A 115343-nucleotide genomic window follows, 5' to 3' on the forward strand; every position below is an offset into this window, starting at 1 on the left:
TGGGGGACCGGTTAGCCATGGATGTCATGCATGAGACCGGGGAGCTGCTGGGGTTCGGGCTGGCGAATGTGATTAATCTGCTGAACCCGGAGCTAATTATTATCGGAGGCGGGATGTCGGCAGCGGGAGACCGGCTGCTCCAACGGGTACGTGAAACAGTAGATGCCCATGCCCTGAAGCTCTCCGGCAGCCACTGCCGGATTGTCCAGGCCGGGCTGGGCAGCCGTGCGGGTACTCTGGGAGCGGCTGTATATGCGAATCAGCGGAGACTGACGCAGACGAAGGGATAGGATGAGAGACCTGCGACCTTAGGGTAATGCAAAACTTTGGATTTTCAATAATTCACCATTTTTCCATATAAAAACTCAAATCCGACATCAATCGTCAAATAAACCCAATGAAGACAGGATATAGAAGGAGGTATACTTAGGACAGTTTGAAATAGAAAGAGGAGAAGGAAAGTGAAAACCATCATTCTTAAGCCAGAAGCAGTTCCTGCAAGTTATCCAATACCGGGTGAGAGACCAGGCAATGCCAGGAGCCTTGTCATCGGAGGCAATGGAGGACTCGGCTATTCAATTACACAGGAGCTGCTCTCCCGGGGAAAGCTGGTCACTTCGACCTACCATCGGTCCAGTCAAGCGCTTGATGCATTAAGAGGACCGCTGCTGACAATATCTTCACTGGATGTACAGAATGAGGAGAGACTGGCGGCTGTGCTGGATGGAGCAGCGACAGTCTATTTCTGTCTTAATGTGCCTTACTCGGAATGGCATTCGGTTATGTTCCAGGCGCTGGAACGGGTGACGGGCCGGCTTGGGCCCGGCAAGACGCTGGTCTTCCCCGGCAATGTCTACGGATACGGCAAGCTTCAATATCTCCCGGCAGATGAACGTCACCCCAAGGCGGCACAGACCCGCAAGGGCCGGCTGCGCAACCGGATGGAGGAGCACCTGGTGAATCAGGCGGCCAGCCGCGGCTTCCGTTACATTATTCCCAGGTATCCCGACTATTACGGTCCTAATGTGACCAACAGGGTATTTGGAGCGATATTCAAGCGGGCACTCCAGGCGCGGACCGTGATGTGGCCGGTGAAGCTGGATGTGCCCCATGACCTGGTCTATGTCGGTGATGCAGCCAAGGCAGCCGTACTGCTGGCAGAGAGCAGAGAGAACGGGGAATGGCATGTATCCGGCTCAGGCACGATTGAAGGCCGCCAGTTTATCCACAGCATCCAGGATGCAGCGGGCACTCCCCGGAAATGCCGGGTGGTGCCGGGCTGGGCGGTCAAGCTGGCCGGGATGTTCGATAAAGAGGCAAGGGAGTTCTACGAGCTGCTCTACGGATACAAGTATCCGCTGCTGTTATGCGACAGCAAATTCATGAGCAGATTCCACGAGTATTCCCCAACTCCATATAAGAAGGCGATCAAAGAGACGCTACACTGGTTCCGGGAACAGGAGGAATAGCGGAAGCTTCAGTATTGGATGCTGCCTGTGGTAGCATGATATGCTATAGACACCATAGACACAGGAGGGTAACGATGACAAGAGACATACAGCATGTGCCATATGGCTATGAAGCGCCTCCGGCCGAACGCAAAGGAACCTTGATTTTCTATGATTCCTTCGAGCATATCTCCGATGAGGAACTGCTGAAGGCTGCCCAGGCAGCGGTGGAACGGAAATTCAGCAAGCTGGTGCTGTACCCGCTGCATGAGGAGACGGTGCGGCGGATGACGAAGGAGCCGGTGAAGCCTTTGTACAAGCGGGAGGAAAGGCTGCACGATTGGAAAAGGGAGCAGGGACAATCCTTCATTACGGTAGAGGGTCTGGAAGGGAAGCGGAAGAAATATACACCGCTTGACTCTGCGCTGCGACATATTGCAGGGGTCTATCAAGCGCCGTATTTTCTCTATCTGACCCCGGATATGGCGAATCTGTTCGCTTCCTTCTCCTCCTTCGAGGAGTGGATCGTCAAGCTGCGTCTGCTGCTGACTGAAGCGCCGGAGCAGGTGCATCCGCGGCTGGAGAAGTTCCGCCACCGGTGGGATGTGGCAGGCGGGGAAGGGGAGCAGCGTACACGTTAGAGTGTAACAAGCTCCCCGGCATTATTACTTGTGAGGCTGTGCTTGCTTGCGTCTGAAGATGTACATTTTCCATTGATAATGGATGAAGCAGCCGATGCAGAACCCGAGAATAGCGACTGTTGCCGCGACTGCAACCATAATCGTGAAAAGATATCCGGCAACCGTCCAGCCGGCCGTAAAGCTGACCAGTCCCGCAGCCAGACAGAAGACGGCAATCTTCTGGTTGAATTGCTGCTGCTCCGGGTCTTCCAGCACATAAGCAGAACGCGGCTTGGTCAGCAGCCGGCTGCTTAGCTTCATTACAGGATTATAGCTGAACAGCAAGCCTGATAATCCGGCAGCAAGCGGAAGCGCAAGAATCCAGCGGATTCCTGTAAATAAGGCAAGTAGTACAGAGATCACAATAAAAGCCTGATTAATCTTCACCAGCGGCCGGGGAATTCCCTGAGCGGAAGGTAATGGATTCACTGAAATCATACCTTTCTTATTGGAATGATGTAATTAAGAAAATTATATCGGTTGATCGGATACCTGGCAATCCTTAAGTTGGATACTTCAAATTTGAATTTATTTTCTGTTGACATGAAGAGATTTTTCGTGGTTATATTATGTAGACCAATTGTTATAATGGCAGATTGTCATGATAAGGAAGTGTCCGGCTTGTCGAACAGACATAATGCACGTGAAGCTATTGTGGATACGGCTTCGAGATTGTTTTTCACACAGGGCTATCATGCTACCGGTCTGAATCAGATCATTAAGGACAGCGAATCGCCTAAGGGATCATTGTATTATTACTTCCCTGACGGCAAAGAGGAGCTGGCGCTGACCTGCATTCACCGGACCAGTGAAGAAGTGGCGGGGTCGCTGAGGTATTATATGGAGAGCGAGGGCTCCGCGGCTCTTGCCGTCCAGAAATTCATACTGTCCATGGCGGAGACTGCGGAGACCTCGTCTTTTGAGGGATTGGTACCGTTCAGCTTCTGGGTGGCGGCCGAGACCTCCTGCGTTAGCGATGAGCTGCGCAGCGCCTGTCAATGTGTGTTCAAGGATTGGCAGAATGTCATCGTTCAGCGTCTCATCGGTGATGGGGTGGAGGAAGAAGCGGCGGAACGCAAGGCGGTTGTGGCCGTCTCCTTGTTCGAAGGAGCGCTGCTGCTCGCATTGACAAGCAAGAGCACGTATCCGCTGGTTGCGGCAGCAGAGAGCGTTCAGGCTATTTTGGAATAGCCACAGTAGCAATACAAGCAAGATTAGCAGTAAGCAGCACCTACAGAGAGAGTATACAGATAATCAGGAGGATACGAGAGTGAATGCAACTATGACTGACAAGGGGCAGACAGCGCCCCGGCAATTCAAGACTTTACCTATTCTGATCTCCCTGCTGATTGCCGGATTCATCGGCATGTTCAGTGAGACCGCGTTAAATGTCGCTTTAAGCGATCTGATGAATGTTCTGCAAATAACACCAACGACTGCGCAGTGGCTGACTACCGCTTATCTGCTTACCCTGGGGATTCTGGTTCCGATCTCCGGGCTGCTGCTGCAATGGTTTACGACCCGCCAGCTATTTATCGCCGCCTTATCCTTCTCGATTGCAGGAACGTTCCTGGCAGCGATGGCTCCGAATTTCGAATTCCTGCTTACAGCCAGAGTAGTTCAGGCCATGGGCACTGCACTTCTTCTGCCGCTGATGTTCAACACGATACTGGTGATTATTCCGCCTGAGCGGAGAGGAGCGGCCATGGGATTGATCGGGCTGGTCATCATGGTAGCGCCGGCGATTGGACCTACCATTGCCGGACTGCTGATTGAGAGTCTGAGCTGGCACTGGATCTTCTGGCTGGCTCTGCCGTTCCTGTTCATTGCACTGGTGAGCGGTATTCTGTTCATGCAGAATGTTACGGAAGTGACGAAGCCGAAGATTGACATTCTGTCCATCCTGTTATCCTCCTTCGGATTCGGCGGCATCGTGTACGGGTTCAGCAGCGCCGGTGAATCGGAGGGCTGGGGAAGCCCGAAGGTGATTGTGGCCATTGCAATTGGTGTCATTGCACTGATCCTGTTCTGCATCCGCCAGCTGACGATGAAGCAGCCGATGATTGATCTGCGCGCCTTCAAGTTCCCGATGTTCGTGGTAGGTCTGCTGATGGTCTTCATCTGTATGATGGTCATTCTCTCCTCCATGCTGATTCTTCCGCTGTATCTGCAGCAGGGGCAAGGATATACTGCCTTCAAAGCAGGACTGTTGCTGCTGCCGGGCGGGATCATCAACGGGCTGATGTCGCCGGTGATGGGACGTCTGTTCGATAAATACGGCCCGAAATGGCTGGTTATCCCCGGCCTGGTGCTGGTCGCCGTCTCCTTGTGGTTCTTCTCGGGCATTACGGCTACTTCTACCGTGGTCTTCGTAATTGTGCTGCATAGTGTGCTGATGATCGGTATCTCCATGATTATGATGCCTGCCCAGACCAACGGGATCAACCAGCTTCCGCTGGAATATTACCCGCATGGTACAGCGATCATGAATACCCTTCAGCAGGTAGCGGGTGCGATTGGTACGGCCCTGGCGGTAAGCATTATGACCTCCGGCTCCAAAAGCTTCTTGCAGAGTGTCAAGAACCCGGCTGATCCGCTGAACATTGGCGCTGCCTTCACGCACGGGGTGCAGAATGCCTTTGTCTTCGGGATGGTTATGGCCATCATCGGTCTGGTCATCGCCTTCTTCATCAAGCGTGTTATTGTTTCGCACAAGACGCAGGCTTCCATGCACTAATTCGTCTGTTTCAAGAACCTCTCCTTTTGGGAATGGGTAACCATTTCTGAGGAGGGGTTCTTTTGTGGTTTACATACTGGACTTTATCTGGGTAATATTGTATATTAAGCATAGATATCCGATGTATAGGGAGGTAAAGACGATGAAGGTCAGCAAGGAGATGCTGAAGGGCAGCACAGGGACTATGATTCTTACGCTGCTGCTGGACAGACCGCTGTATGGTTACGAGCTGATTAAAGAGCTGGAGCAGCGCTCGCAGGGGGTTTTTGCGCTGAAGGAAGGCACGCTCTACCCGATTCTTCATGCGATGGAGAGTGAACACTGGGTGGAAGCCTACTGGACGGTGGTCGACGGTCGCAAGCGCAAGTATTACCGGCTGCTGGAGGAAGGCAGGCATAAGCTGCAGGAGAAGCGTGAGGAGTGGAAGCTGTTCAAAGGGGCAGTGGACTCTGTACTGGGGGAGGGCAGTGCGTAATGGAACCGAATCAGAAGGTATTGAACCGCTATTTGAATAAGGTATGCGCCGAGGTGAGGGCCAAAGGGATGCACGATGAGATCCGGGAGGAGCTTAGCGGACATTTCGCCGACCTGATGACGGAGAGGCAAGAGCAGGGGGCGACCGAGGAAGAGGCACAGCAATATGCCATCGCGCAATTGGGTGATCCGCAGGCCATTGGCCGGGAGCTGCACCAGATACACAAGCCCCGGATTCCTTGGGCGCTGCTGATAGGCGTGATTCTGCTGTCAGCTGTAAGTTTGTTAGGGATGGGGGCTGTGGAAGCGGGAGTTAAGGATTACATTCCTGATGCTCTGATGCTGCGCCAGTTGGTATTTATCGCCCTTGGAGTTGCTGTAATGGCTATCATGTATTTCATCAATTTCAAGCAGTTGCAGCGGGCTTCGGGGTGGATTTATGGCGGAACATTACTAATGCTTGGGGCCAGTCTATGGCTTGGTCCAGATATGATGAATGGCAGCAGGCGTTATGTTGGAGTTCTGGGCTTCCCGTTTGATCTGATTGGATTCAGTCCATATCTCTTTGTCATTGCGCTGGCAGGAATCTGGAAGAAACCAGGTGTGATGCGCACCACCGGCGGGGGGATGAGACAGTGGGCGGATTTAGGTCTGCTGCTGTTGCCTGCGGCCATTTACTGTATCGTTCCGTCTTTTGCCGAGCTGGTTGTATATCTGGCGGTTGCATTACCTTTATATGTATGGATCACCCGGCGCTGGGTTAGAGCTGTTGTAATCGCTGCAGTATTTGCAGGTGTTGGGGCAATCTACGTATGGAATAGAATAGGGACGGGTTATTATAGTTTCATTAACGGTTTGATTTACGACACCTTAACCTCCGCAGGCTGGGGAGGTCAGGGTATTGCTGGGATAGCTGTTGAGAAGCGTTTGCCCTATCCTTATACAGACCTTTTCCCAGTATATTTGATTCAGAGCTTCGGTTGGGCCGGGGGCCTGCTGCTGCTTGTGCTGGTCTGCTGGTTTGCACTCAGAATGATCGCCTATACCCGCTCTGTCAGCGATGCCTATGGGCGGGCGCTGATCTTTGCACTCTCTCTAATGTTAGCGATCCGCTTAATCTACGGTTTGTCTATTCTCACCGGCAGAATGCCGCTGATCTCGATACCGTTCCCGTTCCTGAGCTACGGACAGCATGTGTTCATTGAATTCGCCGCCCTCGGGCTGCTGATGGGGGTCTACCGGCGGAAGGATATGGTCCCTGCGGCACAAGTTCCCGCTTGATGCTGGACGGCTGCCTGGGCAGCACGTATACTGGAGCTGAAACAGAGGAACAGGCAGAGAGGAGGCGCGGAGTTGGACAAGCCGGGAGGTAAAATGAGTAGGCTGGCATTGTTCTTGATTACGCTGCTTGTAGGCGGTGCGGCGCTGCTATCGGGGGCTACCACAAGTGCTGTTGCTGAAGCAGGGACCGCTAAGGCGCAAGGTGCACCGGCTGCCGCAGTGAAGCAGAACAAGCTCCCCGGCGGGTTCGTCTATCTGGATGAGGTGATTCCGTCAGCGCAATATGAGATCCGGTACTTCAGCACGAATAATTTCACAGGAACCCGGGTGGACGGGTATAAGGCGCCGCTGGCTATTTTCTCCAAGACTGCTGCCGACGCGCTGAAGAAGGTCAGTGATGATCTGGAACGCAAAGGCTATATTCTGCGAATCTATGATGCTTACCGCCCGCAAAAGGCAGTAGACCACTTCGTACGCTGGTCTCAGGACGCCAGTGACCTGAAGATGAAGGCACAGTATTATCCGAAGCTGGACAAGCGGAACCTGTTCAAGCTGGGCTTCATCGCTAGGAAATCCGGACATTCACGGGGCAGTACCATCGACCTGACACTGGCCTACAAGGACACAGGGGAGCTGGTGGATATGGGCAGCCCGTATGATTTTTTCGGGGAGATTTCTTATTATAATACAGGGCTCATCACCAGTAGCCAGCATGCGAACCGCAAGCTGCTGAAGGATGCGATGGTGAAGCAGGGCTTCAAGCCGTACACCAAGGAATGGTGGCATTTCACACTGATCAAGGAGCCTTATCCGAAGCAATATTTCAATTTCAATGTGGAGTAAGGCTGTTCGAAAGTAAATGATAACGGTTAATGAATAATGTAGGTTAATCTCTGAGACATGCGTGCATAATATTCTAATACAGGGAAGGTGGGGATCGATTTGTTCAGAAGAATCGCAGCCGTATTCCTAAGTGTAGTGTTATTAGCAGCAGGAGCAGGTGTATTGACCGGCAATCAGGTGAATGCCGCCAGCAGCATGAGAGTGATCGTCAACGGACAGGAATTGCAGCCGGGCGTAGGATCAGCCTACACCAGCGGCTCAAGCGTCATGCTTCCGCTGCTGGATACAGCCGAGGCCTTGAAGTATAGGGTCACTTTTACCGGTGCCACGGGAACCTTCCTGCTGGAACGCTTCCAGGAAAGTGTCCAATTCCGGCTGTCCGGACAGGAGCTGCTGCTTGATGGCAAGGACAAGGTTACGTATACGGACGGCTTTGAGCTGAAGCAAAAACGGGCGTATGCGCCGCTGTCCTTTTTCTCGGCGATAGGACTGGTGACGTCTTATAATGCGGCTACAGGCCAGGTGGAGCTGTACACGCCGGAGGTAACAGCCAGTGCGGTAGCAGGCCTGCTCGCTTCAGGCAACTATCAGGCACTCCGCGACCGTTATTATGCAAAGGAGACTGAAGCGCTGTCTCAGCCCGTTCTCCAGCAGAGCTGGGAGGGCATGAGCGCGCCTGCGGGCAATTTCTTAGGCGTGAAGTCCACAGAGAGTAAGCATCAGGACGGCAATATCACAATTGTCAGTGTGTTAGCCTTCGCCAAGGGCGAGGCTGTGCTGACGCTTACGCTGAATGACTCGGGCAAGCTGACGAATCTGACGCTGGCTCCGGTTCCGGCGAAGGAAGTATCAGCCAGTCCGGTACAAACGCAGGCAGCGCCGTAACGTATTCATTTCATTTTCACATGGAGGATTTCACAGTCTACAGGGCTGCTGGAATCCTTTTTTAATTTGTTGTTGACAGGATGGGCGAAAAGGAGTAATTTAAAACTCTGATTAAACATTGTTTAAATCATTGATTAGGAATCTGAGGCAGAGGAGGGCAGCAAGCTTCATTATGGCTAAATCGGACAGTAAGACGGATGCAACAGATAAAGATACGAAGCAGATTATTCTGGATGCCACTGTGGACTTGATCCGCGAGGAGGGATTTCGCTGCATCACCCTGCGCAGTATCGCTGCCCGGGCAGAGACCAATCTGGCGCTGGTGAATTATTACTACGGCTCCAAGGAGAAGCTGTTTGGGGATGCGGTGAAGCAGCTTATGTCGACTTTTGACGATGCCTTCAAGGTCCTGGAGGATACCTCTTTGCCGCCAAAAGAGCGCTTGAAGCTGTTCTTCACGCGGTACATTGTTAATCTCAGCCGCTATCCCGGTATGGCCCGGCAGATGCTTGACCAACGGCCTCATATCATGGGCTCGCTCGATGAATATGCGAAATATTCCAAGCTGATGCGGATTGAACGGATTCTGGATGCGCTCGGGGAGATTACCGGAGAACAGGACCGCGATAAGCTCATGATGATGAACATGCAGATCTACGGGGCGATTGTCTTCCCGGTGATTATGGTCAGCAGTCTGCCGAAGGATCAGGAGGATCTCCAGCAAATCTTCAGGCTGTCTCCGCTGGAGGAACAGATTGACGGGTTGTTTGAGCTTTATTTTCACAAATATCATTAATTTCGAACAGAGAGAAGAGTGGACAAGAGGATGTCAAACCCTACTATACAAGCAGACAGCGCCGCAGAGGCGCCGTTCTCGCTCAGAGCAATACTGCCGCCGCTGCTGGCAATTATCGTGGGCATGATTATGGTTATTCTGGACAGCACAGCGGTGAATGTTGCCGTTCCGAACTTGGTACAATATTTCGATACGGACCTCAAGACGGTCCAATGGGCGATTACCGGCTATACGCTGGCGCTCGCGGCTGTCATTCCGCTGGCCGGCTACATGACGGACCGCTTCGGGTCCAAGCAGGTATTCCTGACTACGGTCGCTATGTTCGTGCTCGGCTCTGTGCTGTGTTCGGTGGCCCAGACCTCCGCTCAGCTCGTGCTTTTCCGTGTTATCCAGGGTCTTGGCGGCGGGATGGTCGCCCCTATCGGGATGGCGATGGTCTTCCGGCTGGCTCCGGCTGAACGCAGAGGCTCCATTATGGGGATGCTCGGGATTCCTATGCTGCTGGCTCCGGCGCTGGGACCGATCCTCTCAGGCTGGCTGGTGGAGTATGTGAGCTGGCACTGGATTTTCCTGATTAATCTGCCGATTGGGATTGTCGGTATTATTCTTGGCCTGAAGTATCTGCCGGTTACTGAGAAGAAGGGCAGAGCGCATCTTGATGTCTTCGGTATTATTCTGGCGCCGCTGGCCTTCTCCATGCTGGCCTATGGTGTCAATCAAGGCGGCAGTGAGAGCTGGGGCTCCACTGGAGCCATTGTCGGCTTGGCGGTTGGCGGAGCAGCGCTGGTCGTGTTCGTGATTATCGAGCTGCTGCAGAAGTATCCGCTGTTGGAGCTGCGCGTATTCCGTTCCTCCGACTTCACACGCGGGATCATTATCTCCTGGGTGACCCAGGCGGCACTGTTCGGCTCCATGCTGTTCGTTCCGCTGTATCTTCAGCAGATCCGCGCCTTCACTCCGCTGGAGACCGGGCTGATTCTGCTGCCGCAGGCTTTGGCTTCCGGGGTGGGGATGCCGCTGGGCGGCCGCCTGTTTGACAGAATCGGGGCGCGCCCGCTGGTCTTCATCGGCCTTAGTATTATTTCGACCGCGTTGTTCCTGCTGTCCGGGGTGACGGTAGACACCGGTCTTCCGGTCATTATGGGTTGTCTGGCGATGATGGGCCTGGGCATGGGCCTCTCGATGATGCCGGTCAACACCCATGTGCTGAATTCCGCGCCGCGTGAATGGGTTACCCGGGTGACTCCGCTGACCGCTGCGGCTCAGCAGGTCGTGGTCTCCTTCGCGGTAGCCGGTATGACCGGCTATCTGACCAGCCAGATCACCACCCATACGGTTGAGATGGCTCCCGGCGGCAATCCGCTGGTAGCGGCTGTACAGGGCTTCAATGATGTATTCTTCCTGTCGGCCTGCATCGCTGTGGCCGGGGTGGTTCTCAGTCTGATTCTGCGCCGTCCGAAGACAGCCGGAGCAGCGCCTTCTCCGGAAGAGCAGCAGACCGATGCTGCCATGATGATGGGGCATTAATCGGAGACAATTGTTAAAGGAAGATGCTGTAGACTCACCTTATAGACATACAAAGAGCGTCCCTGGCTGCCTGTTGGCAGGGGGCGTTTTTTGTTGTTCTCATGGATTGATGCGGGGAGGGAGTGTGTTAGAAGAAGGGGGTTGGATGTGAAGGGGATGTAGGCGAAAAACTGAGTACAATTAGGGGATCGATGGTAGGCGGAACGGCTCAAACGTAAAGGGAGAAGAATGAAGTGCACAAGTACACCTGAATTCGCGGGAGGCCCCCACAAGTGGACAAAGGGGGAAGGCAGGCTGCATCCCCCTGCATCCCCCTATATCCCGCTACCGGCTACAGATGCACCCTCCGCTTCTTCAGCATCCTTGCCGGCGGCACAAAATGCAGCTTGCCCAGCAGCTCGGAGGCCACAATGCCCAGCAGCACCAGCGCTGCCCCGGTGTAGCCCTGGAGGGAGAGCTGCTCATGCGCGAACCAGTAGCCGAAGAAGGCGGCGAAGACCGGCTCCAGAGCGAAGATCAGGCCGGTGCGCGTCGGCGAGGTGTACTTCTGGGCCACGGGCTGGAGGATGAAGCCGCAGGCGCTGCAGAAGATGCCGAGGGCCAGAATGGCAATCCAGCCGGGCAGGGTGGACGGCAGCGAAGGCGTCTCGAAGACGGCCGACAGAATCAGGGCATAGCCTCCGGCGAAGCCGAGCTGCAGAATGCCGATATTCAGCGAGTCGCTGGTCTTGACGGCCCGGCCTGTGACCAGGATCTGCACCGCATAGAACACAGCGGACAAGATACAGAGAAGATCGCCGGGGCGGACCTGCAGCGAGCCGTTCAGTGTGAGCAGCCCGATGCCGCAGATGGCGAGTACGGCGCCGAAGATTTGCGGGGGCGCGACTTTTTTGCGGAACACCAGCACCTCCAGCATGGGAACGAACACAACAGTCAGCGCTACCAGGAATCCGGCATTCGAGGTCGTGGTCGTCTTCAGCCCGAAGGTGATGCAGGTGAACACCCCAAGCAGCAGGAAGCCAAGCAACGCTCCATATTTCAAAGCTCTGGCATCGATGCTTCTCAGCCGTCTGCGGAACAGCAGTGCGGCCAGCACGAAGGCCAGCCCGAAGCGCAAGGCAATCAGATTGAATTCTCCCAGGGTTCCCAGACCCATCTTCATGAACAGGTAAGAGGAGCCCCAGAACAGGGTTACAGCCATAAGCAGCAGCTCAGCCTTCAGCGGCTTCATTCCGTCATCATCATCCTTCTATATTCCAAGTGAATATAGTATAATACGCTCGAATACATAAGGTAACTGAATGTTTATCATAAGATACATGAGAGAATCTCATGTATTATCAGAGGGGATACAGCACGATGAGTCTGGTCAAATATGAAGTGTTCCTCCGCGTGGTGGAACTGGGCAGTCTGACCAAAGCGGCCGATGCGCTAGGCTTCACCCAATCCGGTATCAGCCATACGATCAGCAGTCTGGAGCATGAATTCGGCTTCCCGCTGCTTGTGCGCAGCCGTTCGGGTGTGAGGCTGACGGTCAATGGAGAGCAGGTGCTTCAGCCGATCCGCGAGATTCTGAAATGGAATGAGCAGCTCAAGCAGCAGGTTGCGGATATTCACGGCCTGGAGACAGGAACGATCACGATCGGCACCTTCACCAGCGTCTCTGTCCATTGGCTGCCGGATATCATCAAGCAGTTCCGCCGGGAATATCCGTACATTGAATTCAAGCTGATGGAGGGCGGTTATCTGGAGATTGAACAGTGGATTGAGGCAGGAGTGGTCGATTGCGGCTTTCTCTCGCTGCCTACAAGGGAGCAGTTCGAGGTCATTCCGCTGAAGCAGGACCGGATGCTGGCAATCCTTCCGCAGGACCATCCGCTGAGCAAGAATCCCCATATGCCGCTGGCCCAGATTGCCTACGAGGACTTCATTATTCCGAAGCCCGGCTCGGATTATGACGTGCAGCGGGTGCTGGAGAAGGCCGGGATTAAGCCGAACATCAAGTTCACCGCCGGGGATGATTATGCGATCATAGCGATGGTGGAGAAGGGGCTGGGCATCAGCATTCTTCCGGAGCTGGTCACCCGGTTCCAGCATAAGCATGTAGCCATGCTTGAGCTGGAGGAGCGCAGCTTCCGTTCCCTTGGCCTCGCGGTGAACTCGATGAAATATGCTTCGCCGGCAACGCGGCGGTTCCTGCAGCATGTGCAGAGCTGGGCGTCCGGCCAGGTTTAGATTGTTAAAAAAAACGCACAAAAGGCATGTTTTCGAAACTGAAAACATGCCTTTTTGCCAACGTGCATTCGAGCATCATTTGCTTATTTTGCGCCCTTCTTTGTCGAGAAACAACAGCTCGTAGTATTTTTTCGGCCGTCCTTTAGTGTTGTCCCGTTTTTCAAATACCGTTTGTACATAGTTGCTTTCCTCAATTTTGTTAAGGATACGGTTTGCTCCCCGGGTGGTCATAGACAGGCACTCAGCCACATCCTCAGAGGATAATTTATTGGTTCTCATCATTTCCGCATAGGACATGATTCGCTGCAAGTTGATGTTGTTAATTCCAATCTTTTTGGCGAGTGCAAGGATATCCGGGTCCCCCTGCTCAGAGAACTGGATCACGTTCATACTCCGCAGCGGGCCGATCACCTTCTGTTCCTCATTTATGAAAAAGCTGCAGCTTCCCGCATAGGCTTCCGCCTGCCGGTGAGCTTTGGTGGCGTTGACGTTCGCCTGGAAATATTCGTGCCCCGTGCCCCACCCGATCTTCACCTTGCCGCTGATGAAGCCTTCCAGATACTCCAGCAGGGTGCAGTTATGCGCGTTAGCGGTGATCCTCATGAAATGTCCGTAGGTGGTGTATAGCCTGACGTAGCCATCCGAGATTTGGGCCGTGTCTGCGATTTTCACGCTGTGCAGAAACCTGCCGACCAGGGCTTTCAGCTCTTGAAGCTGCTCTGCGGAGGACGGCTGCCCGTTGTGGACCGACAGGCATGCGACAACTGCCCTCTGGTTCTTCAGCTTGAGGATGGTAATCTCGTTGATGATCTCGCTGATGGTCTCTTTGACGTCCTCCAGAGTGGGACGGATTAAGATATATCGGACTCCATGCTTCTGAAGCTCCGGAACAAAGTGGCCGAATGCTGTGATGGACAGATCGATTTTCTTGTTCTCCCACAGCGTGATATGGTTGTCGAGCATGATTTCCGCCTGTTTGAACAGATCTCCGCTGTCAACAGGCTTTCCTTCAGGAGTCAGATATTGCTGGAATTCCCTGAAAGAATCGATAACATAGGCATAGTCCACATAGACCCTCGAGATATCAAGCCCTGGCTTTGTTACCAGCAGCCGGAACAGTTCTCTATACAGAAGATTTTCATTATCCTGCAAAATGTGAATCGGGACCTTCTCATCCAGGCAATCCTTATCTATTGACTCATACAGCATCCTGCCGCTGATCACAAATCCATCCACCGAATCTAAATTCTGCAGATAGAGGTCTGTTGTTTCCCTGAAGCTGCTGATGGTAAGGAAGCGGAACTGGCACAAAGGCCGCATTTCTTCTTCAATGGCGCGGAAATAATCCATATGGGTCTCTGGCGTGATAATACCCAGCTTGATTTTCATAGCATATTCCTTTCAAAGCACAATGCAATCAAAAGAGTTATATCACAATAAATGTGATATTTCAATGATTCCGGCAGTCTGAAAATAATGTTCTTAAAAAGTCTTAAATACTCTTGACAGCAGATGAAATTGAAAGTAGGATAAAACTGTTCCTAAAAAGTCCTAAAATAAAAAGGGGGGAATGTCCGCTCTGTTCTTACGTTCGTACAATTTATGTTGCGGGAGATGTTCATTGTGATTGAAGAAGCTGGAGACTATTTGCGTATGGCTCATCAGCTGCAGGACAAGTTGGTCATGTACAGGCATCATCTTCATGCGATTCCGGAGCTTGATCTAAGTTTGCCAAGGACAACTGCATATGTTAAAGAGGCGCTGGAGTCGATCGGGCTTAAGCCGAATCCCGTAGGGGAATCAGGGCTAACGGTTACCATTGGCGGACAGCATGACGGGAAGGTGGTTCTGATCCGTGCGGATATGGATGCTCTACCCATTTCAGAGGAAACTGAGCTTGCTTATGCGTCGTTGAACGGGAACATGCATGCCTGTGGTCACGATATGCATACCACTATGCTGCTGGGGGCTGCCGAGATCCTGAAGGCTAACGAAGAGCAGCTTCGCGGGACGGTTAAGCTTATGTTTCAGCCGGGTGAAGAGACGCTGCACGGGGCGAAGATGATGCTGGAGAATGGGATTCTCGACAATCCAAAGGTGGATTCAGCCATGATGCTTCACGTATTGACCGGAATGCCGCTTCCTCTTGGACAATTTGTAGTACCTGAGGACGGCGGAGCGATCTCTGCTTCCTCGGATTGGTTCGAAATCATTATCCGCGGGCGGGGCTCCCATGGCGCAATGCCTGAGGCCGCAGTGGACCCCTTAAATGTAGCGGCTCATCTTCATCTGGCACTGCAGGGTATTCTCAGCCGGGAAATCTCTCCGATTGATAATGCAGTCCTTACCATCGGCGTGATGGAAGGCGGAACTACGAACAACGTAATTCCCGATACGGCCAGATTGAAGGGCAGTGTACGTACATTTAATGCCGCTTTGCGGGATAAAGTGGAAGCCCGTATCCGCGCAATTACCGCAGGTATCGGGGAAACTTTTCAGGCAAAAATGGAAGTGATCTATACGAGAGGCTGTCCTGAGGTGAAAACGGATGGCGGACTCAACGAGCAAATGAGAGCTTCGATTGCAAATACCTTTGGCGACGGTTCTTATATCGGTATAACCCAGCTGGTACCCGGAGGCAAATTAATGGGCTCGGAAGACTTCGCCTTTGTATCCCAGGCCGTACCAAGCACCACAGTATTCCTTAACGCCGGCAATATCGAAGAAGGTTACGGTTACCCGGTACACCATCCAAAGACGATGTTCGCGGATGAGGTGCTTCATAGAGGGGCTGCGGCTTATGCAGCTTTTGCCAGAGACTGGCTTGAAAATAACAGTTAAGCTCTAAACCAAACTTAGGAGGAATTACAATGACAGAGAGACGTATGATTGGACCCACCAAATTTGAAGAGTACTCGGAGAAATACAAGGAATTCCTGCTAATGACCCGCCGTGACGGAATCCTTGAAGTGCGTCTTCACACCGACGGAGGATCGTACACGCACAATTGGGAAGCCCATACCGCCTGGTCTCATGCCTGGTCGGATATTGGCCGTGACCCTGAGAACGAAGTTATGATTATTACGGGAACCGGGGATAAATGGCTGATCGGCGATCCTGAGGTCTGGAATACGAAATTCATGGACTGGCCGAAGCAAAAGAAGCTCGAACAGTATCATGAATCGCTGAGACTGCTTGAGAACCTGATCTTCTGCATTGACATTCCAACGATTGGGGCAGTCAACGGGCCGGGAACGCACTGTGAGCTTGCCACGCTCTGTGATATTACCATTTGTACGGAAGACGCGGACTTCTTCGATCCGCATTATCTGGGAGGCACGCCTCCAGGAGATGGAATGCTGCTCACACTGCAGAGCATGATCGGTTTCAAGAAAGCAGCCTACTACGCCTACACCGGCAAGAATATTAATGGCCAGACCGCATTGGACCTGGGTATTGTCAGTGAAGTGCTGCCCCGCGAAAAGCTTCTTCCACGCGCTTGGGAGCTGGCGGAGATGATTATGCAAGCACCGCGTTCAACGAGACATCTGTCTCACTCTATCATCTCCCGTCCATGGAAGCAGGCTCTGGTCGCCGATCAGGGATTCCAGCTTGCCCACCAGATGTACGACATGGCCATTGATGAAGAAGGAGCGCTGGAGCGGCTGAAGAAAATGCAGGGACGCCTGATGGGCCACGATGTTCAATAGAAAGATGACGGGACCTACCCGGCTGGAAGAATATTCGGAGAAGTACAAGGACTTATTCCTCATGACCCGCCGCGGCGGTATACTCGAAGTGCGCATGCACACTGGCGGGGGACCGTTACAATTTGACTGGCCGGTCCAAGCGTCATATGGTCATGTATGGTCAGATATTGGCCGAGATCCTGAGAATGAGGTGATGATCCTTACAGGGACAGGAGAGCTGTGGCAGACCGGCAATCCTGAAGTCTGGACCACCAAATTCCTGGATTGGCCGAATCAACGGAAGCTGGAGATGTACCATGAATCGCTCCGAATGATTGAAAATATGGTTCATTGCCTGGATATCCCCACGATTGGGGCAATCAATGGCACAGGCGCACACTGGCAGCTGGGGACGCTGTGTGATATTACCCTTTGTACAGAAGACACCGCTTTCTTCGATGCCCATTATCTGGGCGGTGTACCGCCTGGAGACGGAATCGTCCTGGCACTTCAAAGGATACTGGGAACCAAGAAAGCGGCATACTATGCATACACGGGGATGAACATTACTGCAGAGGAGGCACTAGACCTCGGTCTGGTCAATGAGGTGCTGCCTCGTGAGCAGCTTCTCCCGCGCGCGTGGGAGCTGGCTGAGAGAATCATGCAGGCGCCCCGCTCGGTGAGACATCTTACGCATTCGATTGTGTCGCACCCGTGGAAACAAGCATTGGCAGAGAATCAGGGACTCCAGCTTACTCACCAATTGGTTGACATGGCGATTGATGAAGAGGGGATTCATGAGCGGCTGATGAAGCTTAAGGAACGTTTTCAGAGGAATGGGCAGTAAGCCTGGTCAAGCCGCAGGAGGAAGATCTTAAGCCAAAGACAACTGAGAAGGGATAAGGGTGCTATGAGATCGTTGACTGAGCTATTTAAGATTGGCAGCGGACCGTCCAGCTCTCATACCATGGGGCCGGAGAAAGCGGCCGGCATCTTCAAGTCGGAAAATGAAGACGCAGACCAGTTCAAGGCACTAATCTATGGTTCCCTTGCCAAAACAGGCAAAGGCCATATGACGGACAAGGCTATTATTCGCGCATGGTCACCCGCTTCAGCGGAGGTTGAGTTTGTTCCGCAGCCGGATTTTGTTCTGTCCCATCCCAATACGATGGACTTGTTCGCTTACAAAGACGGTCAGCAAACCAATTCCATGCGTGTTGTCAGTATCGGCGGCGGGGACATTGTGATTGAGGGGCGGGAGGAGGTGCGGGGACCCGATGTCTACCCGGAGAACAGCTTTGCCGATATTAGCGCCTATTGTAAAGCGAACCATATCCGCCTAAGCGATTACGTCGAGCTGCATGAAGGCGAACAGATCTGGGATTTCCTCCAGGGAATCTGGGAAGCGATGAAGCGGTCGATCGAAGAAGGGCTGTCTGTCACAGGTATTCTGGAGGGCGGCCTGAATGTTGAACGCAAGGCGAAATATCTGTATCAGCAGCGGGATATGGATGAGAGCCCGGAGACGCGGGAGAATCGGATCGTCAGCGCTTACGCTTTTGCCGTCAATGAACAGAATGCGGCCGCCGGTACAGTCGTAACGGCTCCAACCTGCGGGGCCTGCGGTGTTGTGCCCGCCTCGCTCCGTTACATGCAGGAGAAGCTGCAGGTCCCGGACGAACAGATTCTCCGCGCGCTGGCCGTCGGGGGACTCATTGGCAATCTGGTCAAGCATAACGCCTCAATCAGCGGCGCCCAGTGCGGCTGCCAGGCGGAGGTGGGGACGGCTTGCTCGATGGCAGCGGCTGCACTGGCTGAACTGTCCGGGATGGAGATCGACCAGATCGAGTATGCGGCGGAGGTTGCGATGGAGCATCACCTGGGGTTAACCTGTGATCCGATTAACGGACTGGTTCAGATCCCTTGCATTGAGCGGAATGCGGTCGGTGCGATGCGGGCGATCAATGCGCTGAGTCTGGCCAAATTCTTGTCGGGTACCCGTAAAATATCCTTTGATCTGGTTGTACAGACCATGTACGAGACTGGCCTGGACATGAACAGCCGTTACCGCGAAACTTCAGAGGGCGGGCTTGCCAAGTTCTACAACATGGGCAGTTAACTGATAATGATATTGCTATAGACGAGGAACGTCCCTTGCTGCTGGTTGGCAGAAGGGGCGTTCTTTCGTTTTGCGGGAGGATCAGTAGGACGGAGCCGGCTGTAGGAGAAGAAGTGATTTGACGGAGGGCGGCCGGGATGAGAAAATGTATGCGTGTACATGCAGCAGTGAATTAAGTAGAGGAGGCTACGAATGAAACAGCTACGCATTGGAATGATAGGTTATAAATTCATGGGCAAGGCCCACAGCAACGCTTACCGCAGTCTGCCGATGTTCTTCCCGAAGGCCGTTAAGCCGCACATGTCGGTGATCTGCGGACGCAATGAGGAAGCGGTTACAGAGGCGGCCGATCAGCTCGGCTGGTCGGAGAGTGTGACTGACTGGAAGGAGCTGATTGCCCGCGATGATATTGATCTGGTCGATATTAATGCGCCAAGCGATGCCCACAAAGAGATTGCCCTGGCGGCAGCCGCCGCAGGCAAGCATATCTTCTGCGAGAAGCCGCTGGCGCTGAATCTGGAGGATTCCCGCGAGATGCTGAAGGCTGCCGAAGCAGCGGGCATTGCCCATATGGTGGGCTTCAACTACCGTTTCTCCCCGGCGGTCCGGCTGGCGAAGCGTCTGATCGAGAGCGGACGTCTGGGCACAATCTATCATTTCCGCGCCTGGTTCCTTCAGGACTGGATTCTGGACCCGGAATTCCCGCTAGTCTGGCGGCTGCAGAAGGAGATTGCAGGCTCCGGTTCACATGGTGACCTGGGCGCGCATCTGATTGACCTGGCCCACTTCCTCGTAGGGGATGTGGAGGAGGTCATCGGGATGAGCGAGACGTTCGTCAAGGAGCGCCCGCTGGCTACGGAGATGACCGGGCTTAGCGCCAAGGCGGGCAAGGATGCTCCGCGCGGTCCGGTCACCGTGGACGATGCCACGCTGTTCCTGGCCCGCTTCGCGAATGGTGCGCTGGGCAGCTTCGAGGCGACCCGCTTCGCAGCCGGACACCGTTCGACGAATTCCTTCGAGATCAACGGCAGCCTGGGCAGCGTGAAGTTCGACTTTGAGCGGATGAACGAGCTGGAGGTCTACCTGACCTCTGACGCCGAGGACGTACAGGGCTTCCGCCGCGTGCTGGCGACCGATCCGTCGCATGACTATGCGGAGGCCTGGTGGCCGCCGGGCCACACCATCGGGTTCGAGCATACGTTCATCCATGAGATGCTGGAGCTGTCGAATGCTATTGAGGAAGGACGCCAGCCGGAGCCGAATTTCCGCGACGGCGTGAAGTGCCAGGCGGTGCTGGAAGCGGTGGACCGTTCCATCGAGCAGCGGCGCTGGGTGCCGATAGCTGAGATGTAAATAGAGAAACACCGCCGGCTGCGGAGTGGCCGGCGGTGTTTTTTTAGCTGGATAGAGGGTGCAAAGGCGGCGGAGCCAAATGTAATCGAAAAACCGAACACATTCGGCGTTACGTGGGTGCGTGTGCCAAATGTAATCGAAAAACCGAATACATTTGCAGCGGTGGAAGACCCGTAGACCGGTTGGCCGCAGCACAATGCCTAATCAGGTTACCCCTGCTTCCGGTCCTGCGACGGAGTAATGCCCTTGTACTGCTTGTAGAGCTTGGTGAAGTAATTGGGATTGTCGCAGCCGACCCGGCCTGAAATCTCGGTAATGCTGAGGTCGGTCTCCAGCAGCAGCCGCTGCGCTTCGTCCATCCTGGAGAAATTCACGTAATCGATGAAGGTGCGGCCTGTGAGCTTCTTGAAGGTTTTGCAGAAATGAAAAGGATTGAGATTAACGAACCGGGCTGCCTGCTCAATCGACAGCTTTTGGTCCGTATGGGTCTCCAGATACTCCAGCAGCGGCTTGAAGCGTTCGCGGTGGATGCCGCCACGCTCTCCCTGCTCGCGTTCATTCCTCTGCCGGGCCGGGAAGGCGCGGGACAGCAGGGTGAAGAACAGATGCAGCTGATTCTTCACGACAAGCTGGAAAGCAGGCTCCTTGCCCTCCACCTCGCGGATAATCCGGTCCAGCAAAGGATAATACATAGCGCATTCGGGATTCTGCGATGCCGGCATGACCGGAAACTGGTTCTGGTTGTTAAGATAAGGAGCCACAAATTGCTCATGCTGCGAATCCTGGTTCCGGTCCTTAAACAAGGAGGCATGGAACACAATGGAGACATAGGACAGGTCTCCGCTGCACAGGCTATAGCCGACATGAAGCCCGCCGGATGGCACGATGATGACATCTCCGGGACCGGCTTCATAGGGCTTGCTGTCTACATGAAAGACGGCCTGCCCTTCACGCATCACTATAATCTCGAAATGCTCATGCCAGTGCAGGAATAGAATATTCTCCTCTGGCTTCACATCACGGAGGGTATTGAAGAATAGACGAAACGGGTAGGTCTTCTCCTCCAGGCGGGGGTATTCCTTAAGTTCCTTCGGATAGGTCATGACGGCTTCAACTCCCACAAGATTCAGCTAGATTAGCACAAGATAAGAAGAGATTTTACGTGAAATGACAGATATACTTGGGTTGTTGAACTAACTATAAACCAATATTGGAGTGGTATACAAGATGCAAGACACCATGAGAATCGGAACACTGGTTGGCGGCGGGGATGCCGTAAGAGTTATTCCGCAGATTGTAGGGCACGGGTTCGAATCGTTCAGCCTGACCTTCTGGCAGACTACCGGCACTACAGATCTTGCAGAGACAGCAGCCCGGGTGCGTGAATTGGCCCAGGAGCATGATTTCATCATCTCCTCAATCGGGATCTTCGGGAATCCGCTGACCGGTACAGGCGACAATGCTGATACGGTGGCAAGCTGGGAGCGGCTGATCGATCATGCACATCTGTTCGGAACGGATCTGGTCTCCGGCTTCACCGGACGTCTCACCGGATTATCTATAGATGAGTCTCTGCCAAAGTTCGCCGAGGTGTTCGGGGAGCTGTCCAGACGGGCGGCAGACCGCGGAGTGAAGATTGCTTTTGAGAATTGCTCGATGGACGGCAACTGGCGGACAGGCGACTGGAATATTGCGCATAACCCTTCGGCCTGGGAGAAGATGTTCAATGCCGTGCCTGCGGATAATCTCGGCCTGGAGTGGGAGCCATGCCACCAGATGGTACAGCTCATTGATCCGATTCCGCAGCTGCGCAAATGGACGGATAAGATCTTCCATGTCCACGGCAAGGACGCGACCATCGCCTGGGACATCGTGAAGGAATACGGAATCCACGGGCCTAAGCCATATGTGTGGCACCGCACACCGGGCTTCGGGGATACGAACTGGACTGATGTAATTTCGATTCTCCGCCAAGCCGGGTACAAGGGCACGATTGACATTGAAGGCTGGCATGATCCCGTTTACCGTGACGAGCTGGAGATGATGGGGCAGGTCCACGCACTGAATTATCTCAAAACCTGCCGGGGCGGCAGCTTCGTCCCGAATCCGGTCTGACTTGGGGCGGGGGGTAAGCTATGACTGCTGATTATCGTGTTGTTGTTGCGGGCTGCGGGGCGATGGCGAATGAATGGATAAGCTATGCGCTGAACCATGCCGGTATTGAGATAGTTGCGCTTGTAGATATCCGGCGGGAATCCGCAGTGGCGATGGCTGCAAAGCACGGGCTAACCTGTCCGGTGTACACAGAGGTATCCCAGGCAATTGCCGATACGGGGGCGAGTGTGGTGTTCGATGTAACCGTTCCCGCAAGCCATTACAGCGTAGCCCGCACGGCGCTTGAAGCCGGGTGTCATGTCTTTGCCGAGAAGCCGCTGGCGGAGACTATGGCAGAGTGCAACGAGATTGTGGAACTGGCCAGGCGTACAGGGTTGAGCCATGCGGTGATGCAGAACCGCCGGTATGATCCGCGTATCCGCTCGCTGCGCCAGCTTATTGAGTCAGGCACAATCGGTCGGATAGGTTATGTGGGCGCCAGCTTTTTCCTTGCACCGCATTTCGGCGGCTTCCGGGATCAGATGGACAGCCCGCTGCTGCTGGATATGGCGATTCACACCTTCGATCAGGCCCGGTTCATCAGCGGTGCTGATCCTGTAAGCGTATATTGCCAGGAGTTCAATCCGCCCGGCTCGTGGTATCAGGGGAATGCGGCGGCGGTCTGTATTTTTGAGATGTCGGACGGATCGGTGTTCTGTTATCAGGGCTCCTGGTGTGCCGAAGGTGCACCTACCTCATGGGAAGCCTCCTGGCGGGTTCAGGGAGAGCGGGGGGCAGCCATCTGGGATGGCCGGGAGATGCCGTATGCCGAGGTGCTGCCCGCCGATCTGCCTACGGGGCAATTCCTCCATGACTACGTGCGGGTGGAGGGACCGGAGGTGCAGATGGAGAAGACCTTCCATCAGGGCTGCCTCGACGAGATGTTCCGTTCGCTGGCTGAGGGACGGCCCGCCGAGACGGATGGCCGCGATAACCGTTACAGTATGGCGATGGTGCTCGGCGCACTGGAGAGCGCACGGACCGGCCGCAAGCTGAGTATTGCGGAGTTTATGCAGAACGCTACATTAGTGTAAGAGGGGAGGAGGCAGCCGGGAGGCTGCTTTTTTCTCGAAATATAAGAATTTATGTTGCACACGATAACTTATCATTATATTTCTCGCTGAAACGATACCGTCCTTAAACAGAACGGCAAAGCCGTTTCCGCTTGTAGAGGTGGAAATTATGATTTTCTTCTGTTTTTAGAGGAATCCTGCAAAAAATGCAACATTACTGCCTAATAGAATTGGTTTATGCTGAAATCCTGCACGAAATGCAACAAATCCAACGATAACTTACTCTCATCACCGAAAATCCTGCAAATCATGCAACATTGTACCGCAGCCAGTAACCCTTAGAGAGAAATCTTGCAAAATGTGCAAGAATCTTCACCCGCTAGGGTAATTTTGTTCCGGATGTAGAAGCTGCTGGGACCTTGGATAGTTACATGAGTCCATAAGTGTCTGACATCAGTACATTCCAAATTTATGCAATCAAGATTAGACTGTGAACCAGATCATGCATTTAATATAAGGAGTGGTCTGGATGGAAGAAGCGATTAGAGTCGTGATTGGCAGCGGTGGAAGTACACATAACCAGGGGTGGCTGCATACGGAGGAGTCGGAGCTTAATCTGCTGCGGGAAGAACAGTGGTTTGCCCGATTCAAGAAAGGCTCCATCAGAGCGATCCTGGCTGAGCATGTCTGGGAGCATCTGACGTATGAGGAGGGGATACAGGCGGCAAGAATTTGCTATTCTTATCTGGCACCTGGCGGGTATATCCGCTGTGCTGTGCCGGACGGGTATTTTCCGGATGAAGCTTATCAGAAGATTGTACAGGTCGGGGGGCCGGGCCCCCTGGATCATCCGGCGGCGTCCCACCGTATCGTACATAATTACAATACCCTGAGAGGCGTGTTCACGGCTGGCGGTTTTGAGGTCAAACTGCTGGAATACTGTGATGAGACCGGAAGGTTTCACTTCAACTTTTGGGATGAGAAGGAGGGCTTTATTTATCGTTCTAAGCGCTTCGATCACCGTAATGCAGCAGGAAGGCTGGGTTTTGTCTCGCTGATTGTGGATGCCGTCAAAAAAAGCTGATCCCCGCAGCATACGCTGCATTGAGATCAGCCTTCAATCCACGCCCGCCGTTCCGGCCTAGAAGCCGCGGTATTGCGGTTCTTCCTTTTCCAGCTGAGTTACGCGGCCTTCCACCTGCTGAACGATCTGCTGGGTCTGCTCGGCGGCATTGGTGAACAGGGTCTTGGCCTCTTCATTCTGCGTTTCCATGGCGAATTGCTCCAGGCTGGCCTGGGCGCTTTTGAGCGAAGCCACGCAGGTCTTCACTTGTGATGCAACAGTCATCGTGTCTGTCCTCCCTTCTTTGGACGTTGAAATCATAGAGGATAGTGTCCTCCATTCATAACTTTCATATGCTGGGAATTATATGCATCCGGAAACTTGGTTAACCTCCCCGGCGCTGACAAATACTGATGATGAATAATAAAGCTGGGGGGATAAGAATGCCAGAATCATTAGAGGTGATCCTGCGGACTTTGTTTGCGGTGGTCGTCTTGTTTTTTCTCACTAAAGTTCTGGGAAAGCGGCAGGTGTCGCAGCTGTCGTTCTTTGAGTACATTACAGGAATTACGATAGGCAGCCTGGCGGCGTATATCTCGCTGGATACGGACAAAACCTGGCATCTCGGCCTAATCGCGCTGGTCGTATGGGTCGGCTGCTCCCTGCTGATTGAGTTCCTGCAGATCAAGAGCAAGAAGGCCCGGGATTTCATTGACTTCAAATCGACCGTACTGATTCAGGACGGCAAGATTCTGGAGGATAATATGAAAAAAGAGCGCCTGAGCACGGACGAGCTGCTGGAGGAGCTGCGCAAGAAGGATGTCTTCAAACTGGCCGATGTTGAATTCGCTATAATGGAGTCGGACGGGGCGATTAACGTACTCCAGAAGAAGGAGAATCTGCCCCTGACCGCCAAGGATCTTGGGGTTAAGGTAGCTCCGGAGAAAGAGACGCTTGCTGTCATCATGGACGGTGAGATTATGGACGAATCGCTGGACAGCATGAATCTCTCCAGAGCATGGCTTCAAGGTGAGCTTGAAAAAATGAATCTGACCGTAAAGGATGTATTCCTCGGCCAGGTGGATTCGTATGGTGAGCTGACCGTGGATCTGTATGCGGATAATGTGAAGGTGCAGCAGCCTCAGGATAAGCCTCAGCTCTATGCGCTGCTGAAGAAATGCGAGGCCGATCTGGAGCTGTTCAGCCTGTCCACGAAGAATAAGGCAGCCAAGCAGATGTACGGCAAATGCTCGGAGCAGATGCAGGAGCTGCTGCAGCAGCTGAAGCCTTTTATCCAGAACTGACGGCTGCCTCAAGCAAAAAGAACCGGGTTTCCCGGTTCTTTTTGCTTGCACTGGAATAAATTCAGTAGGGGCTGGAACACTAAGAAACAACTAGCTCGGAAGGAGGCCGGCAGTATGCCAGAACCAGACATTCTTCAGCTTGTCAGGGAGCAGCTTACCGATTGCAGTGACGCGGTGTATCAATCGATCCGTATATACGGACATCTCTGTATGTTGGTCTATATCCCCTCAATAGTAGATATGCACAATCTTCAGGAATTCATTACAACCCCGTTAAAGTCTGAATCGGACTCCAAACGGGACTGGCCGGATTTCATAGAACGGCTGGAGCTGGGATCTGCATTCGCTGTGCCGTATATGAAGTCTTATCACCCTGAACGTGCAGCAGAACGGATCGTCAGCGGGAACCCGGTGCTGTGTATTGAAGGGCTGCCGTATGTTTATTACTTTGATATCGTTCGTTACCAGAAAAGAGCGGTATCCGAATCACAGAATGAATTAGTAGTCATCGGTCCCCAGGAAGCTTTCATAGAAGACATTCATACGAATCTCTCTTTGCTGCGTCACAAAATTAAACACCCAGGACTTAAAACCAAACACTTCACGGTTGGAAAATATACAAAAACAGATATTTATCTTGTCTATATTGAAGGTCTATGCAAGCCTGAAATTCTGTCTGAACTGGAGGAGAAGCTGAGCCATTTTTCAATTGACGGTATTTTAGGCATCAGCTACCTGGCAGAACATATTCAGCAGAAACATTTTTCTCCTTTTCCTGTTTACCAATATACCGAGCGGCCTGATTCAGTAGCAGCTTCATTGATGGAAGGAAGGGTCAGTATTCTGCAGGACGGTACGCCGTCTGCCTTGCTGGCACCCGTAACATTCTTTGCGTTGCTGCAATCCTCCGAGGATTACTACCAGAGCTTCTATGCCGGCAGCTGGATCAGAATGGTCCGTCTTGCGTTCTCTCTAATATCCATGCTGCTCCCGGCGTTATATGTAGCAATAACCACCTTTCACTCCCAGATCATACCGTCTGATCTATTGATTACGATTGCTTCTGCCCGCGAGAATATTCCCTTCTCCGCACTGACAGAGGCGCTGATTATGGAGCTTACATTCGAAGCCCTGCGCGAAGCAGGAACGCGGATTCCGAAGCCGGTGGGCCAGACTGTCTCTATTATTGGAGGTATTGTCATTGGGCAGGCTGCTGTGCAGGCGGGGATCGTCTCTGCACCAATGGTTATTGTTGTCTCTATAACAGGGATCGCTTCCTATATCATTCCGCATCTTGAACTTGGCTTAGCCTTCAGGCTGCTTCGGTTTCTGCTGCTTGTGTTGGGGGGCACGATGGGATTGCTTGGCGTGTTTTGTGCTGTTTTTGTTATATACGGACATCTGACTAATCTTAAGTCATTCGGTACACCGTTTCTGCAGCCTATAGCACCACTGGTAATGAAGGACTGGAAGGACACCCTCATTCGTGTACCGTCCCAATATATGAAGCAGCGGAGTACCTCTTACACTAACACTGCAAACAAAAGGAGACAGAAGCCATGAAGCTGCTCAAGGCAACTCTTGTGGCAGCACTGCTGCTTAATCTGACCGGCTGCTGGTCCAAGATTGAACTTGACGAGCTCACCTTCATCTACGGTTTGTTCATTGACGTAGGTGAACTGCCCGGAACGGTTGAATTGACGATTAGTTCACCGCTCCCCAACCGTCTGATGTCCGGTAGCCAGGGAGGCAGCGGCGCAGGTGACGGTAAATCTTATTCATCGGTATCGAAGACCTCTGCGACGTTACCCGAAGCCGCCATACTCATTCAGCAAGATCTGTCCCGCAGACTTGAAGTTTCCCATCTTAAAGTTGTAGTGGTAGGGAGGGAGTATGCCAAGCAAGGGATAGGGGACCTGCTGGAGTGGTTAAAGCGTCAGCCGGAAATCCCGCTTGGTACCTTCATTGTAGCGGCTCCGGGCAGAGCGAAAGAGATTCCTAAGCTGTCACCGGTCTTCGAGCAGTTTCCGGACCAGGTTCTGGAGAATATCGTTAAGGAAAATATTATGTACAGTACCACGCTTAGGAATTGTATACTGGCGGAAGCGTCAGGAATGGGTTATGCAATGAATTATTTAACCTTTGGAGAGAAGCAAGAAGACCAGGGCCAAGGTAAGCCGGAGTATTGGGTGGGCTCAGGAGGAGTGATGCTGTTCCAGGATAACCGGATGTCAAGGATTCTGAACGTTAGAGAAGGCCGGGCTCTGGCATGGGCAGCCGGCCGGTTAGCCGGTCATGCTAAATTTCCGGTATATTCAATAACCTGGGAGGATAACGGCCATGGAAAAATGAGTACCGTTTTTCTCAACAACTCAGCGGATACTACCGTTAGAATGACTTCGGACGGTCCAGTCTTTGATATCAAGGTTAAAGGCAGCGCCGGGTTAACCTTCTTGGTGGATAACCGCGGACGGAAGGCGGAGCAGCTCAGCCCTCTGCTGTTGACAAAGCTACAGGAGAAGGTAGTGATGGATATTACTGAAGCGCTCCAGTTGGTCCAGCGTTCTAAAGCAGATGTGCTGCAGCTGGGGATGCTCCTGGAATGGAACTATCCTGCGGAGTGGAAGAAGTTGAAGGACCACTGGCTGGAATATTACAGCAAGGAGGCTCTTATCAAGGTATCAGCCAAGTTTCAGATTGCAGATTTCGGATCAGAGAAGTAAGGGAGGTCAGGATTAAAGATGCGGACCACAGAGTGGCAAATGACTCGTTTCTCGGTAGTATACCTGGGTTCCCAGAGTACAATGTTCCTGATTCCGAGTCTGATCGAGTCTTCCTCTTATCAAGGGTGGATGGCACTGATTTTGGGTGGACTTCTTGCGTTAATTCCGTTGTTTTTTACCATACAGACAGGAAAATTAAAGCCTGGCACGGGCTGGGTTGATTTTGGTGGCGAAATTGTCGGACAATGGCTGCATAAGGCCGTAGTTTTTCTTTTGCTGGGCTGGTGTATCTACTATGTCTCCTATGACATCCAGAATTTTGTACTGTTCTTCGGGGGCAATTATTTACGCGGAACTCCGCCCCTTTTTATTCAGATTGTCATTGGGCTTGTTATCATGTATACGGCTCATCTGGGATTCTCGTCCATCGTGTATATGTCTGACGGAATTGCATTGATCTTCATTTTTTCGACCCTGTTTAGTGTCTATCTGTTTATCCAGAATGCCAATTTCGCCATGCTCCCCGCTTTTATCCACTATTACAATCCGCATAGCCTCTTTAAAGACTCTATTTCTGTATTGTCCTGGCTGGGAGAATGGGTAGTGTTCTTGTTCATTGCTCCGGAGCTTAAGCTCAGCAACAGAATGCTCAAGCGGTTCAGTGTAACTACGGTGATTCTGATTGTGATTATGCTGTTGGGCTGGGCCATGACTATGCTGAATTTCGGCCCGTATCTCGGAAAAGATCTGCAATATCCCTACCTCCAGCTGGTTCAAACTTCCTCAAGCGCCGATCTTATGGGCAATGCAGATCCGCTCCTGATCGGAATATGGTCGTTCTCCATGTTTATTCACAGCGCCTTTCTAATTTATGTGGCCTACAAATGCGCTTTATATCTCTGGAAGCAAAAAGCTGAAGCCTACTATATTCCGGTTATGACGTTCTGCTCCATTATCATTGCATACCTGTACTCTAAAAATGTGGCTAAATATACGCATGACTATTACGCGTTCAGTACACAGATCATTTGGCTGAATATAGAATTTATTCCTATGTATTACTACATTGTAGCTGCCATTCGGATGAAGGCGGGAAGAGGAATGAAATGACTGTCAAATCTCCCAATTCTACAATGAACACGCTTTCTGGTATGATGAAGAGAGTGTACATACCTTTTTCTGGAACAGGATGGTGTTGTTATTCATGAATCTTCAAGAAGCAACTGCTCTAATTGAATCAATCCGTGCGAATCTCGGGAAGGTCATTGTCGGTAAAGAGAATGGTGTAAATCTGCTGCTGACCGCCCTGCTGGCGAATGGTCACGTGCTGCTGGAGGATGTGCCCGGAACCGGCAAAACGCTGCTGGCCAAGACGCTGGCGCGTTCGCTGGACTGCAGCTTCAAGCGCATTCAGTTCACCCCGGACCTGTTGCCCTCCGACTTAAGCGGAATTAACTATTACAATCAGAAGACCGGCGATTTTCAGTTCCGCCCGGGTCCCGTATTCGCGAGCATTCTGCTGGCTGATGAGATTAACCGGGCCACGCCGCGCACCCAGTCGAGTCTGCTCGAATGTATGGAGGAAAGGCAGATTACCATCGACGGTGTCACTCATGAGCTGCAACGGCCGTTCCTGGTCATTGCGACCCAGAATCCGGTGGACAGCCAGGGGACTTTTCCGCTGCCGGAGGCGCAGCTTGACCGGTTCCTGATGCGGATTACCACCGGTTACCCGACCTTCGAGGAAGGCGTTCATATCCTGCAGAGATTCCGGGAAAATAACCCGCTGGAGGATACCGCTGCGGTAGCGACGTCCGCGCAGATTCAGGATATCCAGCGGCTTGCTGCCGGAGTTCAGGTTAACGATGACCTGCTTGCTTATATGATCCGCATCGTTGAAGCTACCCGGACTTCTGCAGCGGTCCGCCTGGGAGCCAGTCCGCGCGCTGCTTTTGCCCTGCTGCGCGCCTCCCAGGGCTACGCTCTGATTCAAGGCAGAAGCTACTGCATTCCGGATGACATTAAGGCCGTGGCTGTGCCTGTGCTGGCACACCGGCTGATTCTGCAGCGCGGACCGGGCGTACGCGAAGGCCAGTCGGCCGAGGTGGTGCTTCAGGCGCTGCGCGTGGTGGAGGTTCCTGCCGAGCCTGCCCTGTCGTCCAGAGGCGGAAGGGTGGAGTGAACCATGTCGCTGCCGTGGTTCATTGCCTGCACTTTTCTTCTGCTGATTCTGGTGTCCGTAATCTATGACCGGAACGCGCTGAAGAAGGTTAGCTATACCCGGTATTTCTCGGCCAAGGCGGTGTATGCCGGGGAACAGGTAGAGATGGTGGAAGAAATTGCGAACAAGAAGCTGCTGCCGCTGCCCTGGCTGCGGCTGGAATCCAGCATTGCCAAGGGGCTTGAATTCGGCGACCAGGACAACCTGGGCATCAGCAGCGGGGAGATCTCGCAGAATCATGTCAGCCTGTTCTTCCTGCGGTCCTTCCGCCATATCCGGCGGCGCCATCAGGTTACCTGCCGTGAGCGGGGCCTGTTCGTGCTGGAGACGGCGACCATGACGACCGGCGATCTGTTCGGGCTAAGCCGCTCGACGAAGACGTATCCGCTGCATCTGGAGCTGCTGGTCTATCCCGGTCTGCTGCGGTTCGAGGACCTTCCCTTGCCGGTCCACAGCTGGCTGGGAGAGCTGCCGGTCAAGCGCTGGATTGTGGAAGACCCGTTCCTGACCGCCGGAACTAGGGAGTACAGCGCCGGTGACTCACTGGCGTCTATTAACTGGAAGGCAACCGCGCGTACAGGAAGTATGCAGGTGCATCAGAGAGATTATACCGCCGACTCCAGGCTGGTGATCTGCCTGAATGTAGAGATCAGCGATGCTATGTGGCGGACCGTGACCGATGTGGAGCGGATCGAGCTGGGTATCCGTTATGCGGCAACGGTGGCCGATTATGCAATCAGCCAGGGGATAGAGACCCGGCTGCTCAGCAACGGCAGACTGGATGGCTTCGGGGCAAGAGATCCTGTCGACACCTGGCCTATTGCCCATACGGAGGAATTCATGGGCGTGCTCGCCCGCTTCAATCTGGACCGCACGGTGCCGATGAGCCGCCTGCTGGAGATGGAAGCTGAGAAGGGAGAAGGCGATACGGATTATCTGATCATCACCTGCCACCGGGGAGCAGAGCTGCAGGCGGCTGTCTCCAGCCTGAGCTTCCTTGGCAACGGTGTGGAATGGCTGGATATCCCGGCTGAGGGAGGTGGCAAGGTATGAAATCCGGCTTCTCTGAGACAATCAGATTAAGCGCTGCACTCTGGCTGTCAGCTCTCATAGACTGCCTGCTCCTGCTGCCGGTCTGGCTGGTGCTTCAGACCTATTTCCAGCCGGACGGAGCCGCGCTGCGCTGGATCGTTCTGCTGCCGGTGCTTGCCGCAGCGGGTGTGCTGCTGCGTGAGAGATGTAACCGCCGGTGGAAGCAGCTGCTGGCCGCGCTAGTGTTGGGCGTTCTGGCTGGAGTGTTAACCGGCGTGCTGACGCTTACAGGTCTTCCGCTGGTGGCCGGAGCCGCGGTCTGCGCTTTCCTGGGCCTGACCACAGCCTCGCGGAAGAATCGGATCTGGTTATATATCAGCGGCATTATCTTATATTGGATTGCTACGATTGCGTTCGCACGTATTCCTGCTCTTCAGGCGGAGGTGCCTGTCCTGACGTGGAGCGGCAGCTTATGCCTGGTGCTGGCCTTGCTGTTCTCCAACAGCAGCCATCTCCGGTACAGCTCGCTTAATGGAGGCGCTGGCCGTCTGCCTCAGGGATTACAGCGGCATAACCGGCTGTTTGTGGCCGGCTTCGTTATTCTGGCGGCGGCACTTGCCGCTGGAGGAGGAAGGGCGCTTGGCCAACTGCTGCTGGGTACAGCCCGCGCCTTCTTCGCCTGGATCAGCCGGTTATCGTCCGGCGCGGAGGAAGCTCCGCCGGAGCAGGCACCGCCGCCCGCAGAGATGCAGGGCTTCCCGATGGAGGAGCCCGCTGAACCGGGGCTGCTGTCGGCCATTCTGAACGCAGGCTTCTACATTCTGGGAGCGGCAGCGCTGCTGGCCGTACTCTTCTTCACACTGCGCTGGCTGTACCGGAATACGGGCGGGCTGCTGCGCAGAGCGGTGGATAAACTTCTCTCCCTGCTGCGCAGAGAGACGCCTGAGGCGGCAGCTTACCAGGATGAGGAGACCAGCCTGTTCAACTGGGAGCAGACCGTCTCTGATCTGCGCCAGTTCTTTCGCTCCAAGCTGATCCCGGCCGGCCGCCGGGACCGCTGGGAGGGGGCTGCGGGAAGCCGCGAGCGTGTCCGCTGGCTCTACCGCCACTGGCTCCAGGCCCGTCATGCGGAAGGGTATGACGTGAAGTCCTTCCTGACGCCGCAGGAGACCGCAGCGGATGTGGCGGCCTGGACGTCAGCGCAGAAGCGCCAGCGTAAGCAGGCCGCTGGTGAGGGGGAGAGCCATGACCGGCTGCTCGCGCTGTACAATAAGGCCCGCTACACGGATGACGACCTGTCTGAGCTTACTCCTGACGAAGCCGCAGCGCTTAAGGAGCGGTTGAAGCTGTAGCTGTAGCTGGATGAGCTGTCTTGTGATAGTGGTGAAACAAACAGCCATTGCTATTAACGATGTAACGGGAAAGGAGCAAGCCCATGGCGCCTTATCTGCGCGGCGAACTTGCCAAAGAGGCTGAGATTAATATCGAGACGCTCAGATTCTATGAGAAAAACGGGCTGCTCCCGCAGCCGGAGCGGTCCGCAGGGGGATACCGGCTATATCCGGAGGAGACGCTGGGCAGGCTCATTTTTATCCGCAATGCCAAAAGCTGCGGGTTTACACTCCGGGAGATCAGGAAGGCACTTGTTAAATCCGCTGACGGCAGCATTGGCCTAACGGACTTCGTGGCCGTTGCTCAGCGCAAGCTGGCTGCTGTCGATCTTGAGATTGCCAGGCTGAACGGCACACGGAGGAAGCTCGAAGCGTTAAGAAGCGGCCTGCTGGAGCAGAACAGACATCCCGGTGTGCAGGATGCGCTGGATATTCTCAATATGAATGGGTAAAATGCAGTCCTCCTGTCCGTGTCCACGGGAAACCCGCTTGACTCTGTATCCTGCTACAGGGTCTATACTGTGGGCATCCCGGGATAACAGGAGGATTGATTATTTATGCTGTATCCAAGTATTACTCCATTAGAACAGCTTCAGATGGTGAAGGATTATTTGCGGCTTAACAATCAGTTTACAGGCAAAACGGTAGAGGAGCTTCGCTCAGCCGCGGCAGAAGCAGCCTCGCAGTTACCTGTGCTGGAAGGGGCCGTGATTGAGGAGATCACGGCAGCCCCGTTCACTGGGGAATGGGTCAGAGCTGAAGGTGTGCGGAATCAGTTGTTTGCCGGGAAGCAAACCGGATCTGAAGCGAAGGTGCAGCTGTATTTCCATGGAGGCGGCTTTATATCGGGCAGCTGCGCTACCTACCGCGATCTGGCTGCCCGCCTCTCCGCAGCCAGCGGAGCTGCCGTACTGACGGTAGGTTACAGGCTTGCCCCAGAGCATCCTTATCCGGCGGCGAACGAAGATTGCCTCACGGCTTACCGCTGGCTGCTGAAGCAGGGCATGCCTGCCGGAAATATAATGCTATGCGGGGACTCCGTGGGGGCCACGCTTGCCCTGATGACGTTACTTACGCTGCGGGATCATGGAGACCCCCTGCCCGCCGGGGCTTGTCTGCTCTCGCCCCATGCGGATCTTGTCCATCTGGACGGGGATTCCTATGACAGCTGCGCGGAGCTGGACCCTACGGGCAGCAGGGAAGTCAATCAGCGGCTGCTTCAGGCTTACATCGGTGATTCCGTCACCAGCGATTATCCGGCGCTGCTGTCACCGCTAAGGATGGATCTTCAGGACTTGCCTCCTATGCTCATACAGGCAGGACAGCATGAGGTGCTGCGGAGCGACGCCGAGCGTCTGGCTGAGCAGGCTATGGCGGCAGGGAACAGTGTGGAGCTGGAGATTTGGGAGAACATGTGGTGTGCTTTTCAACTGCTGGCTGCGATACTGCCGGAAGCGAAGCTTGCCATTGAACATATCGGCAGCTTCATTAAAAAGACCTTGCAGCTGAACGCTCCGCAAGGCCATTTAGATTGTATCTAAGCTAAGTAAGGCACTATAGTGCAGATTCAGAACAGCATCCGCAGCAGCATCAGCGACAGGATGCCGGTCACTACCGTTCCGAGCAGGCTGCGGGTTCTGACGGCTACCCAGAAGGTGGGCAGGGCCGCAATAAGCTCGACATTCGTAGACAGGGCGGCGAATTTGCCGCCTTCTATGAACAGCTCCTGGGCAACCAGGGCGGCCATAACCGCTATCGGCACATAACTGAGCCAGCGCATTCCCCAATCCGGGATGGAGATCCGGCTCAACAGCATCAGCGGCAGCACCCGGGGCAGGAAGGTCACGAGCGCAGCAAGGAAGATAACCAGGAAGATATCAGGTCTTATTTCCATCGTTCGATCACCAGTCCAATCGTTGAAGCTATAATGGCAGCAGCAATAACGCCCATGCTTGGCGACCATAGGATAGAGACTAACACAGCTACCGCCATGGCAATCAATCCGACAGTGATATCAAGCAGGTACTTGCGCCGTCCCATAATCGTCAGGACAAGCAGCCCGATGAACATGGCCGGCAGGGCGAAATCCAGTCCCCACTGCTCGGGGCTTGCAATCCACTGGCCGAAGAAGGCGCCTGCGAGATTGGCCAGGAACCAGTTCAGATATGCGGTAATATTAAGGCCGTGCATCCAACGTTCGCTGATGCTTGCCCTGGAGGCGCTCTTCTGAATCGCTACGCCGAACGTCTCGTCCGTCAGCAGCGAACCGATCAGCAGATTGCGCAGCGGCGTCAGGTGACGGAAATAAGGCGACAAGGCTGCGCTTAACAGCAGATGCCGCAGGTTGACCAGCAGAATGGTGATGACAATGGCGGAGGCGCTGCTCCCCGCAGCGATCATGCCGGCGGCGATGAACTGGGCGGAGCCTGCATACAGAATGATGGAGATCATGGCAATCTCGGCAATGCTGAGCCCGGCGGTCTTCTCGACCACCCCTGCGGCGAAGCCGATGCTCAAATATCCGAGCAGGGTTGGCAGGCAATCCTTGACCCCTTGCAGGAAGGTATCACTGCTCTCCGGCACGGCGGTGGAGTCTAAGCTTTGGCTGCTGCCGGGCAGCGGCGGTTCTGAAATCGATTCTGGCTTCATGGCAAGCAATACTCCTTCTATGAATTCACTATCTTTATCCGCTATTAAATGCAGGCGGTTGCCATTATAGTAACGTAAATCTGGGATTCGGGGAAGGACCAACCAGCCGGAAGAAATATTTGCAGCACAGAATCAACCAATGCTGTGCCTTGAAAGAACATGAAGAGCATTGTTGCACATTTTGCAGGATTTCTCTACAAGGGTTACTGGCTGGGGGAGAATGTTGTATGATTTGCAGGAATTTCGGTGTTGAGAGCAAGATTGCGCTGGAGTTGTTGCATTTTATGCAGGATTTCAGCAGAGACTGCCTCTATTGGAAAGTAATGTTGCATTTTGTGCAAGATTTCCCTGAAAAAATTTGCACAAAGGACCGTTCCCGCAGAGCCACCTATGGGAACGGTCCTTTTCTATAATTTTATTTCAGGACCAGCACGCCGTACCCGTCCATCGTATAGCTTCCCGACAGCGTCTGCCCGCTGATCAGATCCGTCTTGGCTTCCTTCAGCACAATCTCCGCCGGTTCCTCGCTGTAGTTCAGCAGGAAGGCAATGCCGCCTTCGGCATCCCCGTCAGCTGCACGAATCTGAAGCTCTACTCCGGCCGGTAGTTCCGCCCAGCCAGCGGCAGGGGAGGACAGGCCCAGGTGGCCGATCATCTGCTGCACAGCGGCTTCGTTGAATACTGCCCCGTAATACCATACCTCACCAGCGCCGCGGCTGTTACGGGTGACCGCGGGTTTGCCGGCATAGTAATCGGTAGCATAGGTTGCTATGACCTCAACACTGTCGTCCTCCACCTTCAGAATGTCATTGAAGGCATCGGCACCGGTCAGCGCCTCAGGATCATCCGGCCAGCGGATGGAGGTCGGTTTGCGCGTTCCTTTGACCAATGTGAATTCTTCAACCGTTACCCCGCACAGCTCACGCGCTGCCCCGGGAAAAGGCCGCATATAACATTGTCCGGTCGTATCCTTGTAGCCTGTCCGGCAGCCGAAGACCAGCTTCCCGCCCTGCTGCACATATTGATCCAGCAGCGCGGCCGTAGCATCGCTCATGATTGCCGGATGCGGATAAACCAGCACCTCGTAGCGGGCCAGCTCGGCAAGGGTGGTATGGCTGCGCAGATACAGCACATCATTCGGAATATGTCTCCGCTGCAGCGCCTTGAACCATTCCTTGTTGCTCTGCCACATGAAGGGGCCGTGCCACACATCATATTCGCCGTCCCACTCATTGTCATAATCACGCAGAATCGCGATGCTCGCCTGCGTCTTGCTTCCGATGAACGCCGGACCGATCTGTGCCAGCTCCCGGCCAATCTGTTCCGCTTCCTTCACCCGCCGGTTCGGCTGGTTGTGATAGTCATTCAACCCGTGCCAGTAGATCTCATTGCCCATTGTGGCCGTCCGCCAGCGGAAATAGAGCAGCATGTCGGCCCCATGAGCGACCGATTGGTACGTCCAGAGCCGCATCTGACCCGGCTTCGGGGATGGCATATCCAACCGGTTGACCCAGCCGCCCGGACCGGATTGCTGCTCCATCACGCAGAAGTTACTGCTGATCGAACGCACGACCGACAGGGACAGACTCCAGCCCCGGTCAAGCATCGGGTTCACCTCTGACGGATCGGAGCCGATCGTGGAGAATTGCGGGTACGAATCATAACTGAAGAAGTCCAGCAACTCGTCATTCAGTTCATGGCTGTCCAGATGCCCGAACAGACCGTTGGTGGTTACCCATTGGCCGGGGGCCAGCTTCCGCAGAATATCTGCCTGAATCCGGGCGAACTCAATCGTATTCGCGGAAATGAAGCGCTTCTCATCCAGAGCCTGGTGCGGATTGGGCTGGCGGGGCGACGGGGTAGGGCGGGTGAGGCCGACCTGCGACCAGCGGGTATAGGTCTGGTTCCAGAACACGGTGCCCCATGCCTCATTCAGCTTGTCCAGCGTAACGTATCTCTCCTGAAGCCAGGCGCGGAAGGCGGCGTGATCGCTCTCCGAGTAGAATTCATTAATCTCGCAGTTCAGCTCGTTGTCGATCTGCCAGCCGACAACACCGGGGTAGCTGCCGTAATGCTCGGCCAGCTTCGTGACGATTCTGGCACAGAGCTCGCGGTACTTGGGACTGCTGTAATTGTAATGGCGGCGCATTCCGTGGTGCAGCGTCACCCCTTCATACGTAACATTCAAGACCTCCGGGTATTGCTCGGTCAGCCAGGCGGGCGGGGTGGCGGTAGGCGTTCCCAGAATGACCTTCAGCCCGTAGCTGTGGGCCAGGTCAATGGCCCGGTCGAACAGACCGTACTGGAACTGGCCCTCCTCCGGTTCAAAGATAGACCAGGCGAACTCCGCCAGACGCACAACCGTGAAGCCGGTCTCCACCATACGCCGGTAATCGTCAGCCCACATGGATTCGGGCCAGTGCTCAGGATAATAACAGACCCCGAGTTCAAACCGTTCTGCTGCAAAAGGTTTCTTCATTGTAACCTCCAGGTGTAAAAATATGCTTTAATTACTTTGCAAATCTATTGTATTATCAGCAGTGTATCTGCCGATATAATATAATCTTGCTATCATATCACTATATTGCGTGTTGATTGCTTCCTGATACGTCAAACAGAAGAGAGGACTCGTATGAGACAACACTGGGTTTTGCCGCAGCCGGCCTATGCCCATTATGTATGCTACCCGGAGATGCTGGGAAGATACAGCGATTTCCCTGAACATGCGGAGCGCAGAGGCGAAGGGTTCCTGAACAGCTACAATCTGCACATGGTATTTGGCGGAGAAGGCTATGTGTTTCATGAAGGGACGCGGATTGCGATGACTAGAGGCAGCGGGTTTCTTTTTCCGAGAGGGGCTTATCAGCAATACGGCTCTGATCCCGCGCAGCCTTGGGATGTCCGCTGGATGCACTTCGCCACGGGGCTGTCCCTGCCGATGCTGGAGGAAGCAGATCAGTCGCGGGGCTACTTCTTCACCTTCGATCCCGGGAGCGGCTACGAAGAGCGCTTCGAGGAGATGTACCGGCTCAGTGCAGGCTATGAGACGCGGAGCGAACCCCGCCTGTCCGCGCTGCTCTATGAGATTCTGGCCACGCTGATGCAGAACTCCGAGCCACTCCAAGGCTCGGTTCCGCTGGAGATCAGGCATTCCATCCGGCTGACAGCCGACAGGATCTACAGGGAATGTGAACAGGCCTGGACGCTGGAATCCATGGCCCGGCTGGCCGGTTACAGCAGCTACCACTTCCTGCGGCTGTTCCGCAGCATCATGGGAAAGACGCCGAACCGTTACTTAAGCGACTGCCGGATGGCGCGGGCCAAGCTGCTGCTGGCCTCGACCGAGCTGTCTGTTGCACAGATTGCCGCGCAGAGCGGCTTTCAGCAGTCCAGTTATTTCATCAAAGTATTCAGACAGCAGGAGGGAATGCCGCCGAACCAGTACAGACGCTCCTTCCGCTCATAGAATTGAGGGCAAATCGGGGTCAATTTAGGACCTAGTATTAACAAAGTTTGTTACATTTAACGTTGGAATAGTCCCGTCCTTACCTTGTTTAAGGGAAAGAAGGTTACAATTGGAAGAGAAGGGTTACAAAGTGGATACAAATTCCACGCGTCCAGCAACTATACTGTTTCTAGTAAATACATCTGGAGGGAAATTAATGAGAAAGTATAAAGTTACATATGCTGCTCTGCTGGCAGGTACGCTGATCGCCGGCCAACTGGCCGGAAGCATCGCGGCTCCTGCTGCGGACGCAGCGGCGGCCAAGTCCCCGGCGGTATCCGCTCCGGCGGCAGCCTTCAAGTTCAAGCCCGTTCCTCTGGGAGACGGGGTGAGCGCAGTGCTGGAGAATATCAATATCTGGAATCAGAACGGCGGAAGTATTGTGTCGTATACACTGAAATATACCAATTCCGGCAATGCCAGCGCGAGTCTGCTGCGTTATTTCTCCCGTGTCGTTACGCCCGGCGGCTCGGTGCTGCCCGGGAATCCGGTCGGTGCTGATGCGCTGAAGAAGAAGATCGGGGCGAAGGAGAGCCTGAGCGTTACCTATTATGTGAATGCCGGACAAGCAACCTCCCTGCAGGGCATCAAGGTATCCATGCATGTCTGGGATGCCAAGACGAAGGGGTATCTGAAGCAGACGGGCTCTTTTGCCGTGCCGGCGAATTATTCCACATCGGCTGCAGTGGGCACCAGCCTGAATACCCTGATGAACGATATTCCGGTTGCAGCAAGCGCAGAGTCCCTGCAGCTCTATAAGTACAATGGCAAGGTCTACGCCAGAGTCGGCGTCAGCCTGACCAACAAGGGCAATAAAGTGCTGGGAGATCCGGGCTATTCGGCGTACCTGGTATCGGCAAGCGGCACTTCCTTCGAGCTGGCGCTGAGCGGCTCGCAGACCGATTATACGATTCAGCCGCAGGAGAAGCGGAGCATCTACTATCTGACGGAAATCCCGGCCTATCTCAAGACCGACAACATGCGGCTGCAATTCACGAAAAAGGATGAGACGGCAAAGCTGGAGCTGGCGCAGGCCTCATACAAGCTTCCGGCCGCAACGACCCCTAATCTTGTCGTCGGCAACGGTGTAGTCAAGAAAATTACAGTGAACAGCAACACAGTCGAAACGCTGCTCCGCAACGCCAACGTCTATTCGCAGGATGCCGATGCGGTCTGGACCTTCCAGATGCAGCTTAAGAATACCGGCAACAAGGCGGTAACGATGCCAAGCTATGAGCTGGCCGTCAAATCCGTGAACGGCAAGATGTACCCGGTGAACGCTAAGGGCGTTAGCGGCATCACTCTCAAACCGCTGGAGACCAAAATTGTTCCGCTGACCGTCCGCATACCGCTTGAGGTGGAGCAGTCGGGCTTACAGCTGATGATGATTGAGTCGGTCGGCAGTGAGCCCGCCGCGAGTGCACCGGAGTCTGCCGGCACCGGCGGATCTACGGGAAATACAGGGGGAACGGGTGCTGCGGCACCGGCGATATCGACTTCCAAAATGATTTTCCCGGTAGCGTATTTCGTCATCCCTTATGCCCTGCGCACAGAAGTACAGACCGGTCAGGAGTATATGACCACGAATTCTTACGGCTCTTTCTCTTACAGCATTCTATCCCTGCAGCGCTATCCGTGGAGAGATGATGATATCGTTGCGCTGCGGCTGCGAATTACCAACACGCAATCTGTATCCCTTACGCTGCCTGAGCTGAAGGGCTCGATCAAGCTCGATAATGAGAGCCTTCCTGTAACTACAGAGTTGTATATGGACAATAAGGAGAGCTCGGTTCTTGCACCAGGGAAGTCGGCGGAGCTGTATGTACTCGGTAAAATCGCGTATACCTCGGAGTTCCGGGACATGCGGGTGGCTCTGAACGGCACTCAGAATTCAGAAACGGTTCCGTTCCTGGATGTCAGCGTGAATAACTCGGTTAACAGCATTCCGACCATCGAGGCGGGCAAGAGCTATACCATAAGCGGCAAAGGCAAAACAGCAAGTGTCCAGGAGAACCGGACAACGGTGTATCAGGGGGAGAGCCAGAACCTGGTGTACACGGAGCTTCTGCTGAGCAGCGAGGAGAAACGGCAGAGCAAAATGGCCCGTCTGCAGGCGTATTACAAAACGAAGGACGGTCAATATTTTGAAGCCAATGTCAGCCAGTCTGAGAACAGTGCGTCTCCCGGGGCTAAACAGCTCGTGGTTATGTGGGCCAAGCTGCCCAAGGCTACGGACACTGCGGACGTCTCGCTCTACCTGGGTGCCGGTGTCAACGGCGGCAAGCTGACCGACAGCAAGGAGGAAGCAACCGGATTCGTCAATGTGGCAGCTCTTAAGCTGAATCCGCAGGCCAATGCACCGAAGAACACGTTGGAAGCAACGGTCTTATATCCTTATACAATTTCGGTTCTGACCTCTGAAGGCAAGCGGATGAAGAATTCGGACACCTTGGATATTACAATGAACTACAGCCTGCGCAAGGATAACCAATATGATGCAGGCCCCCTTGAGCACAAGCTGATTCTGCAGATTACCGATCCGTTCGGCATTGCTACCGAGAGAGTGCTTACACTGGGCACGGACCTGATCGAAGGGACGAACAACCAGTATTCCTTCACCCTTAGCAGACCGCTGTACAAGACGATGGGCGGAGGGGCTTATAAATTAGCCTTCTACGATGAATTCCAGGGCGAGCGGCTGCTGCTGGGCAGTCAGGCTTATTCAGTTACCAATGTGGTTCCGACCAAGACAGAGGAATAACCTGCATTCGCCAAAAATTCTTTTCTTATAAAAAAGGAGCAGCTTCCATGTTGCGTGTTGAAGATATTACGCATTCGTACAAAAGCGGGAATGAATGGACCGCCGTTCTCCACAAAATCAACTTTACCGTCAAGGCCGGAGAGATGGTTGCTCTGCTGGGGAGCTCGGGCTCCGGCAAGTCTACCCTGCTCAACCTGATGGCGGGATTGATGAAGCCTACGGAAGGACATATCTACATTGCCGACAAGGACATTGTCAAGATGGGCGAGAACAAGCTCGCCGAGTTCCGGCGCAAAAATATCGGGTTTATCTTTCAGGCGTATGAGCTGATTACCAGCCTGACCGTCCGCGAGAACGTGGAGCTTCCGCTGGTCTTCCAGTCGGTCTCTCCACGGGTCCGCAAGGCGAAGGCGCTGGCGCTGCTGGAGCAGGTCGGGATTCCCGACAAGGCCGATCTGTTCCCCTCACAGCTCTCGGGGGGACAGCAGCAGCGGGTCAGTATCGCCCGGTCGCTGATCACAGAACCGTCGGTCATCTTCGCCGATGAACCGACGGGGAATCTGGATTCCAAGACCGAGGAAGAGATCATCAGCATCCTGCTGAATCTGAACAAGACGATGAAGACCACCTTCATTGTGGTCACCCACGAATATAGCGTGGCGGAGCAGATGCAGCGGATCTTCACGCTGAAGGACGGCTTCCTGGTGACTGAACCTCAGGCACCGGCCGGAGCTGTACATAAGGAGCCGGCTGTAGAGATTAACCTGGATAAAGCTCCGGAAGCGGAGACGCAGCCGGAGGCAGAGGCAGATGTAGATGTAGATGCAGAGAAGGATACAGAGCAAGAGACAGAGACAGGAGCTGAGCAGACCGCAGCAGCGGTAGAGCTAGCCGCTGCCGGGACACAGGAGCAGGCTGCTGCTATGGAAGAAGAGCAGCCTGCCGGGGAATCCGGGCAGCAAGCTGCGGCGGAGGCTGAGCCTGAAGAGGGAGGGAAGCCGTGAAGATCAGAGACATTTCACGGATGGCCTGGGATCAGGTCAAAAGACGTAAGGTGGTAACAGGTCTGTGTATGACCGGCATATCCATCGGCTGCGCCGCGATCATTGTGGCCTTGAGTGTAGGCCAGTCTGCCCAGGTCTATGTCACAGAGCAAGTCAATGCCAATTTCAAGATGGATGAGATTATGGTCTCGCCGGGCGGAGGCATTCCGTCGGCCGGCGGGCAGAGCGCAGGCGGCGGATCAGGTGGCGGGGACGAGAACCTCAATCAGGGCATGTTGACCGACCAGAAGCTGGAAATTATTCGCGGACTGAACCATGTGACGGCGGCTTCGCCTTTTCAGGAGGCCGGATATCTTCAGATGGTAACGGTAGACAACAAGATCTCGGATGTGAAGATTGTGGTGACTGATCTCCAGAAGCTGACAGCCTATGACCATAAGTTCAAGCAGGGCGGGGCGAACGACCAGGTAGGAACGATAGTGCTTAATCACGGGGCTACCCTGGGCCTGATTGACCTGGAGACCCGGGAGAAGCTGTTCGAGCAGATGAGCAGCGGGCCGTTTAACCCAGAGCTGTACCAGCAGTATGAGAAGTTGTCCACGGTGCCGTCCGAATTGTACCGTAAGCAGGTCCAGATTCAGGCTCAGGATTACAGCTCTACTTCCCAGACAATCAAGCTTAGCTCTCCGCTTCAAGTGGGCGGCATTCTGGCGCTACCCAAGGGAATGGATGAACTGCGGGCCTCGTATGACAAGATTATGTATATGTCGCCGGAGACCGCCCAGCAGATCTCCAAGGAGCTGACCTTCGATAATTCCACTTCCAGCTCTCTCAGTCTCCCGCCGGAAGGAAGCTACAATTCGGTTACGGTCAAAGTAGACGATGTGGCGAACATCAAGGCGGTGGAGCAGATGATTCAGAAGCTGTCGCTGAACGCTCAAGATAATCTGTACCAGCAGGAGATGCTGAAGGAACAATTCGATATGATCAAAATGGCGGCCCTTGGCATCGGGGTATTCATCCTGATTATCGCTTCAATCTCGATTATTGTCGCGATGACGATGTCTACTCACCAGCGGCGCCGCCAGATCGGGATTATGAAGGTGCTTGGCGCCAATATGGGCCAGATCCGAAATATGTTCATTACCGAAGCGGCGCTGCTGGGGCTGCTGGGCGGCCTGCTCGGAGTGGTGTTCTCCTATCTGATCGTCATGGGACTCAACAAGCTGGTAGGCAGCGCAGGGGACGGGATGAATTTCTTCATTCCTGAGATGAATCTGCCGGTTGGAATGTCCTTTGCGATTATGACCGGCGTGCTGTCCGGGATCTATCCGGCGATCAGCGCCTCCAGAACCGATGCGCTGACTGCCATTAAACGAGACTAACCCTAAGCTAGAAAGGAAGCCGAAATGATGAAGAGGACTCTAAAGAAGAGCCTGAAGTGGATCATAATCTTAGGTATTATCGGAACTGCAGGTTATTTCGGATATACCAAATTCTTCAAGGGCGGAGAGACAGCCGAGCTGCCGCCCGAACCGATGCAGGTGATCAGCTTCCCGGTAACAGAAGAGACGCTAACCAGCTCGGTGCAGGTTAAGGGCAGATCCCAATACCAGCAGGAGACGCTGGTCTACGCGCCGTTCGCTTCCAAGGTGACCGCCTGGAAGGTAGAGAACGGAGCCCAGGTCAAGAAGGGCGATGTGCTGTTCACGCTGGACCAGAGTACGCTGCGCAATGAGATTGAGACCGCAGAGGCGCAGAACCGCAAGACGAAGCTGGAGGCGGAGCTGAACGCTTTTGTCAGCCAGCAGGAGGAGGAGTCATCCACTCCGGTCGGAACAGAAGCCGAACGGCTGAAGGCTCTGGCCGCCCAGGAGTCTGCCCGCTTGAGCGATGAGCTGAACCAGGTGAATGCCGAGATTCAGGCCAAGGAGCTTGCGGAGAAGAAGAAAAAGCTCAGTACAGCCGTGTTCCACGCGCCGGAGACCGGGATCTTCCTCTTCGACAGCAGTACAGAACGGCCGCAGACGGTTACTGACAATCAGTACATCGGCAAGATTGTTGATCTGAATAAGGTGGAGTTCATTGCCCAGGTCGGCGAGCAGGATATCTTCCGCATTAAGAAAGGCATGAAGGTAGCAGTGAAGATGACTGCCATGAAGGATCTGACTCTAAGCGGTGAGGTTAAAGAAGTAGCTAAGTTTGCGACCACGACCACCGGACAGAACACCGCCGGACAGGTTCCGCAGTTCGAGGTAGTGATCTCTCTCCAGCCGGATGAGCGTCTGATCGGCGGCCTCAGCCTCAGCGGAGACATCGAAACCACCCGCAAGGAGAAGGCGATAGTCGTATCCAATATTGCTGTAATCCGCGAGGGGGATAAGGCCTTTGTCATGCTGGATAAAGGGAACGGCCAATATGAGCGGACCGAGATCAAGACCGGTATGGAAACGACAGACAAAACGGAAGTGCTGTCCGGACTGAAGCCGGGAGACACCGTTGTTCTGCAATAGCTTACTGGAATGAAAAAAGAGCCTTACTCCCGGGGAATGCCGGGCGTGAGGCTCTTTTGGCGTTGAATAGCGAGTTATTATCATAATCATCTGAGGCTGCTACTTCTGCATAAACGGCTTGCGCCAAGCTTGGATGTCACTGTTCAGCCCGGTAAGATCCGGCACAGGGACCGCTTCGTCTGACAATTGATATTTGGCCTTCAGCGCCAGAATCCGGTACACGCTCTCATCGATCCTTGATTCAGGGATCGTACCGTTCTTGACGCTCTTCAGTAAGGCCGACCGCACGGCCTGCTCGTTCTTGTATTCATGCGCGACAAGCAGGATGTCGCTTCCGGCCAGCACGGTATCCACGGCTGCAGCCGGGAGACTGTAGTTCTTGACGATCGCGCCCATAGTCAGATCATCCGTGATGACTACGCCGTCGTAGCCCATCTGTCCGCGGAGCTGACGGCCGATGATTACCTTGGACAAGGATGCAGGCCGGTCCGGGTCCAGCTTGGGGAACAGGATGTGGGCGACCATAACCGCATCCGCCTGCTCCTGAATGGCCGCCTCGAACGGCAGCCATTCCAGCTTGGCCAGCTCCGCAGCGGTCTTGTTAATGACCGGAAGCTCCAGATGGGAGTCCACCGAGGTATCGCCGTGCCCCGGATAATGCTTGGCGACCGGAATCACGCCTTCATCCTCCAGCCCCTTCATTTCGGCTATGCCCAGCCGTGACACCAGCTCTGCGCTGTTGCCGAAGGAACGGCTGCCGATCACCGGATTCTTAGGATTGCTGTTGATATCAAGCACGGGGGCGAAATCCATATTGAAGCCGGACGACTTCACCGCCTTGGCAAGCAGCTCGCCCATCGTTCCGGCGGCAGCCGCCTTATCCCCTTGTCCGACAGCAGCGTTAGACGGAAATACGGCATATTCGGCGGGCAGGCGGCTAACTTTGCCGCCTTCCTGGTCGATGCTTATGAACAGCGGTGCGGGATTGCCGCTGTTGCTCTTCTTCAGGTCATTGGTCAGCCGGACCAGCTCCTTAAGGCTGCCGACATTGCTGGAGTAGAGGATAATGCCGCCGACCTTGTCCTCTGCTATCATCTTCTGCGCCTCGGCCCCCGCTGTCTTGCCCTGAATGCCGACCAGCAGCATCTGCCCGATCTTCTCCTCCAGGGTCATTCCGGCCAGTGTGCTGGAGAGCGCTTCATCAGACGGTGAGCTGTCATCCGGGGCAGCAGGCGTCCGGGTTGGAGCCGGTTCAGGCGTAGCCGGAGCGCCTTCCGCAGAAGCAGCAGGTGTGGCTGGAGCTGAGGAAACGGCCTGAGGTGAACTGGTGCCCTGCTGGGCTGAATTATCGTTCCGGGCACAGCCGCTGGCCAGAAGCAGGCCGGAGGCGGCTGCGAACAGGAAGAGGGGCCGAGCGGCGGGAATGAACTTGCCGTGCGGAAATCTGAAGCGTGTCATGGTGCATCATTCTCCTTTTTCGTTTGCTGAGGAGCAGGTAAGGGTGATAGAATAAACAGGAACTTACATAGGACTGCTTGAATGCAAACCCAATTTAATAGGATGAGGTGACCTGTCAATGAAAGATCAATTGATGAACACGCTGAATGAACAGATGAATTTCGAGTTCTACTCCGCGCATGTGTATCTGGCGATGGCTGCGTATTGTTCGGGTGAGAGTCTGGACGGATTCGCCAACTTTTTCCTGGTGCAGGCTGAAGAAGAGCGGTTCCATGCCATGAAAATCTACAAATTCCTGAACGACCGCGACTACCGGGCCACCCTGGCCGCTCTGCCGGAGCCTAACAATGAGTATAGCTCGATGCTGGATGCATTTGAACATGCTTATGCCCACGAGCAGCAGAATACGAAGAAATTCTATCATCTGGCGGATCTCGCCCTGGATGCGCGTGAACATGCGACGATCTATTTCCTGAAGTGGTTCATCGACGAGCAGGTGGAAGAGGAAGCGCTCTTCAGCAACATTATCGCCAAGCTCAAACGGATTGAAACGGACAGCAACGCCTTCTACATGCTCGATGCTGAATTCGCTGCCCGCTCCTTCACACCACCCGCAGAATAACGGATTATTACGACCCGGCGGCATTCTCCTTACTCAGGAGGGTGCCGTTTCTTTGTGCGCTACTCTATTATAAAGGTCAAAGTTGAACGAGGGCAAAGAATGTTAGGTTTCGCAACATCCTTCCGGCAGCCCAACTCTATTTGGCGGGGTTAACTCTTGCGCTGCCCGGCAACACTGTTTCTCTAGACCCACCCGATCATCAGCGTGTAGTATGGAACAATACTAATCTTTGGAGGTCCTTTTTCTTGGAAAATTACAATGACATCAAACAAAGTGAAAAAGGAGCATGGCTAAGCCTGTTAGCCTACATACTATTGTCCGCCGTTAAATTATTCATCGGCTCCGCCTCAGGGTCCCAGGCGCTGCTCGCTGACGGTCTCAATAACAGCACCGACATTATTGCTTCCGTAGCCATTCTCATCGGGCTTAAGATTTCCCGCAGGCCCCCGGACTCGAATCACGGCTATGGTCATTTCAGAGCAGAGACAGTTGCCGCACTAATCGCTTCTTTTATTATGATTGCTGTCGGCTTCCAGGTGCTCTATCAGGGAGTGGATAAATTCATCCAGCCTGCCCTGGAGACGCCTGATCTGGTTGCCGCGTGGACGGCTGCTGCCTGTGCTGTGGTGATGATTGCTGTGTACATGTACAATATCAGACTTGCCCGCAGGCTGAACAGCAATGCGATGCACGCTGTCGCGCAGGACAACCGTTCGGACGCCCTTGTCAGCCTGGGGGCATTCACCGGCATCATCGGCTCCCAGTTCGGTCTGCCCTGGTTGGACCCGCTCACGGCAACGATTGTCGGGCTGATGATCTGCAAGACGGCCTGGGATATTTTCCGCAAGGCTTCGCATGATCTGACCGATGGCTTCGATGCCGGACGGCTGGAGCAGATGAAGCAGACGGTGGCGGAAATCGAAGGCGTCGAGTCGATTAAGGATATGAAAGCCCGCATTCACGGGAACAACGTGCTGGTTGACACCACCGTGCTGGTAGATTCCCGCCTGAATGTCGTGCAGAGCCATGATATTACTGAGGAGATCGAGGATCAGCTGAAGGACCGCCACCAGGTCTCCACTGTGCTGGTTCATATCGAACCCATGTAACCGCAGGCTGCCGGCGTCCGCTTGACTGGCTATGGTGGAATGGGTATATAATAACATTATGTTATTAACAAAAGGAGTGTACCCATGCCTAACCAACCGTTAACTGATGCGAACGGCTTGAACGAGGAGCAATTCCTGAAGAATTATCAGGCAGGCAGCTATGAACGTCCCTCGGTCACGGTCGATATGCTGATCTTCACCGTGATGGAGGAGGAGCAGAATAATTACCGCAAGCTGGCGGAGAAGTCTCTGCAGCTGTTGCTGATTCAGCGCGGGGAGCATCCTTTTCTGGGACAGTGGGCTTTGCCCGGAGGGTTCGTCGGGATTAACGAGAGTGTAGAGGAAGCCGCCCGCAGGGAGCTGTACAGCGAGACGAACATCGATAATATCTATATGGAGCAGTTGTATACCTGGGGCGATGTGAAGCGTGATCCGCGCATGCGGGTCATTAGCTGTTCCTATATGGCGCTGGTGGACCGCAAGTCCCTGAGTGTTCAGGCCGGGGATGATGCCGCCGATGCAGCCTGGTTCGAGGTGTCGTATCATGTGCTGGAGACCCGCCGTGAGGTCGTGGAGCAGGACATCCTTCAGGAGACCCTGGTTGAGATTACCTTGCAGAATGAGCAGAACAAGCTCAGCGGGGTGGTGAAGCTGACGGAGACGATCCAGGGGCATGTCCGCCGGATGGAGCGGGAGATTGTGCGCAGCATGGGGTTTTCTTTTGACCATCTGCTTATGATTCAGTATGCGATTGAGCGCCTGCGCGGCAAAGTGGAATATACAGATATCATCTTCAATCTCATGCCGCCGCTGTTCACCTTGTCCGAGCTGCAGCGCGTGTATGAGATTATTCTCGGCAAGGAGCTGCTCGCCGCCGCCTTCCGCCGCAAGATTGCGGAGCGGGTCATCGAGACCGACCAGAGTACCCGGGATGCCGGACACCGCCCGTCGAAGCTGTACCGGTACAATCCCGAGTGGAATTTATTTTGAGAGTAGCAAGCCCGTCCTGTCCACCGTCCTGTGATGTTGTTAATAGAACTTTCATGTGGAAAAGCGGACAATAAATTATATTTTGAATATGTAATTTATGGAAAAGGACAGGGTGAGCCAATGATCAGCTGGAAAGATTCGTATGATATCGGTGTAGAGAAGATTGACTGCCAGCACAGACAGCTTCTGGTGAAGCTGAATGATTTCTTCGATGCGTGCAGCAACCAGCAGGGCAAAGAGAAGATCGAAGAGACACTGAAGTTCCTCAAGGAGTATACGGTGGAGCATTTCGGCAGTGAAGAGCAGCTGATGAAGGATATCGACTTTCCTGAGCTGACGGAGCATCAGAAGACACACGCTGAATTCGTGCAGACGGTGCTGGATCTGGAGGAGACGATCAAGACCAAGGGCGTATCCGTATTGTCCACGATCAAGCTGAACCGGACGCTGACGGATTGGCTGATCAACCATATTCACAAATGTGACAAGCTCATCGGCGCCTGCATCGCGGCCAAGGGCAACCAGGCGGTATAACTGTATAGCGGAACAAGGAGATGCCGGGAGGCATTTCTTTTTATATATTGGCTGATGTGGAGTTCGGACCTGTAATGGCGGGTTTGAGGGCGCGTGGACGAAATGTAATCGAAAAACCGATCACATTAGGCTAAAGGGGAGGATCATCATGGATTGCCTGGGCTGCAGAATTGCGAACGGGGTGGAGCCCGGCCTGAATATCGTTTATGAGAATAAATACATCACCTGTGTGCTCGATATCGATCCGTTCAATGAAGGGCATACGCTGATTCTGCCGAAAAAGCATTATTGGGATGTCGATGAGATGGATGCGGAAACGGCACACGCTGTTATGGAGGCCTCACAGAAGCTCTCCGCCCTGCTCAAACGCTTGTACCAGCCGGATGGAATCCGAATCATTGCCGATGGCGGTACATTCAACGATCTGACCCACTATCACATGCATGTGCTGCCCCGCTACGAGGGAGACGGGCTATTGTGGGGCGAACCGCTGCACCCGGATGGAGCTGGGGAACGGTTGGAGGAGACCAGGCGGAGAATGGTGGAAGCATTGGAGGTGCTGACCATGAAAGAGCCAATGCTGAAAAAAGCGATGGACACGCTGGAGTTTCTCAGCCAGGATGCGGCCGCGCGAATGGCTTATGATGCCCGAATGAAGGCACTGAGCGATGAGCATTCCCGTATTGAAGGAGCCAAGGCGGAGACAAGTAAAGAAATTGCCATCAGACTTCTGAACAGAGGCATAGACCTGCAAACCATCTCGGAAGCCACCGGGCTGTCCCTTGAAGAAATTAAGGCATTGAGCCAGTAACCGGTAGCAGCGAGTTTGCTTACAATCATTTAATAATTTTACGTTTTCCATTGACGGCAGCCGCAGGGCTGTTTTTCTTTTTGCACAAGCTGGACGCAGCTTTATCACAGGCAGGCAGCGGAATTTATACCTGGTGAATACTTTGTGATATGATTTGAGATAGAACGTATAGAAACTTACTTTAGGGGAGTGGATAGGGTGAAAAACTTACGGATGCTGGCCGGGGCTGCGGTCATGGTGCTGGTGCTGGGACTTGTTAATTTCTATATTGGATGGCATCTGTGGGTTCTGCTCCGGGAATGGAGTCCGGGGATTCATGCAGCTCTGTACTGGACGGTGTTTCTCGTCTTTGCCTTCTCATATATCCTGGGCAGAATTCCGCTGCCGCAGCCGCTGCGGCCGGTGGGCCGGCTGTTCAAGGTAATCGGCTCCTATTATCTGGCCTGTATGGAGTTCGCCGTGATCATGCTGCCGCTGGCCGATCTGCTCTATGGCGTGCTGGTGTTGGCAGGCGCGGATCTCTCTGCTTACGTAACTGAAGCTGGTGCGACGCTGCTTGTATTGCTGGCGCTTTTCCTGATCTGGGGCTCACGCAATGCCTGGAGTACGGTGGTGCGGACGCACCGGCTGCAGGTGGATAAGTCCATCGGAACCAGCGTTCCGCTGACGGTTGCGGTCGCGTCTGACCTGCATCTGGGCAATATTGTCGGCAACCGCCACCTGCGCCGGATGGTAGAGCGGATCAACGCGATGCAGCCGGATATCGTTCTGCTGGCCGGGGATGTGCTGGATGACAGCATTGAGCCTTTTCTCCGCAATCGGATGGAGCAGCAGCTGAAGCAGCTTAAGGCCCGTCATGGGGTGTATGCAGTGCTGGGAAACCATGAGTATTATGGCGGTTCAATCACACAGTATACGGAAGTGATGCAGAGCATCGGCATTAAGGTGCTGCAGGATGAAGTGGTGGAGACTTCCGGAGTGTACGTGGTAGGGCGCAAGGACAAGACAGCGGAGGCGATCGCCGGCGGACGGCTCAGCGTGGAGGCACTTCTCACGGGAGTGGACCGCAGCAAGCCGATTCTGATGATGGACCATCAGCCGACCGGCTTCGGGGCAGCGTCTGAGGCTGGTGTAGATGTGCTGCTGTCAGGGCATACCCACCGCGGACAGATTGCCCCGAATCACTGGATTACGAGACGGCTGTTTGAACTGGATTGGGGTTATCTGCTCAAAAACAAGCTGCATGTCATCGTCTCCTCCGGCTACGGCACCTGGGGTCCGCCGATCCGGCTGGCCAGCCGTTCGGAGCTGATCAAGCTGGAGATTGTGCTGGAGGGCAGCAAGAGCTACGGCGGAGAAAAGTCAACACCTGCGGCTAAGCCTGTATTGATTTAACTATACTCTATCTTCAAGCCCCTGGACTTCCGTGTGAAGCTCAGGGGTTTTTTTGTGCACAGCTGGCAGTCGAATTCACTTATAGGCTTTGACAACTGGTCCCGGATCAGCTAATCTATGTGTAAATATAGTTAAGCTATTAACTAAATGGAGCTGAGTGCAAACAAATGGGTGATTTACAGCAATATGTACTGGAGCTGCCGCTTGCTAATGAGCTGTTCTTCGCTCTGGTGGAAGCGACCGCAGGTGCAGTCGCTGTGTCTGAGCGGTATTGGCAGGCGCAAGGCTTGAATGGTGCACGTATCCGCGTATTGGTGGAGATTGCAAAGCACGGGGGAACGATCCTGCCCTCGCTGCTCGCCAGCAGAATTGGAGTCACCAAAGCGAATATCAGCCTTCTGCTGACTCCGCTGGAGAAGGAAGGCTATATCACGCGGGCGGCTCATGCGGAGGATGGGCGCAAAACCGTCATATCGCTGACCGGAGCAGGACAAGAGCTGCTGTTGGAGCAGCTCCCGGGGAACCGGGAAGCAGTGGCGGCGGTCATGAACCGGCTGGACGAAGCAGAGCAGCGCAAATTGCTGGAGCTGCTGCACAAGCTGGGCCAAGTATGAACATGTAGTGGAGGAGGAGTACTCAATGAAAATATTAATTACCGGAGCCGCCGGGCAGTTGGGCAGCCAGATTATTGAGCAGCTGCGCCACCGTATTCCCGTTGGTCAGATCGTGGCTGGGGTCCGAAGGGTAGAGCTGGCCGGCCCTCTAAAAGAGCAAGGCATAGAGGTTCGTTACATGGACTATGACGATCCTGAATCATTGGAGACGGCTGTTCACGGGATTTCCCGGCTGCTGCTGATTTCCAGCCCGCATCAGGATGACAGCGTGCGCCTGACCCAGCACAAGCAGGTCATTGCAGCGGCGAAGGCTGGCGGAGTGAAGCATCTGCTCTATACGGGGCTTGCCTTCTCCGGGTGGACAGCCGGCAAGGATACGCCGGACAATGTGCACGCCCTAACGGAGCAGGCTATTGTGGCGTCCGGGCTGGAGTATACTTTTTTGCGTAATGGGCTGTATATGGATTTCGTAGTGGTGCTGGGGTTGAAGGAGGCCATGTCCAAGGGTGAGCTGGTTACAGCGCCGGGTGCGTGGGCATTCAACTCGGTAACACGGGCCGACCTGGCGCTTGCGGCAGCGGTTGTGCTTGGCAGTGAAGCTTCCGGCAATCAGGTATATGAGCTGGCCGCACCGCAGACATGGAATTTTGCTGACCTGGCAGCGGTACTGGCAGAGGCCGGTGGAAGAAAGGTGGTACACCGTGAGGATGCTGGCGTGCAGCACTGGATTTATGCTTTTCTGAGCAGATTGGATACGTTCTCCACCTCGCGCGATCTGGAGCAGCTGATGGGCCGGCCTGTAACACCTCTCAAAGAGAGCATTCTTCCATTCCTGGAGTAGCTGCGGTTGTCAGCGGCAGGGTTTGTTGCTAGTATGATGTCATTGATCAGGAAGCCGGAAGGAGAATACATCGCTTGAAAAAAATATTGGTAGCCGACGACGACGTTCATATCCGCACGCTCCTGCGGCATGTGCTGATGAGAGAGGGGTATCTGGTGGCGGAAGCCGGTGACGGCCGGGAAGCGACCGCACTGATGAAGGAGCAGACAGTGGATCTGGCGGTGGTGGATGTGATGATGCCGCATATGGATGGTCTGGAGCTGTGTGCGCATATCCGCGAGACCTATGACATTCCCATCATTCTGCTGACTGCCCGCCAGCAGCTCAGCGACAAGGAGCAGGGCTATCTGCGCGGGACAGATGATTATGTCACCAAGCCGTTTGAGCCGGAGGAGCTGCTGTTCCGCATCAAGGCGTTGTTCCGCCGCTATTCCATTGCCTCCGATGACAGAATCCGTCTAAACTCCATCGTTATAGACCGCAAAAATTACGAGATCAGCGACGGAACAGACGTGCTGCTGCTGCCGGTCAAGGAGTTCGAGCTGCTGGCCCAGCTGGCCCAGTATCCGGGACGTCTGTTCTCGCGCGGGGAGCTGATCGAACTGGTCTGGGGCTCAGATTATGAGGGGGATGAGCGGACGGTGGATGTACATATCAAGCGGTTACGGCAGCGGTTCAGCGGGTATCAGGAGGATTTTGTGATCCGCACCGTGCGGGGGATCGGCTACAAAGTGGATCTGGTGAATGCATGAGATCGCTCTATGTAAGAATGAGTATGGTCTTCTGCTCGGTGATTATCATCAGCAGTGTGCTGGGATTCCTGGCCTCGAATCTCTATTACCAGTCGCAGATCAAGCCGAAGAATGATGCCAAGCTGACCCGGATGGCGGTCGGGCTGCAGCAGTTCATTGAGGATCACCCGGATGCGGTAGAGGAATATCTCCTGAGCACCGCTTCGCTGGGGTATAAGATGTATCTGGTGAATGCGGACGGGGAAGAGCGCTTTTATGGTCTGCCTTTTCGCAAAAATGATCTCCGGAAGGAAGATTTACGCAGCGTATTGGGCGGAGAGATCTACCATGGGGTAGGCAATTTCCCCGGGCAGCTGTTCGTGACGGGCTTCTTCGACAATCAGCTAAGCAACTCCATAGGGGTGCCTGTGCATATCAACGGGGAGACGTATGCCTTGTTCATGCGGCCGGATGCCCAGGTGCAGTTCGGGGAGCTGCGGATCTTTTTTGTCGTGCTGATTGCGGTTATCATCCTGCTGAGCCTCTGGTTCGTGCTGATCAGTGTGCTTCATGTGGTGAAGCCGATCACCCGGTTAACCGAAGCCACGAAGAAAATCTCCATGGGCAGATACGACATCAAGCTCTATACTGCCCGGCGCGACGAGATCGGCCAGCTTGCTTCGCATTTCATGAAGATGAGCCGGGAGCTGGAGCGGACGAACCGGGCCCGGCAGGATTTTGTCGCCAATGTCTCGCATGAGATTGAATCTCCGTTAACCTCCATCCAGGGCTTCGCCCATACGCTGCAGGACAACACTCTGCCTGAGGCCCAGCGGCTGGAGTACCTCCAGATTATCGGGGAAGAGAGCCGGCGGCTGTCTCTGCTCAGCAAGCAGCTCCTTACCTTGTCCTCGCTCGATTATGATGAACATGCCCTGCAGAAGACGGGCTTCAATCTGCGCGCCCAGCTGCGCCAGGTCATTCAGATTATGGAGTGGCATCTGACGGAGAAGGGGCTTGCCGTAAGGCTGCACGCCGGTGAGCTCACGCTTGAGGGAGATCCTAATCTGCTGTATCAGGTGTGGATGAATCTGGTGTCCAATGCCATCAAATACACCCCGGCCGGAGGGACGATCAGCATTAACGCACATCAGGAGGCGGATCAGTGTATTGTTACGGTGACGGATACCGGGGAGGGCATTCCAGCGGACCAGCTGCCGATGATCTTCGACCGGTTCTACAAGGTGGATCAGTCGCGCTCCCGTGAGCGTAACAGCAGCGGACTGGGACTGGCCATCGCCCAGAAGATTATTCAGGCGCATCACGGGACGATTGAGGTGACCAGTGTTCTTGGCGAGGGAACTACGTTTACCGTCTCACTGCCCTGCCACCCTGCCGCTATATAGATTGAGGTAGACATCCGTAAAACTGATGAAAGCTGCGGAGGGGAATTTGGAACTGTCTATTATTCAATCTATATAGTGTAATTCTGAATTCATACTCCGTTCATTTTCGCTCCTTACACTGTGGATATACAGATTAGAAGGAGTGGTAGTATGTTTCTGGCTCTACGGGAGATGAGGCACTCCAAAGCGCGTTACGGCCTCATTATGGTGATTATGCTGCTGGTATCGTTCCTGGTGCTTTTCGTAACCGGCCTGGCGCGAGGGTTATCCTATGCCAATATTTCAGCGCTGCAAAATATGCCTGCCTCCTACTTCGCGGTGCAGAGCGACGCGGATCATACGTTCAGGCGTTCACAGTTAGGCGATACGGAGCTTGCCGCTGCCCGGACAGTAGCCGGGGAGGCCAAGGCCACCCCGCTTGGCGTGCAGACCAGCACGATTACGGCTGCCGGTGCGGATGTGAAGGCGGATGTTACTTTTTTTGCGGTGGATATGAAGGGAATGCTGGCGCCAAAAGTAACGGAGGGTGCAGGGCTGACCAATGAGGCTCAGGGCAGTGCTGTTGCCGATACCAAGCTGAAGCAGTCCGGTGTTACACTGGGCAGCACGATCCGGGATCAGGCCTCCGGCATGAGCTGGACGGTAACCGGGTTCGTGAAGGACAGCTCGTACAGCCATACCCCGGTCGTCTACATTAATTCGAAGGACTGGCAGGCGATGAAGCAGGGAGCGGTTCAGGCTGGCGGCGGCTCAGGCATTGCCCCATATAATGTAATCGCGCTGGATGTAACAGCGGCTCAAGCTGCACAGATTGCAGATCAGCAAAAGTCGGTAGAAGTGATTACACTGAAGCAGGCGATTTCGAGCGTTCCCGGGTATGCCGCCGAGCAGAATTCGCTGCTGATGATGATTGTGTTCCTGTTCGTGATTGCTGCTGTAGTTCTGGCGGTATTCTTCTATGTGATCACGATCCAGAAGACCAGCCAGTTCGGCATCCTGAAGGCGATGGGGACGAAGATGTCATATCTGGCCTGGAGTGTGGTCGGTCAAGTCATGCTTCTGTCCATAACCAGTCTGGTGCTGGGCATGCTGCTGACGCTGGGTATGAATATGGGCCTGCCGGACACGATGCCGTTTGAGCTGGATGGACAGACGATGCTGCTGACAAGCTTGTTATTTATCGGCATGTCGCTGCTGGGCTCGCTGATTTCGGTAGTAAGAGTAGCCAAGGTGGACGCCTTGGAAGCGATAGGGAGGTCTGGAGCATGAGCGCCAAGCTAGTGATGAGACAAGTGACCAAGACCTACGGGGACGGAGACGGGGCGATGACGGTCTTGAATAATCTGAATCTTACCGTGAATGAGGGCGAATTCGTTGCGGTTCTGGGACCCTCAGGCTCCGGCAAAAGCACCTTCCTCTCCACAGCCGGCGCCCTGCTCACCCCTACCAGCGGAGACATTATTCTCGACGGTGAACCGCTCGGGAACAAAGACAAGGGAGAGCTTACAGAGCTTAGGCTGCAACGCATCGGCTTCATGTTCCAGAGCGCGCAGCTGCTGCCTTACCTGAAGGTGGAGGAACAGCTGCTCTACGTAGCGAAGCTGGCAAAGCTGAGTACGAAGGAAGCGAAGGTCCGCGCGGCTGACCTGCTGAAGCGGCTGGGCATCTGGGAGCGCCGCAACCATTACCCGGAGCAGCTGTCGGGCGGCGAGAAGCAGCGGGTGGCTATCGCCCGGGCATGGATGAACAAGCCCGCGATCCTGTTCGCAGATGAGCCGACCGCGAGTCTGGACTACAGCCGCGGCCGGGAAGTGGTGCAGATGATCGCAGACGAGGTGCGCAGCGAAGGCAAGGCCGCCGTGATGGTCACCCATGATGAACGGATGCTGGAGTGGTGCAGCCGGGTGCTGCATCTGGCGGATGGTGTGCTGGTAGAAGCGTAAGGGTGTGGACGGAATCATATGAAAAACCTGAACCTTGTTAACTAAGGTTCAGGTTTTTTGTGTGTATAGCGCAGGCCTACACGCCAGAGTATGCCATAAATCCGCCATCGACGGGGATGGTGACTCCGGTTACGAACCCGGACATGCGCTCATCGGCCAGCCAGAGCAGGGTGCCGAGCAGATCCTCCGGTGTGCCGAAGCGGCGCATCGGGGTCTGGGAGAGGATGCGCCGCGAACGCCCGGTCAGCTCGCCCTCACTGTCCATCAGCAGCTGCTCATTCTGCGCGGTGACGAAGAAGCCGGGAGCAATGGCATTCACGCGGATTCCGGCTTCGGCGAGATGGACGGCAAGCCATTGAGTGAAATTATTGACCCCTGCTTTGGCGGCGCTGTAGGCCGGGACCTTGGTCAATGGTGAAACGGCGCTCATGGAGGAGATGTTAATGACCGAAGCTCCTTGTCGTCCAAGCATCTGTCTGGCGAAGATTTGGGTTGGAATCAAGGTTCCGGTCAGATTCAGGTCGAACACCTTACGGAAGCCGTCCGCCGGCAGGTCGAAGAAGGAGATGATATCGGGATTGTCCAGATCTCCGTCCTCCAGCGTCTCCTTGGTGGTGATCGCCGATGGCTGATTGCCTCCGGCTCCGTTGATGAGCAGGTCGCAGGGTCCCCAGTGCCCCCGGACAGCCTCCGCAGCCTGTTGCACGCTCCCGGCATCCATGACATCGCAAGCCAGGGCCAGCGCCTGGCCGCCGCTGGAGATAATCTGCCCGGCGAGTGCGGTGCCTTTGGCTTCTGTCCGGTTCAGGATGGCGACCTTCGCGCCTTGGCGGGCCAGTTCTAACGCCATGGCGCTGCAGAGCGCCCCGGCTCCTCCGGTAATAACAGCGGTTTTGCCTGCAAGTGCAGGCTGTAAAGCCAACTCTGACATAACGGTCCAACCCCTTCTATGATGTAATGGTCGTTCTCTGCTTGTAATATTGGGGATACTTCTCCATCAGCATCTCCTGGTCGGCGATCGTCAGTGCCATATGCTCCTGCATAATCTGGTCGCCTTGCGCGATATTATGCTGCTCGATGGCTTCATATAAGCAATAATGCTGCTGGTACAGATGCTCCCAGTTATGGTCTGCGGTGAGCTTCAGCATCCGGCTGCGGTTCAGGTGGATCTTGATCTGCTGGATGACTTCCCAGGTGTTTCGTTTGCCGGTCCCCATGAAGATAACATGATGGAACTCTTCATCCAGCATGAACATCTCCTTGTAGTCCTGATCCTCGATGCACAGCTTCTGCTTGTCCAGATTAGCCTTCAGATCGATGAGGCTTCTGGATTGAAAAGCATTGCAGGCCTCCCGGATCACCGCCCGCTCCAGATGCTCGCGCATGAAGCGGGCTTCTTCGACGAGCTCCGAATCAATCAGCGAGACCACGGTTCCGCGCTGGGGGTAGACCGCCAGCAGACCCTCCTGGGCCAGACGGACGAAGCTCTCCCTGACAGGGGTGCGGCTGACATTGAACTTGAGCGAAATTTCCTTCTCCGATATAGCGGTTCCTGGAGGAAGCTCCAGCAGCAGAATCTGATTCTTCAGGGAACGATACACGATGTCCCTTGTGGATACGGCTTGTGTACTGATGGTGTAATCCATCGTGTAACCTCCTGTATAAGTTTGTTGGAAGCACTACCATACTACCATACTTGTATGGTAGTATGGTAGTGCTAACCGGCAGAGCACTCTGCCATCCGTTATGAACAGTATAACGGAACACAAATATGAATGACGAGAGGCTGGAGAACACATTGAGTACCTCATCTTTTATTCATGACGATTGGCTGTTATTGAGTCCAAGTGCGCAGACCCTGTATCATGATTATGCCAGCAAGATGCCGATTTACGATTTTCACAGCCACCTGAATCCCCGGGAGATCAGCAGCAACCGCAGGTTCCGCAATATTGCCGATCTCGCCCTTTCCGGTGACCATTACAAATGGCGGGCCCTCCGCTGGCTCGGCATTGATGAACAGCTCATTACCGGAGATGCCTCTGACAAGGATAAGTTCATGGCCTGGGCCCGCTCGCTGCCCGAGATGGCGGGGAATCCGCTGTACCATTGGACCCATCTGGAGCTGAAGCGCTATTTCGGCATTGACGAGCTGCTCTCCGCAGATACAGCCGAGAGTGTCTGGGAACGTTGCAATGAGCAATTGCAGGGAGATGATCTGACGACCCATGGCATCCTGAAGAAATTCAAGGTGAATGTCGTGTGCACAACAGATGATCCCGTCGATTCGCTGGAGGATCATATCCGGATCAGGGATGACCGTACGCTTGAGACCGTCGTTGCCCCTACCTTCAGACCGGACCGGGCGCTGAATATCCGTGATGCAGGCTTCAACGAATATATAGCTCTGCTTGGTGAAGCCGCCGGGGTGGAGATCAGCAGTTACTCTAAGTTCATCCGGGCGGTGACGGCACGGATCGATTACTTCCATAAGCACGGCTGCCGCCTGTCGGACCAGGCCTTCGGAGAGCTTCCGCATGCCCCTTCGACAGAGCATGAAGCAGCGTACATCTTCGCCCGCGCCATCAAGGGCGAGGAGATCAGCGCCTTGGAGGAGCAGAAATTCCAATGCTTCACCCTGCTTCAATTGGGCCGCTTATATCATGAGCGCGGCTGGAGTATGCAGCTGCACATCGGCGCGCTCCGCAACAATAACTCGCGGATGTTCAGCAGCCTCGGCAGAGATAGCGGCTTCGATTCCATTCTCGACTTCAACATGGCCCGCAGCCTCAACGCGCTTCTGAACGAACTGGATGCCAGCGGACAGCTGCCGAAGACCATTGTCTATACACTGAATCCATCCCAATATGAGATGATCGCCTCGGCCATCGGCAACTTCCAGGGCTCCGGCATTAAAGGCAAGGTGCAGATGGGCTCCGGCTGGTGGTTCCATGACCAGAAGGAAGGGATGCTCCAGCAATTGAAGGCGCTGTCCAGCATCGGCCTAATCAGCCCGTTTGTCGGCATGCTGACCGATTCCAGAAGCTTCCTCTCCTTCACGCGGCATGAATACTTCCGGCGTATTCTTTGCAATCTGTTCGGCACCTGGATCGAAGAAGGCGATCTGCCGCGCGACTACGCCTGGGTAGGCCGGATGGTCGAGAACATCTGTTACAACAATGCCGATGCCTATTTCGGGATTAAATAAGCTTTTCAGCAGGTCTCCGGTTTGGGGGCCTGCTATTTTTTTGTAGATAACGTTACAACTGAGTCGCAGCTAATTTCCCAAGGCACGTGGACCCAATGTATGCGAAAAACCGAATACATTCGGCGCGGGGGAGGCACGTGGACCAAATGTATGCGAAAAAATGAACACATTCGGCGCGGGGGAGGCACATGGACCAAATGTATGCGAAAAACCGAATACATTCGGTGCGGGGGAGGCACATGGGCCAAATGTATGCGAAAAACCGAATACATTCGGCGTGGGGGAGGCACGTGGACCCAATGTATGCCAAAAACCGAATACATTCGTCGCGTGGGAGGCACGTGGACCCAATGTATGCGAAAAACCGAATACATTCGGCGCGGGGAAGGCGCATGGACCCAATGTATGCGAAAAACCGAATACATTCGGCGCGGGGGAGGCACGTGGACCCAATGTATGCGAAAAACCGAATACATTCGGCGCGGGGGAGGCACATGGACTAAATGTATGCGAAAAACCGAATACATTCGGCGCGGGGGAGGCACGTGGACCAAATGGTGTGCGCCGCCCATTCCCTATTTCGTACTGTTCCGGTAAGCAGACGGCGATACGCCGGTGGTCTTCTTGAAGACCTTGGAGAAGTGGGCCAGCTCCATCCCGACCTGCTCGGCGATATCAGAGATGCTGAAATCGGTGTAGGAGAGCTGTCTTTTGGCAAGTTCCATCCGCTTCTGCTGGACGTATTGCATCGGGGGTACGCCGATGAACTTTTTGAAATAGGGTATGAAATAGTTCGGGTGCAGATGGACAAGCTCCGCCAGCTCCTCCACATCCAGCGGATGCATCAGGCGCTGATCGATGTAACCCAGCACGCTCGCCAGCTTGCCCTGGTCGGTCGTATGCGACAGATCGTCCAGGAAGTTACGGTAGCCCCCGGATTCGAGACACAGCGCAAGCAGCGTAAGCAGGGCGGACTGGGTCCGCAGAGTAGCCAGGAAGCCGGTATCCTGGAACAAGTCAATCATCTCGGTGAAAATCGCCCGCACCGCCTGCGGGTCAGGCACATCACAGATATAGAGCTTATTCGCAGAATGAAACAGCGGCCATTCCCCGATCTTTGCATCGAAATGACAGTAGTAGCGTGTATATGGATCATCCCGCGAGGTCTCCGTCGTCTGGGTGGAGCCCGCCGGCATAATCATCAGCTGCCCCGGTCTTGGATAATGGGTTACACCGTTAATAATGACCTTGCCTTCACCGGTATCAATGTAATAGAGCCGGTTGAAGGAGGGTGTCTCGTTCGTCCGGTTCCACCCCGGGTATCTGCTGGTCAGCTGGGCATGGGTCACGGTCACCGTCAGATTATGGAGCAGGCGTCCGGTCAGATTGCCGTTGGCTTTCTTGTTCATGGTTGTCTCCTCTGCTGCGGGAATAATTTGATTATAACGCTTTCATTTATCCAATGCATCTTATTTATATACAAATATACCTTAATTACAGTCATGTTCACCGTCTGCAATTAGGGTTATCCTCATATCATAAACTGTTTTCAGGAAGGGACTGGGCAATGGATAAGGTACGATTCGGAATTATTGGTGTTGGAGGTATGGGGCGGACGCATGCACAGAGTCTGCTGAGTGATATTAAGGGAGCCGAACTGGCGGCGGTATGCGACATCAGCCCCGAACGGCTGGATTGGGCGGAGCAGCATTTGCCGGATCATGTGCAGCGCTTCCTGTCGCCGGAGGAGCTGTTCAAGTCCGGGACTATTGATGCAGTGATGATTGCCACCCCGCATTATGATCACCCGCCGCTGGCAATCGAAGCGCTGGGCTACGGGCTGCATGTACTGATTGAGAAGCCCGCAGGCGTGTATACGAAGGCAGTGCAGGAGATGAATGACGCTGCGGCGAAGTCTGACCGCGTCTTCGGCATTATGTATAATCAGCGGACCAATCCGCTCTATCAGAAGCTGAGAGATTTGATCAAGTCCGGGGAGCTGGGCGAGATCCGGCGCACGAACTGGATTATTACCAATTGGTACCGCTCTCAGAGCTACTATGATTCGGGCGGCTGGCGGGCGACCTGGGGCGGCGAAGGCGGCGGCGTGCTGCTGAATCAGGACCCGCACCAGCTTGATCTGTGGCAGTGGACCACCGGCATGATGCCGAAGCGGGTCCGGGCGTTCTGCCACTTCGGGAAGTACCGCAATATCGAGGTGGAGGATGATGTCACTGCTTACGTGGAATATGAGAACGGCGCAACCGGGCTGTTCATTACCACTACCGGCGAAGCTCCGGGGACTAACCGGTTCGAGATTACCGGAGATAACGGCAAGATTGTGATTGAAGACGGCAAGCTGACCTTCTACCGCCTCCGTACACCGGAGCCGCAGTTCAATGCTGAATACACCGGAGGGTTCGGCACACCGGAATGCTGGAAATGCGAGATACCGGTGGAGGCCGGGAGTGGAGAGCAGCACAAGGGGATTCTGCGCAACTTTACCAACGCCATTCTGCATGGGGAAGCGCTTCTGGCTCCGGGAGAAGAGGGCATTCACGGCCTAACCCTGTCCAATGCCATGTACTTGTCCGCCTGGACCGACAACTGGGTGAACCTGCCGATCGACAGCGAACTGTTCTATGAGAAGCTAATGGAGCAGGTCAAGAATTCTACATTCCGCAAAGCGCCCGTGAGCTCAAAAACCCTGGATGTCACTGGCACGCACTAGCCACTTAATCAAACTATACTCAAGGAGTGGATCATCGAATGGATCGTTCAAATATTGCAGCCCAAATGTATACCTTGCGTGAATTTACCCAGACACCGGAGGGATTAAGAGAGAGTCTCCGGAAAGTCAGCAGCATCGGCTACCAGGCGGTGCAGATCTCGGGAATCGGTAAAATTGATCCTCAGCTGGTCAAGCAATATGCCGATGAGTTCGGCCTGAAGATCTGTGCGACCCATGTTCCCTGGGACCGGCTGGTGAATGATCTGGATGCGCTGGCAGCCGAGCATAAGCTGTGGGACTGTAAATATGTCGGTCTCGGCTCTCTGCCCGGGGAATACCAGACCAGCCAGGAGGGCTACCGCACCTTTACCAAGCTGGCTTCGGGCATTGCCCGGACCCTGAAGGAGCAGCATGGACTGCAATTTGTGTATCATAATCATGATTTTGAATTCGAAGCATTTGACGGTCAAACCGGGATTCAGGTGATGCTGCAGGAGAGTGATCCGGAGGCCTTCGGCTTCGAGCTGGATCTGTACTGGGTGCAGGCCGGCGGCGGCGACCCTGTGGAATGGATTCATAAGGTGGAAGGCCGGATGAAGGCGGTACACTTCAAGGATATGGCGATTCTGAACAAGAAGCCCGTATTCGCTGAGATCGGTGAAGGCAATATGAATTACGGGGCGATTATCGAAGCCTGCCGCAAGACCGGCATTGAGTGGTATATCGTAGAGCAGGATGTGTGCCAGCGTGATCCGTTCGAGAGCCTTGAGATTAGCCTCCGTTATCTGCACAGCAGACTGGAGGCGGAGCAATGAGCCGCAAGGATGGAATGATGTATGCTCCGGTTCACGAAGCGAAGCCGGTAGTGGGACCTGGAGAATTCGTCATCGCTGCTCTGGCACTGGACCATGGGCATATCTACGGGATGTGCAACGGGCTGGTAGAGGCTGGTGCCACGCTGAAGTGGGTGTATGATCCCGATCCCAAGAAGGTGGAGTCGTTCCTGAACACCTATCCGGGGGTCAGAGCGGCCCGCTCAGCCGAAGAGATTCTGGAAGATCCCGAGGTCCGGCTGGTGGCGGCTGCGGCCGTTCCTTCGGAACGGGGACCGCTCGGGCTGCGCGTTATGGCGCATGGGAAGGATTACTTCACAGACAAAACCCCGTTCACCTCGCTGGAGCAGCTGGCGGACGCCCGCCTGCAGGTGCAGCAGACCCGGCAGAAATACATGACCTATTACAGTGAAAGACTGCATGTTGAGAGCGCTATCTATGCCGGCCAATTGGTGCAGCAGGGGGCAATCGGCCGCGTCATTCAGGTGATGGGTCTGGGTCCTCACCGGCTTAATGCGCCAAGCCGGCCGGACTGGTTCTTCCAGCGCGACAAATACGGCGGCATTCTCTGCGACATCGGCAGCCATCAGATCGAGCAGTTCCTCTTCTATGCCGGCTGCCGGGATGCCAAGGTCCTGCACAGCAAGGTGGCTAACTACAATAACCCGGCGTACCCTGAGCTGGAGGATTATGGGGATGCTACGCTGGTTGGCGATAACGGGGCGACCCAGTATTTTCGCGTGGACTGGTTCACTCCTTCCGGCCTTGGAACCTGGGGTGACGGGCGGACCATCATTCTCGGCACCGAAGGCTATATCGAGCTGCGCAAATACAGCGACATCGGCCGTTCCTCCTCATCGGATCATGTCTATTGGGTGAACGGCGAGAGCGAGCACTATGAGCATGTGTCCGGCAAGGTCGGCTTCCCGTTCTTCGGTGAGCTGATCCTCGATTGCCTCCAGCGGACGGAGAAGGCCATGACCCAGGAGCATGCATTTAAGGCGGCGGAGCTGTGCCTGGAGGCGCAACGTCAAGCACTGAATCTGACCCCGGAAACACTTAAATAGCCGGACAGCAGGAAGGTGGATATCATGAACAGCACTGGGGCAGCCATTATCGGCTGCGGAGCGATTGCACCGCTTCATGCCAGAGCGATTGCTTCCATAGAGGGTGCACGGCTGGTTGCCGTAGCGGACATTGATCCCGTTCAGGCCCGGCAGTCTGCACAGGATTACGGGTGTGAGGGATTGACAGATTACAGGCAGCTGCTGGAGCGGAAGGATATTGACATAGTGCATTTATGCACGCCGCACCACTTGCATGCGGAGATGGCAATGGAGCTGCTGAAGGCAGGCAAGCATGTGTTAACCGAGAAGCCGATGGCGCTGGATGTACCTTCCGCGCGGCAGATGCGGGCAGCAGCGGAGCATGCGGCGGGACAGCTTGGAGTTGTTTTTCAGAACCGATATAACGAACCTTCAGTGCGGATGAAGGAAATAATCGAATCCGGGAGCCTGGGCAAGCTGCTCTGCATGAAGGGAGTGGTCACCTGGACCCGCGATGCAGATTACTATACCGGCAGCAGCTGGAGAGGACGCTGGGCGACAGAAGGCGGAGGGGTGCTGATCAATCAGACCATTCACACCCTGGATCTGCTGCAATGGTTCGGCGGCGGGATTGCTTCGGTCAAGGGCAGTGTCACAACCGATGTGCTGGATGAGGTGATTGAGGTGGAGGACACCGCCCATGCGTGCATCAACTTCAGCAGCGGTGCCCGGGGACTGTTCTACGGGACCAATGCGTATCAGACCAATTCGCCTGTCGAGCTGGAGCTGGTGTTCGAGCTGGGCACACTCCAGCAGCGCCGGGAGAGTCTGTATCTGTGGCAGGACGGGCAGGAGACGGTGCTCTGCGGGCCGCAGGGCAGCAGCACAGGCGGCAAAGCCTACTGGGGAACCGGGCATTCGCGGTTGATTCAGGATTTCTATGCGCATATCCGGGACGGACGCAGGTTCTGGATTGACGGTACGGAGGGGATCAAAACTCTGGAGCTGATTGCAGCCATCTACCAGTCCTCGTACAGCCGGAAGCCTGTCCAGCAGGGAAAGGCTCCTATGGCCAGTCACGGGTTCAGCCACTTGCATTGACTTTCCGGACTTTACCCCTTATCTTCAGTATTACATGTGTGATACACGCTCTGCGGAGCGATACAGGGAGAGGGAGTAAGGTTATGGAACAGGCAATGTTTGCCGGAGGCTGCTTCTGGTGCATGGTTACACCATTCGAGGAGCTTCCGGGTATTCACGGAATCGTATCGGGGTATGCCGGAGGAACGGTAGAGAATCCCACTTATGAGCAGGTTAAGACAGGAACCACCGGTCATTATGAAGTGGTTCAGATCACGTATGACCCGGAGCTGTTCCCTTATGAACAGCTGCTTGCGCTATTCTGGCCGCAGATTGATCCGACGGATGACGGCGGGCAGTTCCAGGACCGTGGCACGCAATACCGCACAGCGGTGTTCTATTATACGGAAGAGCAAAGGCTGGCGGCATTGGCCTCCCGCGAGCAGGTGGCGGCAAGCGGCCGGTTCGAGCAGCCGGTGGTGACGGAGATTCTGCCTGCGCCGGTATTCTATCCGGCAGAAGACTATCATCAGGATTACCATAAGAAGAATCCGAAGCACTATAAAGAGGACCGCGAGCAGTCCGGCCGCGATACGTTCATTACACAGTACTGGCACAAGTAGAGCTGTGAAAATCTGTTTGATAAAGCCCGTAGTTACCCTGCATCTGGGAATTGCGGGCTTTTTGCTATTTTTGCAGCACCCCTAGAGAGCAATAATGACCAAAACCAAAAAATGGGAACCTAAAACCGAAAATCTGCGCCTACTAAATCGGTAAACAGGCCTCTATAATCAAATTTGTAAACGGATACAAGCATTGGCAATTCCAGTTCTAAATCCGGTGAATAGAGGAGGGGACAGGGTACCGATATAAGCTGCTTAGCGAAATGCAGAACGATCTATAGCTCCTGCGGTTGAAGGGAAGTTCAGCAAGACCAATATGATTCAGGAGGAATCTTAGAATGTCCAAAAAATGGCTAATGACCATGCTCGCCTTCGTGCTTCTGCTCTCCTGCCTGCCCTTATTCAATTCCAAAGCAGCAGCAGCCGACTATACTCATGGGGTAGACCTGTCGGGCACCTCAGCCACCATCTGGTTCAAATCCTCGGTCAACACCAGTTGGACGGATGTCCATTACAAGGTCAATTCGGGAACCCAGCTTAACTACCGGATGACGTATAACAACAGCAAAGCGCGTTATGAACAGGTGGTTACAGGAATTTCAAGCGGCACAACCCTCTCTTACTCCTTCACCTATAACAACGGTACTCCGGCCTATGACACGGGATGGTTCAACTATACGGCGGGAACTGCCCCTACAACGGCACCGACTACTCCGCCTTCCGGCTCAACAGGCTCCATCTATTCCATCGCGGCCTCTTCGATCCCGACACCGCCTTCCGGCTCCGTCTCCGTTAAGGTCATGAACGGAACGAACGGCGCTTATTCCGACTCTCAGATCTACTGGGGCGTCCTCGGTATTAACCCTGCTAACGGCAAATGGAGTTATCTGGACCTGAATGGCAATCTGATTCCGATCTCGAATGCGCTGAATGACGCCTCCGGCCATTTGACCAAGAGCGGTGTCAATTATGCCAATATCTATCACACCATTAATCAGGCTTCCTGGGTCACGCTGCCCAAAATCACCTCCGGCCGCATGTTCCTCAGTGTAGGCACTCCGCTGTACATCAAGACCTACGATGACGGCTTCGCCGGACCGGATATCGATAATCCGACCGATCCTAACCGCAATCTCTATTTCGACTTCGTTGAATTCACAGTGGATGCTACAGGCTATCATGGCAATACAACGCGTGTAGATGCTTTTGGCTTCCCGATTCAGCATCGGCTGGTCGCCTTGTCCGGCGGATATGACAAGACGGTAGGCGAGCTGGAGTCGGAGACCCGGGCCGGCCTGTTCACCAAATACCAGAATGAAGTGCCGTCCGCCTTCAAATCGCTGGCAACCGATCAGGCGCCATACCGGATTATTGCTCCAGTTCATGGATCATTCAAAGCCGGTGGAGCCAACGCGAATTACTTCGCAGGCTATTCCAGCTACAGCACCCAGGATATTCTGCGCAATGACGGTTCGCTGATCGATGCTGCCACTTCCGCTGCGATCAACCGCCATGTGTACACCTTAAGTAACTGGAACAATGTTGCGGATTACTACAAAGCGGCTCCTGCGAACTTCTACGCGAAATTCTGGCATGACCACAGCATCAGCGGACTGGCTTACGGCTTCCCGTATGATGATGTCAACGGCCAGGCAGCTTATCTGGAAGTCGGTAACCCTAAGGGCCTGATTATCCGCGTGGGCTGGTAAGCACAGAGCCGATAGTTTCCAGAAATGCAGCTTCCTCAATGATCAGCAGATGAGGGATATCGTGCAGAGAGCCGGTTCTGAACATTAGCAGACTACCGGCTCTTGCGCATGATTGAAGCTGTGAATATTGCGTGGGATCATCATCCAGAGAAGGGAAGACGACACTCGCAGCCACCGGTTCATATCCGGCAAAAGCCCACTCATCAATACGCTCCATCTTCGCCGGGTCAAACAGGAAGAAGCGCTCGTTCGTATTTTGCGTGATGGTCAGACCGTTCTGAAGATAGAGCATTCCATATCCCGGATAGTTAGCCTCTTCCTCGTATTCGTCTTCGTACTCTCCGTCATGCGGGCCCTGTTCTTGAAGCAATTCCAAGGCTGGATAAGTGAAGCTGGCGTACACCTGCATATCATTCTCTAAAGTGAATAATTGATTGCCGTCAGGCTGCCACGCCGGTGCAATATAACATCCCTGCGGGAACATCTCCCGGCTACACAGCCCGTCCTGCTGAATGGATAATTCATACACCGATATACCGTCCTGACCAGCCGCGAACTCCAGCGTTACAGCATCCGACCCGGGAATGTCCATCAGCCGCAGAACACTGTCACCGAAGGGATCTTCCAGGTCTAAGGTATGAGCCAACGTCCCGTCTCCGCTATGAAACACCGACATTTGCATCCGATCCCCGTCCAGTTTGGCTACAGACCAGATCAGACTCCCATCACGCGAGAAAAGAACACAGACAAACGCCCCCGGCTTACTCCACAGCAGCTTGCCCGTAAAGTCTCCTGCTCCAAGTGTACCATCCTCCATAATGAACGCTGCCTGCTCCAGTGCGGGATTGAATGAGAGCGTATCCAATTGAACAGATTGACCGTTATAAATCCGCCCCGCTTCTTGAGGCAGCAGGTCCGTATCCAGGCGGTATACTCTGCACTCTTTGTCATATAAAATAACCTGCGGCCCATCGTTGTTCCTTGGGGCGTAGCGGTAGTCACCTACGAGTATTTTGGCGGGATTCAGCAGTATCATCCTATTCCTCCTAGTCCTCGAATTGTTTGGATTATAGCATCTTTAGGAATAGATTGGGAATAAAAAAATTAATTCCGCAGAAGCTGCATCAACCGTTCAAGTGCGATCAGGTTATGCTCCCATTTCAGATATTCCTGTGCCTCAGCACAGGAGAGCCACCGGTAGTCTTCGTGCTCAACGGACAAATCTATACCCACTGGATGTCCGATTTCAGCAGCATAACAATAGTCCTGCATATCCATTAGCACACCATTCTTGGTCTCTCTGTAGGTAAAGGTATAGTTCAGATCTGTTAGAGACTTAATCACGGTAATTCCTGTCTCTTCTGCAATCTCCCGCAGGGCAGCGTCTGTGTGCGCTTCGCCATTCTCCACGCCTCCGCATACCGGCTGCCAATAGCCTCCACGCTGCGGGGTGCGCTTCAGGACCAGAATTTGCAGAGTTGGGTGATTACAGTAGACAAAGCCTTGTACATTTACTCTTGTAGCCATCAGATTCACCTCATTTCAGAATTATTCTACTGAGAAATGTAAAAAGACAAGCCTATGGAAAATAAACAGAAACCAGGGTATGATGGATAGCAATTGCACAGGAAGGGAGAATCCGCGAGAGATGAAGGACGGCTTGCAGCATATTTTGTTTGATCTCGACGGCACATTAACTGACCCTAAGGAAGGCATTACCAAAAGCGTAGAGTATGCGCTTAACCAATTCAGCATTGAGGTGGAGCATCCTGACCTGCTGACACCGTACATAGGCCCGCCGCTATTCGATTCATTCGTAGAGATTCAGGGCTTCACTCCGGAGGCTGCGGCGCAAGCTGTGGAATACTACCGGGAGCGTTACCGGACGCTGGGGATGTTCGAGAACCAGGTCATTCCCGGCATTCCGGCGCTGCTGGAGAGCTTGAGGGACAAGGGATTTACTCTGTACGTGGCGACCTCCAAGCCGATCGTATTTGCCGAGCAGATCCTCCGCCATTATGAGCTGGACGGCTACTTCACCTATGCGGCGGGCAGTAATCTGGACGGCACACGCTCGAAGAAGCGCGAGGTGATTCAGCATGTGCTGGACGAGTGTAATGTACCTGCTGCACAAGCGCTGATGATCGGGGACCGGGAGCATGACATTATCGGGGCAAAAGCCTGCGTCGTAGCCTCCATGGGAGTCCTGTTCGGCTATGGCTCAGAGGAGGAGCTGTCGGCTGCCGGAGCAGACACTATTGCGCATACGGTGGAGGAAGTGGGGGATATCATCGTGCGGTTGCAGCAGAATGAGCTGAACAGGTAAGAGGTTAAGCGGTTACCCTGTAAGCGCCTGTCAATAACTTGCAGTCTAATTTTTTGCTGAGGTATTGACATTTGGCAAAAGGCGCAGGTATTATGTAACCAACATCATACCCAAGGCAATGACCAGAGACATGATATCCCGTGAGGACTGACCAGAGAGAGAAGTGCAAGGTGAGAGCTTCTTACAGAGACCAGCCGGATGTTACCCCTCTATAGCCGTGACACTGAACCCTCCTGCTGTTAGCGAGGCTGTAAATGCCACCGTCCCATCCCCGTTAACGGATGCCATGAGGATTGTACTTGTCACCTGTCCGCCGAACAGCCGGGGTCTTAGTGAAGGTATAGTCGAAGTAGGGTGGAACCACGAGCTAAGACGCACTCGTCCCTTTCCGGGAAGAGATGCGTTTTTTTGCGTCCCTATACACTAACCTATACTGAAGAAATGGAGGCCATAAACATGGAGATTCAAGTGCAGCTGCCGGATGGAGCAATTAGGAGGTATTCGCGTAACACCACGATTGCGCAGGTTGCGGAGTCCATTAGTGTCAGTCTGAAGAAGAAAGCCATAGCCGGCAAAATCGACGGCAGGCTCGTTGATCTCGACTGCCCGGTAGAACGGGACAGCCTCGTTGAAATCATTGTGGAAGACAGCAGTGACGGTCTGATGATTCACCGGCACAGCTCAGCCCATCTGTTGGCCCAGGCGGTCAAACGGATCTACGGGGACCGTAACGTCAAGCTGGGCATCGGACCGGTCATCGAGGACGGATTCTATTACGATATCGATATTGCCCAGCCGCTATCCTCCGAGGACCTTGCTGCCATTGAGCAGGAGATGGAGAAGATCATCAAGGAGAATCTCCCGATTCAGCGCCGGGTGGTCAGCCGTGAGGAAGCGGTGGAGCTATTCGCGCAACTGGAAGAACCGCTTAAGCTGGAGCTGATCCGGGATCTGCCGGAGGCTGAGGTTATCAGCCTGTACGAGCAGGGCGAATTCACTGACCTGTGCCGGGGGCCGCATCTGGCTTCGACTGGACGGATCAAAGCGTTCAAGCTGCTGAGTGTCGCCGGAGCTTACTGGCGCGGCAATTCGGACAATCAGGTGCTTCAGCGCATTTACGGTACTGCATTCCTAAGCAAGGCAGCGCTGGAGGAGCACCTGCTCATGCTGGAGGAAGCGAAGAAGCGGGATCACCGCAAGCTGGGCAAGGAGCTTGGACTGTTCATGTTCTCCGAGGAAGCACCGGGAATGCCGTTCTATCTGCCCAAAGGCATGATGATCCGTACAGCGCTGGAGGACTTCTCCCGCAAGCTGCAGCGTGCCGACGGATACGAGGAGGTCCGCTCCCCGCTGATGATGAACCGGCGGCTGTGGGAGCAATCCGGGCATTGGGATCATTACAAGGACGAGATGTATTTCACTAAGGTGGACGAAACAGATTTTGCGCTCAAGCCAATGAACTGCCCCGGACACATGCTGATTTACAAAAACAGCCTCCGCTCCTACCGGGACCTGCCGATCCGGATTGCCGAATACGGCCAGGTACACCGCCATGAGTTCTCCGGCGCGCTGAACGGGATGATGCGGGTCCGTACCTTCTGCCAGGATGACGCCCACCTGTTCGTGCTGCCGGAGCAGATTGAAGCCGAGATCTCGCGGGTGCTGGAGCTGATTGACCGTTTCTATTCCATCTTCGGCTTCGAATACAAGGTTGAGCTGTCTACTCGCCCGGAGGATTATATGGGTTCCGAAGAGCTGTGGGATCAGGCGGAGCAATCGCTGGAGCGAGTGCTGAAGAACAATGGCATCGAGTTCCGGGTGAATGAGGGAGATGGAGCTTTTTACGGGCCAAAGATTGATTTCCATATCCTCGATGCTCTGAAGCGGAGCTGGCAATGCGGCACGATTCAACTGGATTTCCAGATGCCGGAGAAGTTCGACCTGACTTACATCGGGGAAGATAACAACAAGCACCGTCCGGTCGTGATCCACCGCGCCGTATTCGGCTCGATTGACCGGTTCATGGGTATTCTTACAGAGCACTATAGCGGGGCATTTCCGTTGTGGCTGGCCCCCGTGCAGGTTAAGGTGCTGCCAGTCTCTGCCGTTCATGACGGTTATGCCGAAGAGGTTAGACGCCAGTTGGCGTTAGCCGGACTTCGGGTAGAGGTGGATTCGCGGAATGAGAAGCTGGGCTACAGAATCCGTGAAGCGCAGCTGGAGAAAATCCCTTATATGCTGGTGCTTGGAGATCAGGAGCAGAGTGGCGGGACAGTCTCGGTGAGAAGCCGTGCAGAGGATGCACTGCAATCGCTGAGTGTAGAAGAGCTTGTCCAGCGGATGCAGGAGCAGATCAACGGGTGGAAATAAATCGCTTCATATATAATAGAGAGATATAATAGATAGCAAGTAAGCAGATATACTAGGAGGAACTCAGTTGACAGCAATAGACACAGGACAGCTTGCGGGCAGCGTAATCCGGCTTGAGCCCCTGACGGCGGAGCATAAGCCGGAGCTTACGCAGGTGCTGAATGATCCGCGGATCTGGGAGTATACCTGGAGAAAGATCAGCTCCGAAGAACAGGCCGCACAGCTGGTGGATATGGCCCTGGCGAATCAGGCATCAGGCAAGGATATCCCCTATGTGATGGTAGAGCAGGCCTCCGGCCGAATCATAGGGACTACGCGGATGATGCATCTGGACCGTACGCACCGGGGCGCGGAGATCGGCTGTACCTGGGTTGCGCCGGCATTCTGGAGAACGGCGGTGAATACGGAATCGAAGCTGCTTTTGCTGGAATATGGCTTCGGTGTGCTGAATCTGATCCGGGTGGAATTCTCCATTGTCAGTAACAATCTGCGCTCGCAGCGGGCGATTGAGCGGATTGGCGCAGTCCGGGAAGGGGTGCTCCGCAAGCACCGTGTGACACCTGACGGTACAGTGCTGGACAATGTCGTATACAGTATAACCGATGAGGAGTGGCCTGCGGTGAAGGCCCGGCTGCAATATTTGCTGAATGAGAAATACAAATAGCCGTAGCTGTGAAACATTGGTATAATAGAAAGACATGAGGATAGAAACATAAGTTCCCCTCCTGTGGGAATGTGCTGCCCATACTTCACCCTTCTGGGTGGAGGTGGGTTTCTGTATTGTTTGGGGGGAAATCACGAAGTGATGGCGAGGTTGGCGAGCGGATGAACTGGAATGATTTTGGTGAACGGAATAAGCGGCTGAATCCCTTATGGAGCCTGGGGGCGGGGATGAATCTCGGCGAGCTTCAGCCCTATAAAGAAATGATTGCGCTCAGCGTGCTGCTGCAGGTCTATTATCTGGAGCTGGAATCGAGTGAGCAGAGGTCACGGGAGGATCTGGTTGATCTGGCCTGGAATTCGCTTGAACGCTTCGGCATCGCCGGGCTGGGCAGCCCGGAGTCGGTGGAACGGCTGGTGGACGGGCTGCTGTGGAGCGGCAGCGGCGGGGATTTCGAGGCGAATTATTATGATGATCTTACCCGTGAGATCGGGGTGCAGAAATATAAATATTTTACCGTGGACGAGGATGCCACACGCATCAGCTGGGAGGAGAACGGGACCACGATCTACCGGCTCTCCGAATATGCGATGGAGCTAATCTTCATGAGTCATGAGATCATTGATGAGTTCCAGATCAGCATTAAGCTGCTGGAGATTCAGATGCATATCAAGCACGGACGGGTGACCCGGGCGATGCAGGATGTGAACGAATTGATCTCCCGTGTGCGCAAAATGACCCAGCAGCAGCAGGAATACCGCAACGCGCTGCGCCGTAATCCGAAGCATATCTTCAGTGAATACGGCACGCAGCGGCATGGGCGGCTGGAGGAAATTCACCAGCAGTTCGATGAGGAGCGCAAGCACTTCGATAACATTCACCGTTCACTGGCCCGGCTGGCTAACGATGAGAAGGATGTCATCGACTTCAATGAGCTGCGCCAGCTCTCCGAGCGGGTGGAGCTGTCCCGCAGAGTTCATGATGAACTGGCGGAGGTGGTGCTGAGCATCTTCGAAGCGGAGACGAATCTGCGGCTGAACTTCCCGGAATTGTTCTGGGGGGCGGCAGGCTTTAACTTCCGTACCCATGTCTGGGAGGAGTGGGTGAAGCAGGAAGGGCTGGAGGACGGAGATAGCCTGGAGACTCTGATCAGCGGGCTGTTCTCCCCTGCGCAGGACTTCATCTATCCGCTGGCCTGGGCCTGGGAGGAGCAGGATGTCGGCTTCCTGCCGGAGGATATGCCGGATACGCCGGAGGAACCCGGGGAAGAAGAGGACTACCAGTATGTTCCCAGAGGCATTCCGTGGACCGAGGTATGTGAGCTGTGGCTGCCGGTTATGGCCGGAGTAGCTGCGCAAGGCAGCTTCACCTTCATAGCCGAAGCCTTCACGGAGGAAGAACAGCGGAGGTGGGCCGAGTCGCCTCATGCTGTGGACTTGTGGGTGCAATTCTTCCATACCGTCATTACCGTTCAGGAGCCGGAAGCGGCGGGCCAGGGCGGTACAGATGAATGCCAGAAGCTGCTTCAGCGGTTAATGGCGGACCACCCAGAGCTTGAGGTGCTGCGCGGCCGGCGGCTGCGTACAACGATCCGGCCGGGGCAGCAGGGCCATACACGCTTTCCGGGACTTGAGATCAGCCCTTATACCATTACTATAGAAGAGAAAAGAGAGGAGCCCTGAGATGAGTTATTCGCTAGAGCAAGTGCAGATGGCTTCGCGGCTGTTCTTCGACCTGCTGCGCCGGAAGGTGATTCCGCTGGATGACCCCACTGCTGCTGAATGCCTGCAGGACACGGCGGCTTATGACGCCTTGCAGTATGTAGCCAAAGAAGCGGGCTGCCGGGTGATGAATTCCGGACATCGCCTGCACCTGCTGGTCAGTCCGATCGGCTCCGGGTTCGCCAGCAACTTCACCCAGCTGCGGAATAAATATTCGCGGATTGAACGGAAGACGCATCTGCATATCATTAACGTGATTATCCTGGTATTCCTGGCTGAGATGGATCAGGATGAGCAGCATTTCAAGCCCGGCCAGGACAGTATGTCATACATACAATTATCCGATCAGGTGTCGGCGCTGTTCCAGGCCTGGATCGGGATGGATGATGACGGCAGCTTCAGCAAGCAGTGGCGGCTGGATATCCAGGCCATGCACCGGATCTGGACCAGCCTCTATATGCAGACCCGGAGCCAGGAGGAAGGCGATTCGCTGACCCGGGGTGCCGGTTCACGCATCGGGCTGATCCATGAAGGGATGAAGCTGCTGGAGGAGGAGCATCTGGTGTTCATCTCCGAGAATGAGAAGCGGATTTTCCCCCGGGAAGAGCTGTACGAACGGATGCGTTATCTCTACCATGATGTGGACCGCTACAAAGAGCTGAAGGCGCTGGTCGGGCGCACACTCAGCGGACAGGAGGGGGAAGCCCATGCCGCGCATTGAACGAATCCGCATCGCGGGACTGAAATATGAGAAAATGCTGAAGCGCTACGAGGATATGATTCTTGATCTGTGCAATGAGGAAGGCCCGGCCAATACCTTGATCACCCTGATGAACGGCGGGGGGAAGGGCGTGCTGCTGCAATCTATCTTCCAGCTGCTGATGCCCAGAGCGGCGTGGGGCAAGGATAATGAGAACCAGGTGGAGGCTTTTTTCCATAATCACAAGAAGCAGCTGAAGCCCTACACCTTCCACGTAGCCATAGAATGGCGGCTGGATGATGCGGAGCGGACCGAATATATCACTACCGGAATCGCGATGACGGCCCAGCAATCCGTCGACCAGTTGGAGATTAAGGTGGATTATCTGCTGTATGCGCTGCTGAAATACGGGGAGCATGCTGAGCTTAACCTGGGCACACTGCCGCTGTATGACCAAGGAACGGGCAGCCCGGCCAGCTTCGAGGCGATCCAGCAGTTCGTCCGCGAACGGCGTAGTGACATCAACGTCTACGGCAGCCACAGCTCGGATCTGAAGAAGTATTATGCCTTCCTGGCCGATCATGATATTCATATCGATGAATGGCGCAATATGCGCAGAATCAACGGGGAGGAAGGCGGCATCAAGGGCTATTTTCAGAAAAATGACGCCTTCACCAATCACCATCTGTTCGAGCGGTTAATTATTCCTGAGATCGGCTCCAGCCTGTACGGCACGATGCGTGAGGATGAAGGCTCGCTCCAGCGTATGTTTGTTGATACCGCTACGGTGGCGCAGCGCTTGCCGATGCTGGAGCAGCGGGAGCGCGCGTTCGCTGAATTCACTTCGCTGGCAGCAAAGCTCTATGAGGCGGTGAAGCAGGGAACAGAGGCCGACCGCAGCTTCCGCGAGACGGAGCTGCTCGGGGCGCAGCTGTCGACTGTAATCCATGCCGAGCAGAAGAGCGCGGAGGACAAGCGCCGCAAGACTGCGGATGAGCTGGCCGGATATATTCAGGAGGCGAAGCAGCTCCGGTTCGAGAGTGACAATCTGAACTATCTGCGGCTGAAGGAGGAGCATGACCGCAAGCAGGAAGAGTTCAAGGTGGTCTCAGATAATCAGTCCCGGGCCAAGCAGCGGCTGGACGCATCGAAGGCCAGAGAGATAGAGCTAGAGGTCGCCCATTATCTGGCCAGACGCCGTTTGCAGCTCCGCCAGATCGGGCAATGGCAGAAGGAGATCGAAGCGATCGAAGGGTCGCTCGAAATGAAAGAGCGCCAGGAGGTCATTCAGGGCGCTAAGCAGGAGCTGCGGCAGCAGTGGGAGCAGGTCAGCCGGTTATGGCAGAATCAGCACCGGTACTTCAGCGGGCAGCAGCAGGCCCAGGCTGCAGAGGAGAAGGTGCTGCGCAAGGGCCGTGAGGAATTGCTGGTAGAGCAGGGCAAGCTAGAGGGCAAGCTCCAGGAATACACCGCAGCGATCCGGAAATATACGGAAGAGCTGGGCGCCTTCGCCGCCCGCCACGGCCAGGAGGCGGCTCATTCGCCGGCGGCAGCACTTCAGCGCACGCTGCTGGCAGCCCGCAGCCTTGCGGAGAATATTGCCGCGCTCCAGGCGCAGCGCACATCCGCTCAGGATCAGAAGCAGCTGCTGCATACGGCACACACGCGCGTGACGGAGAAGCTGCTCGGGGCGGAAGCCCAGGCGGAGGAGCTGTCCGCTCGGCTGGAGGCGCAGATGAATAAGGAATCGCAGCTCTGGTCGCAGCTGGTTGTTCTGCTGGAAATGTATGAAGAACATCAGCAGCTCGGGATGGCTGCGCTGCATGAAGCACAGCCGCTGATACAGGAGCGGTTCATCCGCCGGATTGATGAAGCAGAGCAGCAGACGAAGCGGCTGCGGCGGGATTACTATCAGCAGCAGCTGGATGTTGAGCTGCAGCAGGAAGAATACTGGCTGCCCAATCATGACATTATGCTCGTGAAGGATGCCCTCGAAGCGTTGAAGATTAGCTCCATGACGGGTAGCATGTATCTGAACGACCAGTCTTATCTCGTGCGTGAGGAGGAGCTGGAGCGTCATCCGCTGCTTCCCTACGGGCTGATTGTCACCAGACGCGAGGCGGCGAAGCTGCAGCCGGAGCTGCTTCAGGAGCTGCTGCTCAAAGCGCCGGTCCCGATCTTCGTCCGCGAGGAGATGGCCGAAGCCGGAGCGGACAGCTTCCTGCTGCTGGCTCATCAGGGACCGCAGATGGTGCTTCAACCCGACCGCTTCCAGGAATGGAAGCGGGGGATGGCCTCCAGGCTGCGGGAGCAGGAGGAAGAGCTTCAGGCAGAGGAAGCCTATCTGGCTAAGCTAAGATCGGCCCGCCAGGAAGTGGAGCGCCTGCTTCAGGGCGAGCATACCGTCAGTCTGCGGGCCAGACAAAAGACGCTGGAGGCCCTGCTTCAGGAGCTGCGGGGCCAATTGAATGAAATGAATGCGGAACAGGCACGCTATGAGGAGGTTCTGGCTGGAATTTCCAGAGATCTGGCTGCCTGCGAAGCGGATCAGGCGGAGCAGGAGAGCCGGGCGGCGGCGCTGCGGGAGTGGACGGAACGGAGCCGGAAGCAGGAGCAGGATTACCAGGAGAAGCAGCAGGCCGTGGAGCTGAAGACTACACTGGGCAAGGAAATCGAGGCCAAGGACCAGCAGCTTGCCCGGCTGAAGGCAGAGATGGACAGCCTGGCTGTGCAGCGGGAGAAATGGATTGGGGATGCCCGCTATTCCTTGTTCCCGCGGCTGCAGAACTGGTTCCCGGAGATCCGCTTCCCGGATGGAGCAGCGGATACGCCGGATGCGGCACCGGAAGAAGCAGCACCGGATGCGGCGGCACAGGACAAGCTGCTGCAGCTGCTCAGCACCGTTGAGAGTCTACAGCAGTCCCTAAGCCAGAACGAGCTGGAGATTCGCACGCGAACCGCCCAGATCAAGGCGGCGAGAGAACAGCTGGCCGAGCTGGAAACGGCTGTACAGCAGGTCGATGCAGCATGGGCCTCTGCTCCTGAGCCGGAGGATTCACCGGAGACGATCCAGTTGGCCAGAGTCCGGCAGAAGAGCGACACGGGCATGCTGGATGAGGATCTCCAGCAGCTCCGCGATTCCTTCATCCGCTGCCAGACCGAGCTTGAGAACCTGCGCAAGGAGCTTGTCAAAGCGGAGAAGGCAGTCAAGGAGAAGCATGAACGGGCGGTTGAGCTCTGGCATGTGCCGCTGGGACCGAAGGGTGAAGAGATCAGCCTGCGGTCCCGCGAGAACGAGCATCTGCTGAATGCCTGCAAGCAGTCGCTGCATGTGATGGATGGGTGGCTGCAGGTGCTCGGCAATCAGAGCCGGATTATGGATACCCATGTCGAGCGCCGCGTCCAGCTCCGCGAGGTGCCGGAGGAATTGCAGCTCCGTGTAAGGGAGAGCTGCGAGCCGCTGGTTGAGGACTGGCTGCAGCGCAGCAAGGCCGCCCGCAGCCGGCGTGAAGATATCCTGCGCCAGGTGAAGGAGGAGCGGACCGCACTCAGCGGCAGAATCGCCAAGTCCGGCTGGAATGCGGAGCTTGAGACCAAGCTTCTGGAACGCCTGAACAACGTGCATTGGGAGGACTTTACTATCGCACTCCAGGTGCTGGATGCGATGCTTCAGAGCTCCCGCGACCAGATTGAGAGCATCCGCAGCGACAAGGAGGATATGGAGCTGTCCCGCAAGCTCTGGGTGGGCCGGGCAGCGAAGCGGGTGGTGCAGATTGTCGATATTCTCAAACGGATGGAACGCCGGATGATCATTCATAATGAGAATGGGCACGCCTTCCCGCTGGTCCGGCTGAACTATAAGAATATTAATGTGCCAAGAACAACCGAGGATATCGAGCCGCTGGTCAGCGACTATTTCAACCGCTGCATCAGCAGCCTGCTGGAGAAATATCCGAAGATGGAGCAGGTTCCGCCGTCCGCTGTCCGTGAGCTGATCAACGATGGACGTATGGTCTATGCGGCATTGCAAAACCGTTTCCCGGTATTGCAGGTCTATAAGCCGGTGACGGAGAATTACTTCCTGTATGCCGCCCCTGAGGATTATCATTATTCCGACTGGGAGGTTATCAACCGCGGGGCAGTGGATGAGGCGGTGGGCAGCGGCGGACAGCGCCAGTCTGTCCAGCTGCTGGTCGCGATGATGATTATGACCCACAAGCGGGTGAACCGCGAGAACAAAGGCTGGACGGTGTTCCTGTATGACAATCCGTTCGGCGAGATGGTCTCCAATAACGTGCTTGATCCGGTCTTCGAAATCTCGAAGGCGCTGAAGTTCCAGTGGCTGATCGTGACGCCGCCGGAGCTGGTGAAGAATGATGTGAGCGTCCGTTTCGGTGTGTACTGGCAGCTGTATTTTGGCGGGGATAAGGGAGATGCGCTCGGTTCAACCCTGATCAAAGGCGGCCGCAAGCTGGCCCCCGCTACGTTATTCTAGGCAGCAATACCAAATCTAATGACAGGTGGGATTGTGAGAATGATGAATCTGAAGTCAACAACCAAATTAGCAAACGGTGTAGAAATGCCATGGTTTGGCCTGGGCGTATTCAAGGTTCAGGAGGGCCAGGAGGTCATTGATTCGGTGAAGGCAGCGATCAAGGCCGGGTACAGAAGCATTGACACCGCCTCAGTCTACGGCAATGAAGAGGGAGTAGGGCAGGCCATCCGTGAATCCGGGGTCGCGCGTGAAGAGCTGTTCATCACCACCAAGGTGTGGAATAACGAGCAGGGGTATGATTCCACGCTGGCTGCGTTTGATCAGAGCTTAAGCAGGCTGGGACTGGATTATGCTGACCTGTATCTGGTGCACTGGCCGATCCGGGCCAAGTACAAGGATACGTGGCGTGCTCTGGAGAAGCTGTATGCTGACGGCAGAGTGCGGGCGATCGGGGTGTCCAACTTCCAGATTGATCATCTGGAGGATCTGCTGACGGTGGCTAAGGTGAAGCCGATGGTGAACCAGGTGGAGCTGCATCCGCTGCTCAGCCAGCTGGAGCTTCGTGAATACTGCCAGACGCAGGGCATCCAGATTGAAGCCTGGGCGCCGCTGGCCCAGGGCCGTCTGCTGGACAATGAGGTCATCGCCGGTATCGCGGCCCGCCACAACAAGACAGTGGCCCAGACCATCCTGCGCTGGGATATCCAGAACGGCATCGTGACGATTCCGAAGTCGATCAAGGAAGAGCGGATTATCGCCAATGCGGATATTTTTGACTTCGAGCTGTCGGCGGAGGAGATCAGCCAGATCAATGCGCTGAACCGCGATGAGCGGTTTGGGTCCCATCCGGACCGGTTCAATAACGAGTAAGCTCTGGCAACTCTTTTGAATAATTACTAGATTCGGACCATACACATAAGAGAGATGGAACGTATAAGCCATCCTGTGCGTAACCGATATAGTAAGAGAAGAGTTAAGAGAGCCGGAGGGGTATGAATGAATCGTAAAAGAATACAAACTGTGCTGGCCGCCATGCTGCTCGTTCTATTGCTGCCACTACTTCCGGGTAAGGCCGCTGCTGCGGTGCCTGCCCATTCGGAAGCCTTCTATGTGAATGACTTCGCGAATGTCATCGATGCCAAAACAGAGAATTATATGGTCAATTACGGTGTGAAGCTGTATCAGAAGACGGGGGCGCAGGTGGTGCTGGTCACTGTGGACTCTACGAATGGCGTGTCCATGGAGAAGTATGCCACCTCGCTGTTCAATTCCTGGGGAGTCGGCTCGGCGGATAAGAATAACGGAGTCCTGCTGCTGCTCTCCATCAAGGATGATGATTACTGGGCAGTGCAGGGCAAAGGGCTGAAGGAAGAACTGAGCAACAGCGTGATCTCCGGGATTCTCTCGGCTTCGCTGGAGCCTGATTTCGCTGCTAAGAAGTATAGCGCCGGTGCGAACAAAACCTACGGTGCCTTCATCCAGAAGCTCGGCGGCATCTATTCGGAAACGCTGGGCACGAAGAATTACGTCTCCGATAATGCCGGAGTGTTCAAGCAGGTTACCCGGGATTATCTGAACCAGGCAAGCAACCGTTACGCGGCAACCACCGGCAGCGGCATCTATGTGGTGACGGTTAAGAATTCCGGCAAACAGAGCCTGCAGGATTACACCTACACGAAGTTCGCCGGAGTAGCCGCCGGACCCAGGGATGTGATGCTGGTGCTGGATATCGGCGGAGACAATTATCATGTGCTTCAGGGCAAGTCAGTGGACAACGTACTTACCAATGAGCGGATCAGCGAGATTCTGGATGAGGTGCTGGAGCCCAAATTCGCGGCCAAAGATTACGCCGGCGGCGCAACCGGAACGGCGAACGCATTCTACAGCTTCTTTCTGGCCAGAGCGGATGCCTACCAGTCAGCGGCTGGAGGCAGTAAGCCCGCAGCTTCTGCAGCTGCAGCCTCTTCACCTGCCAAGACGACTGCAACCGTGAAGATGGAGCCGGTCTCCAGATCCGCAGGGATGCTGGTCGTGGGGATTTTCCTGGGTGTTATCGTTCTGATCAGCGCCGGCGCAGCTAAACGCAACCGTTATGTAGCCCGTTACGGGATACGGCTGAACCCGCATAGCCCGCGTAATATCCGGCGCTACGGCGTCTGGACAGGCCAGCCGGGATATGGCTACAGGCAGAGAAGGACGTACCGGCGGCCGCATCAGCATAATCATTCGTCTTCGGGCAGCAGTTCATCATCCAGCTTCTGGGGTACCAACTCCGGTGGCGGCGGTTCCTCCAGCGGCGGCGGAGCGGGTCGCTATTCTTCCCGTGACGACGATGACGATGACCGGAATAGCGGCGGAGGCGGATATTCGTCCGGCGGCGGAGCCGGGCGGTATTCATCATCATATGACGATGACGATGATGGCAACTCCGGCGGTGGCGGCAGCGCAAGCAGCGGCGGCGGTGTCGGCAGACACCGGTGATGTAACCCTACAAATAACGGCCAAGTTCTTGAGTGACAACCCGCAGCAGTCTGTTTTTTGCATCTTGCTCAACATAGGCGCAAGCCTGCTTACACTTTGGGCGCAATGATGGATAAACAGTCTTCTGCGGGTTTATTTGAATTGCCGAATAATGAGGCGGCTTTCCAGCAGTGCCCTACATCCTAAGCAATGAAGTAAGATAAGCCGATAGCTAAAGAAAGAAGAATATGAGTGGGAGAGAGAAACTCTTGGACAATCATTCTTTGAAGCAGCAAATGAAATTGAAGAACTTCTTTATATTGGCGGGAGTATTATTAGCGGCTCTATCAGGTTTGCGTATATTGTGGATGGGGTTATTTGGTGATTTACAACATGAGCCTTTAAACAATGGGGAACTCCATTTGCGTGATTGGAATGCGGAGGACGGGAAGATTGTTTTGCTTGACGGAGAATGGGAATTCTATCCTTCCCAATGGCTTCAGGATGGAAAAAAGCAGGGGGTGGATGAGCCAAGCTTGATTCAAGTCCCGGGAGGATGGAATGATGCGATGCATGCGGGGACGTCGACGCCATACGGGTTCGGCTCGTACCGCTTGCGGATCTATGTGAACCCGGAACAGAAACTGAACTATAGCATTCGTCTGCCAAGCATACGCACTGCATCAGAAGTATACATAAACGGCCGGTTAGTGGCTAATTCCGGGAAGGTAGCAGATTCGAAAGAAGGCTCTAATGCCAGGAATCTTCCCTATTATACGTCTTTTACAGCAGATGAAGATGGTGTTATTGACCTCGTGATTCAGGCATCCAATTATGTGGATAGCCGGAGCGGCGGCATTGTCCGTTCCGTTAAGTTCGGGTCAGAAAGAGCCATTGCTCAAGAGATTAAGATTTCGGTCTCAATGCAGGTGCTTACATCGGTTATCTTTCTGATTCACTCTGCTTATGCGTTTATATTATACCTGCTGGGCAGCAAGCAGAAAAAGCTGCTGTATTTCTCTTTGTTGACATTCTTGTTGACTCTGAGCAGCACATTAAGCAGTGATGAGAAGCTTTTCCATCAAATCATTTATATAGGAGAATATTGGGATTTTTGGATATCGAATGCGGCTTATATGATTGGAAGCTATGCCTTGCTGGAATGTACCAATCATCGTGAAATCGCCGTGTGGAACAGGATTTATCCTGTGTTCAGAATCTTGATCCTGGGGACCGCAGGTGCCACGTTATTATTGAGTACGGATCAATTAACCGCAATCTTTCCACTGATCAATCTGCTAGTAGGGATCGCAGTAGTTATTGCCATCATTGCAATCTGCAGAACAGTGGTCAAGGACATGAGAGGGAATTTACTATTATTATTCTCTATTCTGGCATTAATTCATCATGTGATTTGGATGCTTTTCTGGCGGGAGAAAGGGTATAGCATTGTATTTTATCCGTTCGACCTGGTGATTTCAATGGGATGCTTGGCCTCCGTATGGTTCAAAAATTATTTCAATATGTATAAGAACACGAACGAGCTTGCAACAGCCTTGCAAAGAATGAATGATCATAAAGATCAATTCCTGGCGAATACCTCACATGAATTCAGAAATCCGCTTCATAGCATCCTCAACCTGGCGCAATCCATTCAGAGGAGGGAAGGGGCTGTTATGCAGGACAGAAGCATTAAAGAACTTGAAACTATCTATTCAGTAGGACGCCGCTTGAACTTGATTTTAAACGATTTAATGGATGTAATGAGCTTGCGGGAAGGAAATCCCCGTATTCACCTGCAAGTTATACCCATTCAGCCGATCGTCACAGGAGTCATCGATATGCTGCAAGTAAATGCGGAAGCAAAGTCTATAACCATTACCAATCTGATTCCAGAAGACTTCCCGCCTGTTCATGCGGACGAGAACCGGATCATTCAAATCGTCTTCAATTTAATTCATAATGCTGTGAAATATACAAATGAAGGAGTTATTTCAATTTCTGCTTATCAACAGGCAGGCCGGGCATATATCGTTATTGCGGATACTGGAATCGGAATGGATGAATACATGCTTAAACGCGTTTTCCTTCCATATGAGCAAGCCAACACCAAAGAGACTATGATTGAAGGCGGCTTTGGGCTGGGATTGAGCATAAGCAAACAATTGGTTGAGCTTCACGGTGGAACATTAGAGGCAAAATCTGTTCAAGGAGAGGGAACACAATTGATATTCTCCTTAAAACTGGCTGATCCGCAGGCGGAGAGTGCGATAACGAAATCCCGTGAAGTCTTGCCACTAGATGTTGTGAACGCTCAGGAACAACTTCCTGTGGACATGACCCGGATGGTTTCGAACCACCCGGCGCTGTTAATTATTGACGATGATCCCGTGAATCTTCAAGTGCTTGAAGCCATCCTGCCGCCAGACGACTATGCTGTAACAACGACAACGAGTGCCAAACATGCGTTGGCTGTGCTGAATACGCAGGAATGGGATCTGGTCATCTCCGATATTATGATGCCAATGATGTCCGGGTATGAACTGACACGAAGAATTCGTGAGCAGTACACCTTCACAGAGCTTCCAGTGCTGCTGCTTACGGCACGAAGCCAGCCGCAGGATATTCAAAGCGGTTATCAGGCTGGAGCAAATGATTATGTAACGAAGCCGGTGGAGGCAATAGAACTTAAATTGAGAATAAAGGCGCTAATTACAATTAAACAATCAATCCGGGAGCAGCTGCGGTTAGAGGCAGGATGGCTGCAAGCGCAAATTCAGCCTCATTTTTTGTTTAATGCCTTGAATGCTATATCAGCGTTGAGCGATATTAATCTGGATAAGATGCGTGATTTGCTTGATGAGTTCACTAATTATTTGCGTAATAAATTTAAATTTCACAACATGGACAGTCTTGTTCCGGTTGAAGAGGAATTAAGTTTAGTGCGTTCTTATTTGTATATTGAACAGGTCCGGTATGAAGATAGGCTGCAGGTTATTTGGAAAATGGATGATTATGGAAGCCTTAGAGTCCCGTTTCTCTCCATTCAGCCTCTTGTTGAGAATGCCATTAAACATGGAATCATGAAGCGTAAGCGCGGGGGCAGCATTCAGATACGAATCACAGTTATGAAGACGCATGCAGAGATTACTGTTGAGGATGACGGGGATGGAATGAATGAGTTACAGTTGCAACGAATACTGGAGAGAAATCCAGACAGTAGTTCCGGCGTCGGATTAATCAACACGGATCAGCGCCTTAAAAGGCATTTCGGGACGGGCCTTAATATCCTAAGCACGCCGGATGAAGGAACAGCAGTAACATTTCAAGTTCCGCTAAAAAGGGAAGAAGGGAGTAAAAAATTATGAAGCTATCTATCACCGTCCGCCGGATGCGCTCCGAAGACATTGCAAGAATACATGAGGGCCTGGCCCCGCATGATGTCAGCAAACCACTAAGCTATATTGAACAGTGCTGGCGAGAAAATGAGCAAGAAGAACAGCGCCTCACCCTTATCGCTTGGCAGGGAAGTGAGTTTGCCGGCTGGGGACATGTCGTGTATGCGTCCAGCTATCCTTATTTTGCGGAGAAGCGTATTCCCGAGATTCAGAATCTCGATGTGGTTCCCCCTTTGCGCAAATGCGGCATTGGCAGTGTGTTAATGGAGGCGCTTGAGGCTGAAGTATTCGCCAGGTATGATTCGGTCGGCATCGGATTCGGACTATATGACAGCTACGGTACGGCCCAAAGGCTGTACGTCAAACGGGGTTATATCCCGGATGGGCGGGGACTCATGTACGATAACCAGCCCGTGGTTCCCGGAAGCCAGGTGTGGGTGGATGATGAGCTTACTTTATTTTTGGTGAAATCAAGGCAGCGCTAGATGTTATTCTTAATACAGCGGCAGTCAGGGCGTTTGGGTCCGGGCGGCCGCTGTTTTGGTATGGGGTGCCACCGTTACAAGCTTTGCAGGAAATCGTAATATTGGTTGTCAAAGTAAACCACGAACAGATTTTTCACGGGACTGGTTCTGGGGGCTACCACGTAATCGATTAGGGCCGATTTTTCATTGTATTCACTATGTGCCTTTACAGCAGCATCAGCAGAATCGTACACATAAATTACCATGATATTTCCGTTGTTCAGCTCAAGCGTCTTCGGCTCAACCCCGTTGAGGACCAGATTAGATTTTTCGGAGCTTTCTTCGGGCTGTAATTTAAGCTTCTTCAGGGACCGGATCACATCTTCATAAGCGACGATGTTTTTATTCGCGGGCGGTTGATCATTGCTGGAGGCGAAGGAACAACCAGCGATTAGAACGACAATGACTAATGGCAGCAGCCACGCAAAAGCACGTTTCATATATAGATCAGCTCCTTTTCCTAACTTAGTATGTACGGCATCTAACTGTATTTCCTGTTTGTGTCTGTCAACGCATTCTCCCGGATCGTATTCAACTCTTCAGCGCTGAACAATCCGGCCTGGTACAGATTGATGAACTCATCTGACACACTCTGGTCAAAAATAATCATATCATCGCTGTTCAGCGTGACCTTAACGCCATAATCGTAAAGTTTGCGGATCGGATGTGACGAATAACTGGCCACCCGGGAGAGCATCAAATTGCTTGTGGGGCACACGTTCAGTTGGATGCGATGATCCGCCAGCCAGTTCATGATCTCTGGAGAATCCGCGGCTGCAATTCCGTGCTGCACCTGATCTAGCTCCAGTTCCTCTACCGCCTGCTTCACCAGATCGGATGTCCCAAACTCTCCAACATGCGCTTTTAGAATCAGCCCCTTGTCCTTCGCCATGCGGAACACCCGTTTAAACCCGGGAACAGCAAGCTCATCTCCGAAGATGTCGAGGGATTTGAAATAATTATGCTCCAGATATTGTTCCAGCTTCTCACAGGTTGCTTGGATCGGCGTATGGGTGAGGAAGGCAAGCTCCGGGACAAAATGAAGCTCTGGCGCAAACCGCCGGTGGATGCTCTGGATCGTCTGAATCAGTGCTGCTATAGAGCCATCGAACCACTCTTCTTCTCCTATGGTCACACTCATATGCAGTAATTGAACCCCGTCTGTCTTCGCTTGGACAAAAGCTGCCTCAATCCGCTTCTCATAACCGCTCCGCCCGGGCAGTAAAGGCTTGATGTGGCGGGCATTCCACCGGTTCATCTCCCCAAGATCCGTAAAGGTGGGACATTCCGGTATTGCTGTACCGCACCAGGCTGTAATGTAGCGTTTGTTGCCACCCCGGGTGATATGGTTGTGCAGATCGCCTTTGGGCACTTGCCGGACCCCTTCCAGATCGTTCTCTTCCAACGCTGTGATGAACTGCTGTTTCATGCCGTTGTCCTCCTATGGTTTGGGTTTCAAACAACTAACCAAGAGCAATATCATCATACGGTACGTACCTGTCAGGCTGAATTTCTGCATACACTCTCAGATGTGTCACTGTCCAGACTGGGAAAGGTGTTAATTCTGTTTTTGCGAGTGCTTCCATCTCTAAGAGTTCAGTATCCTTCATACCCCATCGGGTCTGGCCTAAGGTCAGGTGAGGGAGGTAGCTATCCAGTTCAAAATAACGGGTGATCAGCTCAGGCGGCGGAGAGACGGCTTTAACCAGACTTCTGTGCAATTCTAATAACTGCTGTGACTGCACACCTAAGCCTATAACAGAATCCCCAAGGAATATCGGTGAAGTCAATGATAACTCAAACTTTGTAAAAGTTGAGCAAGCCTTTTTTACATACTGCATCCAATCTAAATCTGAATACAAACCGCCCTGAGATTTTACAGTAATATGAGGTTCAACAATCTGTGACAGGCAGTTGCTAGGCCAGTGGTTTTGAAACTGGAGGATTTTTGCGGAATATTCAGGTGGCGGCACGATGCCTATAAAATATTGCAATCCTATCACCTTTCTTTTTTATTACGTATATATTGGGATAACTTCACTCTACCACGGTTTACAATTTATGGACACAGAGTTAAACAAACTGAAACTTTTAAACTGGCAGATTCGTCTATTATGGATGTTGTGAGTGACAAGAACTAACTATTATGAGTTTGTTTAGGGAGGATTTCAGAAGTGAGCTCTTTACCACAACGTTCCACTGTCCGCAGGAAGAAGAAGCCGGCGCCGAAGCCGAAGCGTAAGAAAAGAGGGTTCTTCCGCACACTTTTCAGAGTGTTCATGTTCTGCATCATATTGCTGATCGCCGCCGGGGGCTGGCTGTATTTCGCGCCGTCTGCCAAGAATACCCGCTTTCTGATCGCGGATACGCTGATTACGACCCAGCACCGGCACTGGGCCAAATATATCATCGGGGAAGATGAGCTGCAGCACCGGGTCAGTGATTACACGAAACGGTTCGAGGAGATGGGCGACGAGGTAGATACCCATGAGATCGCGCCGGAGCCGGAGACTGTAGTTGAGCAGAAGCCGCTTGTCCAGATTGAAGAGGTTACGGGCAGCGGGTACAGCGGTTATGTAATGATTGTGAATGATCCCAAGAAGGTGCGGCTGGGTGTGCCAAGCAAAATCGGGTCCGGTGAAAAGGTGTCCAGCATGGTCGCGCGGACGGGGGCAATCGCCGGGGTGAACGGCGGCGGCTTCGCCGACCCAAACTGGAAGGGCAATGGCTTCAAGCCGATTGGCGTAGTGATCTCGCAAGGCAAGCTGTTCTATAACGGCTTGGGCGGCAAGAAGTCCACGCAGATTGTCGGCATCGATAAGGAAGGCAAGATGATTGCCGGGAATTACACCCTGGAGCAGCTCAGCAAAATGGGCGTGCAGGAGGCGGTGACTTTTCAGCCGCGGATTATCGTGAACGGCAAGGGCCAGATCAAGAATGCAGCGGAAGGCTGGGGCATTGCGCCAAGAACGGCGATGGGGCAACGCGCAGACGGTGCGCTATTATTCGTTGTAATCGACGGGCGGCAGCCGGGCTACAGCATCGGGGCGAACCTCTATGATGTACAGCAGATTATGCTGAAGCATGGAGCGGTCATCGCAGCCAATCTGGATGGCGGCTCATCGACCGTGCTGGTGAAGGACAACGAGATCGTCAACAAGCCGTCTTCGCAATACGGGGAACGTTATCTGCCTACGGCATTCCTGGTGTTTGAGGACCCGGAGAATGCGAAGATCAAGAACATCTGGGAAGGGCTCGACCCGGCCAAGATCGATGCAGGCAAAAAGCGCACCCAATAGCCGAAAGCTGCTGTAGATTAGATGTGGCAGGTATGCTAGGATAACAAGTACATTGTGATGTAGATGAAACTGTTGGCGAATGCCTTGATTTTTGAGGGGGGGAAAGGTTTGACTTTGCAGCAGCTCCGCTATGCAATCGAGATTGCGAACAGCGGTTCCATGAATGAAGCGGCCAAACGGCTGTTTGTGTCGCAGCCCAGCCTCTCGAATGCGATCAAGGAGTTGGAGAATGAGCTGGGGATTACGATTTTTGAACGCAATAACCGGGGGATCAGCATCTCGGCGGAAGGCGTGGAGTTCCTGGGCTATGCCCGCCAGATTATCGAACAGACGGAATTCATGGAGAACCGATATACCGGCAAAAAGCGCAGCCCGATCTACTTCTCAGTCTCAACCCAGCACTATGCCTTCGTTACGGATGCCTTCCTGAGACTGATGAAGGAGCGCAAGGTGGCGGAGTACAATTTCAGCCTGAGAGAGACGCAGACGTATGAGATTATTGAGGATGTGCGCACTCTGCGCAGTGATATCGGCATCCTCTATATCAATGAGAGCAATTATAAGATCATGAACAAGCTGTTCAGTGACGGGAACCTGAAGTTCACCCCGCTGTTCAACACCAATCCTCATCTCTATGTACGGGCTGGACATGCGCTGGCGGGCAAAGAGAGGGTTACTCAGGAGGATATTCAAGGGTATCCGTACATTACTTTTGAGCAGGGGGATAATAACTCGCTTCATTTCTCCGAGGAGATGCTTAGCTTCACGCAGATAGAGAAGAATATTAAGGTTACGGACCGGGCCACTCTGACGCATCTTCTGCTGGGCAGCGATTCGTACACGGTGGGCACGGGGATTATGGCCTCTGAGCTGAATGATGCGGGGCTTACGACGGTTCCTTTTGACAGCACGGAGGTGTTCTCTGTCGGTTGGATCGCCCATAAGGACCGCAAGCCGAGCGAGATCATGTCCGCCTATATTGATATTCTGAATGATCTGGTATCGGGCAATTATTTCGAGCTTGAATCTTTCTTACTATAAAGAGCAGGAGGGACGTATGAGCAGTCCAGTGACCGGAACGACCAGAAATGCACCGCCCTTCCGCTACGACATTGTCGGGAGCTTCCTGCGTACAGACGAGATCAAGAATGCGCGCAGCTTGTATGCACAAGGCGAGCTTACAGCCGGACAGTTGGCGGAGATTGAGAATATAGAGATTGGCAAGCTGCTTCAGCAGGAGAAGGCGCTTGGGCTGAAGGCTGTCACAGACGGCGAATTCCGCCGTTCCTGGTGGCATCTGGATTTCTTCCTCGGGATTGAAGGGACAGGTAAGATTACGCTTGGCCCTCCAGGCGCTCCCAAGGAGCAGACGAACCGGGCCGAGAGCTTCAGGATTACCGGTAAAATCGCCTTCGGAAACCATCCCATGGTCGCAGAATTCCGCACGTTGCAGCTGATGGCCGGAGACACATTGGCCAAAATGACGATTCCGTCCCCGGCACTGTTTCATTTCGTGCAGGAGTATAACGGGAATGAAATCTATTCGGATACCGAAACGCTGTATGGCGATATTATCCAGGTCTACAGGAGTGCGATTCAGGCATTCTATGATGCGGGCTGCCGCTACCTCCAGTTGGACGATACCACCTGGGGCACGCTGTGCAGCGGACGGCATCGTGCGCACCTGCGCAGCAGGGGCATTGATCCCGACCAGCTTGCGAGAGATTACGTCCGGCTGATCAATGAGAGCATAGCAGACCGTCCGGCAGATATGACGATTGCCCTGCATGTGTGCCGGGGGAACCTGCGCTCAACCTGGTTCGCGGCGGGCGGGTACGGGCCGGTTGCCGAGGAGCTTTTCGCCAATGCGGCCGTAGATGCGTTCTTCCTCGAATACGACAATGAACGCTCCGGCGACTTCGAGCCGCTGCGCTTCATCAAGGACCAGTTCGTCGTGCTGGGGCTGGTGACCACTAAGCATGGCGGCCTGGAGAGCAAGGAGCAACTCATCGCCCGCATCGAAGAAGCCGCACAGTATGTGGACATCAACAAGCTGTGTCTAAGCACACAATGCGGCTTCGCCTCCACGGAGGAAGGCAATATTCTGACTGAAGAAGAGCAGTGGGACAAGCTGCGGCTGGTGATTGAGACGGCGAATGAGGTGTGGGTGTAGGGTAGTGGGGAGAAAAGAGGGTTGCCGGGGGTGGCGATCCTCTTTTTTGACGTTGCTATTCTTTTTGTATACTATTGAGAGCTTTTTGTATTTTCACTCCATACTCTGTTTCGTTTAGCTTGGGTGTTCGAGTCTTTGAATCTACCAGGGAGTAATACAGGACTAAATAATTTCCAGATTGGTAGATAATTGGTGCGTGGGAACTAAGAAACTGAATACTTTCTTCAAATTGTTTTTCTCCACGTTTTCGTTGCTCCTCCGATTCAAAATTGTAAACTTGTATGATTTCCTCATTGCTCAGTTTATAGCTAACTGGCTGAATACCCTCTAATATCTGATCTTTAGAAGATTCAATTTGTGTAATGTTTTTTTCAAGAGAAATGATGGCTTCGTTCACGTTAGGATATTTCTCCTGAGAAGAACAAGCGATAAGGAATAGAAAGATAAATAAAATGGCAAGTGAATTATTTTTCATGGTAGTCCTCCTTCTTAGAAAAAAAGTAAATACAAGATAAACATATTATATTGGATGTAGTATCTTCATATTCATTGTTGCCCACATAATTAAACCAAGCCAAATATATTTCCAGTACTTCGTTAACCTCTTTGGAATCGAGAATTCCATTAATTTAATTAGCCAGTGCATAAAGTGTTATTTATAGGCCGAAATAACAAGATATTCTCATTATACATGATTATGATTAAAAAATTTGTCGAAAAAACATTACTTATATACTATAGAAAAAAATACTATGGAAAAATATACTATTAAATGACATTAAATCAAAAAAAGGACCGAAAAGGAGGAGGCTTTATGAGTTTGAAGAAATACCTAACTACTGGAGTTATAACAGTTGCAGTTTTTTGTGCAGGGGCATTGACGGCATTCGCAGGTTATAATAGTAATTTTAGTTTTCCACAATCGACTTATGAATCTATGGTTAAAACATCGGGCAATTATTATTATCTGGCGGCTGCAACTCGTAATTATAACTGTTTAGGATATGCGTTAGGTGATACAAATAACTGGGTTTGGCCATGGGGAGGAAGTAACCCTACACTGCAACAAGCTAATAATTACATGACTTCCCAAATGTATAATCCGTATCCGTATAGTTCTGGCGCCTCCAATGTAAAGATCATTGCATATGGTACATCTACAAGTAATGTAACTCATTTTTCTAAAGCTGAAGGGACTAACTACTCTAATGCAAAATGGGGGCAGTTAGAAAGATTACAATCTTTAGGATGGGACCCATACACATCAAATGTATATGGGTCCGCATTACAAGTTTATAAGTAGTAAATAAAATACTTGAGGTGATAAGAATGAATAAGAAAATATTAGTCGGAATTTTCGTCCTCGGCTTTATTGTTAGTTCTTCTTTATATGCGGTACGTGCAAATGCATCTGTTGAGAAAAAAATTGACGAAAACCTTAATGTATTGGCCACCCAATTGCAAGCGGAAATCGATAATAAAACTGAGCTTGCCATGAGTAGTAATCCTTATGATTTTATCAAAAATAGCGAAGAATATACTAATATTGTGAACATCGGACCGGATGCTATTCCAATTTTGGAAAAGAAAATTGATGAAAGCGAGGGAAGCGGTCTGTTTGATTACATTTTTGCGGCTGCTATTGAGGAGATTTCAAAAGTTGATTTGAAAGAAGATCAAAGTACCGCTTGGGCTTATGGTGATAAATTTTCTGAAAAATGGAAGATTAAATTGAGTACTCTTCCTGAACAAGTTAAAAAAATTGCTAATTCTGAATTATCTGAAGATGAGAAAATCAATTCTCTGACTAAGCTTGGTCTACCGGCAATTCCATTTATTATTGATCAAGTAGAGGCTGGTAAAACCGAACTCTTTCCAGTAGTTCTGTCTTTGGTTCCAGATAGTCAAGCTAAATCTCTGACAGCTATTGACGAAGTGCAATGGGCAAAGGAAAATAAGGATAAATTTGATGATCTCAAAAAATATGTCTTATCCAAAAATAATGAGTGATTCTTTTTATATAAGACTTAATTAAGTCCATAAAATCTAAAACAAGGTAGTTCCTCAGTTACAGAGGCACTGCCTTGTTTTCATTCTTAATATGACTAATTGAATGTAACCTACTACTAGGCATCTGCATTTTTGATTGATGATCATTATCAGGGAAAGGGTTGTGTCGAAAGAGCGATGGTACAGCTAATCTAATATATGCGAGACAGGGGATGTACACAGTTAATGATCAGTCATAGACCTGACGCCCCGGCATCACGCCGCTGCTTCCAAGCCTCATACCGGCGGGTGAGCCTCTTCGTGTGTGGGGTAATTCTCATAGACCGGGTTTGCGGTCTTACGGTCAGCGTACAGGTGCCCCTTGATGAGATTGATGAGCCAGACTCCATGACCTTCGGATAGTACCAGATGCCTGTAGTCCTTGAAGGTTATTTCTGCTTGGTTAGGATGCGTTCTTGTTCGCTCATTGTGATCTCCTTCCTGCAACTAATGAGAGTTCTATATAGCGTTTAGTATAACAAATAAGATAGGCTACCTTAAGCTTGTACATTGACAGAACCTTCCTTCTGGAGTAAAATTGCCCGTAACAACTTACAGCGACAAGCGATGAAGAGAAGAGTAGGCAGGCAAGCAGCGTTCACAGAGAGCCCCTTCGTGGTGAAAGGGGGCAGCGAAGCGTCTGATCCGAATAAAGTCTCCGAGCTGCATAGAGAATCGGGCACTGTTGTCCGAGGATGGTATGCCGGGATCTCCCGTTACAGAGATAGGGTATAAGCGTCATGGCCGTACCCGAAGAGGCGGATGAGGCAACTTGTCCGTGAACAGAGGTGGTACCACGAAGCTTATCCAAGCTCTCGTCCTCAAGATAACAATCTTGAGGGCGGGAGCTTTTTTGATTTATTTAGGAAACTATAGCTTCTTCCTGCTGTGGGAAAGGTGTGAGTACATTTGTGAAAAAGAGTCTTGGACAGATTCGTAGAGTGGCTTTAATGCCGAATGTGACTGAAGGCTGAATGTATGTGAAAAACGGTATACATTGTATTCGCAAGCAGGCACACGGCCTGAATGTATGTGAAAAACAGCATACATTGTGCTCGCATGCAGACATATGGACCAAATGTATGTGAAAAACAGTATAGCATTGTGCTCGCAAGCAGACGTATGGTCCAAACGTATGTGAAAAACAGCATACATTGTGTTCGCGCCAAGGTAATCTTATTCAACCTTTAGGGTGATTCTGTTCAAATATCAGAATTTATATGTTGCACACGATAACTTATCCTTATATTTCTTGCTGAAACGGGTGCCGTCTTTAAAAAGGACGGCAAAGCCGTTTCTGCTTGCTTGGTTCAATTTATATCAACAGTAGAGGTGATTTACATGCATTGGGCAGAAAGAATAGCAAGCCGGTTAATCTCGGAACACCCGCAGAGGCAGACTTATGTGTGCGCATCAGGAATCAGTCCGTCCGGCTCCGTTCACATCGGGAATTTCCGTGAGATTGTCACGACTTCGTTTGTGGCGAAGGCGCTGCGGCGGGCGGGGAAGGAGGTGCGGTTTATTTTCTCATGGGATGATTTCGACCGGTTCCGCAAAGTTCCGGCACACATAGACCCCGGCTTCGCTCAGTATATCGGGCTTCCGTATTCACAGGTGCCTTGTCCGTATGGCTGCCATGCTTCGTATGCGGAGCATTTCGAGAAGGAGTTCGAGCAGGCGCTCCAGGTGTTCGGAATTGAGCCGGAATTCATCTATCAGAGCCGGGAATACCAGTCGGGCCGCTATCATCCGCACATTCTGCACGCACTGCGCCGCCGGGAGGAAATCTATGATATTCTGATGTCCTTCAAGACAGGTGACAGTTCTACGGAGGAACGCTCGACGTTCTATCCGATCCATCTATACTGCCGGGAATGCGGCAAAGACTCGACAACCATTCGGGGATTCGACGATCAGGCGGAGACGGTGGCTTACCGCTGTGCTTGTGGTCATACAGATAACGTTCATATTTCGCAGGCGGACAACATCAAGCTGCATTGGAAAATCGACTGGCCGATGCGCTGGCAGGAGGAGCAGGTGGTGTTTGAGCCGGGCGGCCGGGATCATTCGTCGGAGACGGGGAGCTACAATGTCGCGTCTGTGATTGCTGAACGGATCTTCGGGTATCGTCCTCCGGTGTATGAGCCTTATGAATTCATCAGCATCAAAGGCAGTTACGCCAAAATGTCCAGCTCCTCCGGGAACAATTACACGCCTGACGATCTGCTCCGCATCTATGCGCCGGAGAATATTCTGTTCCTGTTCGCCAAATACCAGCCGGATGCTGCTTTTCATATTGGGCTGGATGAGGATGTGCTGCGCAATTATTCAGAGTATGAGCGTTATACGGCGGGGGCAGCGGCAGGCACCATAATCGGCGATCTGGCGGATGCGCTTCAGTTGTCCCAATTGAATCCTCCTGCCGGAAGCTCCGTAAGCTTCGGTCAGGTGTCCAGTCTGCTTCCGCTGGTGGGCTTCGACCGGGCGCTTTTGCGGAGTATTCTCGGAAGAAACGGCGAAGTTGTTGACGAACTGCTGCTTCAGCAGACAGCGGACCGGGCAGAGTACTGGATCAAAAACTGGATGCCGCACAAGCTGGTCACGATTCAGACCTCACCCAACTATGCGTATTATCATACCCTTAGCGCAGAGGAGCTGAGATGGCTGCGCAGCCTCTGTTCGCTTGTGAGGAAGGGCGGCCTGGACGAAGCCGAGTTCATGTCGGCGATCTATGCCATCTGCCGTCACGAAGACAAGAAGACTATGCGCAGCCAGCAAAAAAGGCTGTTCACCATCGTCTACCAGCTGGTGCTTCGTGCGGACGAAGGCCCGCGGCTGTCTTGGCTGATTCAGGCGGCGGGGACGGAGCGGATGCTGAATTTGCTGGATTTGTGAAGGACCTTGGACGGCCCTTTACGGGATCGATTGAACAGAGGTATAATATACAGGACTGTTTTTAATCAAATGTTGGAAAGCGAGCGGTTAACGATATGGGTCGTAAATGGAATAATATTAAGGAAAAGAAAGCATCCAAGGATGCGAATACAAGTAAGGTCTACGCCAAGTTCGGGGTAGAGATCTATGTTGCGGCGAAGAAGGGCGAGCCTGATCCGGAATCCAACCGGGCGCTGAAGGTCGTACTGGAGCGCGCTAAGACATATAACGTACCGAAGGCGATCATTGACCGTGCCCTGGAGAAAGCTAAAGGCAGCGGCGACGAGAACTACGTGGAGCTGCGTTACGAAGGCTTCGGTCCGAACGGCTCAATGGTGGTGGTCGATGCGCTGACCAATAATGTGAACCGTACAGCTCCGCTGGTCCGCTCCACGTTCAGCAAGAATGGCGGCAACATGGGCGTCAGCGGTTCGGTTACGTATATGTTCGATCCTACGGCAGTTATCGGGGTCGAAGGCAAGACAGCGGATGAGGTCATGGAGCTGCTGATCGAGGCCGATCTGGATGTGCGCGATGTGCTGGAAGAGGACGAGGCTGTCATCGTGTACGCCGAGCCCGACCAGTTCCATGCGGTGCAGGAAGCCTTCCGCGGCGCAGGCGTTACAGATTTCACCGTAGCTGAGCTGACGCTGCTGCCGCAGAACTATGTGGCGATCCCTGAGGATGCCCAGGCACAGTTCGAGAAGCTGATCGATGCGCTTGAAGAGCTGGACGATGTGCAGCAGGTCTACCATAACGTAGATTCGGAAGAATAATATAGCAGCATTCTTAGAATAAGCGGGCAGGCCAGTAACCAGGCTTGTCCGCTTGTTGCTGTTTGTTCTGTGCAGGGGAGTGAGGAGGAGCGGAGTTGGAAGAATCCAGATTGCTGAGTGTAGTACATCTATTTTTGATCCGGGACGGCCAGGTCCTGCTGCTGAGACGTAAGAATACAGGACGTCATGACGGAGAATACGGACTGCCGGCAGGGAGGCTGGAGAGAGGTGAGCAGCTGCATGAGGCTGCGATCCGTGAAGCCTATGAGGAATGCGGGGCTGTTATCGAAGCCACAGACCTTGCCATGCTCGGAACGATGCATATCCGTGAGCTTGGAAGCGAGCGGATTGATTTCTTCTTCAGTGTAGAGAAGTGGAGTGGTGAGATCTGCAACATGGAGCCTGATAAATGTGATGATCTCCGCTGGTTCCCGGCAAATGCTTGTCCTGAGAATGTGATTCCTTATGTCCGGGAAGCCTGGTCTGCATTCAGGGGCGGTGCCTGGTTCTCTTCTTATGGCTGGGGCTAACAATACTTACATACATAGCAGGGGGGCAATACCTGATGGAAGATTGGACAATAGGCATGATTCTAATATTGGTGATTTGCGGGTTTCTGGCCGGATTCATTGATTCGGTCGTGGGCGGCGGCGGGCTGATTGCGATTCCGGCACTGCTGGCGGCGGGCATTCCGCTGCATTTGCTGCTGGGCAGCAATAAGCTGGCGGGGACACTGTGTTCCTTGACCAGCACAGCCTCCTTCGTGCGTTCCGGCAAAATCAATATGAAGCTGGCCCGAAAGCTGATTCCGTTATCCGTAATCGGTGCGGCGGCGGGGACGCTGACCGTCCGGCAGGTGCCTTCAGAATTTCTGAAGCCGATGGTGATCGTGATGCTGATCGTCATTACCATCTATACGCTGTTCAAAAAATCCTGGGGAGACGTCTCGACCTTCTCCGCCAAGAGCAGCACGCTGCGTCTGGCCGGCCTGGCGGCAGCCCTGCTGATCGGCTTTTATGACGGGTTCTTTGGCCCGGGGACAGGGTCTTTTCTGATTTTCGCTTTTCTGATGATGGGGTTTGAATTCGTGACTGCGGCCGGCAATGCCAAAATCCTGAATCTCGCCAGCAATGTCACCAGCCTGCTGACGTTCATTGCGTTGGGCTCGGTCAGCTACACGTATGGGCTGATGCTGGGGATTCCGATGGTCATCGGGGCTATTGTTGGCTCCAGGCTGGCGATCCGCAAAGGAGCGGCATATATCCGTCCGCTGTTCATTGCGGTCACGGTCCTATTGATCGGCAAACAAATATGGGATACGATTCACTAAACAGAATAATTGGAGTGGAAGACATGGACATCAGGAAGATAGATAAAGAAGAGGCATGGAAGCTGAGACATGAAGTGATGTGGCCGGAGCGTGAGCCGGATTATATCAAGCTTGACGATGATGATAAAGGGGTGCATTACGGGCTGTACCAGGGGGAGCGTCTGGTCTCCGTGTTATCCCTGTTCATTAACGGCACAGAAGCACAGCTCCGCAAATTTGCCACCCTGGAGCTGGAGCAGGGCCTGGGCTATGGCACCCGGCTGCTGAAGGCGGTGCTGGAGGAGGCGGAGCAGGCCGGGGTCCGGCGGATTTTTTGCAATGCCAGAACCTATAAAGCAGGCTTCTACAAGAAATTCGGCATGCAGACGACCAATCAGGTATTCAGCAAGGGCGGCAAGGACTATGTAGTGATGGAGAAATTCCTCGGGCCTGCCGCAGACGATAACGGAGGAGCTTAACAATGACCCGGAAGCTATATTATGATTCTGCTTATATTAAGGATTGGAGTACCACAATAACGTCCGCCGCCGAGCGTGAAGACGGGGTCTATGTGACGCTTGCCGAGACGGCCTTTTATCCGCATGGCGGCGGACAGCCTTGTGATACAGGGTACATAGGTGAAATGGCGGTGCTGGATGTGGTACTGGAGGGTCAGGAGGTATACCATAAGTTAGCGCAGCTTCCAGAGCAGACAGAGGTGAATTGCCGGCTGGACTGGAGCCGCAGATTCGATCATATGCAGCAGCACAGCGGCCAGCATCTGCTGTCAGCCGTCTTTCGCGAGCTGTATCAGGCCATGACACTCAGCTTCCACCTGGGCAGTGACTATGCCACCATTGACCTTGAATTGACTGAGCTGTCGGCGGCGCAGATGGCCGAAGCTGAGCAGGAGGTGAACCGCCAGATTTACCTGAATCACTCCATTGTCAGCTATTTCGTTACCGCTGAGGAGATGGCGAAGCTGCCGCTGGTGAAGCTGCCCAAGGTGACCGAGGATATCCGGATTGTCGAGATTGAGGGTGTAGAGCATAATGCCTGCGGGGGAACCCATGTCTCAGCGACAGGGGCCATTGGTATGATCAAGCTGCTGCGCTGTGACAAGCAGAAGGGGCATGTGCGGGTTACCTTCAAATGCGGGAGCCGGGCGTTGGCGGAGTTCAACGATCAGACCAGAGTGCTTGGCGAGTTGTCAGCCAAGTTCAACACCGGCAAGGAAGAGATTATGGACCGGATCGGCAAATGGGAGCAGGAGCAGAAGCTGCTGGTGGCGGAGCTGGCTGCGGTGAAGGAGCAGAATGACACCTATCTGGCGCAGGAGCTGTTAGCCGCTGCGGAAGCAGACAGCAAGGTAATCCGCCATATTTCGGATACCAGAGTGCTTAAGGATCTGCAGGGTCTTGCAAGCAAGCTGACGGAGCGGACCGATCTTCCGGTGCTGCTGCTGAGCGCGGTGGAGAACAAGGCCGTGCTTGCGCATAGCGGGGCGTCGGCGTTCTCGTGCGGAGCGTTCTTCAAGGCGCATTTGGGCGAATATCAGGGCAAAGGCGGAGGCAGCGGCAAGCTGGCCCAGGCCGGATTCCCGTCATGGGAGGCGGCCGTGGCTTTCTATGAGTTTGCCGCGCAGCAGGTTTAATCGAAGAGGGTATAGGAGCTATGGAGTTTTTGCGGCCGTAGCTCTTTTTTTTGTGGGCGGGAAGGTTGGCGATGTGACTTATATGAAGGACCGCATCCTCTCTGCTATGATGTTCTTGTGCTGCGATATTGAGCAAAATTCATGCAAGGAGGGGAACGCATTGAATGGGCTAATTGAACTGATACCGGAGGAATATCCTGCGGTCTATGATTTTTACAACGTTAAAAAGCAGCATCTTCCCGCCTTATCCGTCCTGCTGGAGAACTACCCCGGGCGGGTATTTGCCGATCATACCGAAGCGCCAACACTGGCAGTGGTCTGGGCTACGGGGAGATGGATGTATGCTGCCGGAGATATCCGTACGGAGATCAACCGGATGAAGCTGGAGAACTTTTTGCAGTCGGTTGTTGTCCCAGAATGCCGGCACAGGCGAGAGAACTGGTTCGAGATTTATACGGATGAAGAAGAGGCTTGGACGGCACTGTTTACGCGCGGGCTGGCGGGACTTAAAGTGGACAAACATCTGGAATCGGTCTATGAATTCAACCGTGAACGCTTCTATCAGAGGAACAATAGAGTTGCTGCGGACTCCTTAGATGCTGATGCTGAAGTAACTGTCAACTATGAGGAATTTCCGCTTCTGGGTTCGCAGGTTCATGGTACGTCTGCAAGAAATGACAGGTTCAGTGGGCTAACTGCCACCGGTGCTGTGGTGAAGGTGCAGGATCAGGTCATCTCCATCTGTAAAAATAACGGCTTCATCGTAAATAACAGGTACTTCATTGATGTGGATACTTTTGCAGAAGCGGAGCGCGGTAAGGGCTATGCTACGCTCGCAGCGGCGTCGCTAATTAACCATTATCTGGCCCAGGGAATGGTCCCCTTATGGGAAACTACGCATGAGAACATCGCTTCACATAAGCTCGCGCTGAGGCTTGGATTCGAGCCGGTGGAGAACTATCCGGTGTTTGCTTTTGTGATGGAAGGATAACGGTATCTGTTAACCCAAAAGGAGCGGTAATGATGAAGAGATTAGTGATCCTGACGATCGGTAAAACGCACAGCGGGAAGACCACGTTCGCCAGAGCTTTAGAACAACGCTTAACGGAGTCGCTTGTGATTGACCGCGATGATATTGCAGAGTTTATCAACACTCGATATACAAATATGCTGCCCAAACAGGGAGCCAATACGCTCAAGGATGCTCTTACCCGGACGATCGTGGACCATGCCGTCCATCAGTCGGAGCAGCATCTCATCCTGTGTAACGCGAACCGCAATAAGGAAGGCCGCTTGAGTCTGCTCGACTGGTTTCACCAGAAGGGATTTGTTAGTATTCTTGTCTATTTCGATCTTCCCGACGAGATGCTGTATTCACGAACAGCGGGTAGCCAGCGAAGTACAGCGATTCTTACAAAATCAGCCAGCTTCAATGTACTGCTGGATCGGCAAATTGCGGATTCGCAGAAAGGACTGGCGCAGCCGCCAACCGGGAGTGAGGCGGAGCATCTGTTTGTCATCCGCGACAGCAATGAAGTTCCTGACATTATTGAGAAGATCGTTCAGATTGCGCAGAGCTTATAAAGGTTGTGGCCGATATCGGTTGTTTGGGAAATGGCTTAACGCTGTGGATACCGGCTACGGGTCGAATATATGTGAAAAACCGATCACATTGGGCGCTTCGAAGGCACATGGACCAAATGTAATCGAAAAACCGACTACATCGGGCGCTGCGAAGGCACGTGAACGAAATGTAATCGAAAAACCGATTACATTGGGCGTGGCTTAGGCGCGTGGGCGAAATGTAATCGAAAAACCGATTACATTGGGCGTGGCGGAGGCACATGGGCGGAATGTAATCGAAAAACCGATCACATTGGGAAGTGCGGAGGCGCGTGGACGAAAAGTAATCGCTGAACTGGACCTGGCCGTTCAAACCCTTCATAATAAGAAGAGTTGTGAACGGTTCCACGGATGGGGCATCGCCGGAGGCCGTTCTGGATCAGGAATATTGTGCGTTAACCACACTAATTCATAAACGGAGGGTTCTTAAGATGAGATACCGCAAGCTGGGCAATACCGGTCTGTCTGTAAGCGAGGTCAGCTTTGGCACATGGGCGATTGGCGGGGACTGGGGGAGCAGCCGGGATGAGGATGGGCTGAAGGGCCTTCAGCTCGCGATGGAGCAGGGTGTGAATTTCTTTGATACTGCCGATGTCTATGGCGGGGGCCATGCTGAGGAGCTGCTGGCGAAGGCGACCCGCGGGAAGCACGATGAGGTACATATTGCCACGAAGTTCTGCCGGGCAGGGGATATCCATGACCCGGAGACGTACTCTGCACGCAGCATCAGTCAGTATTGCGAGCAGAGCCTGCGGCGGCTGGAGCGGGAAGCGATTGACCTGTATCAGGTCCATTGTCCGCCGATTGAGATTCTGCGGGATGGCCGTGTCTTCGAGGCGCTGGACCAGTTGAAGGCCGAGGGCAAAATCCGCCATTACGGCGTAAGCGTAGAGACCATCGAAGAAGGGCTGCTCTGCCTGGAGTATCCGGGGGTGGAAGCGCTCCAGGTGATCTTTAATCTGTTCCGACAGCAGCCGGCCCAGGAGCTGCTGCCGAAGGCGGCAGAGAAAGGCGCAGGAATCCTGGTGCGCCTGCCTCTGGCCAGCGGGCTGCTGACCGGCAAGTTCAAAGCGGACAGCACCTTCCAGGCGAATGACCACCGCAGCTTCAATGCGAACGGTGAGCAGTTCAACGTGGGTGAGACCTTCGCCGGACTGCCTTTTGTCACTGGAGTGGAGCTGGCCAGCAAGCTGGAATGGATCGCGCAAGGACGCGGCAATATGGCCCGGGCGTCGATGCGCTGGATTCTGGAGCATCCGGCGGTAAGCTGTGTCATTCCGGGCTTCAAGAATGAGGCACAGGTGGAGGATAATCTGGCTACGCTTACGGTTCCGGGATACAGCTTCACTGAGATGGAGCGTCTCGGTATCTTTTATCAGACAGAGGTTGTTCCGCATATCCGTGGAGGGGTGTAGCTATACCATATGAATAATGTAACCGTCGGATTGCTTGCTCATGTAGATGCGGGTAAGACGACCTTCGCAGAACAGTTGCTATACCATACCGCAGCGATCCGCCGCAGGGGGCGGGTGGACCATCAGGATTCCTTCATGGATACGCATGAGATTGAGAAATCGCGCGGAATCACGGTGTTCGCGGACCAGGCAGAATTCACCTATAGGGACTCCCGTTATTTCCTGCTGGACACTCCGGGCCATGTGGATTTCTCCCCTGAGATGGAGCGCTGCCTGCAGGTGCTGGACTATGCCGTTGTGATTCTCAGCGCGGTGGAGGGGGTGCAGAGTCATACCGAGACCCTCTGGCAATTGCTGCGCCAGCACCGGATTCCGGTCTTGTTCTTCATTAACAAAACCGACCGGGCAGGCAGTGACCCCGTCCGTGTCCTGGAGGAGATCCGGCAGCTGCTCAGCCCGCATGCCTTGCTGCTGCCGCAGCAGCCGGAGGCGGCCTGGACCGATGAAGCGAAGGCGTTCCTGGCGGAGCGTAACGAGTCCCTGCTGGAGCGTTATCTGGAAGGAACGCTGCCGGACAGCGATTGCCGGAGTGCGCTGAGGACGATGGTGAAGCGCGGCGAGATTTTTCCGTGTATGCAAGGTTCTGCACTGCTTGACCAGGGCGTGGAGGAGTTCCTGCAATACCTGGATGCGATTGCGTTCACGGAGTATGATTACCGGCAGTCTTTTGGAGGAAGGGTCTACAAGATCCGCCATGATGCCAGAGGTACGCGAATTACTTACATCAAAGCGCTTCAAGGGGTGCTGAAGAACAGGGACAGCTTGGCTTACGGACCTGGGCCTGAGCGCAGCTCCGAAAGGGTAACCGCCATCCGTAAATATAACGGGACAGACTATAGCGTTGCGGATTGGGCTGCTGCCGGAGAGCTGTTCGCGGTGGTGGGACTCAGCGGCGCACTTCCGGGCGAAGGGGTCGGAGAATGCAGGGGAACGCTGGAAGGCGGCTTAACCCCTACTTTGAAGTCGAAGGTACTGTTCGAGCCGCCGGTGCATCTCAAGGAGCTGATGCAGGTGTTCGGGCAGCTTGGTGCAGAAGATCCTTCCCTGAACGTCAGCTGGGAGGAAGCACTGCAGGAACTGCATATTCATGTGATGGGCAATATTCAGCTGGAGATTCTGGAGCAGATTGTGGCGGAGCGGTTCGGTCTGCGGATTGCTTTTGGTCCGCCGGAGATTCTCTATAAGGAGACGATTACCGGCCGGGTCTATGGCTGCGGGCACTTCGAGCCGCTCGGCCACTATGCCGAGGTGCATCTGCTGCTGGAGGCGGGGGAGCGCGGCAGCGGGATTACATTCATTAATCAGTGTCATCCCGATGATCTGGCTGTAGGGTATCAACATCAGATTGGGCAGCTCGTGCTGGAGAGCGGCCACCACGGCCTGCTGACCGGTTCACCGCTGACCGACCTGAAGGTTACACTGCTCAGCGGGAGGGCGCATAACAAGCATACCAGCGGCGGTGACTTCCGCGAGGCCACCCACCGCGCTTTGCGTCAGGGGCTGGAGCAGGCGGAGAATGTGCTGCTGGAGCCGGTCTATGAGCTGAGAATCCGGATAGATTCGGCCGATGTGGGCAAGGTTATGAGTGACATCCAGCAGGCGGGCGGCTCGTTCGAGCCTCCTGAGCTGACGGAGTCCAAGGCGGTGATTACCGGAACCGCCCCGGTAGCCAGCTTCATGAACTACGGGGCGCGATTGGCCTCGATGACACAAGGCAAAGGCTCGCTATCGCTTAGAGTTGCGGGTTATCAGTCCTGTCATCAAGCTGAAGCGGTTATACAGCAGCGCAATTACAACAAGAATGCAGACCCGGCCTACACATCGGCCTCAATCTTCTGCGCCAAGGGCGAAGGCTATACGGTGCCGTGGGAGGAAGCAGCCCGGCATATGCATATTACAACCATACAGCGGGGGAATACTAATAATGAGCGCAATTATTGATAAAATAGCCTGGATCTATGTCGTAGACGGCAAGGTGCTGGGCGCACGGTCCCAGGGGAAGGACACGTATTATTTCCCGGGAGGCAAGCGGGAGACAGGCGAGAGCGACGCCGAGACCCTGATCCGCGAGATCCGGGAGGAGCTGTCCGTCGAAATTCTGCCGGAGACCATTGCCGAATTCGGAGTTTTTGAAGCTCCGGCACATGGCAAGGCAGAGGGTATCCTTGTGCGGATGACCTGCCTGACCGCCGGATTCACCGGAGAGCTGGCTCCGGCTTCGGAAATCGAGGAGCTGGCCTGGTTAACCTCTGAGGACCAGGACCGCGTATCGGCAGTCAGCGTTCTCATTATGGATAAGCTGCGGGAGATGAAGCTGATTTCCTGAGAATATAGCCTAAGACAAGCCCGTTTCAAGCCGGCATCCGGCCTGAAGCGGGCTTGTCGTCTCTTTGACAGACTGGAGCGGGGCAGCGGATTAGAGAAGCTTTTGCAATTTAGGACATATGTCCTTCCCGAATCGGCCGAACTGGCTTTTAATTAGAACTGACAAGTGGAGTAGAGGAGAGATAGACAGATGAAAGGAATACTGTTCGCATTTCTGGCCGGGGCGTGTATTACGCTGCAAGGGGTGGCCAATGCCAAAATCAGCACGGATATCGGCACATGGCAGGCAGCAACGATCACTCAGCTGACCGGATTCATTATGGCGCTGGCCATTGCACTGGCAGTCCGGGACGGGAAGAAGCGGGGCTTCCGTAAGGCAGGTCCGTTGTATCTGACAGGGGGCGCTTATGCTGCATTCATTATCTTCAGTGAGGTGACAGCTATTAAGAGCATCGGGGTGACTCTGACCATCTCCGCCCTGCTGATTGCCCAGCTCTGCCTGACGTTCGTAATTGACAGCAGAGGCTGGTTCGGCGTTGCCCGGCAGAAGATGAAGACCCCGCAATTCATCGGGATCGGGCTGATGGTTCTCGGTGTTATTGTACTAAAGTTCTAATGGAGATTGAGGAAGGGAGCAACAAATATGTTAACAGGAATTCTACTGTCGCTGATTGCGGGTGCGCTGGTCAGCTTGCAGAATATTTTTAACGCCAAGGTCAATGAACATACAGGCTCCTGGACGACCACCACACTGGTGCTGGGGATGGGCTTCGCCGCTTCTCTGGTTATGGGGCTGATTATGGAAGGGGAAAATATGTTCACGCTGCAGCATATGCAGCCTTGGTACTGGTTCAGCGGAATGATTGGGGTGGGAGTCGTGATCTGCCTGGTGCAGGCCACCCGAATTCTTGGTGCAACCTATGCCATATCCATCGTACTTACTTCCCAGCTTGGCTTCGCCTTGCTCTGGGATTCCATGGGCTGGCTCGGGTTGGCGAAGGTTCCGTTCTCGTTCAACCAGCTGTTCGGCGTGCTGATCATTGTCGGCGGCATTCTGGTCTTCAAGCTCGGCGGCAGCAGTCAAGACAAGGAGCCCGCCAGCGCTCCCGGTTCTGGCAAGCAGCAGAGTGTGCTGCCTACGAAGTAACGGAGCGGGGAACGCACGGACGGATTGAGTGCAGATAGAATAGCGGATCGTGAAGGGCCGGTCGTCGACGCGACAAGAGGACTCAGAATCCGCTATTGTTGGCTGAAAGCCTCAATCTGCAATTATGGGACTGAGATTCCCCTATCCGGCTCATTCAGAGCGCTGAGGTGCTGGTTTCAGCAGCTTAGCGGAATCTGAATCCGCCTGCACTCCGATTTTGCGTAAAACGCTGAAATAGCGGAAGCTCAGTCCAATTCACTTGCCGGATGAAGACGTATACTCCGACTGGCCTTACCCCTGCCAGAGGGTTGCAGCCCTCCGGCTCAACAGCGTGTCCTGCCATTTAAGATAGGTCTCCCAGGCCCGGCCGTTGTCCAGCAGCGGCTTGCATGTATATACGCCTTCCTCCAGGGAATTCACACAGCCCGCAGCATGGAGCCTGGCTGCACCGTTCAGCAGGGTCTGGTTGTAGTAAGCGATATGCCCTCTGCCCTGGAGCACCTCCTCCGCGGTTCGCAGCTGCTGTTCGGCGGTCCATACGGCATCAGCAGGCACTACTGCCTCCAGACCAAGCGACTCCGGATCGATAATATCCAGCTCAGCTATACCGTTCTCAACGCGGTAGACCCGGTTCGGCCGGTCTATATACAGATCCTCAGAGCCTTCCACGCCTTGAACCACCAATCCCCGCTGATAGCCAAGCTTCCCGATTAACCGCGAGATTCGCTCAAACACCGTATTATGAAAAATACCAAATACGATATACGGCGAGCAGGCGTAATCGATCAGCTTCTCCGCCGTATTGAAGATCGTGCGCATCCCAAGGTCCTCGCGGAGTCCGCGGAGCGCGCCCAGCGGCGGGCACCACTGCTCCGACTTCACGAACAGGACACCGCTGGCTTCGGCAGCCTGAATAGCACTGCTGCGGCTCAGACCGGCCATATCTACACCGCTGGCCTGGATGATATCCTGGAGCGTGATGCCCCATTTGGGCGGCAAGCCGGCTGAACCATGGAGGGTGACCGGGAGACCAGCAGCAGATAGCAGGAAGGCGGTAGGGAAGGTGGCAATGAAAGAATGTACTCTGCCGTCATATGGACCGGCGCAGTCGATTCCCTGGTGGACGGGCTCGCGGACCGCATATTTGCGGCAGACGGCAACGAAGGCCTCCAGCTCCTCCAGGCTCTCCAGCTTCATGCGCTCTGCAGCCAGAAACGCGCCGATCTGCACCGGGGAAGCGTTCTGCCGGAGAATGGCTTCCGCTGCGTATTCAGCTTCCACGTAGCTTAGATCCTTCGCGCCGCGCTTGCCGCGGGCGACTTCCTTCAGAATATTAATCATATGGCGTTCTCCTTAAGTTTGATTCTGCAGCAGCTGGTAGACCTTGACGATGGAGGTCGCAACATCCACCATCCGTTTGCGTTCATTCATCGCCTGCTTCCGCAGCAGGTCGTAGGCTTCCGATTCACTGATATTCTTGGCCTTGGACAGGATGCCCTTAGCCATGTCGATCCATTTGCGCTCCTCAATCCGGGACAGCAACTGCTCCCGCTCCTTCAGCCATTGTCTGCGCTCGAAGCATTGCCTGGCACTGAAGTGAAGCATCCAGTGAATCTCCGGCGGCTGCATGGCTGGGGACATAATCCCATCCACCATAATATCGTCGCCGCAGGCCGAGACGGATAAGGTAGCGGTATGCGGAGTGCACCACCATAGTACTGGCGCAACCTTGTGCTGAACCAGCAGCTCTCTCCAGGTGCTGATCTCCGTCACCGGAAGCTCCAGGATGAAGGCATCTGCATTGCCGGTTAACGGAGCCGCTTCCTCCGCAGTAGCGGCAGTTTCAACGACATAGCCGCAGGCGCTGAGGAGAAGGACGGGGCCGGGCGAGGAGCGCGCTTCTGCGGAATTCTCTGTTCCGGGGGGCAGGATAACGAGCAGGGAATGCATAGATGGACGACGCTCCTTTTACACAGAGTATCTAAATTAAGAAGGCTATGATGTTATATTATATAACACAATTTAAACTGTATTGTCGATAAATTAAAATAATTAAATTTTATATGTCATAATTATTGACGTACTGCAAAGTCGTGTAGTATAGTCATTTTAACAAATTCATTAATTCTTCGGATACAACGGTGTATCCGGCTGAAGCGGCAATGGCGCCTGCTCTCACTTATATCGCTTACGGGAAACGTATCTTTTCCGGGCGGAGTGAAGCGGGCTGTTTGTGTTGTATACGTGTTGTGTTACCTGGAGAGGAGAGAGACAGATATGACAGCAAAGCGCAAGAAACTGGTACTCGTCGGCAACGGAATGGCAGGGGTCAGAGCGATTGAGCATCTGCTCAAATTGGCGCCGGAGGCTTATGAGATTACGATCTTCGGCAGAGAGCCTCATCCCAACTATAACCGGATCATGTTATCCTCCGTCCTGGCGGGAGGGGCAAGTCTGGATGAAATCGTCATTAATGATCTCGCGTGGTACGAGAGCTTCAACATCAGGCTGTATACGGGCCACACAGTTACTTCTATTAATACTGCGGCGCGTACAGTTACCACGGATCAAGGGATCACCGCAGCGTATGACGAGCTGATCCTGGCAACCGGCTCCAACCCCTTCATGCTGCCGATCCCGGGAGTGGAGAAAGAAAACGTCATCGCCTTCCGCGACATCAAGGACACACAAATTATGCAGGATATCTCGCAAAAATACAGCAAAGCCCTGGTCATCGGCGGCGGTCTCCTCGGACTGGAGGCGGCGAGAGGGCTGCTGCATCTGGGAATGAGCGTCTCGGTGGTTCATATCCACGATTATATTATGGAGCGTCAGCTGGATGAGACGGCCGCCATAATGCTGCGTAAGGAGCTGGAGGCCCAGGGCATGAAGTTCCTGCTGAAGAAGCAGTCCGAAGCCATTCTCGGCCAAAAAAGAGCCAAAGGCCTTCTGTTCGCTGACGGCATGGCGGCAGAGGCGGATCTGATCGTGATGGCAGTCGGCATCAAGCCGAATGTGGAGCTGGCCCGGCGCAGCGGGATCGAGGTGAACCGCGGCATCGTAGTGAATGATTATATGGAGACCAGCCTGCCCGGTATCTATGCCGTCGGGGAGTGTGCGGAGCACCGTGGTATTGCCTACGGTCTGGTAGCCCCGCTCTATGAGCAAGGCGCTGTACTTGCAAAAAGACTCGCAGGCGTCCCCACCGAAGGCTACGCCGGTTCGGTGACCTCGACGAAGCTGAAGGTATCCGGTGTCGATGTTTTCTCGGCAGGCCAGTATACCGAGCAGCCCGGCACGAAGGCGCTCCGCTTCCAGGACGAGACGGAAGGCATCTATAAGAAGCTGGTCATCCGGGAGGATAAGCTGATCGGCGCGGTGCTGTTCGGCGATACGAATGACGGGGCCGAGCTGTTCTCGATGATCAAGAAGGGCGAGAACATCAAAGGACGGGAGAAGGAGCTGCTGCTTGGCGTTCCGGCGGATGCGCTGGCTTCCCCTAAGGGTAACCGGCTGGAAGGGATGGCAGACGACGAGATTATCTGCGGCTGCAATGGCGTGACGAAGGGAACGATTGCCGAGGCGATTACCACCGGCGGCTGCACTAGCGTGGGGCAGATTAAGGCCTGCACCAAGGCATCTGCGTCCTGTGGCGGCTGTAAACCGCTGGTGGAGGGGCTGCTTCAGCTCTATGCCGGAGAGGCAGCTGTTACGGTCAAGGAGGGCATCTGCGGCTGCACGACGCTGGGCCGGGATGAGATTGTCGCCGAGATCAAGCGGATGAAGCTGACGACAGTGAAGGAAGTCATGCATGTCTTGTCCTGGAGCAATGAGGAAGGCTGCCCGAAATGCCGGCCTTCGCTGAATTATTATCTGGGTATGCTCTGGCCGGAAGAATATGTGGATGAGAATGAGTCCAGATACACCAATGAGCGCTACCATGCCAATATCCAGAAGGACGGGACGTATTCGGTTGTGCCGAGAATCTATGGCGGTGTCACTTCACCGGCAGAGCTGATCAAGATTGCGGAGGTGGCGGTCAAATACGATGTGCCGCTGGTCAAGTTCACCGGTGGACAGCGGCTCGATCTGCTGGGTGTGAGGAAGGAGGACCTGCCGAAGATGTGGGAGGAGCTGGATATGCCCTCCGGCCATGCCTACGGCAAGACGCTGCGCACCGTGAAGACCTGTGTAGGCTCCACCTATTGCCGGTTCGGTACTCAGGATGCGATGAGCATGGGGATCCGGCTGGAGAAGGCTTTTGAACGGATGAATGCTCCGGGGAAGGTGAAGCTGGCGGTATCCGGCTGCCCGCGCAATTGTGCGGAAGCGACGATTAAGGACTTCGGCGTGGTAGCGATCGATGGCGGCTGGGAGCTGCATGTCGGCGGCAACGGCGGTGTTCATGTCCGGGCAACCGATCTGCTCTGTGTGGTTAAGACCGATGATGAAGTGCTGGAATGGGCGAGCGCCTTTCTCCAATATTACCGCGAGAATGCCGGATGGAATGAGCGGACTGCGCAGTGGGTGGAGCGTGTAGGACTGGAAAGCATCAAGCAGGCGCTGGCCTCCCCGGAGGAACGTCTGGCGCTCCAGGAGCGGCTTCAGAAGACGCTTAGCCTCACTACCGATCCATGGAAGCAGATTGTGAATACACCGGAGCTGCGCAAGAATTTCGAACCGATCTCTTTGCCGGAGACGGTATAAGGAGGCCCTAAGATGACAATGACGAAACTGCTGATCGGCAACCTGAATGATGTGGACCTGAAAGGATCACGAACAGTACGGATAGACAGTCTAGAGATTGCTCTATTCCGGTTAAGCAGCGGCGAGGTGCTGGCGGTGGAGAACCGCTGTCCGCACCGGGGCGGATTGCTCTCGGAGGGCATGGTCTGCGGCTCCAAGGTACATTGCCCGCTGCATGACTGGAGGATCGATCTGCATACCGGTGAGGTGCAAGCCCCGGATATAGGACATGTGACCACCTATGAGGTTGAGATTGATCATGCGACCGGCAGCTTGTACTTAACGCTCTAATTCAGGGATACGCATAAGGGGGATTCGTAATGGACTATGTCAAACCAGGCGAAGTGCTGGGCTCCATGATTGAAGCAGGCCGGGCCAAGGCAGAATTAAGTATTATGCAGCTTATCATCCGTGGCAGTCTCGGCGGGGCAATCCTGGCGTGTGCCACAACACTGGCCTTCACCGCAGCGGCACAGACGAAAATTCCTATGGTGGGTGCGCTTCTTTTCCCGGTAGGCTTCGTGATGATTATTCTGCTGGGGCTGGAACTGGTCACCGGCAGCTTCGCCCTGATTCCGCTGGCCGTGCTGGAGAAGCAGACCACTCTCGGGCGGATGCTCGGGAACTACTTCTGGGTCATTATCGGGCATCTGGTCGGCTGCGCCGTCTATGCTGTGCTCTACGGGCTGACGATTACGAAGATGGGCACGGATCTGTCGAATCCCCTGGTCCAGATGCTGGTTACTGCCAGTGAAGGCAAGACCACCGCTTACCGCAGCATGGGGGCCGAGGGGATGGGGCTGGCCTTCATCAAGGCGATGCTCTGCAACTGGATGGTGACACTCGGAGCGGTAATGGCGATGACCTCGAAATCCACCTCCGGGAAAATCTTGGCTATGTGGCTGCCCATCCTGACTTTCTTCGGACAGGGCTTCGAGCACACGGTCGTGAATTTCTTCGTCATACCCGCCGGAATGATGCTCGGGGCGAATGTGACCCTGGCGGATTGGTGGATTTGGAACGGCATTCCGGTGCTGCTCGGCAACTTCGCCGGAGGTTTGCTTTTTACTGGCATCCTGCTCTATTTGTCGCAAAAAGGGAGCAGATCGGGTGCTTCTGCGGCTGTGTCTCAGGGACTAGGTGAAGCGGGACTTCCGGGTTCGCCTGTCCTGGAGAAAAGCCTATGAAGCCGGGAAGCATATCGATCGTAGGCGCGGGTCCGGGCGACCCCGAGCTGATTACTGTCAAGGCGCTGCGGCGTATTCAGAGTGCCGATGTCATACTGTATGACCGGCTGGTGAACGAGGAGCTGCTGGACTACGCGCCCAGTGATGCCTTGCGCATCTACTGCGGCAAAGCGCCCGGCCAGCATTTGCTCCCGCAGGAGACCACCGAGCGGCTGATGGTCCGCCATGCTGCGGCCGGAAGCCATGTGGTGCGCCTGAAGGGCGGCGACCCGTTCGTCTTCGGCCGGGGCGGAGAGGAGGCGTTGTCCGCTGCCGCAGCCGGCATTCCCTATGAGGTGATTCCGGGAATCACCTCGGCGGTAGGCGCAGCCGCTTCAGCCGGTATCCCGCTGACCCATCGCGGTGTGGCCGCCTCCTTCGCCATCGTGACCGGCAGCCGCTGCCAGAAGCAGGATTCGCCGGTACGCTGGGATGCGCTGGCTCATAGCGTGGACACGCTTGTGATCTATATGGGCGTCAGCAAGCTGGGGAGATCTGTAAGGAGCTGCTGGCTCACGGCAAAAACCCGCAGACCCCGGTGGCATTGATTGAGAACGGAACCACGCTGCGCGAGCGGACCGTGACCGGCACACTTGGTAATATAGACAAAGTAGCTGCGGCAATGAAGATCAGCAATCCGGCCATAATCATTATTGGTGAGGTGGTTCAAGTAAGAGCTGAGCTGCTGAGCCTCCAAGAGACTGTGCATTCGCAGATCGGGTGAAGCAGGATATAACAGAGGAGAAATAGTGGAGAAAGGGGCTGAACAGAGCAGAATAGAGCAGGACAGGCGTTGAGCTCTCCGGGCCGAAATCCGCGTTAGGGCGGTGCCTGCTCTGTATGTTATTATAAAGTCACATTCTTAGTG

General features: G+C 53.9%; 103 protein-coding genes, 2 pseudogenes and 1 other annotated feature (1 of these 106 cut by a window edge). Of the genes and pseudogenes, 85 read left to right on the plus strand and 20 right to left on the minus strand.

The features are described from left to right. The 3 genes from MHI24_RS30620 to MHI24_RS30630 form a co-directional block, all read left to right on the plus strand. A protein-coding gene (locus MHI24_RS30620) for an ROK family protein (RefSeq protein WP_340023325.1) crosses the window boundary here: on the plus strand, positions 1-290 show its end. Its footprint begins 691 nt before the window's first position; 290 of the gene's 981 nt are visible here — the last part of the coding sequence; its start codon lies beyond the left edge, outside the window; the stop codon is at positions 288-290. 171 nt (positions 291-461) lie between these two features. After that, positions 462-1469, plus strand: a complete 1008-nt coding sequence (locus tag MHI24_RS30625; protein ID WP_340023326.1) for an NAD-dependent epimerase/dehydratase family protein — start codon at positions 462-464, stop codon at positions 1467-1469. 74 nt (positions 1470-1543) lie between these two features. Continuing rightward, on the plus strand, positions 1544-2089 hold the full coding sequence (locus MHI24_RS30630; protein WP_340023327.1) for a hypothetical protein: 546 nt from the start codon (positions 1544-1546) through the stop codon (positions 2087-2089). Between the two features lie 24 nt (positions 2090-2113). Here MHI24_RS30630 and MHI24_RS30635 read toward each other — a convergent pair whose 3' ends face one another. Beyond that, positions 2114-2557, minus strand: a complete 444-nt coding sequence (locus MHI24_RS30635; protein WP_340023328.1) for a DUF4395 domain-containing protein — start codon at positions 2555-2557, stop codon at positions 2114-2116. A gap of 192 nt (positions 2558-2749) precedes the next feature. Here MHI24_RS30635 and MHI24_RS30640 point away from each other — a divergent pair, with 192 nt between their 5' ends. The 8 genes from MHI24_RS30640 (at position 2750) to MHI24_RS30675 (ending at position 10671) form a co-directional block, all read left to right on the plus strand. Next, positions 2750-3319: a TetR/AcrR family transcriptional regulator gene (locus MHI24_RS30640; RefSeq protein WP_340023329.1), complete on the plus strand. Its 570-nt coding sequence runs from the start codon at positions 2750-2752 to the stop codon at positions 3317-3319. Between the two features lie 91 nt (positions 3320-3410). After that, positions 3411-4865, plus strand: coding sequence for a DHA2 family efflux MFS transporter permease subunit (locus MHI24_RS30645; RefSeq protein WP_340026845.1), 1455 nt, complete (start codon positions 3411-3413; stop codon positions 4863-4865). 142 nt (positions 4866-5007) lie between these two features. Next, a complete protein-coding gene (locus tag MHI24_RS30650; RefSeq protein WP_340023330.1) occupies positions 5008-5340 on the plus strand; it encodes a PadR family transcriptional regulator in 333 nt (110 codons plus the stop codon). Continuing rightward, complete coding sequence (locus MHI24_RS30655) at positions 5340-6620, plus strand: FtsW/RodA/SpoVE family cell cycle protein (RefSeq protein ID WP_340023331.1); 1281 nt, start codon at positions 5340-5342, stop codon at positions 6618-6620. Before MHI24_RS30650 ends, MHI24_RS30655 begins: the two co-directional genes overlap by 1 nt. Before the next feature lie 72 nt (positions 6621-6692). Beyond that, positions 6693-7463, plus strand: a complete 771-nt coding sequence (locus MHI24_RS30660) for a M15 family metallopeptidase (protein WP_340023332.1) — start codon at positions 6693-6695, stop codon at positions 7461-7463. Positions 7464-7562: 99 nt separating this feature from the next. After that, a complete protein-coding gene (locus MHI24_RS30665; RefSeq protein ID WP_340023333.1) occupies positions 7563-8348 on the plus strand; it encodes a DUF3887 domain-containing protein in 786 nt (261 codons plus the stop codon). Positions 8349-8520: 172 nt separating this feature from the next. Beyond that, positions 8521-9144 carry a TetR/AcrR family transcriptional regulator gene (locus tag MHI24_RS30670; protein WP_340023334.1) on the plus strand — a complete coding sequence of 208 codons (624 nt, stop codon included), beginning with the start codon at positions 8521-8523 and terminating at the stop codon, positions 9142-9144. 30 nt (positions 9145-9174) lie between these two features. Further along, positions 9175-10671, plus strand: a complete 1497-nt coding sequence (locus MHI24_RS30675; protein ID WP_340023335.1) for an MDR family MFS transporter — start codon at positions 9175-9177, stop codon at positions 10669-10671. Positions 10672-11002: 331 nt separating this feature from the next. On the opposite strand, the gene MHI24_RS30680 is transcribed toward MHI24_RS30675, so the two are convergent. Further along, on the minus strand, positions 11003-11902 hold the full coding sequence (locus MHI24_RS30680) for a DMT family transporter (RefSeq protein WP_340023336.1): 900 nt from the start codon (positions 11900-11902) through the stop codon (positions 11003-11005). A gap of 128 nt (positions 11903-12030) precedes the next feature. Here MHI24_RS30680 and MHI24_RS30685 point away from each other — a divergent pair, with 128 nt between their 5' ends. After that, positions 12031-12906, plus strand: coding sequence for a LysR family transcriptional regulator (locus MHI24_RS30685; RefSeq protein ID WP_340023337.1), 876 nt, complete (start codon positions 12031-12033; stop codon positions 12904-12906). Positions 12907-12981: 75 nt separating this feature from the next. On the opposite strand, the gene MHI24_RS30690 is transcribed toward MHI24_RS30685, so the two are convergent. Next, complete coding sequence (locus MHI24_RS30690; RefSeq protein WP_340023338.1) at positions 12982-14295, minus strand: transcriptional regulator; 1314 nt, start codon at positions 14293-14295, stop codon at positions 12982-12984. Positions 14296-14520: 225 nt separating this feature from the next. Between MHI24_RS30690 and MHI24_RS30695 the strand changes: the two genes are divergently transcribed. The 5 genes from MHI24_RS30695 to MHI24_RS30715 all read left to right on the plus strand — a co-directional run bounded on the left by MHI24_RS30695 (position 14521) and on the right by MHI24_RS30715 (position 20067). Continuing rightward, positions 14521-15747 carry a M20 family metallopeptidase gene (locus tag MHI24_RS30695; RefSeq protein WP_340023339.1) on the plus strand — a complete coding sequence of 409 codons (1227 nt, stop codon included), beginning with the start codon at positions 14521-14523 and terminating at the stop codon, positions 15745-15747. 29 nt (positions 15748-15776) lie between these two features. Continuing rightward, positions 15777-16616, plus strand: coding sequence for an enoyl-CoA hydratase/isomerase family protein (locus MHI24_RS30700; RefSeq protein ID WP_340023340.1), 840 nt, complete (start codon positions 15777-15779; stop codon positions 16614-16616). After that, positions 16606-17442 carry an enoyl-CoA hydratase/isomerase family protein gene (locus tag MHI24_RS30705; RefSeq protein ID WP_340023341.1) on the plus strand — a complete coding sequence of 279 codons (837 nt, stop codon included), beginning with the start codon at positions 16606-16608 and terminating at the stop codon, positions 17440-17442. The genes MHI24_RS30700 and MHI24_RS30705 overlap by 11 nt, the downstream gene beginning before the upstream one ends. A 63-nt stretch (positions 17443-17505) precedes the next feature. Then, positions 17506-18714 (plus strand): L-serine ammonia-lyase, encoded by a 1209-nt coding sequence (locus MHI24_RS30710; RefSeq protein ID WP_340023342.1) that lies wholly within the window; start codon positions 17506-17508, stop codon positions 18712-18714. A 192-nt stretch (positions 18715-18906) separates the two neighbouring features. After that, a complete protein-coding gene (locus MHI24_RS30715) occupies positions 18907-20067 on the plus strand; it encodes a Gfo/Idh/MocA family oxidoreductase (protein WP_340023343.1) in 1161 nt (386 codons plus the stop codon). Positions 20068-20276: 209 nt separating this feature from the next. On the opposite strand, the gene MHI24_RS30720 is transcribed toward MHI24_RS30715, so the two are convergent. Next, the gene (locus MHI24_RS30720; protein ID WP_340023344.1) at positions 20277-21170 is read right to left on the minus strand and encodes an AraC family transcriptional regulator; all 894 of its coding nucleotides are present in this window, start codon (positions 21168-21170) and stop codon (positions 20277-20279) included. 124 nt (positions 21171-21294) lie between these two features. Between MHI24_RS30720 and MHI24_RS30725 the strand changes: the two genes are divergently transcribed. The 3 genes from MHI24_RS30725 to MHI24_RS30735 all read left to right on the plus strand — a co-directional run bounded on the left by MHI24_RS30725 (position 21295) and on the right by MHI24_RS30735 (position 24318). Beyond that, positions 21295-22182 (plus strand): sugar phosphate isomerase/epimerase, encoded by an 888-nt coding sequence (locus tag MHI24_RS30725; RefSeq protein ID WP_340023345.1) that lies wholly within the window; start codon positions 21295-21297, stop codon positions 22180-22182. Between the two features lie 20 nt (positions 22183-22202). Then, a complete protein-coding gene (locus tag MHI24_RS30730; protein WP_340023346.1) occupies positions 22203-23255 on the plus strand; it encodes a Gfo/Idh/MocA family oxidoreductase in 1053 nt (350 codons plus the stop codon). A gap of 508 nt (positions 23256-23763) precedes the next feature. Then, on the plus strand, positions 23764-24318 hold the full coding sequence (locus MHI24_RS30735; protein ID WP_340023347.1) for an SAM-dependent methyltransferase: 555 nt from the start codon (positions 23764-23766) through the stop codon (positions 24316-24318). Positions 24319-24375: 57 nt separating this feature from the next. On the opposite strand, the gene MHI24_RS30740 is transcribed toward MHI24_RS30735, so the two are convergent. Next, on the minus strand, positions 24376-24582 hold the full coding sequence (locus MHI24_RS30740; protein ID WP_339314073.1) for a DUF1657 domain-containing protein: 207 nt from the start codon (positions 24580-24582) through the stop codon (positions 24376-24378). 158 nt (positions 24583-24740) lie between these two features. Between MHI24_RS30740 and MHI24_RS30745 the strand changes: the two genes are divergently transcribed. The 9 genes from MHI24_RS30745 (at position 24741) to MHI24_RS30785 (ending at position 34509) form a co-directional block, all read left to right on the plus strand. Next, positions 24741-25601, plus strand: coding sequence for a DUF421 domain-containing protein (locus MHI24_RS30745; RefSeq protein WP_340023348.1), 861 nt, complete (start codon positions 24741-24743; stop codon positions 25599-25601). Positions 25602-25715: 114 nt separating this feature from the next. Then, positions 25716-27164, plus strand: a complete 1449-nt coding sequence (locus tag MHI24_RS30750) for a spore germination protein (protein ID WP_340023349.1) — start codon at positions 25716-25718, stop codon at positions 27162-27164. Further along, positions 27161-28324 carry a Ger(x)C family spore germination protein gene (locus MHI24_RS30755; RefSeq protein WP_340023350.1) on the plus strand — a complete coding sequence of 388 codons (1164 nt, stop codon included), beginning with the start codon at positions 27161-27163 and terminating at the stop codon, positions 28322-28324. Before MHI24_RS30750 ends, MHI24_RS30755 begins: the two co-directional genes overlap by 4 nt. 129 nt (positions 28325-28453) lie before the next feature. Continuing rightward, positions 28454-29434 carry a GerAB/ArcD/ProY family transporter gene (locus tag MHI24_RS30760; RefSeq protein WP_340023351.1) on the plus strand — a complete coding sequence of 327 codons (981 nt, stop codon included), beginning with the start codon at positions 28454-28456 and terminating at the stop codon, positions 29432-29434. 94 nt (positions 29435-29528) lie between these two features. After that, positions 29529-30506, plus strand: coding sequence for an AAA family ATPase (locus tag MHI24_RS30765; protein ID WP_340023353.1), 978 nt, complete (start codon positions 29529-29531; stop codon positions 30504-30506). A 3-nt stretch (positions 30507-30509) separates the two neighbouring features. Next, complete coding sequence (locus tag MHI24_RS30770) at positions 30510-31598, plus strand: DUF58 domain-containing protein (protein WP_340023354.1); 1089 nt, start codon at positions 30510-30512, stop codon at positions 31596-31598. Continuing rightward, on the plus strand, positions 31595-32929 hold the full coding sequence (locus tag MHI24_RS30775) for a hypothetical protein (protein ID WP_340023355.1): 1335 nt from the start codon (positions 31595-31597) through the stop codon (positions 32927-32929). Before MHI24_RS30770 ends, MHI24_RS30775 begins: the two co-directional genes overlap by 4 nt. A gap of 83 nt (positions 32930-33012) precedes the next feature. Then, the gene (locus tag MHI24_RS30780; protein WP_340023356.1) at positions 33013-33420 is read left to right on the plus strand and encodes a MerR family transcriptional regulator; all 408 of its coding nucleotides are present in this window, start codon (positions 33013-33015) and stop codon (positions 33418-33420) included. Positions 33421-33525: 105 nt separating this feature from the next. Beyond that, complete coding sequence (locus tag MHI24_RS30785) at positions 33526-34509, plus strand: alpha/beta hydrolase (protein WP_340023357.1); 984 nt, start codon at positions 33526-33528, stop codon at positions 34507-34509. Between the two features lie 26 nt (positions 34510-34535). Here the strand turns inward: MHI24_RS30785 and MHI24_RS30790 are convergent, their stop codons facing one another. From MHI24_RS30790 to MHI24_RS30800, 3 genes are all read right to left on the minus strand, one after another. Then, positions 34536-34862: an AzlD domain-containing protein gene (locus tag MHI24_RS30790; RefSeq protein WP_340023358.1), complete on the minus strand. Its 327-nt coding sequence runs from the start codon at positions 34860-34862 to the stop codon at positions 34536-34538. After that, positions 34853-35617, minus strand: coding sequence for an AzlC family ABC transporter permease (locus MHI24_RS30795; RefSeq protein ID WP_340023359.1), 765 nt, complete (start codon positions 35615-35617; stop codon positions 34853-34855). The genes MHI24_RS30790 and MHI24_RS30795 overlap by 10 nt, the downstream gene beginning before the upstream one ends. 415 nt (positions 35618-36032) lie before the next feature. Beyond that, the gene (locus MHI24_RS30800) at positions 36033-38096 is read right to left on the minus strand and encodes a beta-galactosidase (protein ID WP_340023360.1); all 2064 of its coding nucleotides are present in this window, start codon (positions 38094-38096) and stop codon (positions 36033-36035) included. Between the two features lie 153 nt (positions 38097-38249). On the opposite strand from MHI24_RS30800, the gene MHI24_RS30805 reads away from it, so the two are divergent. The 5 genes and pseudogenes from MHI24_RS30805 to MHI24_RS30825 all read left to right on the plus strand — a co-directional run bounded on the left by MHI24_RS30805 (position 38250) and on the right by MHI24_RS30825 (position 45400). Beyond that, positions 38250-39083: an AraC family transcriptional regulator gene (locus MHI24_RS30805; RefSeq protein WP_340023361.1), complete on the plus strand. Its 834-nt coding sequence runs from the start codon at positions 38250-38252 to the stop codon at positions 39081-39083. Between the two features lie 196 nt (positions 39084-39279). After that, complete coding sequence (locus tag MHI24_RS30810) at positions 39280-41883, plus strand: hypothetical protein (protein WP_340023362.1); 2604 nt, start codon at positions 39280-39282, stop codon at positions 41881-41883. Positions 41884-41930: 47 nt separating this feature from the next. Continuing rightward, positions 41931-42590, plus strand: a pseudogene (locus MHI24_RS30815) (ABC transporter ATP-binding protein); the annotation flags it as partial. A gap of 293 nt (positions 42591-42883) precedes the next feature. Next, complete coding sequence (locus MHI24_RS30820) at positions 42884-44272, plus strand: ABC transporter permease (protein ID WP_340023363.1); 1389 nt, start codon at positions 42884-42886, stop codon at positions 44270-44272. A 24-nt stretch (positions 44273-44296) separates the two neighbouring features. Beyond that, complete coding sequence (locus MHI24_RS30825) at positions 44297-45400, plus strand: efflux RND transporter periplasmic adaptor subunit (RefSeq protein ID WP_340023364.1); 1104 nt, start codon at positions 44297-44299, stop codon at positions 45398-45400. 99 nt (positions 45401-45499) lie between these two features. On the opposite strand, the gene nagZ is transcribed toward MHI24_RS30825, so the two are convergent. Beyond that, positions 45500-46858: a beta-N-acetylhexosaminidase gene (gene nagZ / locus MHI24_RS30830; RefSeq protein ID WP_340023365.1), complete on the minus strand. Its 1359-nt coding sequence runs from the start codon at positions 46856-46858 to the stop codon at positions 45500-45502. 118 nt (positions 46859-46976) lie between these two features. Between nagZ and MHI24_RS30835 the strand changes: the two genes are divergently transcribed. The 12 genes from MHI24_RS30835 (at position 46977) to MHI24_RS30890 (ending at position 57854) form a co-directional block, all read left to right on the plus strand. Continuing rightward, positions 46977-47480, plus strand: coding sequence for a ferritin (locus tag MHI24_RS30835; protein ID WP_340023366.1), 504 nt, complete (start codon positions 46977-46979; stop codon positions 47478-47480). Between the two features lie 245 nt (positions 47481-47725). Beyond that, positions 47726-48589 carry a cation diffusion facilitator family transporter gene (locus MHI24_RS30840; RefSeq protein ID WP_340023367.1) on the plus strand — a complete coding sequence of 288 codons (864 nt, stop codon included), beginning with the start codon at positions 47726-47728 and terminating at the stop codon, positions 48587-48589. Between the two features lie 84 nt (positions 48590-48673). Then, positions 48674-49579: an NUDIX domain-containing protein gene (locus MHI24_RS30845; protein ID WP_340023368.1), complete on the plus strand. Its 906-nt coding sequence runs from the start codon at positions 48674-48676 to the stop codon at positions 49577-49579. Positions 49580-49699: 120 nt separating this feature from the next. Next, the gene (locus MHI24_RS30850) at positions 49700-50113 is read left to right on the plus strand and encodes a bacteriohemerythrin (RefSeq protein ID WP_340023369.1); all 414 of its coding nucleotides are present in this window, start codon (positions 49700-49702) and stop codon (positions 50111-50113) included. Between the two features lie 148 nt (positions 50114-50261). Next, positions 50262-50924, plus strand: a complete 663-nt coding sequence (locus tag MHI24_RS30855) for an HIT domain-containing protein (protein WP_340023370.1) — start codon at positions 50262-50264, stop codon at positions 50922-50924. 198 nt (positions 50925-51122) lie between these two features. Beyond that, positions 51123-52319, plus strand: a complete 1197-nt coding sequence (locus MHI24_RS30860) for a metallophosphoesterase (protein WP_340023371.1) — start codon at positions 51123-51125, stop codon at positions 52317-52319. A gap of 167 nt (positions 52320-52486) precedes the next feature. Then, entirely contained in the window at positions 52487-52933 is a 447-nt protein-coding gene (locus MHI24_RS30865) for a MarR family transcriptional regulator (protein WP_340023372.1), read from the plus strand. A gap of 25 nt (positions 52934-52958) precedes the next feature. Continuing rightward, the gene (locus MHI24_RS30870) at positions 52959-53774 is read left to right on the plus strand and encodes an NmrA family NAD(P)-binding protein (RefSeq protein ID WP_340023373.1); all 816 of its coding nucleotides are present in this window, start codon (positions 52959-52961) and stop codon (positions 53772-53774) included. 74 nt (positions 53775-53848) lie between these two features. Continuing rightward, positions 53849-54526 carry a response regulator transcription factor gene (locus tag MHI24_RS30875; RefSeq protein WP_340023374.1) on the plus strand — a complete coding sequence of 226 codons (678 nt, stop codon included), beginning with the start codon at positions 53849-53851 and terminating at the stop codon, positions 54524-54526. Next, complete coding sequence (locus MHI24_RS30880) at positions 54523-55911, plus strand: HAMP domain-containing sensor histidine kinase (RefSeq protein ID WP_340023375.1); 1389 nt, start codon at positions 54523-54525, stop codon at positions 55909-55911. The genes MHI24_RS30875 and MHI24_RS30880 overlap by 4 nt, the downstream gene beginning before the upstream one ends. A gap of 150 nt (positions 55912-56061) precedes the next feature. After that, positions 56062-57180 carry an ABC transporter permease gene (locus MHI24_RS30885; RefSeq protein WP_340023376.1) on the plus strand — a complete coding sequence of 373 codons (1119 nt, stop codon included), beginning with the start codon at positions 56062-56064 and terminating at the stop codon, positions 57178-57180. Further along, complete coding sequence (locus MHI24_RS30890) at positions 57177-57854, plus strand: ABC transporter ATP-binding protein (RefSeq protein WP_340023377.1); 678 nt, start codon at positions 57177-57179, stop codon at positions 57852-57854. Before MHI24_RS30885 ends, MHI24_RS30890 begins: the two co-directional genes overlap by 4 nt. A gap of 76 nt (positions 57855-57930) precedes the next feature. Here the strand turns inward: MHI24_RS30890 and MHI24_RS30895 are convergent, their stop codons facing one another. Together MHI24_RS30895 and MHI24_RS30900 are read right to left on the minus strand one after the other, a co-directional pair. Then, a complete protein-coding gene (locus MHI24_RS30895) occupies positions 57931-58785 on the minus strand; it encodes an SDR family oxidoreductase (protein ID WP_340023378.1) in 855 nt (284 codons plus the stop codon). Positions 58786-58801: 16 nt separating this feature from the next. After that, complete coding sequence (locus MHI24_RS30900; RefSeq protein WP_340023379.1) at positions 58802-59500, minus strand: GntR family transcriptional regulator; 699 nt, start codon at positions 59498-59500, stop codon at positions 58802-58804. A 152-nt stretch (positions 59501-59652) separates the two neighbouring features. Between MHI24_RS30900 and uxaC the strand changes: the two genes are divergently transcribed. Then, positions 59653-61062 (plus strand): glucuronate isomerase, encoded by a 1410-nt coding sequence (gene uxaC / locus MHI24_RS30905; protein WP_340023380.1) that lies wholly within the window; start codon positions 59653-59655, stop codon positions 61060-61062. 575 nt (positions 61063-61637) lie between these two features. Here the strand turns inward: uxaC and MHI24_RS30910 are convergent. Then, positions 61638-62471, minus strand: a complete 834-nt coding sequence (locus MHI24_RS30910; protein ID WP_340023381.1) for an AraC family transcriptional regulator — start codon at positions 62469-62471, stop codon at positions 61638-61640. Positions 62472-62629: 158 nt separating this feature from the next. On the opposite strand from MHI24_RS30910, the gene MHI24_RS30915 reads away from it, so the two are divergent. The 6 genes from MHI24_RS30915 (at position 62630) to MHI24_RS30940 (ending at position 69084) form a co-directional block, all read left to right on the plus strand. Beyond that, a complete protein-coding gene (locus tag MHI24_RS30915; protein ID WP_340023383.1) occupies positions 62630-63793 on the plus strand; it encodes a Gfo/Idh/MocA family oxidoreductase in 1164 nt (387 codons plus the stop codon). 38 nt (positions 63794-63831) lie between these two features. Then, entirely contained in the window at positions 63832-64608 is a 777-nt protein-coding gene (locus MHI24_RS30920; RefSeq protein WP_340023384.1) for a sugar phosphate isomerase/epimerase, read from the plus strand. Beyond that, positions 64605-65693, plus strand: coding sequence for a Gfo/Idh/MocA family oxidoreductase (locus MHI24_RS30925; protein ID WP_340023385.1), 1089 nt, complete (start codon positions 64605-64607; stop codon positions 65691-65693). Before MHI24_RS30920 ends, MHI24_RS30925 begins: the two co-directional genes overlap by 4 nt. 24 nt (positions 65694-65717) lie before the next feature. Continuing rightward, on the plus strand, positions 65718-66773 hold the full coding sequence (locus tag MHI24_RS30930) for a Gfo/Idh/MocA family oxidoreductase (RefSeq protein WP_340023386.1): 1056 nt from the start codon (positions 65718-65720) through the stop codon (positions 66771-66773). An 83-nt stretch (positions 66774-66856) separates the two neighbouring features. After that, complete coding sequence (msrA, locus tag MHI24_RS30935) at positions 66857-67375, plus strand: peptide-methionine (S)-S-oxide reductase MsrA (protein ID WP_340023387.1); 519 nt, start codon at positions 66857-66859, stop codon at positions 67373-67375. Between the two features lie 338 nt (positions 67376-67713). Beyond that, positions 67714-69084, plus strand: coding sequence for a glycoside hydrolase family 64 protein (locus MHI24_RS30940; RefSeq protein ID WP_340023388.1), 1371 nt, complete (start codon positions 67714-67716; stop codon positions 69082-69084). Here the strand turns inward: MHI24_RS30940 and MHI24_RS30945 are convergent. After that, the gene (locus tag MHI24_RS30945; RefSeq protein ID WP_340023389.1) at positions 69065-70120 is read right to left on the minus strand and encodes a hypothetical protein; all 1056 of its coding nucleotides are present in this window, start codon (positions 70118-70120) and stop codon (positions 69065-69067) included. The two genes, MHI24_RS30940 and MHI24_RS30945, sit on opposite strands and share 20 nt — an antisense overlap. 68 nt (positions 70121-70188) lie before the next feature. Further along, complete coding sequence (locus MHI24_RS30950) at positions 70189-70611, minus strand: NUDIX pyrophosphatase (RefSeq protein WP_340023390.1); 423 nt, start codon at positions 70609-70611, stop codon at positions 70189-70191. A 121-nt stretch (positions 70612-70732) separates the two neighbouring features. On the opposite strand from MHI24_RS30950, the gene MHI24_RS30955 reads away from it, so the two are divergent. From MHI24_RS30955 to MHI24_RS31000, 10 genes are all read left to right on the plus strand, one after another. After that, on the plus strand, positions 70733-71410 hold the full coding sequence (locus MHI24_RS30955; protein WP_340023391.1) for an HAD family hydrolase: 678 nt from the start codon (positions 70733-70735) through the stop codon (positions 71408-71410). Positions 71411-71866: 456 nt separating this feature from the next. After that, positions 71867-73780, plus strand: coding sequence for a threonine--tRNA ligase (gene thrS / locus MHI24_RS30960; protein ID WP_340023392.1), 1914 nt, complete (start codon positions 71867-71869; stop codon positions 73778-73780). Positions 73781-73847: 67 nt separating this feature from the next. Continuing rightward, positions 73848-74444 (plus strand): GNAT family protein, encoded by a 597-nt coding sequence (locus MHI24_RS30965; RefSeq protein WP_340023394.1) that lies wholly within the window; start codon positions 73848-73850, stop codon positions 74442-74444. 116 nt (positions 74445-74560) lie between these two features. Further along, positions 74561-76123, plus strand: coding sequence for a hypothetical protein (locus MHI24_RS30970; RefSeq protein ID WP_340023395.1), 1563 nt, complete (start codon positions 74561-74563; stop codon positions 76121-76123). A 1-nt stretch (position 76124) separates the two neighbouring features. Then, complete coding sequence (locus MHI24_RS30975; protein WP_340023396.1) at positions 76125-76883, plus strand: DUF6063 family protein; 759 nt, start codon at positions 76125-76127, stop codon at positions 76881-76883. After that, positions 76870-81357, plus strand: coding sequence for a hypothetical protein (locus MHI24_RS30980; RefSeq protein WP_340023397.1), 4488 nt, complete (start codon positions 76870-76872; stop codon positions 81355-81357). The genes MHI24_RS30975 and MHI24_RS30980 overlap by 14 nt, the downstream gene beginning before the upstream one ends. Positions 81358-81396: 39 nt before the next feature. Further along, positions 81397-82227, plus strand: a complete 831-nt coding sequence (locus MHI24_RS30985) for an aldo/keto reductase (protein WP_340023398.1) — start codon at positions 81397-81399, stop codon at positions 82225-82227. Between the two features lie 126 nt (positions 82228-82353). Further along, the gene (locus MHI24_RS30990) at positions 82354-83838 is read left to right on the plus strand and encodes a TPM domain-containing protein (protein ID WP_340023399.1); all 1485 of its coding nucleotides are present in this window, start codon (positions 82354-82356) and stop codon (positions 83836-83838) included. A gap of 275 nt (positions 83839-84113) precedes the next feature. After that, entirely contained in the window at positions 84114-87185 is a 3072-nt protein-coding gene (locus tag MHI24_RS30995; protein ID WP_340026846.1) for an ATP-binding protein, read from the plus strand. Then, positions 87182-87700: a GNAT family N-acetyltransferase gene (locus tag MHI24_RS31000; protein ID WP_340023400.1), complete on the plus strand. Its 519-nt coding sequence runs from the start codon at positions 87182-87184 to the stop codon at positions 87698-87700. Before MHI24_RS30995 ends, MHI24_RS31000 begins: the two co-directional genes overlap by 4 nt. Before the next feature lie 74 nt (positions 87701-87774). On the opposite strand, the gene MHI24_RS31005 is transcribed toward MHI24_RS31000, so the two are convergent. From MHI24_RS31005 to MHI24_RS31015, 3 genes are read right to left on the minus strand one after another with little or no spacing between them, the layout of a single operon-like run. Further along, entirely contained in the window at positions 87775-88179 is a 405-nt protein-coding gene (locus tag MHI24_RS31005; protein WP_340023401.1) for a hypothetical protein, read from the minus strand. 41 nt (positions 88180-88220) lie between these two features. After that, on the minus strand, positions 88221-89168 hold the full coding sequence (locus MHI24_RS31010) for a hypothetical protein (RefSeq protein WP_340023402.1): 948 nt from the start codon (positions 89166-89168) through the stop codon (positions 88221-88223). Positions 89169-89202: 34 nt separating this feature from the next. Beyond that, a complete protein-coding gene (locus MHI24_RS31015; protein ID WP_340023403.1) occupies positions 89203-89733 on the minus strand; it encodes a 2'-5' RNA ligase family protein in 531 nt (176 codons plus the stop codon). A gap of 171 nt (positions 89734-89904) precedes the next feature. Between MHI24_RS31015 and MHI24_RS31020 the strand changes: the two genes are divergently transcribed. The 3 genes from MHI24_RS31020 (at position 89905) to MHI24_RS31030 (ending at position 93211) form a co-directional block, all read left to right on the plus strand. Then, entirely contained in the window at positions 89905-91038 is a 1134-nt protein-coding gene (locus tag MHI24_RS31020; protein WP_340026847.1) for a phosphodiester glycosidase family protein, read from the plus strand. 108 nt (positions 91039-91146) lie between these two features. After that, positions 91147-92079, plus strand: a complete 933-nt coding sequence (locus tag MHI24_RS31025; protein WP_340023404.1) for a LysR family transcriptional regulator — start codon at positions 91147-91149, stop codon at positions 92077-92079. Positions 92080-92095: 16 nt separating this feature from the next. Then, positions 92096-93211, plus strand: coding sequence for a 5-methyltetrahydropteroyltriglutamate--homocysteine S-methyltransferase (locus MHI24_RS31030; protein WP_340023405.1), 1116 nt, complete (start codon positions 92096-92098; stop codon positions 93209-93211). Between the two features lie 55 nt (positions 93212-93266). Here MHI24_RS31030 and MHI24_RS31035 read toward each other — a convergent pair whose 3' ends face one another. After that, a complete protein-coding gene (locus MHI24_RS31035) occupies positions 93267-93686 on the minus strand; it encodes a hypothetical protein (protein ID WP_340023406.1) in 420 nt (139 codons plus the stop codon). Positions 93687-94025: 339 nt separating this feature from the next. On the opposite strand from MHI24_RS31035, the gene MHI24_RS31040 reads away from it, so the two are divergent. From MHI24_RS31040 to MHI24_RS31110, 15 genes are all read left to right on the plus strand, one after another. Continuing rightward, positions 94026-94514 carry a hypothetical protein gene (locus MHI24_RS31040; RefSeq protein ID WP_340023407.1) on the plus strand — a complete coding sequence of 163 codons (489 nt, stop codon included), beginning with the start codon at positions 94026-94028 and terminating at the stop codon, positions 94512-94514. A gap of 26 nt (positions 94515-94540) precedes the next feature. After that, entirely contained in the window at positions 94541-95221 is a 681-nt protein-coding gene (locus MHI24_RS31045; RefSeq protein ID WP_340023408.1) for a hypothetical protein, read from the plus strand. Between the two features lie 597 nt (positions 95222-95818). Further along, positions 95819-96086, plus strand: a binding site (T-box leader). Between the two features lie 515 nt (positions 96087-96601). Beyond that, positions 96602-98155 (plus strand): lysine--tRNA ligase, encoded by a 1554-nt coding sequence (lysS, locus tag MHI24_RS31050; protein WP_340023409.1) that lies wholly within the window; start codon positions 96602-96604, stop codon positions 98153-98155. 95 nt (positions 98156-98250) lie between these two features. Then, positions 98251-98970, plus strand: coding sequence for a YebC/PmpR family DNA-binding transcriptional regulator (locus MHI24_RS31055; protein WP_340023410.1), 720 nt, complete (start codon positions 98251-98253; stop codon positions 98968-98970). Between the two features lie 95 nt (positions 98971-99065). Continuing rightward, the gene (locus MHI24_RS31060; RefSeq protein WP_340023411.1) at positions 99066-99500 is read left to right on the plus strand and encodes an NUDIX domain-containing protein; all 435 of its coding nucleotides are present in this window, start codon (positions 99066-99068) and stop codon (positions 99498-99500) included. Positions 99501-99535: 35 nt separating this feature from the next. Next, positions 99536-100300: a TSUP family transporter gene (locus tag MHI24_RS31065; RefSeq protein WP_340023412.1), complete on the plus strand. Its 765-nt coding sequence runs from the start codon at positions 99536-99538 to the stop codon at positions 100298-100300. Positions 100301-100323: 23 nt separating this feature from the next. Next, positions 100324-100758, plus strand: coding sequence for a GNAT family N-acetyltransferase (locus tag MHI24_RS31070; protein WP_340023413.1), 435 nt, complete (start codon positions 100324-100326; stop codon positions 100756-100758). A 2-nt stretch (positions 100759-100760) separates the two neighbouring features. Further along, the gene (locus tag MHI24_RS31075; protein ID WP_340023414.1) at positions 100761-101933 is read left to right on the plus strand and encodes a DHHA1 domain-containing protein; all 1173 of its coding nucleotides are present in this window, start codon (positions 100761-100763) and stop codon (positions 101931-101933) included. Positions 101934-102093: 160 nt separating this feature from the next. Then, positions 102094-102924, plus strand: a complete 831-nt coding sequence (locus MHI24_RS31080; RefSeq protein ID WP_340023415.1) for a GNAT family N-acetyltransferase — start codon at positions 102094-102096, stop codon at positions 102922-102924. A gap of 32 nt (positions 102925-102956) precedes the next feature. Then, positions 102957-103517: an AAA family ATPase gene (locus tag MHI24_RS31085; RefSeq protein WP_340026848.1), complete on the plus strand. Its 561-nt coding sequence runs from the start codon at positions 102957-102959 to the stop codon at positions 103515-103517. A 470-nt stretch (positions 103518-103987) separates the two neighbouring features. Further along, positions 103988-104971 (plus strand): aldo/keto reductase, encoded by a 984-nt coding sequence (locus MHI24_RS31090; RefSeq protein WP_340023416.1) that lies wholly within the window; start codon positions 103988-103990, stop codon positions 104969-104971. A gap of 9 nt (positions 104972-104980) precedes the next feature. After that, positions 104981-106972 carry a translation factor GTPase family protein gene (locus MHI24_RS31095; protein ID WP_340023418.1) on the plus strand — a complete coding sequence of 664 codons (1992 nt, stop codon included), beginning with the start codon at positions 104981-104983 and terminating at the stop codon, positions 106970-106972. Next, complete coding sequence (locus MHI24_RS31100) at positions 106956-107357, plus strand: NUDIX domain-containing protein (RefSeq protein ID WP_340023419.1); 402 nt, start codon at positions 106956-106958, stop codon at positions 107355-107357. Before MHI24_RS31095 ends, MHI24_RS31100 begins: the two co-directional genes overlap by 17 nt. A 189-nt stretch (positions 107358-107546) precedes the next feature. Next, positions 107547-107972 carry a DMT family transporter gene (locus MHI24_RS31105; protein WP_340023420.1) on the plus strand — a complete coding sequence of 142 codons (426 nt, stop codon included), beginning with the start codon at positions 107547-107549 and terminating at the stop codon, positions 107970-107972. Between the two features lie 27 nt (positions 107973-107999). Then, a complete protein-coding gene (locus MHI24_RS31110) occupies positions 108000-108503 on the plus strand; it encodes a DMT family transporter (RefSeq protein WP_340023421.1) in 504 nt (167 codons plus the stop codon). Between the two features lie 291 nt (positions 108504-108794). Here the strand turns inward: MHI24_RS31110 and MHI24_RS31115 are convergent, their stop codons facing one another. Further along, positions 108795-109844 carry an anthranilate phosphoribosyltransferase gene (locus tag MHI24_RS31115; protein WP_340023422.1) on the minus strand — a complete coding sequence of 350 codons (1050 nt, stop codon included), beginning with the start codon at positions 109842-109844 and terminating at the stop codon, positions 108795-108797. Positions 109845-109856: 12 nt separating this feature from the next. After that, complete coding sequence (locus MHI24_RS31120) at positions 109857-110453, minus strand: ANTAR domain-containing protein (RefSeq protein ID WP_340023423.1); 597 nt, start codon at positions 110451-110453, stop codon at positions 109857-109859. A 327-nt stretch (positions 110454-110780) separates the two neighbouring features. On the opposite strand from MHI24_RS31120, the gene nirB reads away from it, so the two are divergent. The 4 genes and pseudogenes from nirB to cobA all read left to right on the plus strand — a co-directional run bounded on the left by nirB (position 110781) and on the right by cobA (position 115199). After that, on the plus strand, positions 110781-113210 hold the full coding sequence (nirB, locus tag MHI24_RS31125) for a nitrite reductase large subunit NirB (protein WP_340023424.1): 2430 nt from the start codon (positions 110781-110783) through the stop codon (positions 113208-113210). An 18-nt stretch (positions 113211-113228) separates the two neighbouring features. After that, complete coding sequence (gene nirD, locus MHI24_RS31130) at positions 113229-113540, plus strand: nitrite reductase small subunit NirD (protein WP_340026849.1); 312 nt, start codon at positions 113229-113231, stop codon at positions 113538-113540. A gap of 29 nt (positions 113541-113569) precedes the next feature. After that, positions 113570-114436 (plus strand): formate/nitrite transporter family protein, encoded by an 867-nt coding sequence (locus tag MHI24_RS31135; protein ID WP_340023425.1) that lies wholly within the window; start codon positions 113570-113572, stop codon positions 114434-114436. Then, positions 114433-115199 (plus strand): annotated as a pseudogene (cobA, locus tag MHI24_RS31140) (uroporphyrinogen-III C-methyltransferase). The gene MHI24_RS31135 and the pseudogene cobA overlap by 4 nt, the downstream one beginning before the upstream one ends. Positions 115200-115343 lie beyond the last annotated feature (144 nt).

Source organism: Paenibacillus sp. FSL K6-1096 (genome assembly GCF_037977055.1).
In the GTDB taxonomy this organism is placed as follows: Bacteria; Bacillota; Bacilli; order Paenibacillales; family Paenibacillaceae; genus Paenibacillus_AQ.

Excerpts from the sequence above, each read along its gene's own strand:
- MHI24_RS30790 (WP_340023358.1), bottom strand. The coding sequence starts at position 34,862 with ATGGAAATAAGACCTGATATCTTCCTGGTTATCTTCCTTGCTGCGCTC.
- MHI24_RS30700 (WP_340023340.1), top strand. The coding sequence starts at position 15,777 with ATGACAGAGAGACGTATGATTGGACCCACCAAATTTGAAGAGTACTCG.
- MHI24_RS30675 (WP_340023335.1), top strand. The coding sequence starts at position 9,175 with ATGTCAAACCCTACTATACAAGCAGACAGCGCCGCAGAGGCGCCGTTC.
- MHI24_RS30810 (WP_340023362.1), top strand. The coding sequence starts at position 39,280 with ATGAGAAAGTATAAAGTTACATATGCTGCTCTGCTGGCAGGTACGCTG.
- MHI24_RS30745 (WP_340023348.1), top strand. The coding sequence starts at position 24,741 with ATGCCAGAATCATTAGAGGTGATCCTGCGGACTTTGTTTGCGGTGGTC.
- MHI24_RS30945 (WP_340023389.1), bottom strand. The coding sequence starts at position 70,120 with ATGATACTGCTGAATCCCGCCAAAATACTCGTAGGTGACTACCGCTAC.
- MHI24_RS30925 (WP_340023385.1), top strand. The coding sequence starts at position 64,605 with ATGAGCCGCAAGGATGGAATGATGTATGCTCCGGTTCACGAAGCGAAG.
- MHI24_RS30775 (WP_340023355.1), top strand. The coding sequence starts at position 31,595 with ATGAAATCCGGCTTCTCTGAGACAATCAGATTAAGCGCTGCACTCTGG.
- MHI24_RS31090 (WP_340023416.1), top strand. The coding sequence starts at position 103,988 with ATGAGATACCGCAAGCTGGGCAATACCGGTCTGTCTGTAAGCGAGGTC.
- MHI24_RS31095 (WP_340023418.1), top strand. The coding sequence starts at position 104,981 with ATGAATAATGTAACCGTCGGATTGCTTGCTCATGTAGATGCGGGTAAG.
- MHI24_RS30730 (WP_340023346.1), top strand. The coding sequence starts at position 22,203 with ATGACTGCTGATTATCGTGTTGTTGTTGCGGGCTGCGGGGCGATGGCG.
- MHI24_RS30695 (WP_340023339.1), top strand. The coding sequence starts at position 14,521 with ATGTTCATTGTGATTGAAGAAGCTGGAGACTATTTGCGTATGGCTCAT.
- MHI24_RS31110 (WP_340023421.1), top strand. The coding sequence starts at position 108,000 with ATGTTAACAGGAATTCTACTGTCGCTGATTGCGGGTGCGCTGGTCAGC.
- MHI24_RS30900 (WP_340023379.1), bottom strand. The coding sequence starts at position 59,500 with ATGGATTACACCATCAGTACACAAGCCGTATCCACAAGGGACATCGTG.
- MHI24_RS31065 (WP_340023412.1), top strand. The coding sequence starts at position 99,536 with ATGGAAGATTGGACAATAGGCATGATTCTAATATTGGTGATTTGCGGG.
- MHI24_RS30740 (WP_339314073.1), bottom strand. The coding sequence starts at position 24,582 with ATGACTGTTGCATCACAAGTGAAGACCTGCGTGGCTTCGCTCAAAAGC.
- MHI24_RS30795 (WP_340023359.1), bottom strand. The coding sequence starts at position 35,617 with ATGAAGCCAGAATCGATTTCAGAACCGCCGCTGCCCGGCAGCAGCCAA.
- MHI24_RS30890 (WP_340023377.1), top strand. The coding sequence starts at position 57,177 with ATGAGCGCCAAGCTAGTGATGAGACAAGTGACCAAGACCTACGGGGAC.
- MHI24_RS30805 (WP_340023361.1), top strand. The coding sequence starts at position 38,250 with ATGAGACAACACTGGGTTTTGCCGCAGCCGGCCTATGCCCATTATGTA.
- nirD (WP_340026849.1), top strand. The coding sequence starts at position 113,229 with ATGACGAAACTGCTGATCGGCAACCTGAATGATGTGGACCTGAAAGGA.
- MHI24_RS30940 (WP_340023388.1), top strand. The coding sequence starts at position 67,714 with ATGTCCAAAAAATGGCTAATGACCATGCTCGCCTTCGTGCTTCTGCTC.
- MHI24_RS31100 (WP_340023419.1), top strand. The coding sequence starts at position 106,956 with ATGAGCGCAATTATTGATAAAATAGCCTGGATCTATGTCGTAGACGGC.
- MHI24_RS31085 (WP_340026848.1), top strand. The coding sequence starts at position 102,957 with ATGAAGAGATTAGTGATCCTGACGATCGGTAAAACGCACAGCGGGAAG.
- MHI24_RS30950 (WP_340023390.1), bottom strand. The coding sequence starts at position 70,611 with ATGGCTACAAGAGTAAATGTACAAGGCTTTGTCTACTGTAATCACCCA.
- MHI24_RS30655 (WP_340023331.1), top strand. The coding sequence starts at position 5,340 with ATGGAACCGAATCAGAAGGTATTGAACCGCTATTTGAATAAGGTATGC.
- MHI24_RS30885 (WP_340023376.1), top strand. The coding sequence starts at position 56,062 with ATGTTTCTGGCTCTACGGGAGATGAGGCACTCCAAAGCGCGTTACGGC.
- MHI24_RS30880 (WP_340023375.1), top strand. The coding sequence starts at position 54,523 with ATGAGATCGCTCTATGTAAGAATGAGTATGGTCTTCTGCTCGGTGATT.
- MHI24_RS30685 (WP_340023337.1), top strand. The coding sequence starts at position 12,031 with ATGAGTCTGGTCAAATATGAAGTGTTCCTCCGCGTGGTGGAACTGGGC.
- MHI24_RS31045 (WP_340023408.1), top strand. The coding sequence starts at position 94,541 with ATGAATAAGAAAATATTAGTCGGAATTTTCGTCCTCGGCTTTATTGTT.
- MHI24_RS30725 (WP_340023345.1), top strand. The coding sequence starts at position 21,295 with ATGCAAGACACCATGAGAATCGGAACACTGGTTGGCGGCGGGGATGCC.
- MHI24_RS30710 (WP_340023342.1), top strand. The coding sequence starts at position 17,506 with ATGAGATCGTTGACTGAGCTATTTAAGATTGGCAGCGGACCGTCCAGC.
- MHI24_RS30765 (WP_340023353.1), top strand. The coding sequence starts at position 29,529 with ATGAATCTTCAAGAAGCAACTGCTCTAATTGAATCAATCCGTGCGAAT.
- MHI24_RS30630 (WP_340023327.1), top strand. The coding sequence starts at position 1,544 with ATGACAAGAGACATACAGCATGTGCCATATGGCTATGAAGCGCCTCCG.
- MHI24_RS30835 (WP_340023366.1), top strand. The coding sequence starts at position 46,977 with ATGAAAGATCAATTGATGAACACGCTGAATGAACAGATGAATTTCGAG.
- MHI24_RS30690 (WP_340023338.1), bottom strand. The coding sequence starts at position 14,295 with ATGAAAATCAAGCTGGGTATTATCACGCCAGAGACCCATATGGATTAT.
- MHI24_RS30915 (WP_340023383.1), top strand. The coding sequence starts at position 62,630 with ATGGATAAGGTACGATTCGGAATTATTGGTGTTGGAGGTATGGGGCGG.
- MHI24_RS30735 (WP_340023347.1), top strand. The coding sequence starts at position 23,764 with ATGGAAGAAGCGATTAGAGTCGTGATTGGCAGCGGTGGAAGTACACAT.
- MHI24_RS30715 (WP_340023343.1), top strand. The coding sequence starts at position 18,907 with ATGAAACAGCTACGCATTGGAATGATAGGTTATAAATTCATGGGCAAG.
- MHI24_RS30975 (WP_340023396.1), top strand. The coding sequence starts at position 76,125 with ATGAGTTATTCGCTAGAGCAAGTGCAGATGGCTTCGCGGCTGTTCTTC.
- MHI24_RS30855 (WP_340023370.1), top strand. The coding sequence starts at position 50,262 with ATGGATTGCCTGGGCTGCAGAATTGCGAACGGGGTGGAGCCCGGCCTG.
- MHI24_RS30870 (WP_340023373.1), top strand. The coding sequence starts at position 52,959 with ATGAAAATATTAATTACCGGAGCCGCCGGGCAGTTGGGCAGCCAGATT.
- MHI24_RS30780 (WP_340023356.1), top strand. The coding sequence starts at position 33,013 with ATGGCGCCTTATCTGCGCGGCGAACTTGCCAAAGAGGCTGAGATTAAT.
- MHI24_RS31005 (WP_340023401.1), bottom strand. The coding sequence starts at position 88,179 with ATGAAACGTGCTTTTGCGTGGCTGCTGCCATTAGTCATTGTCGTTCTA.
- MHI24_RS31035 (WP_340023406.1), bottom strand. The coding sequence starts at position 93,686 with ATGAAAAATAATTCACTTGCCATTTTATTTATCTTTCTATTCCTTATC.
- MHI24_RS30845 (WP_340023368.1), top strand. The coding sequence starts at position 48,674 with ATGCCTAACCAACCGTTAACTGATGCGAACGGCTTGAACGAGGAGCAA.
- MHI24_RS30645 (WP_340026845.1), top strand. The coding sequence starts at position 3,411 with ATGACTGACAAGGGGCAGACAGCGCCCCGGCAATTCAAGACTTTACCT.
- MHI24_RS30980 (WP_340023397.1), top strand. The coding sequence starts at position 76,870 with ATGCCGCGCATTGAACGAATCCGCATCGCGGGACTGAAATATGAGAAA.
- MHI24_RS30850 (WP_340023369.1), top strand. The coding sequence starts at position 49,700 with ATGATCAGCTGGAAAGATTCGTATGATATCGGTGTAGAGAAGATTGAC.
- MHI24_RS31115 (WP_340023422.1), bottom strand. The coding sequence starts at position 109,844 with ATGATTAATATTCTGAAGGAAGTCGCCCGCGGCAAGCGCGGCGCGAAG.
- MHI24_RS31055 (WP_340023410.1), top strand. The coding sequence starts at position 98,251 with ATGGGTCGTAAATGGAATAATATTAAGGAAAAGAAAGCATCCAAGGAT.
- MHI24_RS31030 (WP_340023405.1), top strand. The coding sequence starts at position 92,096 with ATGAGCAGTCCAGTGACCGGAACGACCAGAAATGCACCGCCCTTCCGC.
- MHI24_RS31075 (WP_340023414.1), top strand. The coding sequence starts at position 100,761 with ATGACCCGGAAGCTATATTATGATTCTGCTTATATTAAGGATTGGAGT.
- MHI24_RS30760 (WP_340023351.1), top strand. The coding sequence starts at position 28,454 with ATGGCACTGATTTTGGGTGGACTTCTTGCGTTAATTCCGTTGTTTTTT.
- MHI24_RS30670 (WP_340023334.1), top strand. The coding sequence starts at position 8,521 with ATGGCTAAATCGGACAGTAAGACGGATGCAACAGATAAAGATACGAAG.
- MHI24_RS31120 (WP_340023423.1), bottom strand. The coding sequence starts at position 110,453 with ATGCATTCCCTGCTCGTTATCCTGCCCCCCGGAACAGAGAATTCCGCA.
- MHI24_RS31135 (WP_340023425.1), top strand. The coding sequence starts at position 113,570 with ATGGACTATGTCAAACCAGGCGAAGTGCTGGGCTCCATGATTGAAGCA.
- MHI24_RS30865 (WP_340023372.1), top strand. The coding sequence starts at position 52,487 with ATGGGTGATTTACAGCAATATGTACTGGAGCTGCCGCTTGCTAATGAG.
- MHI24_RS30720 (WP_340023344.1), bottom strand. The coding sequence starts at position 21,170 with ATGACCTATCCGAAGGAACTTAAGGAATACCCCCGCCTGGAGGAGAAG.
- MHI24_RS30995 (WP_340026846.1), top strand. The coding sequence starts at position 84,114 with ATGAAATTGAAGAACTTCTTTATATTGGCGGGAGTATTATTAGCGGCT.
- MHI24_RS30785 (WP_340023357.1), top strand. The coding sequence starts at position 33,526 with ATGCTGTATCCAAGTATTACTCCATTAGAACAGCTTCAGATGGTGAAG.
- MHI24_RS30920 (WP_340023384.1), top strand. The coding sequence starts at position 63,832 with ATGGATCGTTCAAATATTGCAGCCCAAATGTATACCTTGCGTGAATTT.
- nirB (WP_340023424.1), top strand. The coding sequence starts at position 110,781 with ATGACAGCAAAGCGCAAGAAACTGGTACTCGTCGGCAACGGAATGGCA.
- MHI24_RS30800 (WP_340023360.1), bottom strand. The coding sequence starts at position 38,096 with ATGAAGAAACCTTTTGCAGCAGAACGGTTTGAACTCGGGGTCTGTTAT.
- MHI24_RS31000 (WP_340023400.1), top strand. The coding sequence starts at position 87,182 with ATGAAGCTATCTATCACCGTCCGCCGGATGCGCTCCGAAGACATTGCA.
- MHI24_RS30825 (WP_340023364.1), top strand. The coding sequence starts at position 44,297 with ATGATGAAGAGGACTCTAAAGAAGAGCCTGAAGTGGATCATAATCTTA.
- MHI24_RS30770 (WP_340023354.1), top strand. The coding sequence starts at position 30,510 with ATGTCGCTGCCGTGGTTCATTGCCTGCACTTTTCTTCTGCTGATTCTG.
- MHI24_RS30750 (WP_340023349.1), top strand. The coding sequence starts at position 25,716 with ATGCCAGAACCAGACATTCTTCAGCTTGTCAGGGAGCAGCTTACCGAT.
- MHI24_RS30955 (WP_340023391.1), top strand. The coding sequence starts at position 70,733 with ATGAAGGACGGCTTGCAGCATATTTTGTTTGATCTCGACGGCACATTA.
- MHI24_RS31040 (WP_340023407.1), top strand. The coding sequence starts at position 94,026 with ATGAGTTTGAAGAAATACCTAACTACTGGAGTTATAACAGTTGCAGTT.
- MHI24_RS30705 (WP_340023341.1), top strand. The coding sequence starts at position 16,606 with ATGTTCAATAGAAAGATGACGGGACCTACCCGGCTGGAAGAATATTCG.
- MHI24_RS30910 (WP_340023381.1), bottom strand. The coding sequence starts at position 62,471 with ATGAACAAGAAAGCCAACGGCAATCTGACCGGACGCCTGCTCCATAAT.
- MHI24_RS30930 (WP_340023386.1), top strand. The coding sequence starts at position 65,718 with ATGAACAGCACTGGGGCAGCCATTATCGGCTGCGGAGCGATTGCACCG.
- nagZ (WP_340023365.1), bottom strand. The coding sequence starts at position 46,858 with ATGACACGCTTCAGATTTCCGCACGGCAAGTTCATTCCCGCCGCTCGG.
- msrA (WP_340023387.1), top strand. The coding sequence starts at position 66,857 with ATGGAACAGGCAATGTTTGCCGGAGGCTGCTTCTGGTGCATGGTTACA.
- MHI24_RS30990 (WP_340023399.1), top strand. The coding sequence starts at position 82,354 with ATGAATCGTAAAAGAATACAAACTGTGCTGGCCGCCATGCTGCTCGTT.
- MHI24_RS30680 (WP_340023336.1), bottom strand. The coding sequence starts at position 11,902 with ATGAAGCCGCTGAAGGCTGAGCTGCTGCTTATGGCTGTAACCCTGTTC.
- MHI24_RS30755 (WP_340023350.1), top strand. The coding sequence starts at position 27,161 with ATGAAGCTGCTCAAGGCAACTCTTGTGGCAGCACTGCTGCTTAATCTG.
- MHI24_RS31070 (WP_340023413.1), top strand. The coding sequence starts at position 100,324 with ATGGACATCAGGAAGATAGATAAAGAAGAGGCATGGAAGCTGAGACAT.
- lysS (WP_340023409.1), top strand. The coding sequence starts at position 96,602 with ATGCATTGGGCAGAAAGAATAGCAAGCCGGTTAATCTCGGAACACCCG.
- MHI24_RS30985 (WP_340023398.1), top strand. The coding sequence starts at position 81,397 with ATGATGAATCTGAAGTCAACAACCAAATTAGCAAACGGTGTAGAAATG.
- MHI24_RS31105 (WP_340023420.1), top strand. The coding sequence starts at position 107,547 with ATGAAAGGAATACTGTTCGCATTTCTGGCCGGGGCGTGTATTACGCTG.
- thrS (WP_340023392.1), top strand. The coding sequence starts at position 71,867 with ATGGAGATTCAAGTGCAGCTGCCGGATGGAGCAATTAGGAGGTATTCG.
- MHI24_RS31010 (WP_340023402.1), bottom strand. The coding sequence starts at position 89,168 with ATGAAACAGCAGTTCATCACAGCGTTGGAAGAGAACGATCTGGAAGGG.
- MHI24_RS30895 (WP_340023378.1), bottom strand. The coding sequence starts at position 58,785 with ATGTCAGAGTTGGCTTTACAGCCTGCACTTGCAGGCAAAACCGCTGTT.
- MHI24_RS30650 (WP_340023330.1), top strand. The coding sequence starts at position 5,008 with ATGAAGGTCAGCAAGGAGATGCTGAAGGGCAGCACAGGGACTATGATT.